The sequence below is a fragment of the Pedobacter gandavensis genome, from assembly GCF_032678465.1.
Taxonomy (GTDB): Bacteria; Bacteroidota; Bacteroidia; order Sphingobacteriales; family Sphingobacteriaceae; genus Pedobacter; species Pedobacter gandavensis_B.
This window is the reverse complement of sequence record NZ_JAVTSK010000001.1, coordinates 288358-403700: the sequence shown is the minus strand read 5'-3', so window position 1 is coordinate 403700 and position 115343 is coordinate 288358. Positions and strand designations below refer to the sequence as shown.

Sequence of the window (115343 nt, the reverse complement as noted above, 5' to 3'; positions counted from 1 at the left end):
ATTTTAGCACAAAAACATTTAAAAATACTTCATGTCCGCATTTAACGCTCTCTCAAACGTAACTGCAGAAAGTACAACCAAAACGTTCCGACGGCTCATATGGTTTGTATTTTTGTTGTCTTTCATTGTTCTTTTAGATTGCTTTGACTACAACTTTTTTGATCATAAATCTATCACTCAGCTCTGGAATCCACTTGGCCTATTATTTGGCCCGGCAATATACCTTGGGGCTAAAATCTTAACAGGAAAACGAAAGCTTAATTTAGGAAAGCACCTCTTTCCATTTTTTATCATCTCAATCGTATATATTGCAGCTATTTCCAGGTCCAACCATCATAGCCCTCCTCTGAGCGAACAAATTTTCTTTTACCACTATTTTTATTTGCTTATCCCGGTATCCCTCTGGTATTATGGCTTTTCCGTCGTAAAAACCTTATATCGTTTAAATTATGAAACCCAGAGTAAAGAGGTTGAACTCTTAAGTATCACCGCCATTATCTATATTATTTTAGGCGTTATTTATTCCCTTATTTTCTTCTTTCTTGGAGTTTTTAAATTAAATATAGGACTCGATTCTCGCTTAATGGCTTACATTCTTTTATTGGTGTCTTGCCTCTTTAATATGAGGTATTTGTACCATAGCCTTAGCGGACCAAAGATGACTGAGCATACAATGGTTGTCCACAATAACAGTTATTCCAATTCAACACTAAAGTTTGATGTCGCACAACGCTATCAGCAGCAAATCCTCGAACTTTTTGAACAAACAGAAATATACCTGAGATCTGACATCTCTGTCGACTTATTATCTAAAGAATTAGGCATTCCTAAACACGCTTTCTCCCAGATTTTTAATGTATACCTTAAGAAAAACTTCTACAGTTTTGTTGCGGATTACCGCATCTTATATGCCATTAACAAGATAGAGTTAAATAGAGGAATATTGACATTGGAGTCGCTGGCTTATGAATCAGGCTTTAATTCCAGAACTTCCTTTAACCATTATTTCAAAAAACATACCGGACTTACCCCAAATGAGTACCAGTTAAATAATTATAAATCTGCTATTGCTTAAATGATCGCGACAAAATCTGCCGTTTTTCCCATACTTCCATTTATATTGCTATTGGTTTGCCTACTCTGTGTTATTAATCTTTATCTGGGATTTAAACAGAATAAAAAGGATGCTTTTGGGAATGTAGTTAATGCATTAATGTGCTTCCTGTTTCTAAACGCCGCCTATGTATGGGTAATAGAATGCTTTTTTATAAAACAAGCCTGGCTAAATCCAATGTTTCCTTTTATATTTCTGTATGGGCCATTCTATTATTTTGGGCTTTCAACACTCAAGGGAATTGAGCTTTCTTTTAAAACACTCCTAATCCATACCATTCCATTTTTAGGCTTTCTTTTAGTCTTTATCATATTCGTGTTTAATGATTGGCACAAGGATCAATTAAAATATGAAAGTTACACCAACTATAAATTAGGACTTGCAGTGCTCTCACTCATGGTTTATTGCTTTTATGGATTTCAAAGTAAAATCAATAGTGCCGTAAAATTAAATGACCAACGTATCATTATGTTGTTCTCCAGAGTGATGCTGTTTTTTCTTTTCTTAATCCATTTGGCAGTTTTTATATCAGGAAAACTTGTGGTTCAAACTGAACAAAGTTTTTATTCCTGCCGCATATTAATTTATTGCTGCATGTTGGTGGTTACTGCGTTGATTTTTGTATACCAAACGGTCCCTCGTTTATCTCCAGGTAGCCCTGAACAAGATAAAGATCCCATGTCTTTGAACATGAAGGAACCTATCGCTAAATATAAAAAATCTGTTTTAAATGAATTACAGCTGGATACTTATGAAGTGATTCTGAAGGAGGCCATGAAGCATAGGGAATTGTTCTTGAATCAGGAACTTTCATTAAATGAACTCGCCCTTGAAATAAAAATTCCTTCTCATCATTTGACCCAGCTTTTGAGCACAAGATTTCAGCTTACTTTTCATCATTACATCAATCATTCAAGGGTTTTGTATGCCTGTAGATTGATGGAAACTCCTTCTGGCAGGAAAATGACGCTGGAAGAGCTTGGGAGTTTGAGCGGTTTTAACTCTAAAGTTTCATTCAACAGGCATTTCAAACTATGGACTGGCCGTACCCCTTCTGAATTCCGAAAAGACCTGATTTAGTTCCGGTTACAGCTGCCGCAGCATATTTCATCCACGTGGGGAATCGTTCAGCTCACTTGGATGAAACAAATTTGATCTATTCTAACAGGATATTTACAGCCGAAATATTCTGCGTTTTCTTCATAACGCTCTAGGAAGGATAATACTATTTAGGGATGATCAACTGGTATAAAAAAATGTGCAAGGCACCATGTCAACACTTTGCTGTTGTACAGGGCCCCGGCATAAAATCTAATGTTTTAAGTTTTTTGAAATGTGCTTCTTCAATCATTGGAGCAAAACAGCTTGCTTTGGTATTGCTGTTTTCTTTCCTATTTACAGTTAGTTTTGCACAAAATATTGTAGACAATACACCAGGCGCGGTGAAATCATTTGTAGTGCCTGCAGGTGTAACAAAAATCATTGTACAAACCTGGGGTGCTGGCGGTAGTGGCGGGAGCCCAATATCAGCCTCCGGAAATTTTGGTGGCGGCGGCGGTGGCGGGGGTGCCTATGCTGCAAAAATTATTACTGTAACTTCAGGAAGCACTTATTATTATAAGGTTGGTGCAGGAGCTGCTGCTGGTAGTTCGACCAGCGGTGAGTCATCATGGTTTAGCCCTAATAATACAGGAACACTTCCGATCGCCAGTGCAAATGGTGGAAGTAGTGCAGGTAATGCTTCTAGTGGAGCATTTGGAGCAGTTCCTGGAACTACCTCAACAGGCGGAATTGTTGGTACAGTATATGCCGGTGGAAATGGCGGGAATTCAACGAGTACCAGAACCGGTCATGGAGGATCTTCAGGTGGGGGAACAGCTGATGGTGTTGCTGGTGGGACCGGAATTACTGCAGCACTTGCTGGATCAGGATCTGGCCAGGGAGCCAATGGACATGCCGCTCTCAATACCAAAGGAAATGATGGCGCTGCTCCTGGAGGAGGAGGTAGCGGAGGAACACAAGGCTTCAATGGCGGTGCAGGTGGAAACGGACAGGTCTCCATCTCCTGGGGATCACATGGTTCCGGATCCAGAGATCTTTTTCCTGCCGGACAACTTCCTACTGCAACCAGCACCAGAGCAGCCTTAATGAGTGCAAAAAAAGGATTTTATCCTTCAGCTTATCAATTTATTAATCGGGGAATACAAAAGGTATATGCTATAAAAGGGGAGCGACTATATTTAGGTTCCAGTGCTCAAGGTTATTTAAATGGTCAAATCAAGGTTTATAAGCCCTCAAATACACAAAGGGATAGCGATGATGGCATTGTTAAAGTCAACAATGGCGCTTCTCTTCTTAATGAAAGTACGATTGGAAGGATTACGAACCGTACTCAGGAGCTTTTAGGTCCGAATATCAATGGTACAGTACCCGGTGGATATACTCCTTTTGAAATTGATGTTGATGAAACAGGGGTTTGGGAAATTCATTTTATATCACCAGCTGGAGCCAATTATGCAGGAACCGGTGCACCAGCCGGTGGTAATCAGGTATTGGTCAGTGCCAACTGGACGCAAAGCTCAGCAAATGATGTTGCGGCGATTGTGGCATGGGACGTTACTGTTGCCGCTAAAAACATTCCAATACCGGGTAGGGTGTATCAAAATGTATTTAACACTTATAGTACAACTACGGTTGCAAATGGTTTTTATGGGAAGTTTTACATCTTGACAGAAGATGGCTATCCTTATCTTGTAGACAACAATGGGATGCAGGGAGTTGCCTTTACCTTCTTTGTAAACAACAGAGGCTTTACAACAGGTGCTAATGGAACTGGGATAAGAACTTATAAGAGTTTAAACAGCTCTACGAATCCAAATGTAAAGGATCCAAATGAAGCTGACGATGTAGCTGGGGCTAATCAAAATATCACACATAAAATTTTTTATGGTAAACCCGGTACAGACTTACCAGTCTCCGCCAAATACAAAGGAGAAGATACCTGGCTAAAAATTCAACCGCCAAGTACTCCTCAAGCAGTTAATGTCACCTTTGAAGGGGTTGAGGGTAATGCCGGCTATGCGAGTTCGAAAGGTGGTTACATTAAATTTGAGTCCAACATTGGAGGAACATATCGTATAACCGTTCCAGGAAATCCCCCTTCTTATTACCCCAGGGTATTAGTTGGGCCTATGGTTGCCGGCGCAAATGCTGTGTATTGGGATGGAAAATCTGGAAAGCAAACGGATCCATTGACTGCCGACATCGCAATGCCTCCGGGAAGCACAATTAGTAATTTAAAGGTGCAAGTATTTGGAGCAGAGGTTCACTTCCCGTTCCTGGATGTAGAAGTCAATCCCAATGGTATTCGTATCCAGCAGTTGGATAAGGATAAATATGATGTATTAGCCGGAGTCGATAAAGATGTAGTGTACTGGAATGATAAAGACATCACTAGAACCAGTGATAATAATGGTGGTGATGGAGTTTCACCTGATGGTTATAACGCTGCAATTGGTGTTGGTTTAGGAACTTCAGGAGTGAGCAGTCTTACCAATGGACACAAGTGGGGTATGACCGGTGGATCAGCCACTAATGCTTATGGTAATAATCGCGCACTGGATACCTATTCTTTTGTAGCGGGTCCGGAAACAAATGAAGGCATTAATGTAACCATCCTGGAGGCAAACCTGGAAGTAGCCAATTTCAAATCCGATCACTTGGTGTCAACTCCAATAAATGTTGGAGATGAATGGAAATATACGGTTGATGTCAAAAATAGCGGCCCAATAGCGATTCTATCCAACTCGAATCCGGCAAATGGCCCGATTAAAATGCCTGCAAAATTTCGTTTATACCTACCTGCAGGATTGACAATAGATCCTTTAGCGCCTGAATTTACTTCTCCTAATAATGTAACTATAGTGGGTACGCCAACTTTTACCCCATCAACAGGAAACAGTACAGGAGGTATCTATGAGGCAGAATTAAATATGCCTGTTGGCGGTACTGCTAATTTCATTCTTCCGGTAAAAGTCACAGGGGTAGTTAAACAAACTGGAAATGGAGATATCAATGCCTACGCTACTATTTTAAGACCGGCGGATTTTAGTGATCCAGATGCCACAAATGGGGCAATTCTTCAACCAGGTGATCCTTTCTATAACGAAAGTCTAAGCCCAATCGATCCTTTCTATGAAGCAAAAGGAATAGAGAAGCCATTCAGTACCGCCATTTATACCAATCCGGTAGGTGTAGTACTTACGGGGACCAATAATATTAGACGCAACAGTCTGTCCAATATGAAAGCAGACTTAAGAATTGTAAAAACTGCAAAACAGTCGGCAAGCGGGAATGGGGTTGGTTCATTTACGATTGAAGTGACAAACTTAGGAACAAGTGAAGCTACCGGAGTTCTGGTTACTGATGTCCTTTCTTCCCGTTATACCTATACGAGTTCCAGTGCCTCTGCCGGAACAGTCGGCTATTCTACTCCAGGAGCCGCAGCAGGAACGCTAACATGGAGCATTGCTGAACTTGCAGTGAATGAATCAGCAACCCTAACTTTTAATACCACAAATTTGGGTGCAACAAACCGATCTAATACCGCTACAGTTACAGCAGATCAATTCGATCCAATATTAGCCAACAACAGCTCTACAATTGATCCTGGAAGTACAGTATCCCCAACAACTGATCTCGAAATTGTGAAAACGGTAAATGGGTCAGCTACAGCAACAGCTGGAGTCGGTTCCACTGTCACATTTACCATCACCGTAAAGAAAAAAAGTGGAAGTAATGTAAGCAATGTGCTTGCTCGTGACATTTTACCATCAGGATTTACATTGACGAGCGCAACAGCAAGTCAGGGTACTTATGTTGCAGGGACAGGGGTATGGAATATCGGAGCAATAAATGATACTGGAAACAGAACACTTACGATTAACGCAGTCGTCAAAGCTCCTACAGGTACTCCAGGAGAATATACCAACGTTGCGCTGATCACAAGTACAGGCAACCTTGATGATGATCCTTTAAATAATACCTCATCTGCGAGCATAACCATCGGCTCACAATTCATTACCAATCCAATGATTTATCAAAGGATCATAAAATAGATAAAAAAACAACCATATATATTGTAACGCGCGTCATCATGATGAAAATTAAATATTTACTATTATCGAGCTTTTTAATTGGTTCTGCTCATGTTGTTTATGGACAGCAAAAATTGAAGGATAATACTGTACAAGGCAGTCCCCTGCCAAATAAAGATGCTGTTCTCGAATTAGAGAGCAATAAAAAGGGTCTTTTACATGCAAGGTTAAATCTTGTGCGTACCACTGATGCATCGCCGTTAACCGCACATGTGGCGGGAATGATGGTATATAATACTGCATCTGTTAATGATGTAAAACCAGGTATTTATTACAATGATGGCAACAAATGGCTGGTTTTAAGTAATGGTTTAGCACAAAACATTGCTTATGATCCGCTTTTAAACAAAATTACCTATACGGATGCTACTGGCAGTCCTCAATCTATTGATCTGATAGCTGCAGTAAAAGCCAATGAGACTCTTACATTATTGGTGGCAAATCCGGATGGAACACTGTCTTATACTGATGAAAAAGGGATTAAAAAAGATATTAATTTACCCGCCCTAATCAAAAATCACGAGACAAAATCTGTCTTAAAAGATAATGGTGATGGTACTTTAACCTTTACCAATGAAAAGGGAGAAGTAGTTAACGTAACCCTTACCAGTGGAAAACAAGGTGCAAGTACTTATGAAATAGCAGTAAAAAATGGATTTATTGGTTCGGAAGCGATTTGGCTGGCCTCATTAAAAGGTGCAACAGGTCCCGCTGGAGCAGCTGGCACGGCTGGCAATACCGTATTAAACGGTTCAGCCGCTCCGACTGGTGGTGCAGATGGTGATTTCTTCTTGAATACCACTACAAATACATTATATGGTCCAAAAGCGGGTGGCCTATGGCCGGTTACTGGAGTTTCACTCGTAGGCGCGACTGGAGCTGCAGGTCCTGCGGGAGCTGCTGGAGCAGTAGGCGCAGCCGGTAATGCCATATTAAACGGTGCTGATACTCCTACTGGTGGTGCTGATGGTGATTTCTTCTTGAATACCACTACAAATACTTTATATGGTCCAAAAGCGGGTGGCCTATGGCCGGCTACAGGAGTTTCACTTGTGGGCCCGGCTGGGGCTACAGGTCCTACGGGAGCTGCTGGAGCAGTAGGCGCAGCCGGTAATGCCATATTAAACGGTGCTGGTATTCCTACTGGAGGTGCTGATGGTGATTTCTTCTTGAATACCACTACAAATACTTTATATGGTCCAAAAGCGGGTGGCCTATGGCCGGCTACTGGAGTTTCACTCGTAGGCGCGACTGGAGCTGCAGGTCCTGCAGGTCCTGCGGGAGCTGCTGGAGCAGTAGGCGCAGCCGGTAATGCCGTATTAAACGGTGTTGGTACTCCTACTGGTGGTGCTGATGGTGATTTCTTCTTAAATACCACTACAAATACTTTATATGGGCCAAAAGCGGGCGGCCTATGGCCGGCTACTGGAGTTTCACTTATGGGCCCGGCTGGGGCTACAGGTCCTGCGGGAGCTGCTGGAGCAGTAGGCGCAGCCGGTAATGCCGTATTAAACGGTTCAGCCGCTCCGACTGGTGGTGCTGATGGTGATTTCTTCTTAAATACCACTACAAATACTTTATATGGCCCAAAAGCGGGCGGCCTATGGTCGGCTACAGGAGTTTCACTCGCAGGCCCGGCTGGGGCTACTGGTCCTGCTGGAGCAGATGGTAAAAGTATCATCAATGGAACCGTTGCTCCTCTACCTGGAGATGGAAAACCAGGTGATTTTTATTTGAACACTGTGACCAACATATTGTACGGTCCAAAAAATGAAACCACCGGTTGGCCAGCTACTGGCGTTCCACTATCCGGCCCGAAATTCTTCTACATGCCACCAGTTATATTTGATACCTCATCCCCTGGTGCAACTGAAATCAAAAGAAATCTTTACGAAGAATTTAAAGCTCAGTTTACCGGAGTTGTATTTATAAAAAATGATGTGACAGGTGGTAATGCAGGCGTAGTTTCAAGTGACACTTTTGTAAGTAGCACTGGTACTGCAATCCCTGCTGTACATATCCCTGCTGTTTCGGCACTGGACTATTACATTACCTACTACGATAAGAATTCCATTGAAATTGTAAGCCTTAGTGCCAATGGTTTGTTAACCTACAAAGTAAAAGCCAACGCCACAGCTGCAACTTATATGAATATTGTATTCGTTATAAAATAACCCCGATGAGGACATTCATATATAAATTGACGTTACTTTGGGGTATAGTACTGGCTGGTATTACCCCTGCCCATTCCCAAACCGGAGCCGGGTCGTCTACCGCCGATAACACTGTAGTTACAATTGCCGCTGGAGCCACAGAACAACGTTTTTCTGAGTCATCCTATTTTGGCCCAGATGCCCAATGGGAGATAAATGGTACACTGGAAATATGGAGCAAGAAAATATGGATTTCCCCAACAGCGCGTTTTACCGGAACAGGGAAGATCATTATTCATGATCCAGGTACCAATCCTTATTATTTAGGTATGACAGCCGGGGCAACTCAAATTGATGGTAATAATGGTCATCATATTGAAACCACTATCCAATTGAGCAATCCTGCAAATTTAGTCCTTACGGATCTTCCAGATCCAGGATATCATAAAACTAATCCTACACTGGCAAAGGCAGGAGCATTAAACATTGGGGGAGTTTTTGAATTTACCGTTGATGGAGCTGATGTGCTACTTAATGGATATGATTTGGGAATTGCTTCAACAGGCACATTAATAGGCTACAATAGCAACAGAATGATTGTAACGGGAAATAGCATCGCAGGACATGTGATCAAGAGTTTCTCTGCCGTCCTACCTTTTGTATTTCCGATTGGAATAACTGAAGGTGATTACACTCCCGCAACATTAACCCCTACTGGAGCCAGCACATTATATGTTAGTGTACAGGATTATGCAGGATCTACCATCACTAAACCACTCTCCCAAAAAGGGATGGATCGCATTTGGCACATCTATGCCAGTTCGGCTATCAATACCACTTACACATTGCAACACAACAGTATCACAAATGGTAGTGCCTATTTAAACGAAACTGCAGAAATTATGCAATATGCTGGTAGCGGAAACTGGCTTGGAGGGAGTACAGTTCTTCAGCCTCCCTCAACACAGACTAGGGCAGGTATCATTACCACTGCACAGCCATTGGCAGATGCAAGCTGGTTTACTAAACTCAATGTCTTAATTGGACCTTCAGCTAACAACGACAATGATGATAAAGCTATAGTGGTTTCGGGTGCTCCAATACAGGTGAATGTACTGGAAAACGATAAGCCAGGAAGCAGTCCGATTGTAGTCGCTAGTGTTCGCATTACTGAATACCCTAAAAACGGAGCCGTAAAAGTGAATTCCGATGGAAGTGTCACTTACATATCGCAGGATGGTTATGTAGGGGAAGATACTTTTGTTTATGAAATAACTGATGAAAATGGATTAAAATCCACTGCAAAGGTAATGCTGAAAGTGAGCCCAAGACCTCTTCAAATACCTAACGTATTTACGCCAAATGGTGATGGTAAAAATGATGTATTCAAAATTATCGGCCTTGAAGGTTTTGAAAAGGTAAATGTTAAAGTGTTTAACCGCTGGGGCAACGAGGTATATAATAACGGGAATTACAAGAACGACTGGGATGGAAGTAACTTGAATGAGGGTACATATTATTATTTGATTGTTTTAAACCATGCCGGAAAAACCGAGAATTATAAGGGCTGGGTACTAATTAAACGCTAATAAAATGTGGACCGCTAAAACAGTTATTACAAGTAAAACTATGAATAAAGACAGAGTAAAAAAGATATGGATGGTTACAAGCTTGGTTTTGGTTGCTTTATTCCCAACCAAAGCACAACAAAATATCCAGTTCTCTCAATATATTTTCAATTCATTGAGCGTAAACCCGGCATATGCAGGCTACAAAGAACAATGGTTCGCTCAGATGGCGCTTAGGAGCCAGTGGACTGGCCTGGACGGGGCGCCAAGAACAGGCCAGATCTCTATTGATGGAGTTGCGGACCCGACCAAAAAAAACATTGGCCTGGGATTACAGTTTAGTTCAGATAAACTGGGTGCTCAATCTGCAAATTCAATTTATGCAAATTATGCGTACCGACTAAGATTAGATGATGAGGATACACAGCGTTTAAGTTTTGGCATTGGCCTGGGGCTGGCGCAGTATGGTCTTGATGGAAATAAACTAAGACCTACTGAACAGGGAGATAATGAACTTCCTACAGGAAAGATAAGTAGCCTCATCCCTGATGCACGTTTTGGAATTCATTATACAAGTCCAAAATGGTATCTCGGACTCTCGGTAATGGATATGTTTTCCGGAGACAAAAATAATGGGATCTTTAGAGGGGATGCCGGTACTGCTCAAAATCTAAAAAGGAAAAGACATTTTTACCTGATCGCCGGTACCTTATTAGATCTGTCTGAAGATACAAAACTACGCCCTAGTATCTTGTTAAAAGAGGATTTTAAAGGTCCTACCAGTTTAGATTTAAGTACAATGGTGATATTTGGCAATAAGTTCTGGCTGGGCGGATCTTACCGAACCGGATTAACATTGTGGGAGAAAGACTTCAATAAAGGACAAAGCCTAAGTCAGCTTAATTCAGTTTCAGCCATTACCCAGTTTTATGTTAGTGAGCGCTTTAGACTCGGTTATTCTTATGATTATATCGTCAGTAAACTTAGCAGCATCCAAAATGGAACGCACGAGATAACCATAGGCCTGACCTTTCCACAAAAAGGAAGACGATTACTTAGCCCAAGATACTTTTAAGATTTATAGTCCATATATCGTTTAGAAGGGAGAACAACATGAATAAAAAATATATCAAATACATTTTTCTTTTAGCCTTTTCAATTTCCAGTAATGTTGTTTCTGCACAGGAACAACCAGGCCTAAGACAAAGAGCAGATCAATTGTACACACAATTTAAATATGCTAATGCTGCCCCAATTTATCTGAAGCTGGTGGATACTAAAAATCCAAAATTAAAGGATCTGGAACGCTTGGCAGATTGCTATCAAAGAATGAACGACTATGAAGCGGCTGAGAACTGGTATGCGCGCATAGTTCAGGATAGAGAAAGCAAAATTGAAAACCTGATTCATTACGGTTCCGTCTTAAAATCTAATTCTCGCTATGCGGAGGCAAAAAAAGTACTATCCCAATATGCTGCAAAAAGTGGTGATTCAAAACGGGTTGCCAACGAAATTCTCGGTTGTGATTCTGCAATACTATGGATGGCAAAACCGACTTCACATCAGATAAAAAATGAAACTGAAATCAACTCTGGATTTGCAGATTTCGCTGTATTTCCAATTGGAAATAAGGTATACTTTACTGCTGAACCTGATGAGAGATTTTTAAAAAATAAAGATGGACGGACAGGAAATCCCTTTCTTAAAATTTATACCGCTGAGCAGAGCGCAGACCATCATCTAACAGCAAAACTGATCGACAAATCCTCATTTAACAATGAAAGCTATCACGTTGGTCCAATTATTTCCAATCAAAAAGGAAATACCCTATTCATCACACGTACCTATCCAGGTAAAAATGGAGAAGTTAACAAAGAGAACAACCGGAAATTCAGAACCAATAACCTGGAGCTTTTCATTTACACTTCTAATAATGGCACATACGATGTTGTGCCTTTTGCTTACAATGACGTTAAAAAATATTCAGTAGGCCATGCAGCGTTGAGCCTGGATGAAAAAGTACTATATTTTGTTTCAGACATGCCAGGCGGCTTTGGCCAGACCGATATCTGGTTTTGTGAATTGCAGAGCGATGGCAAATGGGGCAAGCCTCAGAATGCGGGTCCTAATATCAATACTGAGGAAGAAGAAATGTTCCCGAATATTGGTGTAGATGGCACATTGTATTACTCAAGTAACGGTTTGCCGGGTATGGGGGGACTAGATATTTTTGCTTCAAAAGGTGCAAAAAGCACCTGGACCAAATCCCAGAATCTAAGATACCCTGTCAATTCTCCCGGTGATGACTTTGCATTTATCACCAATAAATCCATTGATGATACTGTAATGGGCTACCTTTCGTCAAACCGTAAAGGAGGATTGGGTAATGACGATATATACAGTTTCAGCAATGTTAAGCCTAAAATGATCCTGGCTCTAAAAGGTCTTACTGTTAACAAGACTACTGCACAAACTTTAGCCGCTGTAAATGTTACACTCTACGCAAATGGCCGTCAGATTGTAGCTAAACAGCACAGTCAGGCAGATGGAACTTTCTTCTTTGAACTTGAAAAAGGAAAAGATTATATGGTGGTAGGACAAAAGGAACAATTTTTCAGTGATTCTACGGCGCTCAGTACTCAAGGCTTGAGCAAATCAGACACCTTAAACCTAACACTCCGATTAGAACCATTATTTGAAATAGGTAAGTCTATCGCCATACAAAATATTCACTATGACTTTGATAAGGATAATATCCGTAAAGATGCGGCAAAGATTTTGGATGAACTTGTACGCACCATGCGCGACAATCCCACACTTGAAATTGAATTAAGTTCTCATACAGATAGCCGTGGAGCTGATAGTTATAACCTGGACCTTTCTCAACGCCGTGCAAACTCTGTTGTAAATTATCTGGTTAACCGGGGCATTTCAAGGAGCCGTATGACAGCAAAAGGATATGGCGAGACACAATTACTTAACCATTGTGGAAATGGGCAGAAATGCTCTGCAGAAGAGCATCAGGCCAATAGACGTACTGCATTTAAAATATTGAAATACTAATGATTCTTCCCTGCATGTTTTCAATAGAACATGCAGGGAAAGATCTTGAAGGACTCTCCGCCTATTAAAGCTTTTTTTAGTGTCGAACTGCGAAGGCTTATTTTAGTAAAAAATAATCTAAAGTATGCTAGTAAATATCTGCGGACAAAAAAATTGGCCCTTCAGAGCATTACTAGACACTCATTCGCTCTGCCCATTTTAATTTCTCATGCAGCTCTTGATTACAAAATTCAATGTGGATCACTCTCCGTTTGTTATTATTGATAGTACGGCTGGAGCTATGCAACAATAATGGCTTCATGATCATTACTCCTCCCTTGGGAACATCGCAAGTTTGTTCGGTCTCCATTGACCAATCGATATCTTGAGGCCTATAGACACCTTTCAAATGAGAACCAGGAACAACTTTTAACGCCCCATTATTTTCATTCGTATCATCAAGATGGATACGAACGGTATATATCTGCTTTAAGACATCCAAGGGTGGCTGAACTGAAAATTGATCTTGCTTAATAGTCCACTTACTGTAATCATCAAGCTCTACCTTCCTGTCCACCGATATTGTCAAATCCTGATGATATGAAACGAACCAGTTAGATTGTTCCGGCTTATCGAAATAAATAGATTTTACAATAAAGTAGTCCCAACCAAAAAGGTCATGAATGAGCTGTTTAAATTCATCGTTAAGTATTAGTTGATCTATTTCAGGTACTTCTTTTAAAAATTGTCTGATTGCAAAAAGGTCAGCAGTTTTTCTAAACGTTCCTTTCGACATGTCGGCCTGGCCAATCAATTTTAGCATTCCTTCAATCTGCTCATTTGAGAAAATATGCTCTAGTGTAGTAAAACCGAAGCTTTCTAATTGTGACTTATAAGGATCAACATTTTTCATCAAAACGAATATACTGTCTCCTCCTGATAAAACCGTACAGATATCCTAAGTTTTACAACGGCTGGCATTGATCCTGAATTACTCAAGCAATATGATAGTGAGATCGGAATATTCATTCGGGAGCCTAAAATAAAAAAGCCTGCTAATCATATGATTGCAGGCTTTTTAAGCTATTTGACGTCTTGTCTTGCGGACCGGACGGGACTCGAACCCGCGACCTCCGCCGTGACAGGGCGGCATTCTAACCAGCTGAACTACCGGTCCGTGTTTCCCTTTCGGGTGGATTTTATAGTAGATCCTCTACTTAACAACTTCAAGTTCTCATCTGAGTAACTTTTGCGGACCGGACGGGACTCGAACCCGCGACCTCCGCCGTGACAGGGCGGCATTCTAACCAGCTGAACTACCGGTCCGTTGTTCCCTTTCGGGATTGCAAATATAGAGTCTTTATTTATATTTACAAACTATTTTTTCAAATAATCGCAACTGGTTAAGCCACAGAGCCTTCTTTCATTTTTTCTGCGTTCTCTGCAAACTGTAATGCATCGATCAACTCCTGAACACCACCATCCATCACGCCACTTAGGTTATAAAGTGTCAATCCGATGCGGTGATCTGTTACTCTTCCCTGAGGATAATTGTAAGTTCTGATCTTTGCTGAGCGATCCCCAGTCGATACCATCGTCTTACGTCTTGCAGCAATGTCTCCATTTTTCTTCTGCAATTCAATATCATATAGCTTACTACGCAGCATCTCCATTGCAATGATTCTGTTTCCAAGCTGAGAACGTTCCTGCTGACAAACCACTACGATTCCCGAAGGTCTGTGGGTCAGCTGCACTTTTGTCTCTACCTTGTTCACATTCTGACCACCGGCTCCACCTGAACGGGAAGTCTGTAAGTCTATATCTGCAGGGTTGATATATAAATCGATTTCTTCCGCTTCTGGTAAAACCGCAACAGATGCAGCTGAAGTATGTACACGACCCTGTGTTTCTGTATCTGGTACACGCTGTACACGGTGTACACCTGATTCATATTTCAATTGTCCGTAAACATCTTCCCCGCTTACTTTCAGGATCACCTCTTTATAACCACCAGCAGTACCTTCAGTTACATCAACAGTTTCTACCTTCCAACCCTTTTGCTCAAAGAAACGGCTGTACATACGGTACAAATCACCAGCAAATAAAGCTGCTTCATCGCCACCAGTACCTCCACGAATCTCAAATACAGCATTTTTAGCATCTTCAGGATCAACAGGAATTAGCATCAAACGTACTTTTTCTTCCAGCTCTTCCTGTTGCTTTAACAACAGATCCAATTCTTCCTTCGCCATATCACGCATCTCAGGATCTTTCTCTGTCGATAGGATTTCTTTGTTTGCCTCAATATTGCTCATTACATTCTTGTAGATTTTGTACTCCTCTACAATCTTGCCTAAATCTTTATACTCTTTATTTAAAGCCGCAAAACGTTTCATGTCCTGCATAGTATCAGGATTACTCAACTGTTCTTCTACATCTTCCCAGCGTAGTTTAATTGCTTCTAATTTCTCTAACATATTATTTTTTCAGAAAATTAAAACTTGTTGCCCTTTCCATTTTGATCCGTCCTGCGGACCCTGTACGGGCAATTGATTTATTTTGGAAGGCAAAAATACGGCTTTTTCAGTTAATTGACACTAAAAATTTATTGCTTACCGGATTCTTGTACTCCTGTTGTTTACTTTTCGAAATAGTTCAGTGTTAATTCTTTGCCGTCAAATACTGCATAAGAATTAAAATTAATCCATTCGCCAAGGTTCACATACTTACTTTTGCCATTCAGATCGATCTCTAAGGGCAAATGGCGGTGTCCAAACACAAAATAGTCGTAATGTCTCTTTTGCAATTGTTCTTTTGCATAAATCGCCAGCCACTCGAACTCTTCTCCATGAAATGCTTCCTCCGTTTTATTGGCTACTCTGCTACTTCCCGACCACCAATTGGCAATCCCAAGTCCAACACGGGGTGGAACAATGGAAAATAACCACCGACAAACCGGATTTCTGAATATTTTCCTTAATAGCTTATATTTCTCGTCACCAGGGCCCAATCCATCACCGTGGTGGAGGTAAAAACTCTTGCCATTACGTTCCATGACCAGCTCATCACTAATCACTTCGATTCCCATCTCTTTGGTAAAATAATCTTTTACCCACATGTCGTGGTTCCCCTTGAAAAAATAAATTTTTATTCCGGCATCGTTCATGGAAGCCAGCTTCCCTTGCAGGCGAACAAAACCTTTTGGGATGACTTCCCGGTACTCAAACCAGAAATCAAAAATATCGCCCATCAAAAAAAGCTCACTGCAACTGCTTTCTATAGCATTTAACCAGCGAATGATCCGATCTTCGCGCTTTCTACTTTCCTGATGACTGGGAGAACCCAGGTGGAAATCAGAAGCAAAATATATGTTTTTTGTCATCAGTATGAACAAAGATAAGTAAAAAAAATATCGCAACTTTGTCATAAGTTCTACCAATTATCTAGAATATATCTAAACAACCACCATTATTAAAACAAAAGTTTGTAAATTCGCACAAAATTTAAACACATGATTTCTACAGATATAGCCATTATTGGCGCCGGACCCGTTGGTTTATTTGCAATTTTTGAAGCAGGACTCCTTAAAATGCGTTGTCATTTGATCGATTACTTACCTCAGGTAGGTGGTCAATTGTCTGAAATATATCCTAAGAAACCTATTTATGACATTCCGGGCTACCCAACAGTACTTGCTCAGGAGTTGATTGACAACCTAATGGAACAAGGGAAACCTTTCCATCCTGGTTTTACTTTAGGAGAACGTATTGAAGGTCTGGAGAAACGTGGAGAAGCAGATTTTGTGTTGACCACTAATATGGGAACGATCATCGAAGCTAAAGTAGTGGTTATTGCTGGTGGATTAGGTTGTTTTGAGCCTCGTAAACCTGCAGTAGAAGGATTAGAGCAGTTTGAAAATGGTAAAGGGGTGAATTATATGATCCTTGATCCTGAAAAATACCGTGGTCAGAAAATGGTAATCGCAGGTGGCGGTGATTCTGCTTTAGACTGGACCATTTTCCTTGCAGATGTTGTTGAGGAATTGACATTGGTTCACCGTAGCGAAAGCTTCCGTGGTGCTCCAGATTCAGTAAACAAAGTTATGGCTTTAGCGGAAAGCGGAAAAATCAACCTGGTATTGAACAGCAACCTGAGCTCAGTTACAGGAAACGGAAAATTGGAAGCAGTAGAACTGGTTCATAACCGTAGTTTAGAGAAAAGTATCATCCAGGCAGATCACTTAATCCCTCTTTTCGGATTAAGCCCTAAATTAGGTCCAATCGAACAATGGAACTTAAATATTAACAAAAGTGCAATTGAAGTAAATACGGATGATTATTCAACGAACATTCCGGGTATTTATGCGATTGGTGATATCAATACTTACACGAATAAATTAAAATTAATCCTTTGCGGTTTCCATGAGGCAGCATTAATGAGTCATAGTGCTTACCAGTACATGAACCCAGGCGTAAAATATACCATGAAATACACTACCGTAAACGGGGTATCCGAATTCTAAGCATGGAAGAAAATAACATTACCCTGCACGTCCAAAATCCGGACGGCAGCAGAACAACATTAGAAGCGCCTGTAGATATGGGCCTGAGCTTGATGGAATACCTGAAAGCATGTGAATACGATATTCTTGCCACCTGTGGTGGAATGGCACTCTGCGCAACTTGTTGCGTAGATGTATTAGAGGGTGAAGAGAAACTGAATGAGATGACTGATGACGAATACGCCATGCTCGACACCTTACCAGATTTACTGCCCAACTCCAGGTTAGCCTGTCAGTTACAGCTCAGTCCGGCAATGGACGGCTTGGTCGTTAAACTACACTAAAACATTAATTTTCTATAGGTGCAGCCGCAATTGTCTTGATTGGGCTGCCTATAGTTTTATATTCGCCCTCTCCTTTCAATATCGCCAACATCTTTGAAGCGTTGCCCAGCACTGCTTTCGCTGCATTTAGCTCTTTATCATATTGAAAAGCCTGAATCACTTTTCCTTTTTCATAATAATACCTGCTCACAATCTGTGTTTCCAGCACTCTTTTGATCTCTGGTTTAAAAGTAGTCAGATCAGTTTTTTTAGCACCCAGCATTTTATTCTTAAGATCATCCAGATCTGATTTTACTGCAGGTAACTTATTCTCTTTTTCAGCCTCTGTTCGTAAATCCGCCAATAATCGCTCTGTCCTGGAAACATAAGCATAATCTTTTCCATCCAGAGAACTGAGAAAAGCCGCATAATCCTGATCTGTTATTTGAAAACTTTCTGCAGGAGCAATGGATTTATGTTCCTTTTTATAAGTATTTGCATAATCAAAAAACAAACTTTTATTGAGCAGTGAGACGGTAATCGGACTTAGTTTAGGATTTTCTACAACTATATCAGGGTAAATTCCATTGCCGTCATATACATTTCTACCGCTACGGGTATTAAATTTGTTCATCAAAGAATCTGCAACTTTAGGTGTTTTTCCATTCGCATCTTTATGGGCGTAATCCATCGCCTGAATGCACCTACCAGATGGTGTGAAATACTTGGCTACGGTTACTTTTACTAAACTGTTATAAGGTAAGGGGAAGGTCTGTTGAACCAGTCCTTTTCCGTAACTACGCTGACCGATAATGATGGCCCTATCTAAATCTTGTAATGCCCCAGCCACGATTTCAGATGCAGAGGCGGAATTACCGCCCACTAAAATGACCAATGGCATTTGTGGAAGCAGCGGGTCTGCCAGAGTTTTATAAGTAATCGTTTTCTGTGGATTTCTACCTTTCTGAGTAACGACAAGAATATCTTTATTCACAAAGAGGTTCACAATTTTGACAGCTTCCTGTAAAATTCCTCCACCATTATAGCGCAGGTCGATAATCATTCCCTTAGGCTGTTGTTTGTTCAGATTGATTGCAGCATCTTTAACTTCCTGCGCGGCATTTTCCAAAAACTTGTCCAGTCTGATGTAAGCAATATGATCGTCCGTCATGCCAGAATAGGGCACATTTGGTTGCTTGATCTCATCGCGATTAAGATTCTTTGTGATCACAGCGCCATTTCTAATCAGCAACAAGGTAACAGCCGAACCACGGGGACCTCGCAATAACTGGCTCACCTGAGAGCGCTCTTTCCCTTTTACTGCCACATCATTGATTTTTACGATCTGGTCGCCAGGCTTAAGGTCCTGCTTATCCGCTGGATAACCTTCAGACACTTCATTTACAAACAGCTTCCCCTCGATAAAAAGCGTACTTGCTCCGATACCCCCATATTGGGTGCTCACATATTTTAGTTTATAGTCTTCGACTTCAGACTCAGGAATATATTCTGTATAGGGATCCAATCCATCAAGCATCGCGTCGATACTATGGCGCATCAGGTCGGAAGGATTGGTTTCGTCTACATAATTGATGTTAATCTCTTTATATAAAGACGCGAAAATATCCAGGTTTTTGGAAACCTGAAAAAGATCTTCCTTAAACGACCAGGTTAAAGAAGCAAAAGCGATCAGTGAAAAGGCGGCTACAAGTCTGATTTTTTTCATTTTACCCATCTGTTGAAAGGTAAATTTACAAAAAAGGCTTGGAACTCAATAGGCTCTTGAGGAATTATAACCTGTTGCCATCAGGATCAGCCAAAGCTTTCTTGATGGTAAATTCTACATACTCACGGTTTCTTTTCACTAAGCCCATCAATTGTTCTACCAATTGGTCTTCCTGACCAGGGCTAAAGCTTAGGTTCTCCTTCGCCAGATCACGGTATTTTCTAAGAAACTTAATTTTAACCTTTGTCCAGGTCTCAGGAGTAAGTGTAAAACTTGCCATAGTGTATTGTAGTTTGACTACAAAAATAGGAAAATTTATGAGAGGAGCATACGGATTCCACATTCTCCCTTTAATCTGGTAAACAGATTTTTCCCATTCGAATAGAAGGAACACCTTCCCTATCTCCAAAATCCGTTTTTTCTCCCACCAAAGTCTCATTAGCAAGGAGGGCAAAAAGCACTGCTTCTTTAGCATCCGGATCGATGCCCAAATCTGCTGTAGTGCCAAATTTCGCTTCTGGTAAACCAGCTTTCAGCATACTTACCAATAGCGGATTGTGCATCCCCCCACCGCTCATATATATATAAGGTTTTGCTGAAGTTCCAAAACATTGCTGTATCGCATTGACGATTATCCTCGCCGAACAGGCACATAAAGTTGCCAGAACATCTGCTTGTTTCAAATTTGAAGTACCGGACTTCGCCTGAGCCGCCGATAAATAATGAAGATTGAAGAGCTCCGGGCCAGTTGTCTTCGGAAAATCTGCTGCTAAAAATTCATTTTCTAATAAGACCGTTAATAATGCTTCATTCACAACTCCCTGACTTGCAATTGCCGCATTTTCATCAAAATATAAGCCCGAATACTGCTGTTGAATATATTGATCCATCATGGTATTACCGGGTCCTACATCAGTAGAGAAAACTTTTTTAGCATCATTATCTCCGGGTAGATAGGTAAAATTGGCAATACCACCAATATTTAGCATGATGCGGTCCTCTCCCGCTTTCGAAAATAGCAGGTAATCTCCATACACAGCCAATGGTGCTCCTTCTCCTCCTGCGGCCAGATGCTTTTGCCGGAAATCGGCAATGGTAATGATGCCCGTTTTTACCGCGATATGGTCGCCATCGCCAATTTGGAGGGTGGCATTCGGATAATCAATTAAACCATGTAATGTCTCCGGAGCATGAAAAATTGTTTGTCCATGACTAGCTATGACATCAATTTCGTCAGCAGTTCTTCCCCAGGACTTCAAGGCTTCCAAAACAAGTTCAGCATGCTGCAAACCAATCTTCTCATTCATCAGACAAATCATTTGCAAATCTGCTGCTCTTTTAGAAAAAACAGACTTTACCTCGATCTTAAATTCCTCAGTGTAAGGAACCGTAGTAAATTCGAGTACCTTTATATTGGTCGCCGGACCAGCACCCTTTACTGAACATAGTGCAATATCTAAACCATCCAGAGAGGTTCCTGACATCAATCCGATAATCAAACGGGTTGGTTTTTGTAGTATTTCGAAGAGCTGCTTCCAGTTTGAATTCATAAGGTCTTATTCTTAGACACTAAAATAGGTTAAAATCAATTGTCTCAAGGGATTTCATAAAAAATCCTCCAGATTGCTTCAGAAAACTAACATTTTTGCAAAAAACACCTATTTTGATTACCAATTTTAAACAAAAAGCATACTGTGGTTAAAAATTTGGATTAAGTCCACAGAGTCCCTATATTTACTGCTCCGTACAAAATTTAAGAACAATTAAATGGCAAGATTAAATCTTCTGGAAGAAACGCGTTTTGAAAAACTGCCCGTTTCTGTCTTTGAAAATCCTACAGCAGCATCTTTAAGTGTTGCTCACCGCATCGGGGACCTTATTAAAGAAAAACAAAAGAACAATTCCAAGGCTGTCTTAGGCCTAGCTACCGGAGCTACACCAATTCAGGTGTACGCGGAATTAGTTAGAATGCATAAGGAAGAAGGTTTGAGCTTTAAAAATGTAATCACATTCAACCTTGATGAGTACTACCCTATGCAGCCAGATGCTGCACAGAGCTATGTATCTTTCATGAATGATCATTTATTTGATCACATCGACATTGAAAAAGAAAACGTAAACATTCCTGACGGGACTTTAAAACTGGAAGATATTCCTGCTTTCTGTCTTGCTTACGAGAAAAAAATCACTGAAGTTGGTGGTTTAGATATTCAGATTCTGGGTATCGGTCGTACTGGTCACATTGGTTTCAATGAACCAGGTTCTGCACCAAACTCAGGAACACGTTTAGTTACGCTAGATGACCTGACAAGAAGAGATGCTGCACGTGATTTCGGTGGTAAAACTTTTGTACCTACAAAAGCAATTACCATGGGTATCGGTACTATTTTCAAAGCCCGTGAGATCATTCTTATGGCCTGGAACAAAAAGAAAGCTTCCATCATAAAAAAAGCAGTAGAAGGTGAAATTTCAAGTGAAGTTCCTGCTACTTATCTTCAATTATCTGACCATGTAGAATTTATTCTGGATCAGGATGCAGCTTCTTTATTGACACGATTTGATACACCTTGGTTAGTGAAAGATTGCATCTGGGACGAAGTTTTAACCAGAAAAGCAGTAATCTGGTTGGCAAATACTCTAAATAAGCCAATTTTAAAGCTAACTGAAGACGACTATAACAACCATGGCATGGCTCAGCTTGCAGTGGAACAAGGTCCAGTTTACAATATTAATATTCATATCTTCAACAAATTACAACATACCATCACTGGATGGCCAGGTGGTAAACCAAACGCAGATGATTCTCAAAGACCAGAGCGTGCGGAACCAGCTAACAAGCGTGTGATCATTTTCTCGCCACACCCTGATGATGATGTAATCTCTATGGGTGGTACTTTCATCCGCTTAGTTGACCAAAAACATGATGTACATGTGGCTTACCAGACTTCAGGTAACACTGCAGTATGGGATGATGATGCCCTTCGTTTCGTAGAATTCAACATCGACTTCTCAGAAAAAATGGGAATGCCTCAACAGGGAATGAAAGATATTTACCAAAATATCCGCAGCTTTATCGAAACCAAGCAACCTAACCAGGTAGACACTCCTGAGCTACAGTCTGTTAAAGGATTGATCAGAAAAGGAGAGGCGATTGCCGGTGCAAGGTTCTGTGGTTTAGAAGACGATCATATCCATTTCATGGCACTTCCCTTCTACGAAAGTGGAAAAACTAAAAAGAACCCTGTAACAGAAAGAGACATCGAACTAACGATGGAACTGCTACAAAAAATCAAACCAGAACAGGTATTCGCTGCTGGAGATTTTGAAGATCCACATGGTACACACATCGTATGTTTCAATATCATTTTATCAGCACTTCAAAGACTAGCGAAAACTGAAAGCTGGGTTAAAGACTGCTGGTTATGGTTATACCGTGGTGCCTGGTTAGAGTTTGATACTTTTGAGATTGAAATGGCCGTGCCATTGAGTCCACAAGAAGTAGAGAAAAAGAAATTCGCTATTTTCAAACACCAGTCACAAAAAGACCGTGCGGTATTTCCTGGGGATGACTCTAGAGAATTCTGGGTAAGAGCTGAAGACAGAAACAGAGAAACTGCTGAAGCTTATGACAAACTTGGTCTGGCAGAATACGAAGCAATGGAAGCCTTTGTTCGTTACCATTTCTAATCAGACTTATTATACGATTTATAAACCGCTAAGCCTATCGCTTAGCGGTTTTTTTTTGCGCCATCCTTTGAAGCTCAAGGCACTAAACCCAAACCTCTCCTATATCTCAGTTGGAAATTCTTTCCTGATGTTTAACATAAATTCATTAGAAAAGTATAATTTAGTCTAACTTATTAACAAACTACATGAAGAAAAACATTTATATCCTTGCGATAGGACTTGTCGCACAGCTAGCGATATATAGCCCTGGATATGCGCAAAAAAAGGCAAGTATCTCAACAACCAAAAGCTCAAGCCCGGCAAAAAAAAACGCTGACCAAATCATCCCAAATGATCCAAACGTTAAAATTGGAAAGTTACCAAACGGACTTACCTATTATATAAGAAAGAATACAGAACCTAAAAACAGAGCCGAACTGTATCTTGCTACCAGTATTGGTTCTTTAATGGAAAATGACGATCAACAGGGACTTGCGCATTTTACAGAGCATATGGCCTTTAACGGTTCTAAAGATTTTCCTAAAAATGACATGATCAATTACCTGCAAAGAGCAGGTGTACGTTTTGGTGCCGACTTAAACGCTTATACCAGCTTTAACCAAACGGTATATCAATTGCCAATCCCTACAGATAGTGCAGCTGTATTCAAAACAGGCTTTAAAATACTTGCAAACTGGGCAGGAAAAATTACAATGGATGGGGAAGAAATCGATAAAGAACGTGGAGTAATCATTGAGGAAGACCGTCAACGTGGAAAAAATGCACAGGAAAGAATGCAAAAGCAGATGTTACCCCTGATCCTAAAAGGTTCACGGTATGAAAACCGTCTGCCGATTGGCAAGGTTGATCTGCTACAAACTTTTACGCACGACAAAATTCGGAATTTCTATAACGATTGGTACCGTCCAAACTTACAGGCAGTTATTGCAGTGGGTGATTTTGACTTGAATGAGGTAGAAGAATTAATTAAACAAAACTTCTCAGGGCTAAAAAATCCAGCCAATCCAAAACCACGTTTAAAATACGACCTTCCAGACAACAAGGAGCCCTTAGTAAAAGTGATTACAGATCCTGAGCAACCTTATAATATTGCCCAGGTGATGTACAAGCAAAGAGCTGGGGTAGTTAAAACTACATCTGACTTTAAGAAAAGTCTGATGTATGCTATGATCAACAGCATGTTGGCCGCCCGTTTACAGGAGATCACGCAAAAAGGAAATGCGCCATTCTTATTTGCCCAGTCTGGTTATGGACCTTTCCAGGGAGGCTTAGTTCCTAATATCAATGCTTTACAAACGGTTGTTGTAGCCAGTTCAGGAGCAACATTAGAAAAAGCATTGGCAGCCGGTTTAGCCGAGAATGAAAGAATGAGCAAATTCGGTTTTCTTCCATCAGAACTAGCAATTGCTAAGAAAAATATCAGTGCGGGAAATGAGAAACGCCTGAAAGAAAAAGATAAAACGGCTTCTGCTGCTTTCGTTCAAAAATACCTGAATAATTTCCTGGAAGGTAGCAGTATTCCTTCCACTGAATATGCTTATGACCTGACCAAAAAGACATTGGAAGAGATTAGTCTGGCGGAAGTAAACGCTCTGGCAAAAACCCTGATTACCAAAGACAATCAAATCATCCTGGTACAGGCACCTGAAAAGGATAAAGCCACATTGCCTACTGAAGCGCAATTATTATCCACCTTAAAAAACGCAGGAAATGGAATTACAGCTTATGTAGACAAATCCATCAATAAGCCGTTGTTAGACAAAAAACCAGTAGCCGGAAAGATCGTTGAAGAGAAGAAAATTGATGCTGTAGGTGTTACTGAACTGACGCTGAGCAATGGAATCAAAGTACTATTGAAGCCTACAGACTTCAAAAATGATCAAATTATATTTAGTTCGTTCTCTAAAGGAGGAACTTCTTTAGCCAGCAACCAGGACTTCCGTTCTGCAGAAATGGTTAGTTTGATCCCGGAAAGTGGTGTTGGAGAGTTTAATCCTTCCAATCTGGATAAACTACTGGCGGGAAATACAGGATCTGCAACTGCTTATGTAAGCGACCTATACCAGGGTTTTAATGGTAGCGCTTCTCCTAAAGATTTAGAAACTGCTTTTCAGCTGGTATATGCTTATGCCACTAAACCAAGAAAAGACGAAGAGATTTTCAAGAAAAATATTGCGGATTACAAGGTGATTCTGGGCAATAAAAATGCGAATCCAAACAGTGTATTTGCAGACACAGTTCAAGCGGTACTGTCTTCTTACCACGAACGCGGAATGCCAATGAACTTATCAGATATAGATAAAATTTCTCTGGATAAAGCTTATGCCTTCTATAAAGACCGCTTTGCTGACCTTGGAGAACAAACCTTTATCATCGTTGGTGCTTTCGATGTAAATGCGATCAAACCTTTAATTGAAACGTATATTGCTAGTCTGCCTGCTGCAGGTAAAAAACAAAACTTTGCTGACAATGGAGTTAAACCTCCGGTAGGAAAAATCAGCAAAACTGTTTACAAAGGCTTGGAGGATAAAGCTGCAGTACAATTATATTTACATGGAGACTACGACTTTACACAAGAAAACAATGTACAATTAGACGCCTTGAACGAAGCCTTGAAAATCAAGATCCTAGAACGTCTGAGAGAGAAAGAAAGTGGTGTATATAGCCCAGATGTTAGTCTGAGCATGAGCAAAGTACCAAATTCACACTATTACTTTACCATCTCATTTAGTTGTGCTCCAGCCAATGTTGAAAAACTGATCGCCGCAGCATTGGATGAGGTGAATAAAATCAAGCAAAGCGGTGCATCAGCCGATGACCTGACGAAATTTAAATCTGAAGAACAGCGTCAGATGGAGCTTAGCCTTAGAAACAATGGCTTCTGGGCAAGTTACCTGGCCAGCTGTATGAAGAACGGTGAATCACTTGATCTGGTTTTAAAACAACCCAAATTGCTAGAGCAGGTAACTGTTGAAAGCACCAAAGCTGCTGCAAATAAATTCCTGAACGAGAACAATTATATCCGCTTTGTTCTTCTGCCACAAAAATAAACAGATAGCCCTTTTCAGGGCAGACATCAAAATAAAAATGGCCTGATATTGAAAAGTATCAGGCCATTTTATTTATTGCTCTTATGAGATCAGAAGTTATTCTTCTAGCTTCACCAATGCGCTGGTCTCAATTCCAACAGGGTTGGTTGGGTCACTTTCATTTTTGAGGCGATCCAGGGCAGTGATCATATAGGTATATCTCTTTCCCTTCTCCGCAGTCGTATCAATAAAGGAGGTATAATTCTCAAAACTGATTTTTAGAATGTTTCTTGCATCCAGTATATCCACTTTCGTACCCTCACTGAAACGATAGATGACATAACCTGATGCCGTTTCTCCGTCGCTGGCCAACGTTGGTTTCGCCCATTTCAGATGTACCCCATCAAGCTTTACCTCAGCAGTAAACTCCTGTGGTGCATTAGGCACAACATCATCCAACCAAGGCATTTGAGGTGGCAATGCCGGATACTTATAAAGGTTATTTCTTAAGGAATCGCCAACACCGCGCGCTACTGTAGAAAAGGACTTTGAGCTAAAAAATACACTTCCCTGAACACGATTATTTTGACGCATGTACCTGATTTGATCGGGAACCTGTGCTGGTAACTTCCATGCGGCTTCCATCTTTTGATTAACCAGATATGCAGCCTGACCGATATAAAGGTGTCGGCCATAAGCATTGTTACTCCACCAATCTACCAGTGTAGCGAAAGGCGCTACTTTACGACTGAAGCTGAAGTAAATCTGTGGATTGATATAATCCACCCATCCTTCTTTAACCCATTTTCTCGAATCAGCAAATAATTCATGGTAATTCGATAATCCACGGGTAGCAGAGCCCAAGACATCTTCGTTGTCGTTTTTCCAGATCCCAAACGGACTCACACCGAATTTCACATATTTTTTATGGTAGTGGATGCTATCATCCAGTTGTTCAATCAGCAGATCAACATTGTTTCTTCTCCAATCATTGATATCCGTAAACCCATTTGGATATTTACTGAATGTAGCCTCATCACTAATCTTTTGTCCAGCAATTTTATAAGGGTAAAAGTAATCGTCGAAATGGATTCCATCTACATCGTAACCCTTCACCACATCCAGAATGACCTGAATGATATAATCCCTTACCGCTGGAATTCCTGGGTCAAACTGCTTTTTTCCACCATAGGTAAAAAACCATTCCGGGCGTTTTCTGGTCATATGATCCTCAGCAACCACTGTCCCCGGACTTGTAGTCGCCCGATAAGGATTGAACCAGGCATGAAGCTCCATTCCGCGTTGATGCGCTTCCTTTATCGCGAAAGCCAATGGATCATAATCAGGCCCGGGAGCAACACCTTGTCGTCCGGTTAGCCATTGACTCCAGGGTTCTCTCGATTTTGCATAAAAAGCATCTGCCGCAGGTCTTACCTGTAACATGATGGCATTCATTCCATTTGCCTTATGCATTTCTAAAAGCCCGATCAACTCCTGTTTCTGCTGGTCCATGCTTAAACCCGGTTTAGAGGGCCAATCGATATTCGCTACAGTAGCTACCCACACTCCCCGAAACTCTCTTTTTGGAGCAATTTTTGATGTGCTCTGAGAGAAAGATAGAAATGGACTTGCCGCCATTAGAAACAATAGCGCATAGATAGTATTTTTAAACATTTTATATAATTTGTACTGAATAAATTTTTTCTCTTGTATGCTCTGGTAGACGTTAGGATCCAGAGATCTTAGCAAGTAAACGATTTTTTTTAAAGTCTCATACAAATAGCCTGTTTTTTTTACTATTTCCTGTTTTTTTATACTATGTTCGCGTTTTAAACACCTTTAGAGAAGAATTCAAGAAATGTCAGACCAAAATGAGATGGTAAATAAGGGTGACCGCAATAAGATATATTTTCTAATTGTAGTCATTTTAGCCCTTCTGGGAACTAATGCTTACTTATACTTAAAAGACAGACATCAAAGCCAGCGCTTTGTAACCGTAAATACAGAAAAAGATAGGCTAAAGCTTGAAGTGGAGAAGATCGAAGCGGAACTGGATAAGGTGAATACGCTTAATGTTATCCTTACAGACAAGTTACAGGAAGAACAAAAGCTTGCAAGAGCAAAGATTGCGGAATTAAAACTTGCACTTCAGGACGGAAAACTGACGCAGGGAGACCTCAATACTGCCCAAAAAGAGGTTAAAGAGCTACGAGAGTTTGTTAAAAATTATAGCGATGAGATTCTGCGCCTTGAAAAAGAAAATGCGAATCTAAGAACCCAAAGGGACAGTCTGAAAGAATCTGCTTATACGGCTACTCAGAAGGCCGAAGACCTGGAGAAAAAAAACACTGAACTAAAAGAAAAAGTAAAAACTGGTGCAGCTTTAAAAGCAGGAAACGTATCTATTGTAGCATACAAGGTAAAAAATAGTGGAAAAAACATTGAAGTAACCCGGGCAAGTACAGCTAAAAAACTCAGCATCAGCTTCAACATTGCACCGAATCCACTGGCAGTCAAAGATTATCATAAAATCTATTTACGCGTATTTGATCCGGCAGGAAACCTAATTGCCAATGGCGAGAATCTGTTTGAGGCAGATGGCGAGCAGATGCAATATACTTCCTCTACTTCCATCTCTTATAACGACGACAATACCATTTATAAAATGGACTGGGTAAACCCAAATCCCTTCATTAAAGGAACCTATTCTGTTATTCTGTATGCCGACGGATTTACAATGGGAAAAGCAGCAATTGAATTAAGATAGCGGAAAACTCAGGTAAAAAGTAGTCCCAACATCAGTAAAGGATTTGAAGGAAACCGTTCCTCCTGCATTCTCTACAGCCTGTTTTACGAAGGCCAAACCTAAGCCCGTTCCTGAGGATTTGGTGGTAAAGTTCGGCACAAAGATTTTATCCTGTTGCTCCTGATCAATGCCTTTTCCATTATCTTCCACCTCTACAAATACGTTTTCCTCGTCATTCATCACATTCACTTTAATGACACACCTGGCTTCTGGACTGGCGGCTTCTATCGCATTTTTAAGGAGGTTATTAAATGTCCGCAGCAACTGATCTTTATCTCCAAGAATCATCACCTCTATAGTAGTATGGTTAAAGATGTAGATTTCCACATTTTGTGTGTTTGTAAAGACATCCCTTGCCTGTTGAATGATGGGTAATAGACTTAGTTTTTCCAATTTGGTATCCGGCATTTTTGCAAAATTCGAGAACTCGGAAGCAATAGAAGCCAGACTATCAATCTGTTCTATAAATGACTTATTAAAACGTTCAAACTTTTTTTCAAAATTTGGGTCTTTCTCTTTCCAGGATTTCTCCAACAGCTGAACGCCCAACTTCAAGGGAGTCAATGGATTTTTGATCTCGTGAGCCACCTGCTTGGCCATTTCCCGCCAGGCAATCTCCCTTTCAGAACGGGCAAGTTTAGCCGCACTTTCTTCCAATGCGGCAATCATTTTATTGTACTCCCTGATCAGGGAGCCAATTTCATCATGCCTGGACCATTGAATTGGCTGATTCTTCTGCCCAAGTTTGGTTTTTCGTATACTTTCCTGGATAAAAGTCAGGGGACTGGTGATCTGATTGGCAAGAAACACGGCAAGGATACCAATCGCTACAAATACCAGGGCGTAAATATTAATCAAAGTATTGATATAAAGCCCGATTTTCCTTTGATAATCTGCTTCGTTCGCATAATAAGGCAGACCAATATAAGCCACTGTCTCATTCATCGCATTCCGGATTGGTGCATAGGCAGATGAATAGCTAAAATCACCAATACGCTCATCAGGATTAATATATTCCGATCTTTGCATCTGATTCAGGTAAACGTAAGCCTTAGCCCCCATTTTCCTTCCTATAATTCCAAAATCGTAAATCCGGGGTAAAGAAGTAAACAACAAATTACCATTGGCATCAAAAAGATTTAGATAAGCACCATTTACATCTGCAAATTCATTGAAGAAACGGATAGATTCTTCATTTGTAGCAGGTAATCCGGTCGAAAGGATACGTTTTTCATAAGAAAACTGGACCTTTCTGATCTTATCCTGAATATAGTCCTCTTGTTGTAGGCGGTATTCATCACGGATATAGAAATAGGTCGTCCAGCCTACAATCACCAATGTTGCTACTACAGAAAGTACAATAGAGAACTGGATCCTGGTTTTATAAAGGATCTTATTCGCATTGATCATCAGAGAGCGGTTGATGTTGAACCAGCCTCCCCAGCTTTCATCTATATTTTTTAATACCCAGATCAATGCGTATAGCGTAACTGAAAAGATAATGAAAACTAAAAAGAAGAAGGACAGCGTTGCCAGACGCGAAACATAAGACACCTTTTCCTTGCTCACAACGATTGTTTTAGATGCGATGGGCATATAGACCACGTGGGTGTATCCTAAGCTGTCTCTGATCGTCTGAGGCTTTCTAGGCTCTGCTTTAAAATCCAGAGAGGAGAGCTTGTATGTATAAGGCCCAGACTGGTTCACCAATCTGCCATAACTATAAAACGCAAAAGAGTAATTACTATAATCGTCTTCGCTCGTATTCTTACGGTCAATCAGAATATCCGGAAGTTGACTATTGTAATTGTATTGCTGTGATTTAAGCTCAATGACCAGTGTTCCCAGAATATGATTGTCCTGAAAAATTGGAATGATTCCGAAGTAATTCTGATAACCGAAAGTGTCATTCACACGATAGAAGAAATTCGATTCTGAGGCCTTTATTGAGCCGGCCTGCACCAATTTCTTATAATAGCTTAATGGAACACCCCGTTCGTTCAAAGACGAATCCCGACTGTCATACTCATAAATATTGTACTCAAACTTAGAGAGATAACCGCCTAAAAACTGCTTATTAATGTGTCTTTGTAAAAGATCAGACCTCCTTAAACTCGGCTGCTTAAAATAATCTGCAACAAAGTTATCAGTATAAATGCCTACTTCGAGGCTTTCAATGGCACTAATGATCTTAGGATCATCTGTCGATTCCAGTTTCTGGGCGATGGTTAGTCTCTTATTTCGCTCTTTAATATCGATAAACTTCAGGTACTTGATCGAAGACATGAATGCCAGACAGAAAAATATAGCTGTAAAGATTCCGATAGAGAACTTATTGTCTTTCAGAAACACATTCCATCCCACGATAAGGATGAACAATGCGTAGACCACAAAAAAGATAGAGAAGTCCGTACTGAGGCGATAAGCCAGATAACAAAAAAAAGCAACTAAAAATAGAATTAAACGCTCCTTATTTGTGACCTCCAGGCTTTTGCTCAATTCTAAGAGTACCGTAATGATCAGGTAGATATTGAACCAGACCAGGCACAAAATAACTATACTAACCCAGCTTACCCAACCTAGATTGATGATATTCGTGATGTCAAAATTGATTTTTGAGTTGATGATCAGTCCAAAGAAAACCTGATCAGTAATTAAGGCCAGTGCACCAAAAAAGGCCAGTAATATCAGGTAAAACACCCATCCTGCAATCTTATTATGGTTTAGCCAATTTGGCAAATGGTATTCATTCCTATGTTTATAAATAAAATAAACTAGCCAGGTAATGGCAAATACATTGAGCAGAAAATCTCCTAAAGAGGGTAAAAAGAAACTTTCTGCATAAATCGTCGGACTAAAGATCAGCAGGTCGAACTGCTGATTGAACCAACCATACTCCAGGTCTGTAATTCTTAATACTGCAAAGAATAAACTGAGCAATAAAGTGGCAGAAAGCAAACGCCCCTTTTTCACCATCCACACGCAGAAGGAATTGACAAACAGGCAAATGCTGAACAGCCCAATTACCCAGAGCCAGACCTCTATTTTAGAGTAAATACTTTTGGTATATCCCGGCTTCAACTTCACTTCAAACAGGAGCCTGCCATCAAAATTATTGATACCATAAACATCTGTATCCGCAAAAGTGGCCAGCGATAAAGAATTTGAGGGTAAAAGATGTGGAGAGAGGTCGTTATGGAGGTATTGATTCTGAATATTATACTGATCAATCACCTCAATGAGGAAAACCAGCGCAAAGTTTCCGGTAGTTTTCCGGATCACTTCATACCAGCCATTGGGTAGCTGGATAAAGGATGAACCTTCTGCAATCGACTCCAGACTGGAGGGAAAGGCACTAAAGGAACTCCAGAATTCTAAATTGTTTTTCTCATAGACCAGCAGGTTGATTCCTTGTGGAGGATAGAGATTGATAAAGTCTAAAGCGTATTTTTCGTTCAGGTCAAATTGCTTGGCCTGCTCCACCCTTGCAGGGTCAGAAAGAAAATCATAAACAATACTTTCTTTATCACTTAGATTTTCCTGAAGTTCAGCCGCTTCATGGGTAAGCAGATCTTTCTTGCCGATGGTATTTTTTAAAGATAGGGCCGTACCGATACAGCAGGCCCCAAGTATCAACAATAAAAATCTGATTTTACCCGCGATGCTCACGTTAAACCTTAGCTGTGGTAGTTGCAGAGCTAGTTGGAAATGCTCTATTCACTTTTTTAACCAGGCCTTGTAATACATTGCCAGGACCCACTTCTACGAATTCACTGGCACCATCAGCGATCATACGCTCAATAGTTTGCGTCCATTTTACCGCACCAGTTAATTGTGTAATTAAATTTGCTTTGATCTTTGCAGGATCAGTATTTGGAACCGGATCCACATTTTGATAAATCGGACAAAGCGGTGAAAGAACAGTTACATTTTCAATTGCTTCCTGTAGTTCTACACTTGCAGGCTCCATTAATGGAGAATGAAAAGCACCACCTACATTCAATTTTAAAGCACGTTTAGCACCGGCCTCTGTTAGTTTCTGACAAGCGATATCTACACCTTCAATACTACCAGAGATCACGATCTGACCCGGGCAGTTGTAATTTGCAGCAACCACTACTTCATCTATCTCCGCACAAACCTGCTCTACAACATCATCAGCAAGACCCAAAATAGCCGCCATTGTAGAAGGTTGTAATTCACAAGCTTTCTGCATTGCATTTGCTCTTGCAATAACCAGTCTTAAACCATCTTCAAAAGAAAGTGCATTCGCCGCTACCAATGCCGAGAATTCTCCTAGTGAGTGTCCTGCAACCATATCTGGTTTGAAATCTGATCCTAATGTTTTTGCCAGAATCACAGAGTGAAGAAAAATAGCAGGCTGAGTTACTTTTGTTTCCTTTAACTCCTCATCTGTACCCGAGAACATGATGTCGCTGATACGGAAACCGATAATTTCATTTGCCTTTTCAAACAGTTCTTTAGCGATTTCATTTTCGTACAATTCTTTACCCATGCCCGAAAATTGAGCGCCTTGTCCTGGAAATATATATGCTTTCATTTTTATGCTTAATGTGTGTTTAGTGTAAGTTGGCAGTGATTAACCTCAAAAACTCTGCCCTTGTTGTGTCTTTTGCAAATTCTCCTGTAAAAGCGGAAGTCGTAGTTACAGAATTTTGCTTCTGAATCCCTCTCATCGCCATACATAAATGCTTACATTCAATCACAACCGCTACGCCCAATGGGTTTAAGGTTTCCTGAATGCAATCTCTGATTTCATTTGTTAAACGCTCCTGTACTTGTAATCGACGCGCAAATGCATCTACAATTCTTGGAATTTTACTCAATCCAACAATATGACCGTTCGGAATATAGGCCACATGTGCTTTTCCAAAGAAAGGAAGCATGTGGTGTTCGCACATAGAAAATACCTCAATGTCTTTCACTACAACCATCTGGCTGTAGTCTTCTTTGAACATGGCACCTCTAAGGATGGAAGCTGGATCAAGGTCGTAACCATGAGTCAGGTATTGCAAAGCCTTTGCAACACGCTCGGGAGTTTTTACCAGCCCTTCGCGGCTCGGATCTTCTCCTAATTGGCTTAAAATGTCTGTATAATGATTCGCTACAGCCGAGATTTTATCTTGATTGTAACGATCTATTTTGATGTAACCGTCTTCCGTTTCATCTAAATGATCTGTGTGATTGCTCATATCTGATGGATTAGCCGAAGTACTCGACAAAGTTGTTTTCAGTTTCGTAAATTTTGATACAATGAAGTTCTGCCCCAGATTCTTTAATAAATGGCAACAATTCTTCCCAAATGGCGATCGCCAGGTTTTCTGTTGAAGCCAGCTTGCCTTTCATGAAATCCACATCAAGATTCAGGTTTCTATGGTCAATTTTATCCACTACCTGAGTATTGGTGATGTCTTTCAACCATTTTAGATCTACAAGAAAACCTGTTTCAGGGTTAATTTCCCCTTTAACAGTCACATACAACTGATAGTTGTGTCCATGCCAATTTGGATTGGCACATTTTCCGTAAACTTCTGTGTTTTTATCTTCAGACCAGTCCGGTCTCGACAATTTATGCGCAGCGTTAAATGATGCTTTTCTGGTTATGTATATCATTCTCTGTTATATTGTTGACAAATATACGCAGAAAGCTTAAAGTAGAAAGGTTTAATCTCTAACTTAGAGTTTATGAAGATTCTTTTAGTAGCGGCAACAAATGCAGAAATCTCTTTATTAACGGAACATTTCCGATTATCAGGAACTGCATTGATGAAAACAGAAAAATTCGACCTCCTGATTACGGGTGTTGGGATGACTGCCACCGCCTTTGCATTGGGAAAACATTTATCAGATCGCTATCAATTGGTCGTTAACCTTGGAATTGCTGGTTCTTTTGATCCACAGATCGAATTAGGAACAGTACTAAATATTGTGGAGGATGATTTTGCAGAACTGGGTGCCGAAGATCATGGACATTTTCATCCCATAGAAGAACTGGGCTTCGGAAAAAGTAGCTATCATGCTTATAATAACTTGCTTCACCCCTCTATATCAGAGCTAAAAAAAGTAAAGGGGATTACTGTAAATACCGTGCATGGTACTGCCGAAAGTATTGAAGCCATTAAAAACCGCTTGCATCCGACCTCCGAAAGTATGGAAGGCGCTGCAGTACTCTACTGTTGCGAACAGGCAGGCATCCCTTGTCTCCAGATCCGCAGCATCTCTAACTATGTGGAACCGCGGAACCGGGAAAGCTGGAAAATCGGACTTGCCATTAAGAATTTAAACGAATGGGCCATTGGATTTTTGACAAATAGCTAACCATTCCCTTTAGAGAGTTAATTACCTTTGAATCCATAAAAAATAGCTAAAATGACCTTAAGTCTTGGATTTTCCCCTTGCCCGAACGACACCTTTATCTTTGATGCCCTCATTCACCATAAAATTGACACCGAAGGCCTGGATTTCAAGGTATCCTTCGACGATGTAGAAACGCTCAATCAAAAGGCGATAAATGGAGAACTGGACATCACTAAGCTGAGCTTTCATGCATTTGCCTATGTATATGAAAAATATGCATTGCTGGACGCAGGAAGCGCCCTTGGTTTTGGTGTAGGGCCATTGCTGATCTCTAAAAATGAATACCTGGCCAATCACCCCGACCACATTGATGCTTCGCTTCGTGTAGGTATCCCCGGAAAATACACCACCGCTAATTTCCTGCTGGGCATTGCCTTCCCCCACTTAGTGCAGAAACAGGAAATGGTTTTCTCAGCGATTGAACAAGCGCTGTCAGCAGACGAAATTGATCTTGGTTTAATTATCCATGAAAACAGGTTCACCTATATGGACAAAGGTTTACACAAAGTGATGGATCTGGGGAATTATTGGGAGCAACAAACAGGCTGTGCCATTCCCCTGGGAGGAATTGTGATCAACAGAAATATCGATCAGGAAACTAAAGAAAAGGTAAACAGAGTCTTACGTAAATCTGTTGAATTTGCTTTTGCAAATCCTAAATCTGGAATTGAGTTTATCAAACAGCATGCACAAGAGATGAGCGAAGAAGTCATGTACAAGCATATTGAACTTTATGTCAACAAATACTCTATTGATCTGGGGACAGAGGGCAGAAAAGCAATCGATGTTTTATTCCAGATGGCACAGGAAAGAGGATTAATTGCAGCGATCAAAAAGGACCTGTATCTGATCCCTTAAATCTTTTAGTTACAAGGTCCGTCAGGAATTTCTTTGCTAATTTTTAAGAGTTTAGTCACCACCATCGTTGAGTCAAAGTCTGCAGCAATAATTAAGCTGTCAGATTTGATAATATGGCACTCTACCTCAATATATACGGGTTCGTAAGGTTTTTCAAAATTGAAATTATTATAGGCCAGTTCCAATGTTTTTGCACTATCTGTTACCCAATATTCATTTCCTTCCTCACAATCCGTAAAAGATTTGATCTCCGGACCATAGCTATACAAGCCTTTAATCACCCTGATATTGTTCTTTTCAACAGACACTGGTTTGGTATTACAGGCCAGAACAAAAACTGATAAGATGAGTAATAAGGGTAACGATTTGATAGATATATTCATGATATTAAAGATCTTGATTTAAATGGTCAATTTTCTTGACACTCAGATTTGACGACAAAGCTGATGCCATAAAAGAGAACACAGTAACTGTTAAAAATACTAATAGGAAATCCATCCATTTCAGGGCAATCGGATAAGCATTGGTAATGATGGAGTTATCCTCCGACATCTTGATCAGGGCAAATTTCTGCTGTATCAAACAAAAAATCAATCCAACAAATAACCCTAGAATACAGCCCGTCATGGTGATCATCATCCCTTCCAGTAAGAATATTCGCTTGATCAGCTTTTTTCCTGCCCCTAAACTACTTAAAACGGAAATATCCTTCAATTTGTCTATCACCAACATCGTTAACGAGCCAATGATATTAAATATAGCGATTATTAAGACAAAAGTAAGGATGATATATACGGCCCATTTTTCACTTCCCAGGATACTATGGAGCGCTGAATTTTGCTCAACACGGTCTTTTACAATAAATTTCGATCCGATTTCCTGCTCTATCCCTTTCTTAAATTCATCCGCATCCACTCCTGGATTTAAAAGCAATTCTATGGCCGAAATTTTACTGGGTTCGCCCAAAAGCTGGCGGGCAAAATCCAAAGGTACAATCGCCACATTATCAAAATCCTGCTGAACTTCAAAAACTCCGGAAACCGGAATGGTCAGTACGGTGAAGTTATCCCCTGGATTAATGGAATTGACCTTCTTCCCCTTTTTTGGAGAATAGATCTGCAATGGATTAAAAGGATCGGTGGTATTCACCACCAGGAAATTCTGAAGTGCAGAACCAATCACGGCATAATGACCACTCGCGTTTTCGAGGGTAAAATGTCCGTCAATAATGGTACTGTCCAGACTCTTATTCTTTAAATAATCAGGACTCACCCCCTTGATCAAGCCTACACTTTGCTTGTCATTGTATTTAAGTAAAGCATTTTCTGATAATACTTCTACATAGGAATATATTCCATCTGCCTTTTTCAATTGATTGAAATAAGCCGTATTTGGCTCAAAGGTTTTCCCCTTAGCGGGTACAATCACCAATTGGGGCGTCATGGTATTGAACATTTTCAGTACCATCTCACCAAGTCCATTGAAAGCTGATAAAATAATGATCAATGCAGCACTTCCCACAAACACGCCCAGCACGGAAATCGCGGAGATGATGTTGATCGCGTTGGTAGATTTTTTAGCAAAAAGGTACCTACGGGCTATGTAAAAGGCTGTATTCAACTATTTTAGTAATTACGACTGTAAAAATGGATTGTGTTGCTTCTCGAAACCTATGGTCGTAAACTGACCATGACCAGGATAAACCCTGCAATCATTTGGCAATATAAACAAGTTATTCTTTATGCTATTGATTAATTGTGAGTGGTTTCCTCCAGGAAGGTCCGTGCGGCCAATACTGGTGTAAAATAAAACATCACCACCAATCAGGAAGTTATCTGCCGCAGCATAGAAACATAAATGTGCCGGCGAATGACCAGGCGCAAAAATCAATTCCAGCTGACTGTTTCCAAACTTAACTGTACCGGTTTCTCCTAAAAACACCTCAGGCTCAGGTGAAAGCTCATAATCAAAACCCATTTGAGGGGCATAACCAGGAATTGCCTGCAGAATTGGTAACTCCCCGGCATGAAACTGAGGCTTCAGACTCCAATTATCGTAAACAAATTTATTCCCCAATACATGGTCTATGTGACAATGGGTATTTAACAACAGTACCGGTTTAAGTTGATTTTGTTTGATGAACTGAACCAATTGATTTTGCTCGTTCGAGTCAGACATTCCGGGATCAATGATCACACATTCAAGCGTCTCATCAAATAAGACGTAAGTATTTTCACGATATGGATTAAAAGCAAATTGCTGGATACTAATCATATGATTTAAAATAGATATTAATTTTTCCATTTGAAGGTACTGATCATTTGATCAATATCCTTCTTTATAAAATTCACTACCGGTTGGATGGAATCGTATTGAGGACGCTCATTAAAATATAAAGCACCACGGAAATAGTGTTTTGCACTGTCTGTAAGAAAAAATTGTACTGAAGAAGCGGTATTCCCTTCTATCGCATAATAAACACCATAAACCTTTTTTTCAGGATAGTTGATCAGCTTTTGATCAATTGCATTCGCTTTTACGGTATGTTTGAAAGCAAAGGTTCTGGCATCTTCTACCAGGCCCTCATACTCTTTTTTGGAAGAAACATCGTAATAAGTAAGGTGCAGGCGCCCATTAAACTGAGGAAAAGACAGGTTATACCAGCAAGGCTGAATATCTCTGCCACTATCAGGAATCATTTTTGCATATACCGGATACTCAAATGAATAAGCGCAACCATTGTTAAAACTCTGGTAAGCTTTCTTAGGAAAATCGATATGAAAATATCCCCTGGGTTTAGGCGCATAAACCTTTTCCTGGTTACAGGCACTAAAAGTGAGCAACAGTATAATAAGGCCGACCGGGAAAAAATTCTTCATATCAGGAGTTCCAAATGTACCAGGAGCGTTCGGCCTGAAGGTACAACATTTCCAGTCCATTTTTAATAGCGGCACCGGATGCAGCACTTTGCTCCAAAAATTTTGTCAGCTCAGGATTGTAAACCAGATCGTAGGCCAGATGCTTTTCTGTTATAGATTCGTAAGGAATCGGCGGACAACTATCAACATTTGGCGACATCCCTAAAGGGGTCGTATTGATCAAAACAGTATATTCCTGCAATAATTTCTCATCTACAGCCTCATACAAAATCGTACCCTCAGCAGGTTTTCTTGTCACCACCAGGAAAGAAATTCCCAGTTTATTCAATACATATTTTACTGCTTTTGCAGCACCACCATCTCCAAAAACCAGGGCTTTCGTGTGATGTGATTTAAGAAAAGGGACTAAAGAAGCTTCAAAACCGTACGCATCAGTATTGAATCCTTTCAATACAGCCTTACCGTTTACTCTACGAATATCAACACAATTAACGGCGCCAATCTCTGCTGCTGCTTCATCCAGATCATTAAGGTAAGCCATTACACCCACTTTATGAGGAATGGTCACATTAATTCCTAAAATTTCTTCGTCAGCAACAATCAATTCCGGAAAAGAACTGATATTTTCCATCGGATAAAGCTCATATCCGCAATCTGTGATTTCTTCTTTTAGGAATTTCTCCGAAAAGTGCTTTTTTGAAAAGGAATGTGATAAAGGATATCCAATCAGGCCAAATTTCTTCATTTGTACAAATGTAGGATTACAATTTATCCATATTCAAAAAATGATCAAAAGTATCACCTCTCAGACCTAAACGGATGGTTTCCAATGGAATCGTCTCCGCAGGAGCAATATTTCCAAGATTTACATTTGAACCCAGTAATTTAATGAACCAAACTTGTTGTTCTTTCTGAGGTGCTTCCCAGATGATGGCTTCTTCAGGAATCTGCGTTAGAATTTCATCCACCAATCCTTCTCTCACTTCACCGGAACCTCTATAAATCCCTACATTTCCGCCTTCTCTGGCTTCAGCAATTACTTTCCAGGAACCAGCTTCCAACTCTGCATTCATTAATTTGATCCATTTATATGGCGCAAAAATCTTAGCCGCATCCTTTGAACCTACTTCAGAAATCACAGTCACCTGCTTTGATAATTTCTGGATGAATTCACATTTAAGGTCGTGTTCAATGCTAATAGAGCCATCAGACACTTCAGCATATTCCATCCCAAACTGATCCAGCACTCTGCAATAGTCGTCAAATTGATTACGGATTGCAAAAGCCTCGAATAATGTCCCTCCAAAATAGGTAGGAATTCCTGCAGATCTGTAAATAGCCAGTTTCTCTTTTAGATTAGGCGTCACAAACGAAGTTGCCCAGCCTAATTTTACGATATCAGTATGTACTCCGGCAACTTCGATGAAATCTTCCGTTTGCCTTAAGCTTAGTCCTTTATCCATGACCATTGTAATTCCTTTATTGCGCGGCTTTACTGATCTTTCGGGTATATTATTTAATGGGTAGTTCATATTGCTCACAAAGGTGAAAAAAAAATGGACAGTTTTTATCAGGTATATCTAATAAAAAACGGTAACATTATTTAACATAACGGTTAATGACTTCTATTATTGAGCCATTATCTTGCAATTGTGGCAAATACTCAAACAAAATATAATGTTTATCCGGGTCGGTCACCAATGCGGTTTCCAAATAAACTAAAGCATCATTCTTTTCTCCCAGCGCGAACAGATAGGCCACCATACGATAGTATAATTCTGCGGCATCAGGGTTATTTTTTATCCCATCCAGAATCGTTTCAGAAGCCTCCAAAAGTCTACCCTGCTCATAAAGCACCGTAGAAAAATCTAACCAGGCCTCAATGTCCACCGGATTAAACTCTAGCACCTTATAATAAGCTTCGATAGATTCTTCAATCTGACCGAGTTTATAAAAAGCGTCTGCCATGGCAAACCAGAAATCAGGATTCTCATTGTCCAGTTCCAAAGCTTTACGGTAAAAATGAAGAGATTCAAAATAACGTTCCTCAAAGTTGAGCGTAACCCCAATACCAAACCAGGCATCTGCCATTTTAGCATCCATTTTCACGGATTTCTTATAATAAGAACGGGCCTCATCCATTAGATCCAGCTTTTCATAGCATTCCCCAATGGCACAATAGGTATCTGCATTAGGTGGTTCATATTCGAAAGTCTGTTTATAGACTTCGATTGCTTCCGCAAAACGGTCTAATTGCACCAATGCATTCCCTTTATTATAATAAGCAGAAGCAAAGTTATCCTTAATGAGGATCGCATAATCATAAGCATCAATCGCCTTTTCAAAGAGGTCCAGTTTATGATAAGAATTGGCAAGATTATACCATGCAGCGTAAGAATAGGGGTCGTTATCTATATATTCCTGATAAAATTTAATGCTTTCCTCCTGTTTGTCCAGAATATCGTAACAGAAAGCAAGTTCATATAAACCGTCTTTGTTTTCCATATTCTGCTCCAGACTACGTTTGATATAAACAATTGCTTGTTCATAATCCAACATATTCTGATATACATAGGCAATTTGTAAAAGGATTTCATCTGTCGTTTCAGCAAAAGCCAACGCAATCTGAAAATTATCCAATGCCTCGGAATAACGTTCCATGCTATTGTAAATATTCCCACGCAGGATATAAATTTCCGCTTCTGAAGCTTCCAGCATTTCTGCTTTTTGCAAAGCCAGAAAGGCCCTTTCGACCTGATCGGTTACAAAAAACAATTGTGCCTGCTTCACCAGGAAAACAGCCGCATAAGGATGCTGATTGACTGCATAATCGGTCACCTGAAGTGCCTTAACAGGATCACTTTTCTCTATATAATAATCTATAATATTCTCAAAAGCATGCGCATCAAAAAAGTACTGATCCTGATTACGTATCATCTCCTCATAACGTTCTACAGAACGTTGTGCATCATCACTAAATTCAAATAAAAACTCCTCTTCCATATCGCTAATAATTAAAGAACAGAACCAATTTTTTAAAACACATTATAAGTTTACAAATAAAATATCTGCATAAACTAAATAATTTTCAACATCTACACACCCGAAATCCTAAATGACTGATTGTATTATTTTTAGCAAAATTCTCGGAGGAAATGAGTTGAATGCTTTTTCTATAGAGATTATGATCTGAATTATCCTACAAAATAACATAACTTTAAATGAAAACCTGTAAAATTCAGGTCAGAAAAGAAACCAAACATTAAAAAAGCGGTTATAGAAATAGTGTTATCCCAGGAAGGATGAGGCGATTTTACCGTTCATAAACCCTAAAACGAATGAAAAAAAGCATCAGTTCCGTTTTAAAAAATTTAGGAATTCAGGAACTCAACCCTGCCTACAGCACCGGCCAACATTGGTCTGGAGCACAAAATGCAAAGACCATCACTAGTTTTTCGCCTGTTGATGGTCAGAAGATTGCCAGCATCCAGGTCGCCAGCCCCGAAGATTATGAACAGGTGATGAGCACTGCAGAAACAGCCTTTCAGTTCTGGCGCAGCCTACCTGCCCCAAAACGGGGTGATATTGTGCGTCAGTTTGGAGAGGCCTTAAGAGCTGCAAAAGAAGACCTGGGTACCCTCGTTTCTTATGAAATGGGGAAAAGCCTGCAGGAAGGACTTGGCGAAGTACAGGAGATGATCGACATCTGTGATTTTGCAGTCGGACTTTCCCGGCAACTGTATGGTTTAACCATGCATTCTGAAAGACCAAATCACCGAATGTACGAGCAATGGCATCCTGTAGGAATTGTAGGCATCATTTCGGCCTTCAATTTTCCAGTAGCCGTATGGAGCTGGAATACCGCTCTGGCCTGGGTATGCGGCAATGTTTGCGTTTGGAAACCTTCTTCAAAAACACCTTTATGTGCAATCGCTTGTCAACAACTCATTGCAAAAGTGTTAAAAGACAATGAGATGCCTGAAGGGATTAGTAATTTACTAATTGGCAATGCCGTAGGCGATATGATCAACAACGACAAGCGCATCCCTCTGGTTTCCTTTACCGGATCTACCCGGATCGGGCGAACTGTTTCGACCGCTGTAGCAGGCAGATTTGGAAGGAGTATTCTGGAACTGGGTGGCAACAATGCCATCATTATTTCTAAAGATGCCGACCTGGAGATGTCCATCATCGGGGCCGTATTTGGCGCGGTTGGTACTGCCGGACAACGTTGTACCTCTACCCGCAGACTCATTATCCAGGAAGATATTTACGAAGAATTCAAAAACAGACTGGTCAAGGCTTACGCACAGTTAAGAATCGGTGATCCTTTAGACCAAAACCAGCATGTAGGCCCACTAATTGATACTGCAGCGGTAGAGATGTATGTCAAAGCAATAGCGAAAGGCAAAAAAGAAGGGGCACAGTTTATTGTGGAAGGTGGCGTCCTGACCGGAGAAAATTACAGCTCCGGCTGTTATGTAAAACCCTGCATAGCAACAGTGGAAAACCATTATGAAATTGTACAGGAAGAAACTTTCGCCCCCATTCTTTACCTGATCAAATATAAAACATTAGATGAGGCTATTACCTTACAAAATGCGGTTCCACAAGGCTTATCCTCCGCTATCATGACGCTCAACCTAAGGGAAGCGGAACAGTTTTTATCGGCTTCTGGCTCTGATTGCGGCATTGCAAATGTCAATATCGGAACCTCAGGCGCAGAAATCGGAGGTGCTTTTGGCGGAGAAAAAGAAACTGGTGGTGGCAGAGAAAGTGGTTCGGACGCCTGGAAGGCCTATATGCGTAGACAAACAAATACCATCAATTACGCCAATACACTACCATTGGCACAGGGTATTAAATTCGATTTATAAAACACAACGAAGACTAAGACCTCCAACTGTCAAAAAAAAAGCGACAGGGAAAACTCCCTGCCGCTTTTTATAGTACTGCAAATCTTTCTATCTATTTCACCAAAGTCGTTTTCGCGTTTGCAGCAATGCCATTTTCAATAAAAGTACTTTGTGTTGTTAGCGCCACAAAATCCACTGTATTCAATACAGAATTTTTGTTTTTCACTAAAATATGTTCATCAGCTGTTCCAAGCAACTTCAAATCTGAAGTACCATTGCTAACAGTGTACAAACTTCTGATATTTCCTTTCAATGTTGCTTTAGCATCATCGTTAAGGAATACCTGTAATACATTCAGATCGAATTTTCCTGAAGTCTTCACTTTTGCACCGTTTGAAGCTTCAATTCTATGTAAGTCCTTTACATAAACCACTACATCCAATGCTTCATCCGAAGTAGAATTGATCACTAGAGTGTATCCTCTTTGTTTAAAGCTTACCTGTTTTCCTTCCGACTCATTTCTCAACTCTACACGTTCTTTTTTACCTTGAATCAAGGTAACCTTCACATTACCAGACACCTCAATTTTATTGAAAGGCTTCTCAGGACTCATAGACATAGGTGTTATTGCTGCCATCGATGCATTGGTAAATGCAGAGGCAGATAAAACAATTGCAATTAATGTTAGGGCGATTAAAGATTTTACAGACGTTTTCATAATATTTTGATTTAAATAGATTTCTTAAGGTTTTGTTGATAAGACGCGCCTATTTCAGAAACGTTTCAACAACTTTTAGCGTTTTAGACCACAATGAAAGAATCAACGACCAATGCCTTATATTTTTCGACGAACGGGCAGAAAAAAAAATGGCTAAATCTGTGATTTTATTTGAAAGAAGTTCAATAAGCTGTATGTTTAAAGATTTTTAAATGCTTACCCTCCCTTTGTTTTAACCTTTAGCTAATGTTACGAGTAGATAGTTCTAAGCCCTGTAAAATCGTTTATTCCTTATGCAAACACGAGTTTTTCGGTTACCTGATAGAACCTCACATCGTCCAGCTAAATCCTCAGGGAGACTTTTCGCTCACTTATCAGCGTATATTTTCACATACCGCCTCTGAGTTCGCGGCACACCTGACAGAAAAGGATTTTAAGCTGATTAAAATTCTGGATGAGACGGAGCAGGATTTCATCATTAAGAAATATCATAAGAAAGCCATTCGTCCAGTCGAATTTTTCAGTAAGTTTTTCAATGAAAAATTTTTAGAAGGTGTACGCCCAAAGATTGAAAAGAAACTGGCAGAAGCCCTCGAAATCATCAGAAAGGATGCTGAGTTATACCTCATGGATAGTGATGGCTGGCCTGCAGAGCGAAAAATTGAACTCGCTGTAGAACCTGCTACCGTACTATTTCATTTTAGACGCAATGCCATGGAAACCCGTTATTTTCCAACCATCAAATATCAGGGTATGCGGATCGATTTCATGTTTAAAGAAGCACAGATTGTAAGTAATCAACCGGCATGGCTACTTTTAAATGAGGTCTTATACTTCTTTGAACAAGACATTGAAGGAAAAAAACTACTCCCATTTTTAAATAAACGGTACATCACCATTCCAAAATCTGCAGAAGACGCTTACTTTGAAAAATTTGTAGCCCCTTTGATTGAGAAATACCATGTTTATGCGGAAGGATTTGATATTAAAACCGAAAAACATGAACCTAAAGCAGTGATAAAGGTGATTTATGTGGATGCCGGCATTTCTCAGCTGCAATTGTATTTTAAGTACGATACACATGCCTTTGCTATGGGCAATGAGAAGAAGGTAACCGTACATATAGAAAAGGAAGGAGACAATTACCTCTTCAGTCGCATCAAAAGAGATGCTGCATGGGAGAAACAAAAATTCAATTTCCTAACTTCCCTCGGACTAAAAAAAGTAAGTCCACTGAACCATCACCTCGAATTACCTGCATTACAAGATGAAAACCAGAGCTATGCCATTTTAAATTGGGTGAATGAGCATATTGAACAACTGAAAACTGAAGGATTTGAAATTGAACAAGACCAGGGGGCGAAGAAATTTCAGTTTGCCAGTAACAAGATTGATTTTGAAATCAAAGAAGACAATGATTGGTTTGACATCCATGCCATTGTTTATTTTGGTTCACACCCCATCCCATTTATCGCATTAAAACAACATATCCTTCATAAAAAAAGAGAATTTCCACTTCCTGATGGCTCGATTGCGATTATTCCTGAAAAATGGTTCAGTCAGTATGGAAGCCTGTTTAGCTTATCTGATGGCGGAAAGGAATTAAAATTAAAAAAACACCACCTCGGACTAATCAATGAATTGGCAGAAGATGGTATTGCCAATGTCACGCTAAGTCGTAAATTACAAAGACTGAATGATTTTGAAAACATTGAAGACACCAGCATGCCGGTACATTTTAAGGGAGACCTACGGAGTTACCAAAAAGCCGGTTACAACTGGTTCAGCTTTTTAAGGGAGTATAATTTTGGTGGTTGTCTGGCAGACGATATGGGTTTGGGTAAAACCATTCAAACCCTGGCCATGCTGCAAAAAACCAAAGAAGAAGACGAAGCGCAAAACACAAAAAGCACTTCCCTGATCATCATGCCTACCTCTCTAATTTACAACTGGCTGAATGAGGCCAAAAAATTTACGCCAAAACTAAAAATTCATGCCCATACCGGCAGCTCCAGAAACAAAGACATCAGTCTGTTTGCCAAGTACGATATCATTATTACGACCTATGGCGTTACGCGCGTAGACATCGATTTACTGAAGAACTACTATTTCAACTACATCATTCTGGATGAAAGTCAGAATATTAAAAATCCTTCTTCAAAATCCTTTAAAGCGGTCAAAGCACTTAAATCCAGACATAAATTAATCCTAAGTGGTACACCGGTAGAAAACTCGGTGAGTGATTTATGGACGCAGCTGACCTTCTTAAACCCAGGTTTACTTGGCACACAGGCTTTTTTCAATGAAGAATATGTACAGGCCATAGAAAAACGGAAAGATGAGGAAAAGGCCAGAAAACTGCAGGCCATCATCAAACCATTTGTCTTGCGAAGAACCAAAGAGCAGGTTGCTTCAGAACTACCTGCAAAAACAGAACAGGTTATTTATTGCGATATGTCTGAAGATCAGGCGGCTTATTACGAAAAAACCAAATCTGCCTACAGAAACGATCTGCTAAGCAGTATGGACGACGGCAGCTATGAAAAGAAACAAGTCCAGTTATTACAAGGCTTAACCGCATTGAGACAATTGGCCAACCACCCGGTGATGATTGATGAGGAATACCATTCTGATTCAGGTAAATTTGAAAACGTAATCCATACCCTGGATAATGTGTTAAAAGGAGGCCACAAAGTATTGATCTTCTCCCAATTTGTGAAGCACCTGAACATTTTCAAACAGTATTTTGAAAAAGAAGAAATCGCTTTCTCTTACCTGGATGGGGCGACTAAAAACAGAGGTGAAATTGTGGCTGAATTCCAGGAAAACAAGGAGCTAAAAGTCTTTTTAATCTCAATAAAAGCTGGTGGTGTGGGCTTAAACCTGACTCAGGCTGACTATGTGTTTATCCTCGACCCATGGTGGAACCCTGCGGTAGAACAGCAGGCAATTGACCGTACCCACCGTATCGGACAGGAGAAGAAAGTTTTCATTTATAAATTTATTGCAAAAGATACCGTAGAAGAGAAAATCCTGGCCTTACAAAACCGCAAAAAACGATTGGCCAGTTCATTGATTACTACGGAAGAAAGCTTCTTCAAATCGCTGAGTAAACAAGATATCCAGGAGATCCTGAATTAGGATTCGCCCTGAAGCACATGGTTATATTGCTCCCGACTGATCATTACCGCGCCCAGGCTCATTAAATGATCATTTGGGACTTGACAATCGATCAGTTTAAAACCTTTGTGCTGACACAACCAGATCAAAGCAGCTTTAGAGGCATTGCTGACCAGACTAAACATGCTCTCTCCGCAGAAAACACTGCCGATTTCGAGTCCATATAAGCCTCCACACAGCTTTCCATCCTTCCAGACCTCTACACTTTTTGCAAATCCATAGGCATTTAATGCAATGTAAGCTTCCTGCATTTCTTTAGTGATCCAGGTGCCAGGCTGATCTTTCCGGCCAACTTTTGCACAATTCCTGATCACTTCCGGAAAAGCTTCATTGTAGCTGATTTTAAAAACTCCGTCTTTTAGAATTTTTGCCATGCTTTTACTAATCTTCAGATCCTTAGGATAAATTACGCAACGCTCATGCGGCGAATACCAGCAAATGGGATCATCTTCGCTAAACCAGGGAAAAATCCCGTGATGATAGGCTAAAAGCAATCTGTCTACACTTAAATCTCCTCCTATTGCCAATAATCCATCCGGATCGGCCAATGCCGGATCTGGAAAGCTAATCTCTTGATCATCGAGTCTAAAAACCATGATGCAATAATAAAAACAATAATTTAATGTAACGAAGTCTCCTTTATCGTATCTTAATTTAAAAAAACATGAATTTAATAGGCAATATCATCTGGATCGTTTTTGGCGGCATTTTTATTTTTTTCGAATACATCATCGGAGGACTCATCTTATGCCTAACCATTGTAGGTATTCCTTTTGGCTTGCAATGTTTCAAATTTGCCATTGTAGGTTTGGCACCATTTGGTGTTAAAATTACAGATACTTCCTCCAATACCGGTTGCCTATCCACCATTATGAACATCATCTGGTTGATTTTTGGTGGCTTCTGGATTGCCCTAACACATTTGTTTTTCGGCCTGCTGTTCTGCATCACTATTATCGGCATTCCTTTCGGCCGCCAACATTTTAAATTGATGAACCTGGCCTTTACCCCTTTCGGTAAATCCATCAGTTAACTCCAGGCTTAGCTAATTTCAATCAGGCCAATTTTCTGTGCAAAAGTAAAAGCCTCCTGACTCTCTTTGAACAAGCAGGTACTGATCCCTTTTGCTTCGAGCTTAGTTAGGATCCGCCTGCTTTCTATTTCTTTTCCCTGACGTACATTTCTAATGAATATCGCTGCTACATTCTCTGGAAACTTCTCCGCTATCCTGGCATAAATCGTAGGATCTTTCTGGGAGTTATCCCCAAAAAGGATAAACTTCTGTTTGGGAAAAACTGCCATAATCCGTCTCAAACGAATCAGTTTACCCTCATGCCCGGTTTTACCAGTCTTAATTAAACTGGTCCAGCGTTTCAATTGATTCAACAGGAATGCACCTTCCGGTAAGCGGTTAAACCGAAAAGTTTCCAGCAGGTAATCGTAAAGATTCCATTCTGTACTGGAAACATAGAAAAATGGGTTGGGTTGATCGGCTGTTGTATGGGATAAAGCCAGCTGACGATAAAATTCGGCAATACCAGGAAAGGTTTTTCGTGTTCTCGGGTTCTTGATAAACAACTCCCTAAGCCTGCGGCCAATCGTAGCAGAATGAGAAACCATAACCGTATCATCGACATCAGAGATGATCGCATATTGTGTTTTGTGCGGAACATAAACCTTACCCAATGCTTCGCCCAATACTGCCCCATCCTTTGCAAAAGCTTTTACTTTTAAACCATGCCAACCTGCAGTTACATTTTCAAGCGCCTCCCACTCAAACTTAAAAAAACCATCGTAAGCAGTTTTTTGCTCCAGGAGCTGCCCATTAAAATTGAGCTGTACCCGGGTAAATGGAGCTGGTTTTACAATAAATAGCTTGAGAAGGTGACTGATATTGACCAGGAGATTATTGCTGTAGACTTGTTTTGTCTTCGCTTTAAAGGCGAATACATGACCATAAATCACGAGATCCTGGGTATGTCCATAGCCATGATATACTTTTACACTGCAGGATTTATTCATTGTAATTAAAACAGACTTAGCTGGAAGTTGTTTGTGCTATTAAACAATATCAATGGGAGCAGCCAAATTGAGCGCAAAAATACTTTTTATCGTTAATCCTGGTTCCGGGAACCATCAAATGAACTACTCCGAGCTCATTATTGATCACTATAAAGCCACAAATCAGGAAGTCCGGATTTTTGAGCTGCCGAAAAATTGTAGTTTAGATAAAATCAAGGAGCACATTGAGCATTCGGAAGCCGATCGTGTGATCGCTGTTGGTGGTGATGGCACTTTAAAGCTGGTAGCAGAATGCCTGCAGGGCAGGAATATCCCAATTGGGATTATTCCGGCTGGTTCGGCAAACGGTATGGCTAAGGAGCTGGGAATACCATTGGAACTGGAAGCCGCATTACAGTTGGCCACAAATGGAAAGGCGAAGAAAATCCACGCCATTAAAGTAAACGGAGAGCTTTGCATTCACCTGGCTGATATTGGCTTTAATGCCTACATCATCAAACGTTTCGACCATTTGCCACAGCGTGGGATGTTAGGCTATGCAAGAGCCGCCTGGCAAGCATTATGGAGTCACCATAAGATGGACGTAGAAATAGAAATTAAAGGGCAGCAGATTAAAACACAGGCAGCAATGGTTGTAATTGCCAATGCCACCAGTTATGGCACGGGAGTAAAAATCAATCCCGAAGGAGACCTGACAGATGATCTTTTTGAAGTGATCCTCGTTAAGAAGTACACCGTTCTGGAAATACTAAAAGTAAAATTTACAGAACTGCCCTTTAATCCAGAAAAAATTGAACTTTTTCATACCAAAGACCTGTGTATCAAAACAAGACACAAAGTTCATTTTCAGGTAGATGGGGAGTATCAGGGAAAAGTAAACCGGGTGGAGGCAAAGATTCTTCCCGCAGCAATTCAGATCATTACTCCTTAATTAAGGGCAGTATTGAGCGATCAGGTCGTCAGCCAGGTTCGAACCCATATTTTTGACAAACTTAAAATCTTCACAGGCGCCCTGCAGGTCTTTCTGTTTCAGTTTCCGTTTCCCATCCTCCAGCCTTTCCTGAAAATACTTTTCATTATAGCCCAGTTCCTCTTTCAACCTGGAAAACCTGGCTTCATCCTCAGGTTTAAAAGCGGTGCTTGCTTTATTTTTATAAAAATTAATGATCACATCGGTAAGTCCTTCAGTGGATTTATAATTGACAATGGCTTGTTGTATCTCTGCGCGACTTTTTCCTTCACAGCCAAATCCGGTAAGTTCAAAAACCAATGGTGCAATGATCACCACTGAAGTATCGTGTCCTGCTGGAACTTCCCATTTGCCACTGCTTAAACGAATCAGTCTCAGTGCCTCCTGGTCTAAATCCGTACCAATACCCGAACGAATTGCAGAATAGGAAATCTCGCCTTTATGATTCAATTTGAACTCAATATTCACTACTCCCTGAATGCAATTTTGCAAAGAATATGGAGGATATACCTTATTTTCCATCACAAAACGTTCCAGGCCACCCTTTAATCTGGGCTGCGACTGTACCGAAAACCCAATCAGCATTAAGCATAAAAAAAGAATTTTCCTCATCCCCTAATTTACGGAAATTAAATCAAAGCCCCTTTAAATGTGTGCTTTAATATTACGGAAGGGTCTGGTGAATTCAGAAGATAGGATGATTTCTGAGAGAACTGGCAAACGCCAGGATAATCACCTTTGGCGGTATATAAGTTAAATATCAATTGGAAATGAAGGTGTGGGGGCCAGTAACCATTCTCTTCAGGAATCCCGAAAGTAGCAAAAGCGGCCCCTTTGGCCACCTTTTGTCCAACTTGTAAACCGCTCAATGAATTTAAGCTCAGGTGTCCGTACAAGGCATGAAACACCTGGCCATTGATCTCATACTTTAGGATAATGGTAGCTCCATAATCCCCAAAATGATCATTGAATTTAAAACTGTGGACTACCGCATCATGAAAGTTATAAACTTTTGTCCCGGCAGGACCCCAGATGTCAATCCCTAAATGTAAGCGGCGGGGCTCTTCATCACGATCAAAATGTGCACTGCGGGCATAGATGGTCCGGTGCTCATCGTATCCACCAATCCCATAGCGGGCATTGGCTTTGGTCAGTTCAGTTGTGATCCAATCGCTAAAAACAGCAGTATCCGCCAATACCTCCGGAACCAGCGCCGTATTGTCTGCAGTAAAATTAAAAGGATGTAATTGCTCCGAATCCGGATCAAAATCTACCACTTTTCCAATAACTACCCCTTCCAGATTTAAGGGATGCTTTAGCGCTGTTTCCTGCATATATTAGGTATAAACTCTTTTAGCCAGCAGAAAATTAATCTGCTGTTTCGTCTGTATCTGCCTGTCTTGGCTCCTTCGCTATCTTATCAAAGATCTTATCCATATGTTGTACATACTCATTGGTATCGTCTACAAAAAAGGTTAAGGTAGGCACCACTCTTGCCTGATGGCGAATTCTTGCCCCTAATTTATACCTGATCTCGCTCGAATGCGCGTTCACTTCTGCCACAGATAAAGTGGTGTTGTTGGTATTTAAAAAACTTAAATAAACCTTTGCTACCGCTAAATCCGGAGAAACTCGGACTTTAGTAATGGTAACGAGGGTATTTGGTAAATATGCTGCTCCTTCACGTTGAAATATACTAGCTAATTCCTCCTGCAGGACTCCGGCAAATTTCTGCTGACGTTTACTTTCCATAATTATTTCAATCTTAATATTAATATAACAGCTTATCGTAAGGATAGCGCTCTATATGTAAAGTCTTCACTTTATCATACAATAGTTGTTTAAATTCTTCTAAATTCTCTTTGTGCAGGGCAGAGATAAATATCGCAGGGGCGTTATTAGTGGCCATCCAGCTGCGTTCAAACTCTTCCAGGGTCAGGGTAGATTTCTCTCCGTTTTCAAGATCTACCTCCGGACTCACATAAGCATCAATTTTATTGAACAGCATGATTGTCGGCTTATCTCTTGCACCCAGGTCTTTTAATGTTTCATTGACCACATTGATCTGGTCTTCGAAGTTAGGGTGAGAAATGTCTACCACATGTATCAGCACATTGGCTTCACGTACTTCATCAAGAGTCGATTTGAAACATTCGATCAAATGGTGAGGCAGTTTTCGTATAAATCCAACGGTATCTGACAGTAGGAAAGGTACATTTTCGATCACTACTTTACGCACAGTGGTGTCTAAGGTAGCGAAGAGCTTATTCTCTGCGAACACTTCTGATTTCGACAACATGTTCATAATGGTTGATTTACCTACGTTGGTATAGCCTACCAATGCCACGCGAATCAGCTCATTACGGTTTTTTCTTTGTGTCTCATTCTGTTTATCGATGAGTTTCAGGCGTTCTTTCAAAAGAGAAATTTTCTCCAAAATCATCCTTCTATCACTTTCAATCTGCGTCTCACCCGGACCTCTCATCCCGATACCCCCTTTTTGGCGCTCAAGGTGAGTCCATAAACGGGTCAGCCTTGGCAATAGGTATTGAAGCTGGGCCAGTTCCACCTGAGTTTTCGCTTGTGCAGTTTGTGCCCTGCCAGCAAAAATGTCCAGAATAAGGTTACTCCTATCCAGCACTTTTACCTGCAATTCACGCTCAACGTTTCTCAGTTGTGAAGGCGACAATTCATCATCAAACACTACTAAATCTATTTCTTCGGACTTTACATATGCCCGTATTTCTTCTAACTTTCCTGTACCTACAAAAGTACTGCGGTCTGGCTTCTCCATTTTTTGAGTAAAGACGTTCGCCACCACACCTCCGGCAGTATCTACCAAAAATGCCAGCTCGTCCAAATACTCTTTGGTTTCTTCCGGTTTTTCACCTTGTCTTATTACGCCAACAAGAACAGCACGTTCTGGTTTAAGCGCGGTATCAAAATATTTCTGCTTTCCCATGTAAAGTGCAAAGATACAAAAGTTATACCGAGATCAGCTGACTGACAAAGTCAGACATTGATGCGCCCGGATTTTGAGTTTTCATAAAGTTTTCCCCAATTAAGAAGCCATCAAATCCCACTGCTCTCAGTTCATTAATGGTCAGCGGATCAGAGATGGCACTTTCAGAGATTTTCAGGAATTCGTCAGGAATCTCATCTACCAGGTCAAAAGAAGTCTGAATATTGACAGAAAAATCAGCAAGGTTCCTATTGTTTACCCCTATCGCATCCAATTCAGGAATCAGGCTTCTTTGCAATTCCTCCATGTTATGAACCTCAAGTAACACATTTAAACCAAGGCTTTTAGCGAAAACCGCCATGTCCTCAATCTCATCTGGTGTTAAAATCGCGGCAATTAATAAAATGATATCGGCACCCATTGCTTTGGCTTCCAGGATCTGATATTCATCAATCATGAAATCTTTTCTCAGGATAGGGATATGATTAACCGCCCTTGCCGCCAGTAAATCATTGGCATGTCCGCCAAAGAAATCGACATCTGTTAAAACCGAAAGTGCAGCAGCACCTGCCGCAGCGTAGGCAGTAGTCACCTCTTCTACAGTCACTTTGTCATTAATGACCCCTTTTGAAGGAGAACGGCGTTTAAATTCGGCAATAATACCTGAACGCTTTTCATCCAGCAAAAATTCTTCAAATGAATACGGTGTACGGTTAAAATGCAATGCCGATTCCAGCATTTTTGTAGAAACCTGTGATTTGGCCATGGCCACTTCTTCGCGCTTGCGAAGTACAATTTTATCTAAAATATTCATCTTTTATGCTTCTAACCAATTTTTCATCATTTCCTTACCGTAATCTGTCAGTACGCTTTCAGGGTGAAACTGAACACCTCTTACATCGTATTCCTTATGTCTTAAAGCCATGATTTCATGGTCTTTATCGGTAGCAGTTATCGCTAAACAACCCGGCAACCCTTCATTATTTACTACCCATGAATGGTAGCGGCCAACATTGATTTCTTCCGGACAATTTTTGAAAAGTATTTCTTCTTTATCCAGCACCTGAATTGGCGTCGCAATGCCATGCATTGGTCGGCCCAGGTTCAACAAGGTACCTCCAAATGCCTGTGCAATGGCCTGTTGTCCTAAACACACGCCAAAGATACTCTTCGTAGCCGCATATTCTTTAATCACTTCCAGCAACAAACCTGCTTCCTCTGGAATTCCAGGGCCTGGCGAAAGGATAATTTTATCGTATTCCGCTACATCCGACAATTCAAACTTATCATTCCTCCAGACTTCTACTTCTCTTCCCAATTCGTTGACCAGGTGGACTAAATTATAAGTGAAGGAATCGTAATTGTCAATTACCAGGACTTTCTTTTGCATCTCTTTATCGTTTGTCATGTTAAATACCTGTGGCCATTTCTACAGCTCTGCGAAGTGCTGCAATTTTATTATTTACTTCCTGCATTTCATTTTCCGGAATAGAATCGGCCACAATACCTGCTCCTGCCCTATAATGCAATTCATTGTTTTTACTCATAAAAGTACGGATCATAATGGCATGATTAAACGTATCGTTAAAACCCATATAACCGATAGCCCCGGCATAAAAATTACGGCCCAGACCTTCGTATTCATCAATCAGCTGCATGGCGCGATATTTTGGCGCACCGCTTAATGTCCCTGCCGGATAGGTATCTGCCACAACTTTAAATGAAGAAACATCTTTCTGAAGTTTACCGCTTACTTTAGACACCAGGTGGATCAAATGAGAATAATACTGTACCTCTTTAAATGATTTAACCTCTACGCCATGACAATGTCTGCTCAGATCGTTTCTTGCCAGATCTACCAGCATCACATGTTCTGCGCTTTCTTTAGGATCCTGTTCCAGCTTTCTCGCCAGCTCTGCATCTTCTTCATCATTTCCGGTTCGTTTAAAAGTACCCGCAATCGGGAAGATATTCGCAACGTTGTTTTTAATGGTGATCTGGGCTTCTGGTGAAGAACCAAACAATTTGAAATTACCGTAGTCAAAATAGAAAAGATATGGCGAAGGATTTATGGAACGCAAGCAACGGTAAACGTTAAATTCATCCCCTAAAAATCCTTGCTTAAAGGCTCTTGAAGGTACAATCTGGAAAACATCACCTCTTAAAATGTGTTTCTTCATTTTGTCGACAATATCCATAAAGCCCTGGTCTGTCAGGTTTGAACTTTCTTCGCCGATTGTTTTAAAACTATATTCCGGGAAATTTTTATTCTGTACCAGGTACTCCATTTTCTCCAGATCATCATCTTCATCCCCATTAAAGGTATTTTTGAAAAGGGTCACTTCATTTTTAAAGTGGTCGATGGCAATGATGTACCTATAGATGTGGTATTGCATCATTGGAATTTCCTCTCCTTCAGGAGCACTTGCCTGGAAAGTGATGTCTTCAAAATGCTGGATCGCATTCCAGGTGAAATACCCGAATAAACCGTTAGAGATATAACGCGTGTCTTTGACTACGCCAGGCTCAAACTGCTGCTTAAACGCATCAATTTCTTCAGTGAGCACAAAATTCTCTTTTTCCACGCGTTTTCCATCAGGAAAATAGGTGGACAAGATGCCATTTTTCAAAATAATCCCTGCCACAGGCTGGGCACACACATAACTCACCGAGTTCTCGCGACTGTGGTAATCAGAACTTTCCAATAAAATGGTATTCGGAAACACATCCCTCAACCTCAGGTAAATACTTACCGGAGTTGTGGTATCCGCAAGTCGCTTCTTGTAAGTGGTGTTAATGATATAATTCTTCATCTTAAATCTTAGTTTTCATCAGTATGCAATTGTTTTTTATTGAGTTTCATCGCCATCGTAAAAAAAATTTTATAACAAAAAACCCGACGTGTGGTTACGTCGGGTTATAAGTGTGGTTTGGTTTAGGTTGATAAACTATAATGTACACGAAGCTACGACGAAACTCTTTTCAGAAGTACCGCGCCATTGCCAAGTATGTATATTGTTAATCATGTGCAACAAAAATATAAATAAATCTTACAACACCAAATTAAATTGTGAAATATTATGACACTCCCCAGAAGGTCCTCGAAGGATCTGCTTTCACCATCGCAATAATTGCTGCTACAATTACAATTAATGCAAGACCGAAGTAAAGGGCTATAATGCGGTGTTTACCAGTTCCATCCTCGATACGTTTCGATCTGGCGTTACCTACAGTCACTAAAATGGCTGCTAAAATCATCATTCCGATGTGCTCCATTTTCCAATATCTAATCCCTGCTTCTACCAATGGGCTGATGAAATATAAGATCAATCCAAATAAAATTTGGGTGTGTACAAAGATCAATGTAAAAACATTTAACTTTCTATTTCCTTCGGTATATGGTTTTTTTCCTAACCATCCAGCCAATGCCTGAACAACCGCCAAGACCAATAAAATTAAAACCAAGTAACGCCATCCTGAATGCGCGCTTCTCAAAATCTGATAGAAATTCATAAACGTGTTTTTCTTTCAAACTTAGCTAATAAAAAACAGTTTAAAAAAAAGGAAAATTACTTATTGGTATTTAAAATCATTATAAATTAAAAGGATAGCTGGATGACGAGTTTATCCCACTGCCTTGAAATAACGTATCTTGATTGAGAAAGCAAAATTTTGCCACTTGGTAAAAAATAAGTTATAAACCCATCCTCCCATTTTTTTTAGGTTAGATTTAGCTACTAAAACTAAATTTTTATGAAGAAAATTCTACTCTCGCTTGCGTTGGTATTTTCTGGTACTCTGGTATTTGCTCAGCAGACCTACCCAGTAAATGGGTCTTATGACATTAGACCCGGGAATTATGCGTTTACCAATGCAAATATTGTGGTAAATGCCAATCAGACCATTACCAATGGAACCCTATTGATTAAAGGACAAACCATCCAATCGGTGGGTAGCGGAACCGCAATACCGAAGGGTTATGTGGTCATCGACCTGAAAGGAAAATTCATTTACCCCTCGCTGGTAGATGCTTTTTCAGCGTATGGCGTACCGGAAGCCAGCCGAACCAATGCCGGAGGCTCTCGTCAATCCATTTTTACCTCTACTAAAAAAGGAGCCTATGGCTGGAATGAAGCCATTCGGCCGGAAACACAAGTGAATGCCATCTTTGCCATCGACACGAAGAAAGCTGATGAATTGCGTAAAGCCGGATTCGGCAGCGTTAACGTCATCAACAGAGATGGAATTTCTCGCGGAACTTCTTCCGTGGTGACTTTAACCGACGAAAGAGAAAATAGCAGCATGTTGAAACCGGAAGCCGCTGCCAATTACTCTTTCAATAAAGGAACTTCACAAAATGATTACCCAACCTCATTAATGGGTGCCATTGCCCTCTTGCGCCAAACTTATTACGATGCACAGTGGTATGGCAAACAAAAAGAAGAATATAACATCTCTTTGGAAGCCTTTAATAAACAACAGAATATCCCGCAAATCTTTGAAGCTGATGGCTGGCAAAATATTTTGCGTGCTGATAAAATTGGAAAGGAATTCGGGAAACAGTACATCATGAAATCTACAGGTGATGAATATCAACGCATTGAAGCAGTTAAAGCAACTGGCGCCAGCCTGATTATTCCCATCAACTTTGTGAAAGCATATGATGTAGAAGATCCTGCAGATGCAAGAAACGTAACCCTGGCACAGATGAAAGGCTGGGAAATGGCTCCTTCGAACCCGGGAATCCTGGAAAAAGCAGGAATCAGGTTTTCTTTAACTGCTCATGGCTTGGATAAAGCAGGAGATTTTTGGACCAATATCCGCACAGCAATCGACAACGGACTTAGTCAGAAACAAGCGCTTTTATCAGTTACCGAGATTCCGGCTACAATGATCGGGGTTGCCGACAAAGTAGGAACACTTGAAAAAGGTAAACTGGCCAATTTCATCATTACTTCTGATAGTCTCTTTAAAAAGAGCAATATTGTTTTGGAAAACTGGGTACAGGGAAAAAGATTCATCACCAATAAAAAAGATGAAAAAGATACCATAGCAAAAGGCCCCATTAAAAAAGACCTGGACAAACCTGTATTAAATGCAGGAACCCTGATCTATCCATTTACCGCTTTTGGTACCGCTAACCCATTAAAACAGGAAACCGTATTGTTAAAAAATGCCACAGTATGGACGAATGAGAAAGAAGGTATTCTTCAAAATGCAGATGTATTGCTGGAAAATGGCAAAATTAAAGCCGTTGGAAAAAACCTGAGCGCAGGGAATGCGAAAGTCATTGATGCAACCGGAAAACACATTACCCCGGGAATGATCGATGAACATTCTCATATCGCTGGTACAGGCGGGATCAATGAAGGCGCCCAATCTTCCTCTGCGGAAGTACGCATTGCGGATATCATCAACTCGGAAGATGTCAACATCTACCGTCAACTGGCGGGTGGTGTAACCACTTCTCATATCCTTCATGGTTCAGCAAATCCGGTTGGCGGACAAGCGCAACTGATTAAACTCCGTTGGGGTAAATTACCTGAAGAATTGAAGTTTGCAGGTGCAGATGGTTTTATCAAATTCGCCCTTGGTGAAAACGTAAAGCAAAGTAATTTTGGTACAGGAGCGCGTTTCCCGGTAACCAGGATGGGTGTAGAACAATCCTTTGTGGATGAGTTTACCCGTGCAAAAGAATATAAAGCGGCATTAGCGGTTAAAGGAAATAACGTTCGTAAAGATTTGGAATTAGACGCAATTGTAGAAATCCTGGACAACAAACGTTTCATTACCTGTCATTCTTATGTGCAGTCGGAGATCAACATGCTCATGAATGTGGCCGACAGCCTCGGATTTAAAATCAACACCTTTACGCATATCCTGGAAGGTTATAAAGTAGCGGATAAGATGAAGGCACGTGGCATTAATGCTTCTACTTTCTCAGATTGGTGGGCTTACAAAATGGAAGTTGCAGAAGCGATTCCTTACAACGGAAAGATCATGCACAATGTAGGGATTACGACTGCTTTCAACTCTGATGATGCAGAAATGGCGCGTAGGTTGAATCAGGAGGCTGGCAAGTCGGTATTGTATGGTGGTGTCCCTGAAGAAGATGCTTTGAAATTTGTGACTTTAAACCCAGCTAAAATGCTGCATATCGACCACAAGGTGGGCAGTATTAAAGCAGGTAAGGACGCAGATGTGGTGATTTGGTCGGCAAACCCACTTTCTATCTATGCAAAAGCAGAGAAAACTTTTGTAGATGGGATTTCATACTGGGATATCGATCGCGATGAACAATTGAGAAAAGATCAACAGATCGAACGCGCAAGAATCATTAAAAAAATGCAGGAAAGTAAAGGAAAAGGTGGAAAAACACAGCGTCCAATAGCTGAAAGTCCACGTATGTACCACTGCGAAACCGTAGAAGATTATGCTATGGAACTAAACGAATTAGAAAGGACACATGCTCATGAATAAATATATTTTATCCGTTTTCCTCAGCGCAGCGGCAACAGTTTCTGCTTTCGCACAAGCGAATATTTCCCCGGCTCCGGCACAAAGTAAACTTACATATGTGTTGGGTGCGAAACTACACCTTGGCAATGGCAATGTTATTGAGAATGGCTACCTGATTTTTGATAAAGGAAAGATCACCGGAATTGGAGATGCAAGGGTTGTTAAGTTGGACATGAGCAAGGGAAACCTGATTCAGGCGAACGGCAAACATGTATATCCTGGCTTTATTGCGCCGGTAACCAATTTAGGGTTGGCAGAATTTGAATCCGTGAAAGCCTCTCTGGATTTCGCAGAGATCGGAAATCTGAACCCACATATCCGATCCATTATTGCCTACAATACGGATTCCAAGGTTCCTGCAACCCTAAGAAGCAATGGCGTTTTAATGGCACAGGTGACGCCACAAGGCGGAACAGTGTCCGGAAGTTCTTCTGTAGTACAACTCGATGCCTGGAACTGGGAAGATGCCGCCATTAAAACCGATGATGCCATGCACATCAACTGGCCTGTCGTTCCTAAAGGCAGAGGGGGCTTTGGCTTCCGCGGTCCGGCGATTTCGTCTGAACTCTTAAAAGAAAGGACACAAAATTCCATCAACGAGCTGGATCAGCTCTTTGCAGAGTCAAAAGCCTATTCAGAGGCCCCAAAACCTGCAGTAAGTAATGCACGTTTGGCAGCTATGAGGAATCTTTTTAATGGGAACCAGCGACTATTTATCAATGTTGATGGGCAGAAAGACATCATCGAAGCGGTGAATTTTGCCAAAAAATATCAGATCACACCGGTCATTGTAGGTGGCGATGAGGCCTACCTGATCACAGATTTCTTAAAGCAAAATAATGTAGCAGTAGTGGTCAAACAACCACATGCCTTACCAAATTCTGTAGACGATGATGTGAATATGCCTTATAAGAATGCCGCAACACTAGTCAATGCAGGTGTAAATGTGGTCGTAAGTATTGATGGTTACTGGCAGCAGCGCAACCTTCCTTTTATGGCAGGAACTGTGGCTGCATGGGGATTAGATCCTGAAAAAGCACTACAAACGATTACTTTAAACACGGCAAAGGTACTCGGAGTCGACAAGACCACAGGAAGTTTGGAACTAGGCAAAGACGCAACCTTCTTTATTTCTTCCGGGGACGCTCTGGATATGAAGAGCAATCATGTGGAACAGGCTTTTATTCAGGGAAGAGACATCAACCTGGATAACCTGCATAAACAACTGGACAAAAAATTCAGCGCAAAATATCAGACAAAACCTTAATATTTTTAAATTTTCTAAACGGCTGTTTTTTATAAAAAACAGCCGTTTTTTTTTGTCCGAAAAAAAGGAAAAACAGGAGCTGGAAAAGGGCTGAAAAAACCTTTTTTCGGGGAGGTCGATTTCTAAAAGGCTTCGAAAAGAGTGGTAGGTTGGGTACGGGTTGACAAGGAGTCCAGAAGGAGTTCAGATGGGGTTGGTATATTATTACCTACGGCAAGTCCTACTGAACCCCTTCCCAACCCCTTTCGAAGGCGCAACTCTTCCCGAACTCTTCCCAAACTCTTCCCTACTGATTTTTCTATCAACCGGAAGTCAGCATCTGCTGCTTATCTTTAAAAAATTTAGTGCAATTTTTGTCCCAAAAAAAGCTCGTTTTTAGGAAGAAAAAAGGCTTGGGAATGGACTAATTCAGGAGGCATTTATATGAAAATTCCTAGAGTAAAAAAAAGAGAATTGATTTTATGCTGCATGGCGTTAAAAAGAAAGTGACCTCATCCAAGGTCACTTTTTTTTAACTAACTTATTATTCATAAAAAAACTGGCTGTTGGGGAAGGAGTCGAACCTTCAAGGGGTAGTTAGCTATAGTTCAAAATCAATTGTGGTCAACCCATAAACTACGTTTATCCCATTATTCCCCACCACCGAGACAAGGAGGCGTGTCTGCCAATTTCACCACCCAACATTATTTTAAAGTACAATCTTCTGAGTTTTAAGCGCTAAGTTGTAAATTTCCAAATGCACCTTATATTAGAACTGAAAAACTTATCACTCAAAACTTCATGGCTGTAGGGGAAGGAGTCGAACCTTCAAGGAGTAGTTAGCCCTTACGGGTTTTCCATATTCTCCACCACCGAGACAAGGAGGTGCGTCTGCCAGTTTCACCACCCTACAGAGTATAAGCAAATGTTAAAGAACTGATATTTTTTGTTACTTGCTTGATACAAATGTAACAACAACCCGATTATGTTGCAAATATTTTAATCATTTTATTTTATTATTAGCATATTAATAATTATATTTGAATATCGTTAACAAATATCAAAATCATGCTTAAAAAAGAAAGCCAAAATTTAGAAATTGATAACCTGGATATTGACATATTAAAACAGTTAATGCAGGATGCGACGAAACCATATACGGAAATCGCGAAAGACCTGATCGTTTCTGGGGGAACCATCCATGTAAGGATGAAAAAATTACAGGAAATGGGCATTATCAAAGGTTCTCATTTGATGATTGATCCGCAAAAGGCAGGTTACGACATCACCGCTTTTCTTGGAATCTATCTGGAAAAAGGGATACAGTATAAAGATGCAGTAGAACAGCTTAGTAAAATCAAAGAGGTCGTAGAGTTACATTATACCACCGGTGCCTATAGTATGTTTGCTAAAATCATCTGCAGAGACACCAATCATTTGAGACATGTTTTAAATGAGGAAATACAAGCGGTTGAAGGTATACAACGCACTGAAACGCTGATTTCACTGGAAGAAAGCATCAGAAGACAGATTGAATTGTAATTCAATCTGTCTTTTTTAATAAAAAAAAGCTGGCATCTATTCCCGGATTTCATTCCTCTTGCCCGCGCTGCTGCTTTGAGTTCCATCACCTTATGCTCATCTATTTGAAAAAATATTGTTCTTTTTTGAAAGAAGAACAATACCTTTGTTCTAATTCCTTAATATTCATTGTTTTAAAAACCAAGGAATCATGACTGAACGTTTCAACATATCGCCCCTTTCGCAGGCTGCCTGATTCTGGCGGACGCAAGCCCATTAAAAATTTTATTGGAACTCATACTGCAATGCCCTTGATTCATCTCAAGGAGGCTTTGGTATTTTTGTGTCTGCCTTATAAACCAGGTCCTGGCGAGCTATTTAAGGGTATATCCTCTATCTGAGGACGAACTGAATTTTATTCAACCGCATTTCCCATTTTTAGTATCCGTCCAATGGACAATCAAGAACTGTCGTTCTCCAATTTGCTGTACAATTTAAAATCTGCAAGAAGGAAAAAACGATTACAAAAAAAGGATTTCGATAAACAGCTGATTCAAATCATAAGAAAAAGAGAGTTACAGTGGCAGCAAAGGGCTGCTTTACCAATGGTTCCTTTAGAAAATCCCTATCAAAAAGGATGGAAACGTCATTTTGTGCTTAGAGACGACATTACAAGGTCTCCTACGGCTGCTTTTTATGTTCAACTTTTGGAAAAGATCAATACGGTGCAATACCATCCGGAAAGGTCTTTCAAACTGAAGAAGAAACGCAAGAGGAGGAAATTACCACTGGAAAGAAAGCAATTTCTGCAGGAGTTCTCTGTATGGTAATGGCATCACCACAGTCTTAAACTGACTGAAGAAGATAAAGCCCATTTTCATTTATATGAACAAACCAGTAAAAGCGGCAAGGAAAAACTGTTACGGTATCGGTTCAATGAGCCATGGCGCTATGTCTTAACGCTGAAACCTCATTTCATCACAGAAGTGAAAATGCTGGATCAAGCCCTGGAACAGGAAATTCAATTGCTAAAGAATCACATAGACAACCATCACCTACAACCAAGGATGAATAAGTTAACCGGTGGTACTTACCGCTATCAGAGATGGCGCGACATGAATAACCGCAGCTATCGAAATCGATTAAAGAGAGACGCATTAGCTTCCTTTCTGGAAGAATGCGAGTTAAAAAAACAAGAACAATATTAAAAGCAATGAGCATTTTAAGAACAAAAGACCTTAGTAAAATAGGTTATACAAATGATAAAGCAAGAAGCCTGGTCGCCAACATCATGAGCAGACATTTCAAGCATCATACGAAAACTCAAATTATAGAATTATTAACACAAATTAAAAACAATCCGGAAGCCTATGTAGCAGACAAGCAAGTTGGCAAAATTGCCGAAACATTTATAGATAAAGTAAAGGAATGTGCCTTTCAAACGTTTAACCTCCTGCAGGAAAGCGGACAGCTCAAAATCTATGGAGGAAAAGAGATCGACCATGGCGCAAAAAAACAGATGGAGCTGGCCATGTCATTGCCAATCGTAGCACAAGGCGCCCTGATGCCAGATGCACATACAGGTTATGGCCTGCCAATTGGTGGGGTACTGGCTACAGAAAATGCGGTGATTCCCTATGCCGTAGGCGTAGATATCGGTTGCAGAATGTCCTTGTCTATTATAGATGAAAGTGATAGCTATTTCAAACGCTATAGTCATCATATGAAGATGGCCTTAAAAGAGCAAACCTATTTCGGGATGGAAGGCGTAGCTCCGGTTCCGGCTGCTCATGAAGTGTTGGACAGTCCGGTTTTTCAGGAAACGGAACTGTTAAAGCGCCTACATGGTAAGGCCTGGCGACAATTAGGGAGCTCCGGAGGCGGAAATCACTTTGTGGAGTTCGGAGAAATAGAACTTTACGAAGGAAATACCCTTGACTTAAGCCCTAAAAAGTACATGGCTTTACTTTCCCATTCCGGGAGCAGAGGTTTAGGAGCGAACATTGCGCAACATTATACAAAAATTGCCATGAACACTTGTAAATTACCCAGAGAAGTAGAGCGCTTAGCCTGGCTAGACCTGGATACTGAAGCCGGACAGGAGTATTGGTTGAGCATGAACCTCGCAGGAGATTATGCGAAGGCTTGCCATGATGTAATTCATGAGAACCTATTGAAATCATTAGGATTACAGGCATTGGCAAAGGCAGAAAACCACCATAATTTTGCCTGGAAAGATCAGCTCAGCAATGGAAAAGAGCTGATCGTGCACCGTAAAGGAGCCACTCCGGCCCATGCCGGAGAGCTGGGAATTATACCCGGTAGCATGAGTACCCCTGCTTATCTGGTGATGGGAAAAGGAGCCGAACATGCCTTAAACTCTGCAGCGCATGGTGCAGGAAGGGCTATGAGCCGACAAAAAGCAAAAGCAAATACCACTGCTTCCGCTTTAAAGAAAATGCTGGGCAATGCAGGTGTTACCTTAATCGGAGGAAGTGTAGAAGAAAATCCGATGGCTTACAAAGACATTGAGAAAGTAATGCAGGCACAAAAGGATTTAGTGGTGGTGCATGGAAAGTTTATGCCAAGAATTGTGCGCATGAATAAAGATTAAATCCATCAGCATAGGGCCTTCAGAATGGAAAAAGGTTCGGCATTTTGCCGAACCTTTTTTTATTTAAGATCATGACTAAGTTCAGGAAGTTGAACATGATGATCGTTCCTGAACGTAATTGTGAACTGACTACTTAAATCTATTTTTCAAAGCTTCCAGTTTCAGCTGTAAATCGCCTTCTGGCTGTGCCTTTCCTTTTTGTTCTGCTTTCTGTGCAGGTTTCGGCCTATTTCCAACAGGCTTATTTCCAGCAGATTTATTGAAAGTCTTTGCAGATCCTTCTGTTTTCGGCTTGGATTTCGCTTCGCCAGATTTCATCGATAAAGAAATACGCTTCCTTGCAGCATCCACCTCTACTACGGTCACTTCTACTTTCTGATGTACTTTTACTACATCATTCGGGTTGGCCACATAGCGGTCTGCCAGCTGACTCGTGTGTACTAATCCATCTTGGTGAACACCTATATCTACAAATGCACCGAAATTGGTAATATTGGTTACAATACCAGGAAGTTTCATTCCTATCCTTAAATCTGCAATTTCATTCACACCATCGGTAAAGCTGAAGGCTTCAAATTGCTCCCTGGGATCTCTCCCTGGCTTTGCCAATTCATTCATGATATCGTTTAAAGTAGGTAAACCAATCTCTTCTGTGACGTATTGTTGTAGCTTGATTTGTTTTCTTAATTCGCTATCTTTTATCAATTGTGCTACGCTACAGTTCAGGTCTCTGGCCATTTTATTCACCAGATTATATCGCTCGGGATGAACTCCACTTGCATCCAATACCTGCTCTGCATCTCTGATTCTTAAGAAACCCGCAGCCTGTTCAAAGGCTTTATCTCCTAAACGAGGCACATTTTTGAGACTTTCTCTGTTTTTAAAGGCACCGTTTTCATTTCTATAGCTAACGATGTTTTGCGCCAGTTGTGGTCCCAATCCAGAAACATAGGCCAATACCTGTTTTGAAGCTGTATTTAACTCTACCCCTACTGCATTTACACAGCTCATTACGGTATCATCCAGTGATTGCTGCAATTTAGTCTGGTCCACATCATGCTGATACTGGCCAACACCAATTGATTTTGGATCGATCTTTACCAATTCTGCCAATGGGTCCATCAATCTTCTACCGATAGAAACTGCGCCACGTACGGTAATGTCTTGTGTTGGGAATTCTTCACGCGCAACTTCCGAAGCGGAATAAATAGAGGCTCCGTTTTCATTCACCATCACAATGGTCACATCAGCCAGTTGTAAACCACGTACAAATACTTCGGTTTCTCTTCCGGCAGTGCCATTACCGATGGCAATCGCTTCAATTTGATACTTTTTACAAAGCTCAATCACTTTATCCGCTGCATTTTTCACATTCCCTTGTCCGGTATGTGGGTATATAGCGGTATTTTCTAATAACTTTCCTTGTCGGTCTAAACAAACCACCTTACATCCAGTCCGGAATCCAGGGTCAATTGCCAATACGTTTTTCTGTCCCATCGGTGCAGCAAGCAACAATTGTCTGGCATTCTCAGCAAATACACGGATGGCTTCAACATCTGCTTTCTCTTTTGAGAAAGAACGAATTTCAGTTTCCATTGCTGGTCCTAATAGGCGCTTATACGAATCCTGGATGGCCATTTTCACCTGCTTTGCCGCTGCAGAATTTCCTTTGATGAATTGACCTTCGATGATGGAGATGGCTCCTTCTTCTTCCGGCATAGTTTCCAGTTTCAAAATCGCTTCATTTTCCCCTCTTCTCATGGCCAGTACTCGGTGTGATGGTGCGGCTTTAAGTGGCTCTTCCCATTCAAAATAATCTTTATACTTGATCCCCTCTTCTTCTTTACCTTTCATTACTGAAGATTTAAAAGAAGATTTCTGCTGGAAATACTGGCGCATTGCAGTTCTCAGCTCCACATGCTCATTCACGATCTCCGCAATGATATCTCTTGCACCTGCCAGCGCTTCTTCGGTAGAATTTACACCCAATTCCTCATTCAGGAAGGACCTGGCCTCTGCATCCGGATCAGCTTTACCTTGTTCCAGCAGTGTCAAAGCCAATGGCTCCAGACCTTTCTTTCTGGCTTCAGAGGCCCTCGTTTTGCGTTTTGGTTTATAAGGAAGATAAATGTCTTCAATGCTGGCGATATTACCCGCCTCATTGATCTGACGCTCCAGCTCAGGGCTGAGTTTATCCAATGCGGCCAATGCTTTCAAAATCGCTTCTCTACGTTTATCCAGTTCGCGAAGTTGTTGAAATCTATCGCGGATCTCCGCTACCTGTACTTCATCCAGACTTCCCGTCATTTCCTTACGATAGCGGGAAATAAAGGGTACAGTTGCACCGGCATCTAACAATTCGATGGTTGCAACAACCTGTTTTTCAGCTACCCCAAGCTCGGTAGCGATTATTTTGGAATGATGACTCATTTAATGATCTTTTGGTATGCTAACGTACAATTGCGGCCAAAATTAAGGCTAACAATCGATATCCTCAAATAAATAATGTGTTAATGAATTGTTGCCTTCCGGTTAGGCTGGGCTAAAAAAAAATCCCGCTGGTCAATACCAACGGGATCCTATATTAACGATGTAATTTGTAACTTATTTTGCTACGTACATCACTTCTTTTACAGCTTTAACCACTTTTTCAGCATTAGGTAAACTAGCCGCAATCAGTGTTGGTGCATATGGAAGTGGAACGTCTGCACAAGTGATACGTAAGATTGGAGCATCTAAATAGTCAAAAGCATTCTTTTGAACATTAAATGCAATCTCAGAAGAGATAGAAGCCAATGGCCATGCCTCTTCCACTACCACTAAACGGTTGGTTTTCTTCACAGATTCAATGATGGTTGCGTAGTCGATAGGACGTACAGTACGTAAATCGATTACTTCTACACTGATTCCTTCTTTAGTCAGTTCTTCAACTGCTGGATTTACCACACGGGTTAACATTTTACCGAAAGTAACAATGGTCACATCAGTACCTTGTTTAACCACGTTTGCTTTACCGATAGGCAGGTAATATTCTTCTTCAGGAACTTCACCTTTATCACCATACATCACCTCAGATTCCATGAAAATTACTGGATCTGGATCAAGGATAGCTGCTTTTAACAAACCTTTAGCTTCGTAAGGAGTAGATGGGACTACTACTTTTAATCCTGGGCAGTTGGCATACCAGTTCTCAAAGTTCTGAGAGTGTTGTGCACCTAGCTGACCTGCATTTCCGGTTGGACCACGGAATACGATCGGAATAGAGAATTGACCTCCACTCATTGAAAGCATTTTGGCTGCACCGTTAATAATCTGATCAATAGCAACCAATGAGAAATTGAAAGTCATAAATTCTATGACAGGAATTAATCCATTCATTGCTGCGCCAATACCAATACCGGTAAAGCCCAATTCGGCAATAGGAGTATCAATCACGCGTTTGTCGCCAAACTCGTCCAACATACCCTGACTTACCTTATAAGCACCATTGTATTGCGCTACTTCTTCACCCATCAAAAAAATGTTCTCGTTTTTACGCATTTCTTCACTTAGGGCTTCACGTAACGCTTCTCTAAATTGAATTTCTCTCATTGTATATTCAAATATTAACTGATGGCAAATATAACCATTGTAAATTAATTATAAAGTAGTGTTTTAATTACACAGTGTTTTCAGCTTTACTTGCTGGCTTTTGCGCTGGGTTCTCCGAAATGAATAATGTTCCCATTGTTGTCCAAAATGGAGAACTGATACATCCCCCAGGCCATTTCAGCCAACTTTCCATTCGGATGAACAATGCCTTCATGCTCATATTGTTGATACAATTGCTTCACATTATTTACATTAATATAACAGCCTGTATGCTTTGGAATGGACAAATCTTCGGTAAACCAAAGGTGAATACACACTTGTTCCCTACTGAAAATCAGGTAACCATCCCATTCAGAGTCGAGTGTAAAGCCCATTTTTTTGGTATAAAAAGCGATGGTTTCCGCTTGATTTACGGAAGCCAGAATAGGTACTGCTGATAGTAACATAAGCGCTGTGTTTTGGTTAATTATTTCCCACAAAGGGTTAGATAAGGACAATAAGTACAGTTCTCGGCCACCGTTGTATGCTTAAAAGGAAGTTCCGGATTGAACAATTCTTCCAGCTTTTGGCGTAATAAACCGGTAAAACTTCCTTTCAGTTCTTCTAAATGCTCTGCCTGTAGCAGCACTCTTTTTCTGTTTTCTTTCAGATAGAATAAAGTGCCTTCTTCCCGCATTTTACGCACGATATACAGGTTCGGTTCTACTCCTGAAATTCCTTTTGCCTGTTCATAAACATAGGTATAAAATAAGGTTTGAACAAGGGCTTTGTTTTGCTTATTACTCTCACTATCAAACAGTTCATCAATAGAAGAAAAACCTACTTCATCTCTTCCGGTTTTGTAATCGACAATCCTGGTTACACCGTTTCGTTGGTCTACACGGTCAATGATACCGAATAAAGTCAGCTTTCGTTCTACTCCTTCCACCTTAATCGGGAAAGTAATCACATAATCCTCCGCATTCTCCAGTTCTACCAATGAAAATGGCGCCTGCTGTTCATCATGGTCCAGAATCACATTGGCATATTCCGCCACAATAGCGAGCATGACCTGCTGCATTCCATTGTATTCCAATAGCTTTTCTTCTTTATCAAACATCACCCTGGCAAAGGCAAGTTTGCACATCTCTGTGAGTTGTTTTCGGTTTTCTGCGATTCGTTCTTTAGTGATGTAAGGACTTTCGTCCTTTAATTTCTGGTAAAAATTTTCTAAAACCAGGTGTAAAGTGGAACCAATGCTATTGGCTTCCAGGTTCTCGGCCAGCTCTTCCGGCTCTTCTACTTTGGCAATGTATTTATAGAAAAACTGTACCGGACAGTTGAGGTACGTAGTAAGTCTGGTGGCAGATAACCTGACCGGATTTTGCTCCTGATTGTCAAGGTAAGTATGTAGACGCCTCAGCACCTCTCCTTCTTTTTTGATCTCAAACTCTATCTTCGGCTCAATTGCCAGAGACTGCGACTGGTCAAAATATTTGAAAGTATAACCACTTTCAAATTCCAGCTGCTTTAAAAAGCGACTGGGTTCTCCGGTATTGCTATCGTCAGCCTGTCCGTTGTACACCAGACTAACTTTTTTGGAGCGTTGCAATAAACGGTAAAACATATAGGCAGAAATGGCGTCCTGGTTTTCAATTACCGGTAATCCATAGGCTCTGCGGATGCTATCGGGAATGAAACTTGGAGAAACATTGATTTGCGGAAGGATACCTTCTGTTACGCCAAGCACATATACATGCTCAAAATCCAAACTCCTGCTTTCCAGTAATCCCATCACCTGAACCCCTTGTAAAGGTTCCCCACTTAGTGGAACTGCTATTCCCTGAACCGCTTTTTGCATCAACGAAAGCACAAAAGAAAGGGGTAGCTGCGCGGCATAATCGGCCAGGGTATCATGTAACCTATTGAGCTCTTTTAAGGTGGCCCCAAATAAATCAGCTTCAGTTTGTTTTAAAGTCTGCTCTTCCAATTGTCTTTCCAGGATCAATTTGAATACTTGTTGCAAATGCTCAATGGCAGTTAAACCTTTATCTACCCTGCTAAAAAACAATGTAGATAAAGCATCCTTTTGCAGTGTTTTTACAGGAACATCGATCAACTGATCCTTCAGGATTTCCTGTTGTATCTGGTCCCTTAATACTGGTAAAACCCCTGTCAGAGGGTGGGAAAGGAAGGCCTCCACTTCCCTGTAATAAATGGTATCTTTCTTTTCTTCAATCAATTGAGCCTGTACACTCAACCATAAATCAGCGAGACCGAAGATGGAAGTCGCCAGTAAAGGATACCCCATCGTAACGTTCAGCTCAATATTGGAAACACCTCCTGCATGTTGATATTTAGTAGGAATGGTTTGTAAAACCGGCAATAACAAACTTTCGTCAGCAAGGATCAGTGCAATCTTCCCTGCATTATCAGCTACATCCAGTAATGGATAGTCCTGTAATAATTCCTGATGAAGAATCTTCGCCTGTGCAGTTTGCCCCTGGGTTTTGTAAACATTAATCTCTTTTTGCTGATTTCTAATCAGTGTTCTTGCTTCCCCCAAGGCGTTTGGCAATCCAATTTTTTGAATATTTTTTCTCAGAAACAGTCCAGCTTCCTGAGTCTCATCGTCCATATAGTATTTGTCGACATCAAAATAGAACAAGGCTTTTTCTTCTTTATTCCATTTTTTGAAAATCACAGCTTCTGCATTGCTAAGTGCATTGAATCCGGCAAAGACTATCTTCCCTGCTTTAAAAGCATCGATAAATTCCGGCAGATCGGCTTTGCCTTCCGCAAGCTGACGATAAATATAAGCCATCGTGGTGAAGCCTTTCTCTCTCAAAGCAGCGTGAAAGTTGCGATATAGCCTTGGCATCCTTCTCCACATCCGGATAAACTGCTCCTGGTGGTATTGTTGCTTTCCGGAAGAAAAGGACGACCAGAACTGCTCCAGGAACTGTTGCTGTTCTTCTGTCAGGTGTTGAAAATCCTTTTCAATCACCGCAATATCCTCCAGCTCCTGAAAGAGCTGATCTGCATTGACCAAATCATTATCGATCTGTGAGAAGTCGCTGAGAATAATCCTGGCAATCGGATAAAAAACATCCGGATTAAGCGGCTTTCCACCTTCTTCAATAATGAGCTTATTATATGCTTTTAACAACGTAAAAAACTGGGTAAAACCATCAGCCACCTGCAAATGGGTGGAAAGTGCAAAAAACTCCTGGATGGTAAAAAACGAAGGTGCCCAGAAAGGCTTCCTCAGTGTATCTGCCAGATGGTTCTGCAGGTAAGGCACCGGTCTTTTATTGTTAAAAACTACTGCGGCATGGTGCAGATCTGAACCCAACCTTTTAACTAAATCTTCTGCAACTTCTTTCAAAAACGCCTTCATCTTTACACTGATTTTAAGGTTGCACTATGTGCATAAAACAAATAGGTTTTTACCTTATGGTAGCCCATTGCCAATAACAAGTCGCGGTATCCGTAAACTTGTTTAATATGTGAATCACTCTCTTTAAGCGTGAATTTATAATCAATCACGATGACCTCATTTCCAGAGATCAGTACTTTATCCGGGCGGTACATTTTTCCCCGGATATCGATAATACTCTTTTCATTAATGGTTTCCTTACTGGTTTTCAATAATTCCTGGAGCTCCTGATGCGCCAATACATTACCTGCCTGCCTGCGTAAGGAGGGCAGTTCTTCCGCTTTAAAGAACCCTTCATTGAGCAATATGTTCAATGCCGTTTCCATCTCTTCCAGGTTCGAGGATCTGGCCAAGACTTCATGTAAAATGGTTCCTTCCCTACCGGCGTTGTTACCGGTTAACATTTCCAGTTCTTTTCTTTTGAGCTTATTATTGAAAACTTCTGAAAGTCTTTCAGAGGTCGGGTATTCCTGTAAGTTAATCAGCTCAGGTCCGCTTTCCTCTACCCTGGATTTTTTACTCTTTTTAAGCACCGGTACATCTACAAAAAATCTCCCATCCTCATCCAGCTGGTCCTGTAAAGTCATCGCCAATACATCACCAATGGTACTGATCGTTTCCGTCTTTTTACCCAGACAGGTGATATAGAGGTACTCTTTTGTCCTCGTGGTAGCCACGTACAACATATTCAGGGCATCCATATTGTTGTAAAGCAATTCCTCATAGTAAGGAATTGCTACGGCCGACTGCCCCAATTCCTTATTGTATTTCAATGGGATACTTTGCAGTTGATGGTATGGCGTATTTTCGGTTGGCACCCAAAAGATCCCATTGGGTTTTCCATTAATTTCCCAATTGCAAAAAGGCACCATCACCACTTTAAATGCAAGGCCCTTAGATTTATGGATCGTAATCACCTGCACTGCATCAGTACGCTCTGATGAAGGAAGGGTTTTTCTTTTTCCTTCCTCAGCCCAATAGTTAAGAAAAGCGGTGATTCCCTTTTCTCCCTGTCTGGCGAAGTTCCCGGCAAGATCTCTTAATGCAAAAAGGTAAGGTAAATGTGCCGCATGCTTTTTCTGACTTAAGCCATAAGTATGAATTAGTTTTTCCAGCAGCTCTGGCAATGGCTGCTGCATCCAGGCCTTCCAACTTTCACAAAGTTCCGCAGGAAGGATATCGATCAGGTGTTCCAGTCCTTTAATTTTCAAATTGAACAGCTGATCCGGCAGCACTTCTATTCCTCTTAACTGTGCATAAAGACTGATGATGTTTGCCTTATATAATGCTGTATTTCCCGGAATTCCTGCCATTACTTTTAAAGTGTTGATCAGGATTTTCACCGCGGTATTGTTTTCAATTAATAAAGCTTCACCAGAAATCACGTTGATGTTGTTTTCCATTAGTGCATCGACCACAGCAATGGCTTCCGAATTGGAGCGCACCAGCACACAGGCGTCTCCAGCTTTATAGCGTTTTTCTTCGAGGATAAGACGTTTCAGGGTCTCCACCATGCGCCTTAAGGCTTCAGGCTTGAATCCTGTTCTGCCCAAACTGGCGCCCTCCGCATCTGTTTTTAGAACAGAGAAGTCGATGGCACCACCCTCAGCTGTTTTCGGGGTAATTTTTTGTTCTACTTCGGCATAAACATCAGTCATGATATGACTGAAACCTTTATTCTCCCACCAATCCGCTAATTTTTGATTGTCAGACTGCTCTCCAATCGTTTCATTTAGACGACGTTGCATCAGGATTGGCAATGCTTTAAAAAGTGTATTGTTGAAGGAAATGATGTTTTCTGTACTCCTGTAATTCTCTTCCAGGTTAGCCGCTACCACATACGTTTCGCCAATATCATGTTTTGCTTGTTGGTGAAGAATATTCCAATCTCCGTTACGCCATCGGTAAATGGATTGTTTCACATCTCCCACAATCAAATGATCGATCAACTTACCATTGGCTTCTGCCAAAGCATTTTTTAGGAGGGGCTTAAAGTTACCCCATTGATTGGCAGAAGTATCCTGAAACTCATCAAATAAAAAATGTCGGTATCGGCTTCCTGTTTTTTCCCAAATAAAAGCAGGGTTGTCATCATCTTCGCCAGTGATACCTTTCAGTAGATTCTGGGCATCACTGATGAGCAGATTGCCACTTTCTTGCCGGTAAGTTTTCAATAATACGGCCATTTCCTGCATTAAACGCAGGTAATATAAATTTTTATTGAAGGCTTGCGCAAGTATATATTCCGGCAAACCATCGATATAATGTTGGTATAATTTGTTTAGAACAGGATTTAAGGTATAGTAAAGGCTGTCATCTGCCCCTGGCTTAAACCACTCTTCCGGTTCATTAATCAGCTTTGAAATGTTTTGAATTTTAGTAAAATCACCATCAGCAATCCTGGCGATTGCCAATAATGGTGATCTTGATTTTCCTTTGAGCTGATCACTGGGAATATTAGCTGCTTCAAACAGGTTTGTGGCACCTAAGGCCAGTTCTTTGAGCTCTCGCTCAAATAAAGTGATTTGTTCCCTGGTCATCTTACTATACTCCCCGAACATCACATTGAGATCGTTATGCTCAATTAATTCCTGAATGGCATTGTCGAAGGGCTGGTAACGCTCTTTAAAAATCTCACCAGCAAGCTCCGTCAACTCATTTCTATAGTTCCAGCTCACATTATTGCTGATGCGGTCTAAAGCAAGGTCGATAATCCATTGCAAGAGGTTAGGATTGTGGTCCATTTGCTCATCCAGCCTATCGGCAAGCTCGTTCTTTACCTTTTCAAAATTCATCTCCAGCGCGTAGCCGGAATCCAGTCCTAACTCAAAAGCAAAGCCCCTGATGACCTTTTGAACGAATCCGTCAATTGTGCTGACCGAAAAACGACTATAATCATGAAGGATTCTCCTGTAAATCTTCTCCGATCTTTGTTGAAGCAGTGATTTGTTCAGTTCGGGGTGTGCTTTTAAAACCAGTACCCGATAGTCTTCCACCTCTTCCTCTCCTAAAGCGAAGCCTTTTAGCACCTCCATGATCCTGGTTTTCATTTCTTCTGTTGCCTTATTGGTGAAAGTAACGGCAAGAATTTCCCGGTACTTGGTTTCTCCGGATAATAAAAGGGTTAAATAATGGGCTGTAAGACTGAATGTTTTACCAGATCCTGCGGAAGCTTGTAGTATTTTTAGCGGCTGTTGAGGCATTAGGTAAAGCTAAAGGATTCTTCCGAAGTTTCCAGAAAATAATAACCTACTATATTAGTAGAGTAATTTTATACTCAGATTACAAAAAGATCTCAATTGTTTTCTATTTTTGAATGTAGCTGTGTGTATTGGAAATACAATTACGCTTAAAAAGACTCCTTAAAAAAGAATGACCCATGAAAAAACTAGCATTACTTCTTTTTGCTTTTGTAACGATTTCTGTCAGCAGTTTTGCTCAGGAAACTAAAGAAGCCGTTAAAATCTATAACCCTGCAGCAAATGCTCAAGCCGACCTTGATGCTGCCATAGCAAAAGCTAAAAAGGAAGGAAAACATGTATTTGTACAGGTAGGTGGAAACTGGTGTTCCTGGTGTATCGCTTTTCATAATTTGGTAGACCATACTCCGGAACTTAAGAAGTTGCTGAACGACAATTATGAAACAGTATTGATCAATTACAGTAAGGAGAACAAAAATGAAGCGGTATTGGCGAAATTACAATATCCCGGACGTTTTGGTTTTCCGGTATTTCTGATTCTTGATGGCAATGGAAAACTATTGCACACTCAAAATTCGGCTTATCTGGAAGAAGGAAAAGGTCATAGTGTGAAAAAGGTAACTGAATTCCTGAAAAACTGGAATGTAGCGGCCTTGAAACCGGAAAATAACAAATCATAACCTTTATAGAAATTACCTGGAACTATAAAACAGAAATGCCCTGTAACCTGGGCATTTCTGTTTGTATGGTCTATTAATTATTGTCCTGCACCGTATTTGAAAGCAGGGCTTACCGTAACTGGCAATTTACCTGAAGGTATCAATTGATTTTTAAATACTGCCGCTGCTGCCAGCTGCATAAAGTCTTCCTTTTGGTAAGCCACCAGCAAGGCTTTACTTTGTTCCAGCCCCGGCAAAGCGTCGATGTTGTAGGGGTTGGCGAAAAGCGCAAATACTGCCGACTGAGTGGCCATATTCTTAATGAACATTTTCAAATCTGCTGTCAATACCATTCCATTTCCAGGGCGGTTGCGTGTATCATGAATCCCAATGATCACCTGATCAAAAGTGCCGAGCTCCCTCAGTACTTTTGCAATCACATTGGCATTCGCACTCTTATCCAAAGTATAAAACACAGCATTTTTGTAGTATTTACCCAGATCTTTCTGGAAAGTGGTAACTTGCGCTGTACCAATACTAATGATAGCCGTTCTTTTTTGCGGAGAAAGTGTTTTTAAATATTGCTTTCCTTTTAACAGGGTCATGGAGGCATCTGCCAACTGTTGCAATAATAATTTACTTTCTGGTCGGTTCAGCTCCGCATACACATTACTTTCATTAACGGTATCCTTTACATTTAAACCTGCCCAGTATTTGGCGGTAAGAATTTTCTTTACGCTTTCATTGATGCGTTCCATAGGGATACGACCTTCCTTAACTGCTTTTCTAACCAGTTTAATTGCCCTTGCACTGTTTTCAGAAAGTTCAAGAATGTCATTTCCGGCAATGATCCCCATCACGTCTGCTTCACCATCTTTAAAGTACTTTACCACTCCTTTCATGCCCATTGCATCAGAAATAATGATGCCTTTAAAACCCAACTCCTCTTTTAGAATCCCCGTCACGATCGGTTTTGATAAAGTGGAAGGCATATTTGGGCTGTTGTCTAATGCGGGGATATTCATATGAGCAATCATAACCCCTGCGGCACCTTCTTTTATCAGTTCCCGAAAAGGGTATATTTCCAAACTGTCCAATCTCTCTTTTGAAAATGGAAGTTTAGGCAGGTCGTAATGAGAATCCACATCCGTATCTCCATGACCAGGGAAATGTTTTAAGCTCACCAATAGTCCGCCGTCCTGCATCCCTTTCATGTAAGCCGAAGCTTTAGCTGTTACATTGTATTTATTTTCACCAAAAGACCGGTAATTGATTACAGGGTTTTTAGCATTATTATTCACATCTACATCAGGAGCAAGATTCATATGCATCCCGATCCTTCTGTAATCTTTAGCCACTTCCAGCCCCATCTTATAAATCAGCTCCCGATCCTGAATAGCTCCCAAAGCCATTTGGTAAGGATAGGAGATTGTACTGTCCAGACGCATCCCAAGCCCCCATTCTCCATCAGAAGTGACCAGTAAGGGTACCCTTGCCAATGCCTGATATTTATTGGTTAAAATCGCTTGCCGACCAGGACCACCCTGAAAAAACACCAGTCCACCTATATGTTCCTTTTTAACTACTCTGCCAATAGAATCTTCAAATACTTTACCCATGTCGGTATGTGCCCGCACAAAAAACAACTGTGCAATTTTCTGACGTCTGTTTAATTTCTTAAATACAGAATCAACCCATAGATTAGGCCTAGATAAAGTTTCTATATAGCTACTATGCTTTGACTGCTTTTTGCTTATTATTGGTAATTGCTGTTTCAACAACTCCTGTGATTGTTGTTGTGCCTGAACGGTAGAAAAACCAGTTAAAGAGAGAAAGAAGGCACAAATGGGATACTTATATTTCATTGATTTGGTATTCGGTTAAATTTCAAAGATAAATAAAAAAATCAGGGAGAACCCTGGGACCCTCAGCCTGCTGATTTCATCTTAGAAAACCGAAAAATTCTGGACATGGCATAAAAAAAAAGGAATGCAAATGGTGCATTCCTTTTCCTAAAGTCCTAATTTAAGTATAAATCAGGCAATAAAAATTCGTCTTAGAATTTTAAACCTAATCCTACCGAGAATACCTGATTTTTGTATTCTGGAGTTCTTTTAGTTCCATCCTCATTGTTTTTCTGGAAATCAAGGGCATAACGGCCATGAAGATCAATTTTGTCATTGATATCATATCTAAATCCTATTACACCGCCCACAAGACTCTTTTTGAACTTATCAGCATCTTCTCTGTATTCCTCTTCTACAGTTGGTCCAAAATTATTTGAATATTTGTTGGTCGTTGATGTTAAGAAAGATACCTGAGGTCCTACAACCAGATTTAGTCCAGAACCGCCAACATTAATTGTAGCTAAAATTGGAACATCCACAAAATGTGTGGTTTGCTTAAATTCGCCAAGTGGTGATTCCAGTTTATATCCCTTTGTTGCATATAATAACTCGGGTGTAAATGCCAGACCTTTAATCAGCATAATGTCTAAGGTAATACCCGCATTAAAACCAGGATTTACCTTAGTCTTATAATCGTTATTTCCGTCATCCTTAATAATATTAGGAACGTTTAGTCCTGCCTTGACCCCAAATCTAATCGGGCTTTGTGCGTTTACAGCACCTGCAGTGAATAGGCATATCGCCAAAATGATGATCTTTTTCATAATGTGTTGTTTTATCAAGGGGGCTTAGAAAGAAATGTGCCACAATGCCAACAGAGAACCTCTCAGAATAGCAAAAAAACACCTGATTGATTCGTTTTAAAGGCTTTAGCCTCCGGTAAAAAACACATCGGGAGACAAACGATCAAAGAGAAGCCGGAGATCAATTGTATTAAATTTGATACAATTCATTCCAGGTCAACTCATTTTAGTGGGCTGTTGTTTATAGATCAGATGATGAAATTATCCGGGATTAAGCCGCCTAAAAACAAAAAAGTCAGTCGAATTAAATTTTTCAATTTGCTTTCTTTTAGTTTCGATAAGGTTTGTTTATACTTACGTATAATTACTTTTGGTTCATTAAAAACTTAACTCTATAGCAATGTCGGAATTTTCGGCCGAGGTCATCGGTACTATGTTAATGATACTTTTAGGAAACGGGGTGGTCGCCAATGTGGTCTTATCCGGTACCAAAGGAAATAATGGCGGCTGGATTGTAATCACCACTGCCTGGGCACTTGCTGTTTTTGTAGGTGTAGTAGTTGCAGGCCCTTATAGTGGGGCGCATCTAAATCCCGCGGTCACCATTGCGCTGGCCATTGCCGGAAAATTCAGTTGGGCAAAAGTACCGCTCTATATCGCTGCCCAGTTTATTGGCGCATTTTTAGGGGCTTTTCTGGTTTGGTTAACGTATAAAGATCATTACAAGCCGACTGCGGACCAGGGCGCCAAACAGGCTACTTTTTGTACGGCTCCTGCCATTAAAAACAAATGGTCTAACCTCATTTCTGAAATTATTGGCACATTTGTACTCATCTTCGTCATTCTTCATTTTACTGACGCCACATTAGGCACAGAAAAAACAGCTATTGGTCTAGGCTCATTGGGTGCTATTCCAGTTGCGTTTCTGGTTTGGGTAATTGGTTTGTCCCTAGGAGGAACCACAGGATATGCCATTAATCCGGCGAGAGATTTAGGACCGAGGATCATGCATGCTATCCTGCCTGTTGCTGGCAAAGGCGAGAGCGGCTGGTCTTATGCCTGGATTCCTGTACTTGGGCCAGTAATTGGCTGCACGTTAGCTGCTTTGCTGAACTTATATTTACACTAAATAAACCTCTTTAACGATAGCTGTTTTAAATTCTAAGCTATGTTTGATTTTTCTAATCATAAAAAAGCCCTCAAAAAGTGTTTAAATTTTTGGGGGCTGTGCAATGTTACTTTCTGGTGGCATTTTAATAATAGATCATCAGCCATTCAGCAGCGATTTATTTTACCCTTGTTATGGTGTTTTAGCAAGGGCATCAACCAATAGCTCTTCCAGTTTCTTATCCAGGTCATCGCCGGTCAGGTTCCTGGCAATAATGACACCGTTTGGATCAATCAGCACATTTGCCGGAATGGCTCTTACGCCATATAATTTCGCTGCTGCGCTATTCCAAAAGGCAAGATCAGAAACATGGGTCCAGGTTAGCTGATCATCCTTGATCCCTTTTAACCAGGCTTCCTTTGATTTATCTAAAGATACTGCGAAGATGTCAAATCCTTTATCGTGATATTTTTGATAGGCTTTTACCAGGTTTGGATTTTCCCTTCTGCAGGGACCACACCAGGAAGCCCAGAAATCAAGTAATAGATATTTTCCAAAATGATCTGATAGTTTAATCGTCTTTCCATCTGGTGTATTTCCTTCAAAATCCAGAGCTTTCTTACCAATACTCACCGAGTTCAAGACATTCACCAAATCCTTTAATACTGCTACATATGGTGTTTGATGCAATTTTGGATCTAACAATTGTAGATTCTGACTGATTTCATCGGGGCTTAGCCTATATGAGAAATCTCTGTATAATACATAAGCAGAAACCAGGGAAGCAGGATTCTTTTTGATAAACTCATCAATTTTGACTTCTTTTTCTTTCTTATAACTTGTAAAAAGATCATTTGAAACAGAACCCCTGACTTCCGAATTTCTATAATATTTCTCTGGATCTAAGTTAACATTGATTTGTCCTTCCTCCAGAAAAACATACAACGGACTCTCCTCTTTATTCAATGTTAAGCCGTACAATTCCGGTAGTTTTAAGCTTTTGTTAAACTTGAATGTTCCAGCCTTTATCTCCGCAGAATCCAGGGTTTGAAACATTTTATTATCAAATTTCTGAAGGTAAACTTTTCCTGAAGGCCGATCTTTAACAGTACCTGTGATCGTTACCTTGTGCTTATCCTGTGCATAAATTGCGGTACTGCTCAGCAATAATCCTAAAATGGAAACTTTTAATATATTCATCGTATTGAGCTCTTTTAATCTTATGATGCACCAAAGATAAACAAATAAACTACTAATCCTATAGACTTTGATTAGTCACGAAACAAACTCCTTTAAAGCACAATAAAAAGTTGTCGCAAACTCCCCTAAATATTGACGTTTCCGGCCATAAAAAATCAGAGATATCCTCTTAACTTAGATATATCAAATATGAAATTATGACGACAACAAACGATCAAACCGTAATTACAGTAGCAGCTACTGTAAATGCACCAATAGACATCATATGGAAGGCATGGACCAATCCATCGGACATTAAGAAATGGAATGCGGCTTCCGAAGATTGGCATACCACTAAGGCAGAAAATGACTTACGTCCTGGTGGCGCATTCAGCTCAAGAATGGAAGCCAAAGATGGTAGTTTTGGCTTCGACTTTGGTGGCATATATGATGATGTAAGTCCATATGAACTGATCACTTATACCCTTGGAGATGGTAGAAAAGTAAAAATCACTTTTGAAAAAAATACAGATGGGGTCACCATCACAGAGAGTTTTGATGCCGAGAACACGAATCCTGTAGAAATGCAAAGAGCTGGATGGCAAGCCATCATGAACAACTTCAAAAAACATGTAGAGGCCTCCAATGCTTAATGGAAAGCACTCTTTTACAAAAAATCCCGGGATTGCAGTGAAATGTATATTTGATATACCCGAACTGCAATCCTTATATTTGTGCTAAAACTAAAGCGATATCCTGCCATTCCTATTCGATGATGAAGTTCCCTGCCCTTATTTTATCCGCATTTTTTGTTTTTGGTACCATTCTAACTGCAAATGCGCAAAGAAAACTGATTTTTGAAGAGAATTTTAAAAAGAATCAACTTCAAAAAAAATGGCTGACCATGAATGGAAGCTGGGAAATTAAAGAGCAGGCAATTTATGGGAATAAAGATTCGAATTGGGCAATATTACTCGCGAATAAGCCCTTAACTGAAAACTACATTCTGACATTTTCTGCCAAAGCCGAACCAAACACGTACCTATTTGAGGTCATGCTCAATTTAAATGGTTCAAAGTTTCTTGGGATCTTACTCAATCAGTTGGAAAACAAGGTGGCTATTGAAGACCGTTCATTGTTCGGAAACCTGGAAAACAGGGGTTCATTTATCCATACAACCGGACATATTGGCACCATGCCTAAAGTAAAAAGGGCAAGGCAGCACGATTGGCAAGACTGGAAAATCCAAAGATCAGGTAATCAGTTTTTTATCTGGATCAATCAGGAAGCAGTGATCTCTTTTAAAGATAGTTCGGGTTTTGTAAAGCCAAAAGGACAGTTTGGCTTTACCTTCAATGGAAAGGGCGCGATTAAAGACATCAAATTATGGAAAACAGAGGGGTTTGATGCCGACAGCCCCAAGGACTTTAAAGGTTTAGACCTGCTAAAGCCTTTTTTTATTTTCGAATAAACTGAAATAAAGCCCACAGACTCATCTCTTCTTCCTGTTTCAATTGACTGGAAAAGGAAGAAAAGACAAATCAGCAATAAGAATGGGTTATAAAGCTTTGAAAGTTGCTTTAAAGGCCTCTCTACAGTCCAGATCAACTTCAATTGGCATGCCGTCCTTAATATAGAGTTGAGTTAAACCTTCATGGTTTTGAAAGTAACGGAAGTAATTTTGAATTCTATCAGGCTTATCTCCCGTGTCTTTATTTGTATGCCCGCTAAACCAGCGATCATATTTCAGTGCAATATGTTTAAGTTTTTCCTCAAACTCCATTTTCCTTTTCTCATCTGCACCTTGGCGCAGCTCTTTTGTAATATCGCTCATAATCAGGTAAAAGCACAATGTACACTTAATAAATTGCTTATTCTTCGAAAGTGGCTTTAATAGTATTTAAAGCCCTGAATGAAAATCGAATTGGAATGATGGATTATGAGAAATTCTCCGAAATTTTTAAAGAAAGATATCCACCAATGGTCATGAACAACATAAAAAAAGGCTAGTCCTGATGGACTAACCTTTTATACTTTTGTAATTCGCGGAGAGAGAGGGATTCGAACCCTCGGTACCCTTTGGAGGTACACACGCTTTCCAAGCGTGCTCCTTCAGCCACTCGGACACCTCTCCTTTTTGCGGATTGCAAAAGTAAAAAAAAAATTGATTGCTACAAGAGATTAATCAATTACAGTAATTTTTAACATATTGGTTTTTCCCTTTTTCTCCATTGGGATTGCCGCTGTATTGATGATTACATCACCTTTTTTGATCATTTTATATTCTTTCAGCAAGTTATTTACATCCTGAATGGTATCATCTGTACTGTCGAATTTATCATAAAAGAAGCCTTGAACTCCCCATAATAAGCTTAGAGTATTTAGCAATGATACGTTGCTGGTGAAGATATAAGTTAAGGCTTTTGGTCTGTGACTTGAGATTTCGAAGGCAGTATAACCACTTACGGTCATAGAAACAATACCAACGGCATTTGTTTGTTTTGATAAGAAACAAGCGGTATCACAAATTGCATCGCTTAGGAAGCTTTCAGATTTCGGTTTAAGGAACTTTTCCGGGTGGAATGGATAGTTGTTTACCTCAATGTTCTGAATGATTTTTTGCATCGTCTCAATAACAATCAGCGGGAATTCACCTACAGACGTTTCTCCACTTAACATTACTGCATCTGCTCCATCTAATACTGAATTGGCTACATCATTCACCTCTGCACGTGTTGGCCTTGGTGTAGTGATCATACTTTCCAGCATTTGTGTTGCAATAATTACAGGTTTTGAAGCTGCCCTACATTTCTGAACAATCATTTTTTGTAGTAATGGAACTTCCTCCATTGGCATTTCCACTCCCAGGTCACCCCGGGCAACCATGATCCCATCAGAAACTGCAATGATTTCATCAATATTTGCAATGGCTTCAGGTTTTTCAATCTTCGCAATTACACGTGCGGTTTTACCTCTTTCTTTGATGATTTCTTTTAATTCTACGATATCTGTAGCGTTACGAACAAAAGAAAGTCCGATCCATTCCACATCATTTTCTAATACAAACTCCAGATTTTTACGATCTTCTACCGTCAAAGATGGGATAGAAACTTTAGTATTTGGAAGATTTACTCCTTTTCTTGAAGTCAGAATACCACCATGAACAACCTCACAAACCACCTCATCAATCAGGTTGGTTTCAATAACACGCATTTGAAGTTTACCATCGTCTAAAAGGATGATTTCTCCCGGCTTAACATCTTGAGGAAAAGTAGTATATGTGATGTAGATACGCTCTTCATTACCGATACATTCCTTAGTCGTAATGACTGTCCTGTTTCCGTTAACTAAGTGAATTCCACCGTCTTTCACCATTCCAATTCTAATCTTAGGACCCTGTAAATCAGCAAGAATACCTACGTTATAATTGTGTTTTTTATTAAGACTGCGGATGGTATTTAGAACTTCCTGATGATCTGCCTGAGAACCGTGAGAGAAGTTTAATCTGCATACGTCAAGGCCGGCATTAAACATGCTAAATAAAACTTCGGGTTTAGCTGAAGCAGGACCGAGCGTCGCTACGATTTTTGTTCTGGAATGAAATGGTTTCATTTTGGTTACTTAAATTTATATGGACCAACAAAATGAAGGTTCTGATGTCTAAAACCGATGTTGGCCTGGTTATTAATATTTTATTTCTGGATCTAATAAAATCAAATATAGTGTATTTAATACACCTTCAATATAAAATTTACATTACCAAATTTTCCCTGGACTTTAGTTTTTTTGGATCAATCTGCGCAGCTACCTGAATATCAGTCAGTTTGTTTAATCCTGTTAAAATAAAATTCAGGTCCTCTTTGTCAATGTACTGATGAATTATCATAAAAAAGTCAACTTTATTCATTTCGGGTATTAAAAAGCCTTCAGCATTGCGATTGTTGACAATGTAGTATTCAATTTCGCCCTGTTCTACAAAAAAATAATACTTTGAAAAAGCTAATGGATCTTCATCTATGTTGAAATAAACCTCATGATCTTCAATCTTTTCGAAGTCAAAATTCAGGCTGGTATTCACCTTGTGACAAAGCATATAATCCTTCAAAGAGGCTGTAATGGCAATTAAAACGAAATCAAGATCTAAGGACAGTTTTAAATAAGTTTTGTTCAAAACACAATTTTTACGGGAATTACAAAATTATAAAACTAATTTTACATTAATGTTCAAAATAAAAACATTAAAATTGGAAGAGAAATAAAAACATTTGAAATGTGTAATTATTTATTTTTCTTTGCACTGAATTATTTAACCATTAAATTATAAACATTATGTCTGATATTGCTTCAAGAGTTAAGGCTATTATCGTTGAAAAATTAGGTGTAGATGAAAACGAAGTTACACCAGAAGCTTCTTTCACTAACGACTTAGGTGCTGATTCTTTAGATACAGTAGAGCTTATTATGGAGTTCGAAAAAGAATTCAATGTAGCGATTCCTGATGATCAGGCTGAAACTATTGGTACTGTTGGTCAAGCAATTGCTTACTTAGAGAAAAACGTTAAGTAAAAAATACGGTCTCCGTATAATCCGTATAAATGGAATTAAAAAGAGTAGTAGTTACAGGGTTGGGTGCGCTCACTCCAATTGGCAACACGATCCCAGAATTCTGGGATGGTTTGCTGAATGGCGTGAGCGGCGCTGGCCCTATTACAGGTTTTGACACATCAAAGTTCAAGACGAAGTTTGCATGTGAACTTAAAAACTTCAATCCTGAAGATTTTTTGGATAAAAAAGAAGCCCGCAAGTTAGATCCATTTGTTCAATACGCTTTAGTATCTACAGATGAAGCTGTTAAGGATGGTAATTTTGATTTTTCACAATTAGATTGCAACCGTATAGGCGTTATCTGGGGATCAGGTATTGGCGGTTTTAAAACATTTCAGGACGAAATGAAGAACTTCTTTTTAGGCGATGGGACACCACGCATAAATCCGTTCTTCATCCCTAAAGTAATTATTGACATCGTTCCTGGTCATATTTCCATAAAATATGGCTTACGCGGACCGAATTTTGCCACTGTTTCTGCCTGTGCTTCATCCACTAACGCCATGATTGATGCTTACAACTATATTCGTTTGAATATGTGTGACGTGATCATTAGCGGAGGATCAGAAGCCATCATTAATGAGGCTGGAATCGGAGGGTTTAATGCAATGCACGCATTATCCACTAGAAATGATGATCCATCTACAGCTTCCAGACCATTTGACAAAGACAGAGATGGATTTGTTGCTGGTGAAGGAGCCGGAACTATCATTTTAGAAGAACTGGAACATGCCAAGAAACGCGGTGCGAAAATCTATGCGGAACTAGTTGGCGGTGGAATGAGCGCAGACGCAAACCACATTACAGCACCTCATCCTCAGGGACTTGGAGCGAGAATGGTAATGTCTAACGCTTTAAAAGATGCCGGTTTAACTACTGCGGATATTGATTACATCAATGTTCATGGTACTTCTACCCCATTAGGAGATATCTCCGAAAGCAGAGCAATTGTTGATTTATTTGGAGAGGATGCTTACAAGCTAAACATCAGCTCTACAAAATCAATGACTGGCCATTTATTAGGGGCTGCAGGTGCTGTAGAAGCAATTGCGGCAATTCTTGCTGTCCAGAATGATATAGTACCACCAACAATCAATCACTTTACTGATGATCCTGAATGTGATCCAAAATTAAACTTCACGTTCAACAAGGCACAAAAACGCACCATTCGTGCTGCACAAAGCAACACTTTTGGCTTCGGTGGTCATAATGCATCTGTGATATTCAAAAAGTACGAAGAATAATAATTAGTCTCTGTAAAAGGAGACTATTCACAAATATGATCCACTAATTTTTGTAACATTTAATGCCGTTAATCGATCTGTATAAGCTTTATTTTTCAACAGATAAGGTCTTTATAAAAAAGCTAAAAAATATCTTAGGCTTTGTTCCTGGAAATACTGTTTTATACAAAATGGCATTCAGGCACCGGTCTGTAGCAAAAGTTCTTAAGAACGGAAGCAGAAGCAGCAATGAACGTCTTGAGTTTCTTGGAGATGCGATTTTGGGTTCCGTGATTGCTGAAGTACTTTTCAAAGCTTATCCTTACAAGGAAGAAGGATTTTTAACGGAAATGCGTTCAAAAATTGTGAATCGGGCAAATTTAAACCAGCTGGCGCGGAAAATGGGTTTTGATCAGCTGATGGTATTCGATCAGAAAGCCGTCAACATTCAAACGAAACATCATTCTATGCTTGGCGATGCTTTTGAAGCTTTAGTTGGTGCCGTTTATCTGGATAAAGGATACAACTACACCAAGGATTTCTTGTTAAAAAGAATCATTAAACCGTATATTGATATCCATACACTAGAACTTACAGAAACAAATTTCAAGAGTAAATTGATTGAATGGTGCCAACGCCATGGAAAAGATATTTCTTTTGATATGATACAAAACACAGAAGGAGATAGCGCTAAGCTATTTACAATCAGCGCTGTTGTAGAGGGCGAGAGCTATGGGATTGGCCGCGATTACAATAAGAAGAATGCGGAAAAACTTGCCGCAGAAAAAGCTTGCGAGGCCCTTTCGATCTAAATTCAAGAACTTTACGGTGTTTTCTTTAAAGATTCCTTATATATTTTATAAGTATCCTTAATGTATTTGATGGCGTCATATTCTGCCCAGTTTTTTGTCTTTTCATAATCGGGTCTGTAATTGAGCATGAATTGTTCCAGATCGGCTCCTTTAAGATCCGTATGCCGCTGAATTAGTGATTCATTAAAAACACCATCTACCTGGCTTTGCTTGATCTCATTGTCATAATACTTTCCAAATCTTCTGGCATTCTTCGGTGTCCGGCCAAATAGCTCATAAAGTGCCGTTAATGGCGTGAATATATAAGATAAAACAGGCGGTTTTCCCTGGTAAAAAGAACCCTGGTTTCTAAATTCTTTTTTAACATCATTTAGATCCTGCTTCTTTGTTTGGCCAACAATTCTCACTTCCTGCAAGTTCGTACCCCTGCTCAAATAGATGGTCAGATCAGCGGAAGTAAACACACCAACTTCTCCATCCGAATAATCGGCCTTAATCACCAAAAGGCTATCCCCTACTGCAGATTTTATTTGAAAAAGTCCTAAATCGGTGGTGAATACGGTATATCCGTTGCGTTTATTGATGACCTGTGCATTTTGTATTCTGGTATTCGTTCCCCGTTCTTTTACTACCCCATTCAGTAAAAATTCCTGTTGTGAGAATGCTGATGGCATCGCAGTAAAGAATAACATGCCAAACGACAGGGTAAGGAGATGTAGAAACTTCATTTTGAATAGTTTTTTTGTAAACTTAACCAATGTTTTTCACCCAAATACGTTAAAAAAAGTTAAAATCACCATTAATGACGCTATTTTAACTATTTAAGGCCATAAAGACTGATCCTCTTTTAATAAAGAAAAAGAGAAAAAGCTTAGTCAGCAATGAGATCTCTGCGTCATTAAGTAACATAGGTTTAATCATTTTAACAATAAATTATATCTTTGCACATGATAAAATCAATGACGGGCTTTGGCCTGGCCTCTACTGATCATGAAAACATCAAGTTTGCAGTAGAGATTAAGTCTTTAAATAGTAAGTTTTTAGAACTCAACTTAAAACTTCCAAGGGCTTTCTCCGAAAAGGAGTTGTTATTACGTAATGTTTGCAGTAAAGAGATTGAGCGCGGAAAAGTAAGTGTTTCTATAAACATAGATCGTGGCGAGGAAAGTCTGAAAGGTGCAACGATCAATGCCGCGTTATTGAGTAAATATTACAAGCAACTGGAAGCCATTAATGTGGATCTGGGTGCAAATTCAAACAATCTTTTACAAGCAGTTTTGAGCTTCCCTGAGGTCATTAGTTATCAGGAAGAAGAAATCAATGAAGGTGATTGGGATATCCTGTACAACACATTCAACAAAGCTTTAGAAAGCTTTAATCAATTCCGACTTACTGAAGGAAATGTTTTAAAAGCAGATTTAGAGCTAAGAATCAAAAATATATTGCAGTTTTTTGCTCAGGTGGAAGAATTAGAGCCATTAAGAATTCCACAAATCAGGGCTAGATTAAACCAATTTTTAGAAGAAAATGTTGGTAAAATCAATGTTGATCAGAACCGTTTAGAGCAGGAATTGATCTATTACATTGATAAATTAGACATTACTGAAGAAAAAACCCGCCTGAAAAGTCACTGTGATTATTTTACACAAACTTTGAAAAGCAAAGATGCCAACGGTAAAAAATTAGGATTCATCTCCCAGGAAATTGGCAGAGAAATCAATACTATGGGTGCGAAAGCAAATGATGCACAAATACAACAGTTAGTAGTAGGGATGAAAGAAGAGCTGGAAAAAATTAAAGAACAACTATTAAACGTTTTATAAGTAAGCATGACACAGGGTAAACTCATTATATTTTCTGCCCCTTCCGGAGCAGGTAAAACCACTATCGTAAAACATCTTTTACAGAAATTTCCTTCTTTAAGCTTCTCTATTTCAGCAACTACACGCCCAGCCAGAGGAGATGAAGAACATGAAAAAGATTATTATTTCATCTCTCAGGAAAGCTTTCTCCATAAAGTTGCACACCAAGAGTTTGTAGAATTCGAGGAAGTATACAATGGCACTTTTTATGGCACATTGAGATCTGAAATAGAACGTATCTGGAGTACCGGGAAACATGTCATTTTTGACATTGACGTAGAAGGCGGATTACGCCTGAAACGTAAATATGAAAATGATGCTTTGGCTATTTTTGTGCAGCCACCATCCTTGGAGATCTTAAAAGAGCGTTTAACAGGAAGAGGTACTGATAGTCCTGAAAAACTTCAGGAACGTTTTACAAAGGCAGAAAAAGAGTTGGCTTATGCTGATAAATTTGATGTGATTTTGAAAAACTACGACCTCGAAACTGCCTGTAAAGAAGCCGAGCAGCTTGTTGGAGATTTTATCAGTACAAAATAAATGAAAACAGGGTTATTTTTTGGTTCTTTTAATCCCATCCATATCGGACACCTGATCATTGCCAATTATATGGCAGGATTTACCGGGCTGAAAGAAGTATGGCTGGTAGTTTCGCCACAAAACCCCCTAAAAAATAAAAGCGGACTAACAAATATGTACGACCGACTGGAAATGGCCAAATTAGCCACGGAAAGTGCGGATCATATTAAAGTGAGTGATATTGAATTTGGCCTCCCTCAGCCATCTTATACTATTGATACTTTAGCTTATCTGGAGGAAAAATATCCAGGAAGAGCTTTCGTATTGATTATGGGTGCAGACAATCTATCTTCCCTGAAGAAGTGGAAGAATTATGAAACTTTGCTAAAAAATTATGAGATTTTTGTCTACCCAAGACCTGGTGTAGATGTAAAAGAGTGGGAGAACCATCCTTCAATTACCATTACTGATACCCCACAAATGGACATTTCTTCTACCTTTATTCGCAAAGCGTTAAAGGATGGAAGAAATGTTCAATATTTTGTTCCGGATAATGTCCTCTCTTTTATGGACAATAAAAACATGTATCGCTAGCATATTTTTACGACAATCACATCATTTTCAATGAATTAGGCTGGCTTATACAGCAAAAATATCGTTGGTTTTTTGTGAAGATCAATACGTTCCTTTTTCCAAAAGTTAATTGACAAGGTTTTGATGTATTCTTCTTCCCCATTAATATTTGAAGCTACACATAACATGGCATGTGCAGAAGCATTTTTCAATACATCTTCAAACAAATGATTATTTCTAAAAGGAGTCTCCATAAAAATTTGCGTTTGCTTGTTTTTTGTCGACAACACCTCGATTTCTTTAATCTTCTTCGCTCTATCTATCTTATCAATAGGAAGATAACCATGGAATGTAAAGCTTTGTCCATTAAATCCTGAAGCCATTAATGCTTGCAGAATAGAACTTGGCCCAACTAGAGGAACCACCTTAATTCCTCTTCTATGTGCTTCGGCGACAATCTCTGCGCCTGGATCTGCTACACCTGGACATCCGGCTTCACTCATTAAACCTACATCTTTTCCTGCCGATAATTCTTTAAAATAAGGCGCTAAAGAAGTATTACGCTGATGTTTGCCATAATCATGAACGGTCAGTTCACTTTGTGGTATTTTCAATCCAGCTTCTTTTAAGAATTTTCTAGCGGATTTCTCATTCTCAACAATATAAGTGCTAATGGAATTAATAGTATCGCCTAGAAAAGGAGTAAAAGATTTCTGAGCAGCATTTTCTGCCAGAGGAACAGGTATTAAAAATAGAGTGCCTTTTTGCATAAGTTGTGTTTTGTTTACAAAAGAAGATAATATATTCCTGGAAAGAGCAAGACCGGAGGTTTAATGTTACAATCTGACCGTATTTTAACGATGTTAAAAAATATTTTTTGCTATTTAGCCAGGAACCCAATGCTTCTAAAACAAATAAAATCTTGCAATACACCCCAATAGAGCTAATATTATTAGGCTAGTCTTACTAATCTTAATGTAATGTTTCTCCGGCAATTTAAACTATTCATAGAAATTGGAACTCAAATTGATATATCAAAAGCGTTAGGTAAATTAAACACACAAACAAATGAAAAAGTTAATCAAATTACCGGCAATTGTGCTGGGGCTTATGCTCCTCATCACCGGTTTCACGCAAAGCGCTATGGCGCAAGATGACGATGTATCGCTCCAATCATTTTATGATGAGCTTTCTCCGTATGGTACCTGGATTCAGGATCCTCAATATGGATATGTATGGAGACCTGACGTAGACCAGCAAGATTTTAGACCTTATTATAGTAATGGACGATGGGCAATGACCGAATATGGGAATACCTGGGTATCTGATTATGACTGGGGATGGGCTCCTTTCCACTATGGAAGATGGGTATATAACCGATACAGACAGTGGATATGGATTCCAGATACAGTATGGGGTCCTGCCTGGGTAAGCTGGAGAAGCGGTGGTGGATATTATGGCTGGGCACCCTTGAGTCCGGGTCTGAACATCAATATCAACATTGGCATTCCAGATAACTGGTGGGTATTTGTCCCTCAGGCAAACATTTATTATGACCGATTTCCAAGGTATTATTCCCGTAGGAATGTGACAATTATTCATAATACTACCATTATCAATAACACTTATGTGAGAGGAAGAAGAACCTATTATACTGGTCCTAGAGTAGACGATGTAAGACGAGCAACCAGGACTGATGTACCAGTATACAGGCTAAACAGAACGGACAGATCTGGAAGATCTGAGATCAGAGGGAATGAATTGAGCATCTATAATCCAAGATCTTCGAGGGTAGAAAGAGGCACGGTTGAAGCACCAAGGAACGCCATCAAAGGGGATGCTAATTCCATCAGAGGCGACCGTACTTCTCCCGCTAATTCCTCGACGATTGGTCGTCCTTCAAGAAATGAAAATACTGCTGGAACTAGAAATCCTGCGACAGAGCGATCGGAAAGAGGAAATCGTGGAAATGCAAATGTCAATTTGCCGAGAAATAACGACCCATCTATAGAAAATTCATCAGGGAACAGACCATCCAGAGAGGGTACCAGATCTTCGGTTTATCCAAACAGGAATTCTGATGTTAATCCTGCTCAAACGGATAGAAGCAATGGTACAAGAGAAAGTCGCCAGCAAAGAACGCCGAACAATAGTCCGCAAAATTCGCCGCAAGCCGGGGTTCAACAGCAAGTTCCGCAGCCTCAAACCAGTCCTCAACGAGAGCAAAGAGGAGAAAATCCGGTAAGACAGCAACAATACACCCCTCCACAAAGAGTGGAAAGACAGGAAAGCAGGCCGATGCCTCAGCAGCAACCACAACGCCAGGCTGAACCGCAAAGGCAACCGCAGCCTCAGCCTCAAAGAATGGAAAGGCAGGAACGTCAAACTGCACCTCCTCGTTCTGAGAGCAGGGGCAGCGAAGGCAGATCTGAAGGAGGAAGAACCTCAAGAGGTGGAAGAGGATAAAATTTTTGAAAGCAAAAAAACCGGTCTTCATTGACCGGTTTTTTTTTGCCTGATCTTACTGATCCCTGGCACTATGGGAAGCAATACGATTTCTTTTATATATTATATTTATCTTTGCAGCCTTCATCAAGCACAACAGGCTTAATTCTTTATGATTCACCCAGAAATAGAAAAACGAAAAACATTCGCTATTATCAGTCACCCCGATGCTGGAAAAACTACTCTTACAGAGAAGTTCTTACTCTTTGGAGGTGCAATTAATACAGCCGGAGCGGTTAAACGTAACAAGGCAAACCAAAGCAATACTTCCGATTTTATGGAAATTGAGAAACAGCGCGGAATTTCCGTAGCGACCTCAGTAATGGGCTTTGAATATAGTGGAAAACGCATTAACATTTTAGATACGCCAGGTCACAAGGATTTCGCGGAAGATACTTACCGTACTTTATCTGCTGTAGATAGTGTTATTTTGGTGGTCGACTGTGTGAAAGGTGTGGAGGAGCAGACTGAAAAGTTAATGGCCGTTTGTAGAATGCGGAATACCCCGGTGATCATCTTTATCAATAAGATGGACAGAGAGGGGCAGGATGCTTTCGATCTATTAGACGAAATTGAGAACAAACTGAACATTAGTCTCTGTCCTTTGTCATGGCCAATCGGCCAAGGTCATACCTTCAAAGGTGTTTATAGCATCTACAATAACCACCTGAATCTTTTTGAAGCGGATAAAACCAAGATCAGTGAATCGGTGATTGGAGTGAGTGATCTAAATGACCCAAATCTGAGCAATTTCCTGAAGCCAAAAGAACTAGATGGTTTAAAAGGCGATCTTGAACTGGTAGATGGGGTCTATGGTCAGCTAGACAAAAGTCTATATACAGAAGGCTTACTAGCCCCTGTATTTTTTGGCAGCGCCATCAATAATTTCGGTATTAAAGAATTACTGGATACTTTCGTTCAGATTGCTCCAAGTCCTAGAAGCAGAGAAGCTGAAGAACGGGAAGTGAAGGTAGATGAAAAAAACTTTAGCGGTTTTGTATTTAAAATACATGCGAACTTAGATCCGAAACACCGCGATCGTATTGCCTTTTTAAGGGTTTGTTCCGGCAAATTTGAACGTAATAAATTTTATTATCATACCCGACAGGGCAAAAAATTGAAATTCTCTAACCCTATGGATTTCATGGCTAATGAGAAAAGTATTGTAGAAGAAGCATGGCCTGGTGACGTTGTTGGTTTATATGACAGCGGAAACTTTAAAATTGGGGATACCTTAACTGAAGGTGAACAATTGAAATTTAAGGGTATTCCTAGCTTCTCTCCTGAGATATTTAAGGAAGTTGAGAACAGAGACCCATTACGCACAAAACAACTGGAAAAAGGCATCCAGCAACTTACAGAAGAAGGTGTTGCTCAATTATTCATTGCACAACCGGGTAACCGTAAGATTATTGGTGCTGTTGGTGATCTTCAATTTGAGGTAATTGCTTTCCGTCTGGAACATGAGTACGGTGCAAAAGCTCATTTCCGTACTTTAAGCTATGGCCGCTCAAACTGGGTAACCTCTAAAGACAAAACAAAACTGGCAGAGTTCCTGAAAAGAAAGCAACAACATATTGGCGAGGATAAAGATGGCAATCCGGTATTCCTTGCGGATAATGATTTCATGATCAATATGACCATGCGTGATTATCCTGATATTGAATTCCACAAAACGTCGGAATTTAAATAAATTTTAAATCCTGTTTTTGTATTAAAAGAGCAGGATCGGCAAAGAAAAAGCCCGTATATAAAGTATTGAAACTTAATACGGGCTTTTCTATAATTACGTTTTCTTGATTATTTCAAGTTACTCAAAGCTGTTTTGATTCTTGGAATCATTTGTTCAATATCAGTCAGAGCGCAACCTCCAACAGAAGCACGGAACCAGTTTACCGTTTCATCCGTACCAAAGGCAGAAAAAGGAACCAATGCCACCTGAGCTTCTTTAATCAGGTAAAAATTCACATCAGCACTATTTTTTAACACCTGACCATCCGGTGTAGTTTTCCCGATATAATCGATCTTTAATGTCAGGTAAATTGCGCCCATTGGAATCACGGCATCTACGGCAAAACCTTCCGTTTTCAATTGCTGGAATCCATTGTAAAGTGCATCAAGGCTATTTTGAACCTGTTGTTTAAAGGAAGTCAGATATTGATCTACTAAATTTGCATTTTTAAAATACTTTGCAACAGCCACCTGCTCTGCTTTGGGCGCCCATGCACCCACATGACCAAGAATAGATTTCATCTTAGCGATGATCTCTTCTGGTCCGAAGGCCCATCCTACTCTAACACCAGTAGCCGACAAACATTTAGAAATGCCGTCAATATAAATCACATAATCTTTCAATTCCGGGCGTAAACTAACTGGGTTAATATGTTCTTTACCAAAGGTCAACAAGGAATAAATCTGATCATACATGATGTATAAAGGTTTTTCATCTGATGATCTGCTTTCGTTTTCTGCAATTACCGCATCACAAATTTCTTCCAATTGTTCTTTGCTGAACATTGTACCAGTTGGATTCAAGGGAGAACATAAGGCTAATAACGTAGCTCCTTTAAAGTAGGGTTTTAACTGTGCTGCTGTAGGCATAAAATTATCCTCTACCGTAGTCTCCACAGCGATTCCATTCGCAGAAGAAAGGTGACAATAGTGGTTATTATTCCATGATGGTGCCGGATAAATCACCTTATCTCCCGGGTCAATCAGCGCCAGATAGGTCGCATAAATTAAAGGGCGTGATCCACCTGCTATAAGAATGTCCTGAGTACTGTAGCTAAGGTCATATCTTTCTTTTAAAACACCTACCACCGTTTCCCGCAAAGGCAAAATGCCATCTGCCGGAGGGTAATTGGTTTGATTATGGTGATAAGCATCAATAATTTCATCTTTCAGTTCAGAAGGAATTGGGAAAATAGAAGGATCGAAATCACCGATAGTCAGGTTTGCAATTTCTGCTCCCTTTCGCTTCATATCATTTACTTCGTTTCCAATTTTAATAATTTCTGAACCGATAAGCGTGTTAGCTAATACTGATACTTTCATTGCATTTTATTTATATATGAATAATTAAGCCAGCAATTTTTCAATTGCGGCAGTCGTTTTCTCAAATTTGAACTGGGAGAGCACCTCATTCATCATGTCTTTAATTTCAGGATTGCAAAGGTTTCCGATGCTCCCTTCATGAGTATGATTTAATTGCGTAGAAGGTGAGAATGTTCCTTTTTCAATTGATTCTCCTACAATTTTATAAGCCTCTCTAAAAGGAACTCCTTTTAAAGCCAGTTCGTTTACTACTTCAACGCTGAATAAGTAAGCATATTTTTTATCCGTAAGGATATCATCTTTAATGCGGATGTGTTGCAGCATATAGGTGGTCATTTCCAGACATTCATTTAAAGAAGTGATGGCTGGGAAAAGATTTTCCTTTAATAACTGAAGATCGCGGTGATAACCAGAAGGTAAATTCGTGGTCATTAATGCAATCTCATTTGGCAAGGCCTGAATTTTATTACATCTGGAGCGAATCAATTCAAAAACATCCGGATTCTTCTTATGTGGCATGATGCTGGACCCAGTTGTCAGTTCATCAGGGAAACTGATAAATCCAAAGTTCTGATTGATAAACAAACAAACATCCATCGCCATTTTTGCAAGAGAAGCCGCCAGAGAGGACATTGCCTGTGCAAGTACACGTTCTGTCTTCCCTCTGCCCATTTGTGCATACACCACATTATAGTTCAGTTTTTCGAAGCCCAATAATTCGGTAGTCATTGTTCTATTTAGAGGAAAAGAAGAACCATAGCCTGCTGCAGAACCTAAAGGGTTTTTGTTACAAATTTTATAAGCAGCCAGCATCATTTCCATATCATCCACCAGACTTTCGGCATAGGCGCCAAACCAAAGACCAAAAGAAGAAGGCATTGCGATCTGTAAATGCGTATACCCCGGAAGTAATTTATCCTTATGAGTATTACTCAGTTCTATCAGTTGTTCAAAAAGCGAATTGGTGTTGCCCACCATTTCTTCGATACAGTTTCTGAAATAAAGCTTTAAATCTACCAGAACCTGATCGTTACGGGACCGGCCACTATGAATTTTCTTTCCTGCTTCGCCGATGCGTTGGGTTAGCAACCATTCTACCTGCGAGTGTACATCTTCTACCGTATCTTCGATAGTGAATTTCCCGGCAGCGATATCTGCGTAAATATGTTTCAGTTCTGTTTGTATTTCTACCAATTCAGACGCAGTTAACAGTCCGATACTTTCCAGCATTTCTACATGAGCCAGGGAGCCCAGTACATCAAAAGCCGCCATTTGTAAATCCAGTTCCCTGTCTTTACCTACAGTAAAAGTTTCAATATCCTTATTTACGTCTATGTTTTTTTGCCAAATCTTCATTTATCAATCTATAGTTTAGGTTCTTTAAAGGCTAAAGGTATTTTGCAAAAATACAATAATTACGCTATAAAGGAGGATAAACCGGATGGGCTAATCCTACTGTTTTCCTGTACAATATTCTTGTCACATTAGAATTTTGTTAAACTAAAACAATAATTTAGAGGAAACCTTCAATCATAATGAACAGAATCAAATATTCGCTCTTAATGTTGACTCTAGCCTTCGCTACCAGCGTTATGGGACAACAGAAACCAGCATTGAGCTGGAAAGATGTTTCCAAATGGAATTTCATCAGAAGTAATACTTATAGCCTTTCGCCGAACGGACAATGGTTATCCTGGGCGAAAGGGCCTACGGAAGGAGATCTTCAAACGGTCATCCGGAAAGTTTCTGATACCCTCAACTTCAGTTACCCTATCGGGGCATCAGCTTCCTCGGTAGTTTATTCAAAAGACGCAAAATATGCTGCTTTTAAGGTTTCTGCGAAAGAAGCAGAAGTTAAAGCGGCAAAGAAAACCATGAAACCTCTTTATGATCAATTGGTATTGCTTTCCTTACCAGGGAACCAAAAGACCACTTTTGAAAAAGTAAAGACTTTCGGTTTTTCTGCAGATAATCCGGAATGGATGGCTATTCATTTTATGCCAGCAGAAAATGCATCAAAAGAAAAGGACGCAGCAAAAGGAACTGACCTGTTGCTATATCAGTTAAATACAAAGAAGAATTTCAATCTGGGCAATGTATCTGAATATTCCTTTAATAAAGCGGGAACGCTTTTGGCCTACATTATTGATGCAAATGGGCAAAATGGGAATGGAATTTTTATCAGAGACATGAAAACCGGTCTCATTACTGCTTTAGAGAACGACAAAGCAAATTACAAGAGCATTAATTGGAATGAAAATGGAGATGCATTTGCCTTATTGAAGTCCAATAAGAATGAAAAATACAAAGAAGATATTTTTACCGTTATTGGATTTAATAAAATCGCTGGGGAGCTCAGCAATAAAGTATCATTCAGTGGCCTAAGCAGTAAAGATTTCCCTAAAAACATGGGGATTAGTGGAAATGGCATTCCTTATTGGTCAGAAGATCAATCCAGCATATTCTTTGGTGTCATCAATCAGGAAAAGAAAGCGGATAGCACTGGAAAAGATAAATCTGCCCATACCGGAGTTAAATCAAATACAAGCGGAAAAGCGATTGATTCCGACAAAAATAAGGCAGATAGTACTGTAAAAACTAAACCAGAGGGCAAAGCACCTGCAAAAGCTGACATTGAAAAACCAGATATGATCATTTGGAACTGGCAGGACAAGCGTCTTCAATCTGCTCAGCAAACACAGGAAAGCAGAGATAAAAACTATAGTTTTTTAAGTGTTTATCGAGTATCAGATCAAAAAATTTCTCAACTGGCAGATAGTACCTTAAAAACCGTAATCATTGGACCAAAGAATCTATATGCGATTGGTTACGACGATTCCAATTATGAATTAATGGGCAATCTGGACGGCCAGGGTTATACCGATGTCTATGTCATCGATTTAAAAACAGGGAATAAAAAACGGGTGTTTGAAAAATTTTATACAGAAGGCAGGGGTTTATGGAGCATGGCACCAAATGGCAAATGGGCAAGTTTCAGTAAGGATGGTGCCTTTTACAGCATCAACCTGGAGAGTGGAACGCAATTTAACCTCACTCAAAACATCAAAGCTTCGTTCGTTGATGAATTAGACGACCACAATGTGCTTAAACCATCCACTTCAAATTTCGGTTGGTCAGCAGATTCAAAATATGTTTTGGTCAAAGACAACTACGACCTTTGGAGGATCTCTGCGGATGGGAAAACGGCTGTTTCTCTTACTGACGACTGGAAAAGCAAAAAACAAACCCTGTTGGGAAAAGCGCTTTACTATCCAAAAGAGAAAGGAACAGACCTAAGCAAAGATCAATACTTCTTAATTTTCAATAACCAGAACAAAAATTCAGGAATAGGAATTTTAGAAGCAGGAAAAACCAGTATCAAGCCTCTTTTTGTAGATGGCCATATATATGGAGGCTTGTCTAAAGCTGTTGACGGGAATGTTTTCATTTATACCAAACAGGATAATGAAAAATCACCGGAAGTATATGCAACGAACTCAGCAAACCTTGCCAACGCGAAGCAAATCACTAAAAATACGCCAGATCAAGATAAATATGCCTGGTCGCCAAGCGTAAAACTGATCAATTATGTTAGTGCAAATGGAGATACCCTACAGGCCACATTATACCTTCCGGCGAATTATCAGGAAGGAAAGAGTTATCCAACCATTACTTACATTTATGAACGCCTAACTGATCAGATGAATACCTATGCCATGCCAGCATTTCCTGGTGGTGGATTCAATAGAGCGATGTATACCAGTAATGGCTACGCGGTTTTGATGCCTGATATCAAATATAAACTAAACGATCCGGGAATGTCAGCTGTGGCCTGTGTTGTTCCAGCGGTAAAAGCTGCGATTGCGACCGGCATTGTTGACGAGAAAAACGTGGCCATCCATGGACACTCCTGGGGAGGATATCAAACCTCCTTCTTAATTACTCAAACCAATATTTTCAAAGCAGCAGCGGCAGGAGCTCCTCTCACCAATATGATCAGTATGTACAGTCTGATTTACTGGAATAGCGGAGGTACCAACCAGGCGATTTTTGAAGCAAGTCAGGGAAGATTAACTCCTGGATACTGGGACAATTGGGATGCCTTTACCCGCAACTCTCCAATCTATCACATCAAGAAAGTGCAAACACCGCTACTGTTACTGCATAATGATAAAGACGGTGCTGTAGACTATACGCAAGGAATTGAGTATTATAATGGGCTTAGAAGATTGAACAAGCCTGTAGTCATGATCACCTATCGTGGAGAAAACCATGGGATTGCCAAATTACCAAACCGAAAAGATTATGCGGTTCGAATGATGGAGTATTTCGATTATATGTTAAAAGGCAAGTCGGCACCAGACTGGTGGGCAAAAGGGATCAACCGTTCAGATATGGAAAAACACCTGGAATCGAGGGCCTTTGAGCGTAGGGAAGAACAATAAAAGAAAAAATTCCATAAAGACAACCAAAGCCATCAAATAGACATGGAAATGCCCCAAAAGGTTAAACACTTTTTGGGGCATTTTTTATAAATAGAAAACAGAAGACCTGTATCTACACCAGATACAGATTTTGTTATTTTCCGTTAATTACTGACTTTAACATCTCGATATACAACTTTATCCCCTCTTCTACTTCATTCACGAACACATACTCATCTGCCATATGAGAGCGGGCAGAGTCACCAGGTCCAACTTTAACAGATGGGATACTCAACAATGCCTGATCAGAAGTTGTTGGAGAACCATAAGTTGTTCTACCCAAGGCAACACCAGCACGCACAATAGGATGTTCTTTATCAATTGAAGAAGGCTTCAGGCGCACCGATCTAGGTGTTACGGTACAATCCACATTCGTTCTGATAATTTTCAAAACCTCTTCATTTGCATACGCATCTGTTACGCGTACGTCTACAGTAAAAGTACAGGTTGCCGGAACCACATTATGCTGAGAACCTGCATTGATGATGGTCACCGACATTTTCAAAGGGCCAAACATTTCTGATACTTTAGAAAAACGATAACTGCGGAACCATTCTATATCCTTCAAAGCCTTATAAATGGCATTATCCCCCTCTTCCCTGGCAGCATGACCTGCTTTTCCTGTAGAAACGCAATCGAGTACCAGCAAACCACGCTCCGCAATGGCTAAATTCATTAAAGTAGGCTCTCCTACGATCGCAAATTCAAGTTCTCCCAAATCTGGAAGTATATATTCCAAGCCATTAACACCCGAGATTTCTTCCTCTGCTGTAGCAGCCAGGCATATGTTGTAACTCAATCCTTCCTGATCGTAGAAGTAAAGGAAGGTCGCTATAAGCGAAACCAGGCATCCTCCTGCATCATTGCTACCTAAACCATATAATTTGCCATCTTCAACATTTGGAGCGAAAGGATCGCGTGTATAGCCTGTATTTGGCTTCACTGTATCATGATGTGAATTTAAAAGCATTGTTGGCTTTTTCGAATCGAAATTCTTGTTATAAGCCCATACATTATTCAATTTACGCTGTGTCTTAACCTCGCGCTGCTGCAAAAACTGTTCAATTAAATTGGCCGTCTGCTCTTCTTCTTTAGAAAATGAAGAGATACTAATCAATTGTTTCAACAGTTCTAAACTATCTTTTTGCAGTTGTTCTATCATATTTTTATTCTTTGGTGTATAAAGCGCCGGCTTTCTGTGCCGACAACTTGATGCCTTTAATCAAAGAGGAGCTAAAGCCGTTGTGCTCCATCTCATTTAATCCGGCAATGGTACAGCCTTTCGGCGAAGTTACTTTATCTATTTCCTGTTCCGGGTGCGACTGCATCTGTAGTAGCAAGTCGGCGGCTCCTTTAGCCGTTTGAACCGCCATTTTTAGCGCTTCATCTGCATGGAAGCCAATCTCCACCCCTCCTTGCGAAGCTGCTCTAATCCCTCTTAAGAAAAAAGCAATACCACAGGCACACAGCGCTGTAGCGGCTGTCATTAGGTCTTCATTTATTTTCACAACTGCCCCCACAGTTTCAAACATCCGGGTCACCTCTTCCATATGCACTGAGGAAGCCTGATCGGTGGCGATGCAGGTCATGGACTGCCCAATGGCGATGGCCGTATTTGGCATTGCCCGAACCACCTGTGCTTCTGTGCCCAATTTGCTCCTGATATCCGCACAACTTACGCCAGAGGCTACCGATATAAACAGATGTTTTTTCAGATCAATCGCAGGGCGAATCTGATCCATTAACTGGTTTAACTGTTGGGGCAACACCGCAAGGACAATAACATCTGCGGTCGCAACAACTGCAGCATTATCAGCACTAACCATATAGCCTTGTGCTACAAAGGGCGCAAGATGGTCAACATTTCTTCTGGTTAAACTAATCTGACCGGGTGCTGCATAATTTGCTTTAACTAATCCCCTGGCCAAAGAAATGCCGATATTTCCGCTACCTAAAATCGCGATATTGCCCTTAAACTGTTTCATCTTTTTATTTTTGTTTGGTTGATTGATCTGGGTATTCAGGCGCTTTAAATGATTAACCGGGTTCCAAAACCCTGCTCATTTAGCTGAGGGAGTTCATCGGCCTTGCCAATGTAAACCGCAGCTACGCCTTTTTTTATGGCTTCAAAAGCATTGTGTAATTTAGGAATCATCCCTCCAGAAACTACTCCCTCTGCTTTTAAGCGTTCAAATTCTTCCATTTTAATTTCCGGGACTAAAGAGCTGTCGTCTTCAATGTCGCGCATTACGCCCCTTTTTTCAAAACAATACACCAATACGGTGTCGTACAAATCTGACATCGCAACTGCTACAGCAGAAGCTATAGTATCCGCATTGGTATTTAACAACTGACTTTCGCCATCATGTGTAATGGCACACAAAACCGGGACTAAACCCGCTTTCATCAAGCTATCCAGTGTACCGGAGGCCACTGAATGTTCATCCAGGTCGCCCACAAAACCATAATCGATATCTTTTACGGGGCGTTTAACCGCTTTTATAATATTCCCATCGGCACCAGTCAGACCAATGGCATTACAACCTTTTGCCTGCAATTGCGCCACCATATTTTTGTTAATCAGACCGGCATATACCATCGTCACTACCCTCAATGTTTCAATATCGGTAATCCGTCGACCTTCTACCATCTTCGCTTCCACGCCAAGAGAAACTCCAAGTTCTGTCGCGATTTTTCCTCCTCCATGAATTAAAATCTTATCTCCTGAAAGCGCATTAAAGTCCAGTAAAAACTGCTGTAGTTTTTCCGAATTATCAATTACATTTCCGCCGATCTTAATTACACTTAATTTCTTCATTTATATTCAATATTTTTTCAATGTTAAAGCCTCTATATTTTTGGTCCATTTCGCATAAAATCATCTTCAGGACATCAAATACCCTATAATGATGGGGACCAGAAGATTTCCACAAAAATCAATAAGTATAAAAAAAGGATGTTGGATCAATTCCAACATCCCTTATACCTTATAATTCTTCCAGGACTGCTTTCAGGACTGCCTGAGCGGCCCACAAGCGATTTCCTGCTTCCTGAATCACCAATGAATTTGGTCCGTCCAATACCTCTGACGACAACTCCAAATCCCGGCGCACTGGCAAACAATGCATTACTTTAGCATCATTTGTTGCCTTTAACCGCTCATTAGTGATCATCCATCCTTCTGGGAATGGCAGAACCTTTCCATATTGTTTATAGCTCGACCAGTTTTTCACATAAATATAATCCGCATCCTGCAAAGCCTCATCTATATTGTGACTGATATTTGCACCTGATGTAAAATCTTTAGAAAGTTCATAGCCCAGAGGCTGTACTATAGTGAAATCAAGGATCCCTTCCTCCTGAGCTTTACACATCCATTCCGAGAAAGAATTCGGCACTGCTTGTGGTAGCGCTTTAATATGTGGTGCCCAGGCCAGAACAACCTTTGGTTTTCTGTCGGCTTTCCAGGTTTCTTTAATCGTCACCAGATCCGCCAGACTTTGTAAAGGGTGACGTGTGGCGCTTTCCAGACTTACTACCGGAACACCGCAAAAGCTAATAAACTTATTAAAAAACTCCTCGTTATAATCTTCGTCTCTATTTACTAATTTCGGAAACGACCTCAATCCCAGCACATCACAATACTGCCCCATTACTGCAGCAGCCTCCCTGATATGTTCTACAGTTGTACCGTTCATGACCACACCATCGCGTGTTTCCAATGCCCAGCCTTCCTTGTCCATATTCATCACCATCACATTCATCCCAAGGTTCAGCGCTGCTTTTTGCGTGCTCAAGCGGGTGCGCAAACTTGGATTTAGAAAAACCAGACCTAAAGTCTTGTTTTTCCCTAGTTCCTGATGCGCGTAAGGGCTTTTTTTCAAAGCCAATGCCGCTTCTACTAACTCTTTGATGTCTTCAACATCATTTACTGAAGTGAATTGTTTCATCTTATGATCCTGTTAAAGCGGTTTTAAAATGGGTTAAAAAGTGATCGGCCTGAGCTTTGGTTAAATTCAAAGCAGGTAATAACCTGATGACATTTGGTTTAGCCTCACCAGTAAAGATATGGTGCTTAAACAATAAATCTTTCTTAACGTTCGACAAGCTTTCCGGAAGTTCAATACCGATCATTAATCCACGACCACGAACCTCAGTTACTGCATCAATTTTTTGAAGTTCAGCAATCAGGTAAGCCCCAACTTCTGCTGCATTTTTCATCAACTGATCCTGATCCATCACCTCTAATACCGCCAGAGCAGCAGCACAAGCCAAATGGTTCCCCCCGAAAGTAGTCCCCAACATCCCATGCCATGGTTTAAATTTCGGAGCGATGGAAATCCCTGCAACCGGGAAGCCATTCCCCATTCCTTTTGCCATGGTATACACATCGGCTTCAACACCGGCGTAATCATGTGAATAGAAATGTCCCGTTCTGCCATAACCACATTGCACGCTGTCAGCGATGTAAAGGGCATCATACTGATCGCAAAGCGAGCGAATCTTCTGAAGAAAGCTAACAGAGGCTTCTTTAATCCCACCTACACCTTGAATTCCTTCAATAATTACTGCAGAAACTTCCTTTCCATAAGCGGCGAAAGCAGCTTCCAGGGCAGCCTCATCATTATGAGGGAGGAAAACAACGTTTTCTGTTTCATTGACAGGCGCAATGATTTTAGGATTGTCGGTAGCAGCAACAGCTAAAGAAGTTCTGCCATGGAAGGCGCCTTTAAAGGCTATAATTTTCTTACGTCCGTTATAGAAAGAGGCCAATTTCAATGCATTTTCATTTGCTTCCGCACCTGAATTACATAAGAAAAGCTGATAATCTACTTTTCCAGATACTTTGCCCAGCTTTTCAGCCAGTGCTACCTGTAAAGGAATTTTAACGGAATTAGAATAAAAACCCACTTTATTCAACTGATCGGTCAGTCTTTTTACATAATGAGGGTGTGTATGACCTATAGAAATCACGGCATGGCCGCCATAAAGGTCTAAATACTCCTGGCCTTCAGCATCCCAAACGGTACTGCCTGCGGCTTTTACGATTTCTATATTGTTTAACGGGTATACGTCAAATAAGTTCATTTTTTTTAGGTTTGAATAGGTGATTAAAAGATTTAGACTGTTCCTGAATCCTGTTCAGCACAGCGGGCATTTACTAAAACCCTGCTGCTTTAAGCGCCAGACCCTGCCGCTCTTCCAGTCCAAAAATCAAATTCATATTCTGCACCGCCTGTCCGCTCGCCCCTTTCAATAAATTATCAATGATACTGATCACAAATAATTTATTGCCATGTTTTTCTACATGAACCAATGCTTTATTCGTGTTCACTACCTGCTTCAAATCTATATTTTTCTTACTCACATGCGTAAAAGGATGTGTCTCATAGTACTCTTCATACAGGCTTTGTGCCTCTTCAGCTGTCAGGTCACATTCCACATACATGGAGGCCAGAATCCCTCTTGGAAAATCTCCGCGTTGCGGGATGAAATTCAAGAGGCCATCAAAATTTGGATCCATCTGTATCAGACTTTCGCCAATTTCATTAAGATGCTGGTGTTCAAAAGCCTTATAAACCGACAAATTATTGTTACGCCAGCTGAAATGAGAAGTTGCAGATAAACTCTGTCCTGCACCGGTAGAACCGGTAGTCGCATTCACATGAACTTCTCCTTTTAACAAACCTTTCGAGGCCAGCGGCAATAATCCCAGCTGGATGCAGGTGGCAAAACAACCAGGGTTTGCAATATAACTCGCCGCTTTAATGCGTTCGCGATTCATTTCTGGCAAACCATACACCCAATCTTCCCCTGCTGCAGCCTTTAATCTAAAATCCTGGCTTAAATCAATGATTTTGATCCCTTCCGCAACCGGATTGGCGATGAGGAATTTTTTCGCATCGCCATGACCTACACATAAAAACAGGACATCAATAGCTGAAGATAACTCTCCTGTAAAGCGCAAATCGGTATCTCCGAGAAGGTCCGTATGGACATCGGAAATGAGGTTGCCTGCATTACTTTTGCTATTTACAAAAACGATGTCCACTGAAGGATGATTGATTAGCAAACGGAGCATTTCTCCACCGGTATAACCGGCTCCGCCAACGATTCCTGCTCTAATTCTCATCGTTGTTCACTTTGTGCCAGATCATCACCTGGTTACCAAAAATCTTTGAGAAACCTTTCACATCTTCACCACTCCATGCATTGTTCATTTCACCATAACTACCGAATTTATTGCTCATTAAATCATGTGCCGACTCAATGCCGATGATTTGGAAACGGTAAGGCAATAGCTCAACAAATACAGTTCCGCTCACAGTTTTCTGTGTGTCTGCAAGGAAAGCCTCGATATTGCGCATAATCGGATCGTGAAACTGTCCTTCATGCAACCAGTTTCCATAAAAAGAACCCAATTGCTCTTTCCATGACAACTGCCATTTGGTTAAGGTATGTTTTTCTAAAGTATGGTGTGCTTTAATGATGACCATTGGAGCCGCGGCTTCAAAACCTACACGGCCTTTAATACCGATAATCGTATCACCAACATGTATATCTCTTCCAATACCATAGGGTTGTGCAATTGCTTGTAATTTTTGAATCGCTGCAACCGGAGCTAAACTCTCGCCATCGATACCTACCAGCTCACCTTTTACGAAAGTCAGCGCTAATTTACGCGGCGTTGTTACTGAAACCTGTGTTGGCCATGCCTCCTCAGGTAAAGTTTCATTAGAAGTTAAAGTTTCTTTTCCTCCTACAGAAGTACCCCATAAACCTTTATTGATAGAATACCTTGCTTTTTCAGCACTGTACTCTACGCCATGATTGGCTAAATATTCTATTTCCGCTTCGCGGGATAATTTCAAATCTCTAATTGGTGTGATGATTTCTACGTTCGGGATAATGATATTGAAAATCATATCGAAACGTACCTGGTCATTCCCTGCACCGGTACTACCATGAGCAACATAATCAGCACCAATTTTTTTCACATAGTTTGCAATGGCTGTTGCCTGACTTACACGCTCTGCACTTACAGAAAGTGGATAAGTTGCATTTTTCAACACATTACCGAACACTAAATATTTAATACAGCCATCATAATAATTGGTAGTTTCATCTACTACCGCATGAGAAGCTACTCCTAAGGCATAAGCACGTTTCTCGATTTCCTGAAGCTCTTCCTCAGAAAAACCACCAGTGTTCACAATCACAGAATGTACTTCCAGTCCACGGTCCTGTGCCAAATAAATACAACAAAACGAAGTATCCAAACCTCCGCTAAAAGCTAAAACAACTTTTTTCTTCATCTTAAAATAACAGCTATTTAAATAAAAAGGTAAACAATAATACGAGGGCTTTTAATCCCCCTTTTCCCAAAGGCTTAGGTTTCAAGACCAATCTTTGTTTGATGCGCATAAAGCGCTCATACAATTTTGGCTTTCGCTCTAATTCTTCTGCAAATTTCTTTGCCACATCGTGCTTTTGAGTTGCAGGATCGTAAAGCATTGCAGTACACATGCAATTTTTACGTTCCTTCATCGTCAGGATTTCAAAGTTCACGCAACTTTGACACCCTTTCCAGAAATCTTCATCCTGGGTAAGTTCTGAGTAAGTAACCGGCTCATATCCAAGATCTGAGTTGATCTTCATCACTGCCAGACCTGTGGTTAATCCGAATATTTTAGCTTTCGGATATTTATGTCTGGAAAGTTCGAAGATTTTTTCTTTGATGGCATGGGCCAGCCCGGCCTTTCGGAATTTAGGACTAACAATGAGGCCAGAGTTGGCCACAAATTGTCCATGACTCCAGGTTTCGATATAGCAAAATCCTGCCCATGTTCCATCTTTATGGAACGCGATCACAGATTTTCCATCCGAAATTTTACCTGCAACGTACTCCGGAGAGCGTTTAGCGATACCTGTACCACGTGCTTTGGCAGACTCTGCCATTTCTTCGCAAATTTCTTCGGCAAAGACACGATGTTCAGGAAGTGCAACCTGCACTATAAAATCGTTTGTATTCATTAATAGGTTAACGAAAAAAATAAATGTTCTGATTAATTGTTTTTTAAGAGGCAATCCTCTATGGAAATGTACTGAGGTTTACTCAGAAATGATTCAAATCCGGGGCGTGAAATTTTGCCGATTAGTGGTCACAGAAAAAATGGGTCGCAAACGCACAATAAACAGACTTTTGGAAGCAATATTCTTTGCTTCTACAATAGAAAGTTTATGTATAATTTGCTTAATCATTTCTTGTGTCTGATACTTCTTTAAAATAGTTGAGGCGCAAAGGTTTAAATAAATATTGAGTTGTGCAATACGTTTTTAATTTTTTTACATTTTTACGTAAAAAAAGATTAAATTAAAAATGGAGTCCCCTTATCTCCTTTGGCTACATTAAAATGTCAAAAATCAAGCCCCTTTTTCAAGCTTTCTGTTTTTGCTCCCCCTTTCTATTTTCTATCCCCATAAAAGGCCAAAATATGACCGTTTTCTTAAATACTTCAGCCATCCGGCTTTTAACTTACCGTTCAAAAATAAGCTAATAGATAAAAGTACGATCCCAATAAGCATTAAGTTTTCATTAATTTTCAGAACCATCAGTCAACTCAATAACAGTCCATTAAAACTTAAGCACCTCATTACCTTCCAAATCTAAAATAATGCGACAATAAGCCAGGAGTACCCTTCATCATTTCCGGAATGATGTCCATTCCGGTGATAGAAAAAGTGATGCCATTTCCGCCAAATCCCAGGACAAAATAACTATTAGGGAACTTTGGATGGGTTCCAATATAAGGCAGACCGTCTTTGGTTTCGCCAAAAGTCCCGGACCAACAAAAATCTTCTATAAACTGACAATCTGGTAGATAGACCTTCAATGTTTTACAGAGGCGATCTCTTTTCTTACCGAGTAAAGCATCTCTTAGTACCGGATTTTTAAAAGGCTCATCCTCGCCTCCCAACAACAGGCGCCCGTCTGCGGTACTGCGCATATACAGATATGGGGTGTCGGTATTCCAAAATAGGGTGCTCTTCAATGCCGGAGATAAGTTATGGTCTTTCTCCCCTACCATTGCATAAGTACTTTTCAAGGCCACTATTTTTTCAGGGAGCATCGCCTGTGTTTCATATCCTGTGCAGTAAATTACTTTCCCAGCCTTAATCTGTACCCCGGTTTCCATTTCTGCCAGCACATGGTCTTTCTCATATTTTACCTTTTTCAATGCCGTTTTATCATACACGCGCAATCCTTTTTTAGCATTATAATGCAACAAATCGTGTGCAAGACGAAAAGCGTCAACACTTCCTCCATCTTCAGATAAAATGCCAGCCTCAGCGATTAAACCATAGCGCGATTTAATTTCTTTTTTCTCTAACCAGCTTACTGCAAAACCTGCGGTTTTCCGCGCTTCAAATTCCCGTTTCAACCAGGAAACATCTTTAGATCTGCCTGCAAAATAAAGCGAGTCCTTTTGTTCAAATCCGCAGGCCGAATCAATCTCAGCAACCAGATCCCTTAAAGTGTAAATGGCATCTCTACAAGCTTTGTAACTGGCAATTGCGCCTTGAGCTCCAACCATATCGATCAATCGATACAAAGGCACATCAATCTCGTACTGTAGCATGGAAGTTGTAGCCGAACTGCTGCCATGAACCACTTCTCTTTTATCGATCAGGACCGTATCATATCCTTGTTTAATCATCGAATGTGCCATTAAGGCTCCTGTAATCCCACTACCTACGATCAACACCTCACAAATGATATTTTCCCTCAGGGAAGGGTAGGTATGCAGTAATCCATTTTTCACTAACCAGAAAGGTTCATTTGACCGAATGTTCATAGGCTAAAATCAGTTTGAATCAATAATTAGTCAGCAGTTATAACAGGTTTATTTCTCTGCAATAACAATGCTTTTAGCGATGTGTTTTAATCTTCAGCAGGTATAAATCTCTTATATTCGTTGTTAAATCCCCTGTAAGTAATGAAAAAACTCCTGTTATTTCTTCTGATTATACTTAGCAAAGCAGTTGCCGGACAAGATCTGATCACTGCAAAGAGGCTGATCGATACCTTGAGTTCCGAAGAAATGTGGGGCCGTGGATATACCAGAAATGGGATGGAGAAAGCCGCCAACTTTATCAGTGCTTCATTTGCAGCTTATGGCTTAAGTCCTATGGATGGAAAAGATTTCAAACAAACTTTTAGCTATTCTGTGAACACCTTTCCAGGAAAAATGGCATTAAATCTCAATGGGAAACCACTTATTCCAGGAAAAGATTTTGTACTGAGTCCGGAAAGCATGGGGCAGCAAATCAAAGGAACATTGATTCAAAAAGACAGCATCACCTTCATTAACCAGGAGCACCGTGTACTTCTCATTTTAAAAGATAAGCTGAACTGGTCTGTGGCTCCTGAAGTGGCCGATTATACCGTTATAGAAGTCGCAGCTAAGGCGATTTCAACCCTCCCGGAAAAAATAGAAATTGATATCGAGAACAAATTCATTCCTGCATTTCCTGCTTCAAATATCTGCGCATTGGTAAAAGGCACAAAAAAACCAGACTCAATACTGCTGATCACGGCTCATTACGATCATTTAGGAAGTTTAGGGAAAGATACCTATTTCCCAGGAGCCAATGATAATGCGAGCGGTGTTGCCTTACTTCTGAATCTCGCGGAACATTACGCCAAAAATCCACAACCTTATACCATGGCATTCATTTGCTTTGCCGCTGAAGAAATCGGCTTAATTGGCTCAAAATACTTTACGGAACACCCCTTAATTGAGCTGAATAAGATCAGATTTCTAACCAATCTCGATATGGTTGGCACCGGAGAAAATGGCATTACGGTAGTGAATGCGACCATTCATCCTAAAGAGTTCGAACTGTTGCAGCAGCTCAACCGGGATAAAAAGTACCTGCCAAAGATCAATGCAAGAGGAAAAGCGGCCAACAGTGATCATTATTTCTTCACAGAGAAAGGCGTACCTGCTTTTTTCATGTATACGCAAGGAGGAATTGCTGCATACCACGACACCTATGATCTGGCTAAGACTTTGCCTCTTACCGAATTTGAGCATCTTTTCAGACTGCTTACAGACTTTAACGCGGGCTTAATGAAAGCCCTTAGTAGTCGCTAAAAATCCGGTCAAAGTATTTTTTCGTAGGTACACACAACTCTACCTTAACACCTATCCTATGAAAAACTTTAACCTAAAGGCATTTCTGCCCAGTAAATCCCTGCTATTGCCACTATTTTTTCTCAGCATGGCAGTTGCCTCTTGTAAAAAGGATAAAAATCCTTTTATTGATCTACCAGTTTCAGGACCGGACCAACTCTTCTTTGGATTATCTAACAACAGCCTTCATAAGTTCAATGCAAAAAATGCAGGTAATGCGATCTCTTCGGTTGCAATCACCGGACTTGCTGCAAATGAAAAAATGCTGAGTATTGACTTCCGTCCAGCTACCGGGGAACTGTACGGAGTGAGTAATACCAGCAAATTATATGTGATCCGATTAAATGGGATAGCCAGGGCGATAGGTACAGGGTTCAGCCCTGCAATTGATGGAACTGCGGTCAGCATTGATTTCAATCCAACAGTAGATCGCATCCGTCTGGTAACCAATACCGGACAAAATCTCAGAATTCATCCTGAAACAGGCGCTGTTGCAGCCACTGATGGTATCATTAACGGTATTGCCAGTCCAAAAATCTCGGGTGTTGCTTACACCAACAGCAAGGCCGGATCTGCAACTACCGTTCTTTTCGACATCGATCTTAACAGCAAAAAGCTATATAAACAAGATCCACCAAATGAGGGGAAGCTGGTAGAGGTGGGTCCACTAGGGGTTGAAATAGGCAGCAATGCCGCATTTGACATCGCTCCGGATAATACTAAAGCACTTGTTGCAGGGACAACTGCCGGTGCCTCCAACCTTTACACCATCAATTTGGAAACCGGAAAAGCTACGCTTGCGGGAAAATTCCCTACTTCAACTGCAATTGAAGGTCTCGCCATCCCTACAGATCCAGTGGCTTATGCAGTAGACAATGCCAATAACTTTTTGATCTTTAACCCAGTCAATCCAGGAACACCGGTAGCTAAAGCAATTACCGGACTAGCACCTTCAGAAACTGTCCTCGGTATAGATTTCAGACCCCTTAATGGCCAGATTTATGCATTGGGTAGTTCCAGCCGCCTTTATACCGTAAACGCCGCTACAGGTGCTTTTACTGTAGTTGGTACTGGTGTCCTGAGCACTTTGCTAACCGGCAGCAGTTATGGTTTTGATTTTAACCCTACTGTCGACAGAATAAGGGTTGTAGGCAACGATGGTCAGAACTTACGATTACATCCAGAAACAGGTGCTGTTGTGGCAATAGATGGCACCTTGAAACCCGGAACTCCAGCGATCAGTGCCGCAGCTTATACCAATAACTTTTTTGGTGCCACAGAAACCATTCTGTTTGACATTGACCACGTAACTGATAAACTCTACAAACAAAGCCCTCCAAATGACGGAGTTTTGGTGGAAGTGGGTGCTTTAGGCATCAATGTAGAAAACACCAATGGCTTTGACATCGGTAGTAGCTCCGGAACTGCATATGCCATTCTAACTGTTGCTGGTGCAAATAAAATTTATACCATTAACCTGAGCAGCGGCATAGCCACACCAGTTGCGGATTTCCCAAAAACAGTAACTGCAATGACCCTTGGACTAGGTATTTAATCTTTTTTCATCTACTTATGACCTCAGCTGTGCCCTATAGGGTGCAGCTGTTTTTTTTAATCCCAGGTACGAAATCTTTACACAAAATGATTTCTTTAAACCAATTTCCCTTAATTTCGTTGTTATAATAAAAAATACAAGCTTATGTTCGATAAATTAATGGCTGCACAAAAGCAGGCCGAAGAGATAAAAAAGAGATTAGATACCGTTTCTGTTTTTGGCGAGGTAGAAGCTGGTGCCATTCGCATTACTTCCACTGCAAATAAATCGATTACTGCGGTAGAAATCGACGAAGAATTTTACAAACAAGCAGATAAAGAAGAACTGGAAGAGCTGTTGTTAACTGCCATTAATAAGGCTTTAGCACAAGCGGAACAAGTAAGCGCCCATGAAATGCAGGCTGCTACTCAATCGATGATGGGTGGCCTTGGCGGATTGTTCGGCAAATAGTCCTTTTAACCCTAATTTTTTAGCCTCATGAAGTATACTTATTATGGTCAGTCTTGCTTTTTATTAGAAGCAAACGGCAAGAAATTTCTTTTTGATCCATTTATTAGTCCAAATGGCCTGGCAAAACACATTGATACCAGCAAGATTGAAGCAGATTATATTCTGGTGAGTCATGGACATGGAGACCATGTAGCAGATCTTGTCAGTCTGGCAAAGCAAACCAAGGCCCAGGTGATTGCCATGCCTGAAGTGATCGCATGGGCAAAAGCACAAGGTGTAACCAATACCCATGATATGAATTATGGCGCTCAGAAATTTGAGTTCGGTAAATTAAGAATGGTATGGGCTGCACATTCCAGCTCTATGCCCGATGGCAGTTATGGTGGAAATCCAGCGGGATTTGTACTTGAAACAGGCGGAAAGACTATTTATTTTGCTGGAGACACTTCTTTGACCATAGAAATGAAATTGCTGGCAGACCTTTATAATTTAGATTATGCGATTTTACCGATTGGTGGGAATTACACCATGGATGTAGATGATGCACTGATTTCTACAAAGTATTTTGAGTGTAATAAAGTAATTGGGGTACATTATAATACCTTTCCTGTGATTGAAATCGATACAGAAGAGGCCATTGCAAAGTTTAACAGAGAAAATAAGGTGTTGTTGTTGCCAGCTATTGGTGAGACAATTGACTTATAGGAATAAAAAAAGGAGAGATGTCTTGTACATCTCTCCTTTTTTTATTTAGTGCCGCTAATTTTAATGTGCTTCCAACCAATTATTACCTTCTCCGATTTCTATCTCAATCGGCACTGTGGTTTTGATGGCGGTTTTCATGCGATGAGTAATGATTTTTTTCATGGC

The 115343-nt window shown here is 40.4% G+C and carries 95 protein-coding genes and 5 tRNA genes (1 of these 100 running past the window's edge); 41 read left to right on the top strand and 59 right to left on the bottom strand.

Annotated features, from left to right (window positions below):
* The first annotated feature begins 658 nt into the window (after positions 1-658).
* From R2Q94_RS01685 to R2Q94_RS01655, 7 genes are all read left to right on the top strand, one after another.
* Complete coding sequence (locus R2Q94_RS01685) at positions 659-1075, top strand: helix-turn-helix domain-containing protein (protein WP_316819693.1); 417 nt, start codon at positions 659-661, stop codon at positions 1073-1075.
* On the top strand, positions 1076-2194 hold the full coding sequence (locus R2Q94_RS01680; protein ID WP_316819692.1) for an AraC family transcriptional regulator: 1119 nt from the start codon (positions 1076-1078) through the stop codon (positions 2192-2194).
* 290 nt (positions 2195-2484) lie between these two features.
* Positions 2485-6231, top strand: a complete 3747-nt coding sequence (locus R2Q94_RS01675) for a DUF11 domain-containing protein (RefSeq protein ID WP_316819691.1) — start codon at positions 2485-2487, stop codon at positions 6229-6231.
* A gap of 38 nt (positions 6232-6269) precedes the next feature.
* Positions 6270-8444: a hypothetical protein gene (locus R2Q94_RS01670; protein WP_316819690.1), complete on the top strand. Its 2175-nt coding sequence runs from the start codon at positions 6270-6272 to the stop codon at positions 8442-8444.
* A gap of 5 nt (positions 8445-8449) precedes the next feature.
* Positions 8450-10012 carry a gliding motility-associated C-terminal domain-containing protein gene (locus R2Q94_RS01665; RefSeq protein WP_316819689.1) on the top strand — a complete coding sequence of 521 codons (1563 nt, stop codon included), beginning with the start codon at positions 8450-8452 and terminating at the stop codon, positions 10010-10012.
* A 70-nt stretch (positions 10013-10082) separates the two neighbouring features.
* Positions 10083-11066, top strand: coding sequence for a type IX secretion system membrane protein PorP/SprF (locus tag R2Q94_RS01660; protein ID WP_316819688.1), 984 nt, complete (start codon positions 10083-10085; stop codon positions 11064-11066).
* 38 nt (positions 11067-11104) lie between these two features.
* Positions 11105-13054, top strand: a complete 1950-nt coding sequence (locus R2Q94_RS01655) for an OmpA family protein (RefSeq protein ID WP_316819687.1) — start codon at positions 11105-11107, stop codon at positions 13052-13054.
* Between the two features lie 172 nt (positions 13055-13226).
* Here R2Q94_RS01655 and R2Q94_RS01650 read toward each other — a convergent pair whose 3' ends face one another.
* The 5 genes from R2Q94_RS01650 to R2Q94_RS01630 form a co-directional block, all read right to left on the bottom strand.
* Positions 13227-13946: a phytanoyl-CoA dioxygenase family protein gene (locus tag R2Q94_RS01650; protein WP_316819686.1), complete on the bottom strand. Its 720-nt coding sequence runs from the start codon at positions 13944-13946 to the stop codon at positions 13227-13229.
* A gap of 190 nt (positions 13947-14136) precedes the next feature.
* Positions 14137-14210 (bottom strand) — tRNA-Asp (locus R2Q94_RS01645).
* A gap of 75 nt (positions 14211-14285) precedes the next feature.
* Positions 14286-14359, bottom strand: a tRNA-Asp gene (locus R2Q94_RS01640).
* Positions 14360-14436: 77 nt separating this feature from the next.
* A complete protein-coding gene (gene prfA, locus R2Q94_RS01635) occupies positions 14437-15510 on the bottom strand; it encodes a peptide chain release factor 1 (protein WP_316819685.1) in 1074 nt (357 codons plus the stop codon).
* Positions 15511-15671: 161 nt separating this feature from the next.
* Positions 15672-16415 (bottom strand): UDP-2,3-diacylglucosamine diphosphatase, encoded by a 744-nt coding sequence (locus tag R2Q94_RS01630; protein WP_316819684.1) that lies wholly within the window; start codon positions 16413-16415, stop codon positions 15672-15674.
* A gap of 129 nt (positions 16416-16544) precedes the next feature.
* Between R2Q94_RS01630 and R2Q94_RS01625 the strand changes: the two genes are divergently transcribed.
* Together R2Q94_RS01625 and R2Q94_RS01620 are read left to right on the top strand one after the other, a co-directional pair.
* Complete coding sequence (locus R2Q94_RS01625; protein ID WP_316819683.1) at positions 16545-17555, top strand: NAD(P)/FAD-dependent oxidoreductase; 1011 nt, start codon at positions 16545-16547, stop codon at positions 17553-17555.
* Between the two features lie 2 nt (positions 17556-17557).
* Complete coding sequence (locus R2Q94_RS01620; RefSeq protein WP_062546508.1) at positions 17558-17878, top strand: 2Fe-2S iron-sulfur cluster-binding protein; 321 nt, start codon at positions 17558-17560, stop codon at positions 17876-17878.
* A 4-nt stretch (positions 17879-17882) separates the two neighbouring features.
* Here R2Q94_RS01620 and R2Q94_RS01615 read toward each other — a convergent pair whose 3' ends face one another.
* The 3 genes from R2Q94_RS01615 to R2Q94_RS01605 form a co-directional block, all read right to left on the bottom strand.
* Positions 17883-19583: a S41 family peptidase gene (locus tag R2Q94_RS01615; RefSeq protein WP_316819682.1), complete on the bottom strand. Its 1701-nt coding sequence runs from the start codon at positions 19581-19583 to the stop codon at positions 17883-17885.
* Between the two features lie 64 nt (positions 19584-19647).
* Entirely contained in the window at positions 19648-19863 is a 216-nt protein-coding gene (locus R2Q94_RS01610; RefSeq protein ID WP_316819681.1) for a hypothetical protein, read from the bottom strand.
* Positions 19864-19933: 70 nt separating this feature from the next.
* Positions 19934-21133 (bottom strand): anhydro-N-acetylmuramic acid kinase, encoded by a 1200-nt coding sequence (locus tag R2Q94_RS01605; protein WP_316819680.1) that lies wholly within the window; start codon positions 21131-21133, stop codon positions 19934-19936.
* 217 nt (positions 21134-21350) lie between these two features.
* On the opposite strand from R2Q94_RS01605, the gene nagB reads away from it, so the two are divergent.
* Together nagB and R2Q94_RS01595 are read left to right on the top strand one after the other, a co-directional pair.
* Positions 21351-23270 (top strand): glucosamine-6-phosphate deaminase, encoded by a 1920-nt coding sequence (nagB, locus tag R2Q94_RS01600; protein ID WP_316819679.1) that lies wholly within the window; start codon positions 21351-21353, stop codon positions 23268-23270.
* 185 nt (positions 23271-23455) lie between these two features.
* Positions 23456-26320: a M16 family metallopeptidase gene (locus R2Q94_RS01595; RefSeq protein WP_316819678.1), complete on the top strand. Its 2865-nt coding sequence runs from the start codon at positions 23456-23458 to the stop codon at positions 26318-26320.
* A gap of 96 nt (positions 26321-26416) precedes the next feature.
* Here the strand turns inward: R2Q94_RS01595 and R2Q94_RS01590 are convergent, their stop codons facing one another.
* Positions 26417-27973 carry a glycoside hydrolase family 10 protein gene (locus R2Q94_RS01590; RefSeq protein WP_316819677.1) on the bottom strand — a complete coding sequence of 519 codons (1557 nt, stop codon included), beginning with the start codon at positions 27971-27973 and terminating at the stop codon, positions 26417-26419.
* Positions 27974-28157: 184 nt separating this feature from the next.
* Here R2Q94_RS01590 and R2Q94_RS01585 point away from each other — a divergent pair, with 184 nt between their 5' ends.
* Positions 28158-29066: a hypothetical protein gene (locus tag R2Q94_RS01585; RefSeq protein ID WP_316819676.1), complete on the top strand. Its 909-nt coding sequence runs from the start codon at positions 28158-28160 to the stop codon at positions 29064-29066.
* Here the strand turns inward: R2Q94_RS01585 and R2Q94_RS01580 are convergent.
* Genes R2Q94_RS01580 through R2Q94_RS01565 form a run of 4 tightly spaced genes read right to left on the bottom strand, consistent with a single transcriptional unit; the run spans position 29058 to position 34739 of the window.
* Complete coding sequence (locus tag R2Q94_RS01580; RefSeq protein ID WP_316819675.1) at positions 29058-32774, bottom strand: HAMP domain-containing sensor histidine kinase; 3717 nt, start codon at positions 32772-32774, stop codon at positions 29058-29060. The genes R2Q94_RS01585 and R2Q94_RS01580 overlap by 9 nt on opposite strands.
* A 1-nt stretch (position 32775) precedes the next feature.
* Entirely contained in the window at positions 32776-33666 is an 891-nt protein-coding gene (fabD, locus tag R2Q94_RS01575; RefSeq protein WP_316819674.1) for an ACP S-malonyltransferase, read from the bottom strand.
* Positions 33667-33685: 19 nt separating this feature from the next.
* Positions 33686-34318 (bottom strand): GTP cyclohydrolase I FolE, encoded by a 633-nt coding sequence (gene folE, locus R2Q94_RS01570; protein WP_316819673.1) that lies wholly within the window; start codon positions 34316-34318, stop codon positions 33686-33688.
* 10 nt (positions 34319-34328) lie between these two features.
* Entirely contained in the window at positions 34329-34739 is a 411-nt protein-coding gene (locus R2Q94_RS01565; protein WP_182959172.1) for a 6-pyruvoyl trahydropterin synthase family protein, read from the bottom strand.
* Positions 34740-34811: 72 nt separating this feature from the next.
* Between R2Q94_RS01565 and mqnB the strand changes: the two genes are divergently transcribed.
* Both mqnB and R2Q94_RS01555 read left to right on the top strand, forming a co-directional pair.
* Positions 34812-35444 (top strand): futalosine hydrolase, encoded by a 633-nt coding sequence (mqnB, locus tag R2Q94_RS01560; RefSeq protein WP_316819672.1) that lies wholly within the window; start codon positions 34812-34814, stop codon positions 35442-35444.
* 51 nt (positions 35445-35495) lie between these two features.
* Entirely contained in the window at positions 35496-36341 is an 846-nt protein-coding gene (locus R2Q94_RS01555) for a 1,4-dihydroxy-6-naphthoate synthase (RefSeq protein ID WP_316819671.1), read from the top strand.
* 5 nt (positions 36342-36346) lie between these two features.
* Here R2Q94_RS01555 and R2Q94_RS01550 read toward each other — a convergent pair whose 3' ends face one another.
* From R2Q94_RS01550 to R2Q94_RS01520, 7 genes are all read right to left on the bottom strand, one after another.
* Positions 36347-36724: a hypothetical protein gene (locus R2Q94_RS01550; protein WP_316819670.1), complete on the bottom strand. Its 378-nt coding sequence runs from the start codon at positions 36722-36724 to the stop codon at positions 36347-36349.
* A gap of 4 nt (positions 36725-36728) precedes the next feature.
* A complete protein-coding gene (locus R2Q94_RS01545; protein WP_316819669.1) occupies positions 36729-37961 on the bottom strand; it encodes an ABC transporter permease in 1233 nt (410 codons plus the stop codon).
* Between the two features lie 12 nt (positions 37962-37973).
* Complete coding sequence (locus tag R2Q94_RS01540) at positions 37974-38615, bottom strand: MBL fold metallo-hydrolase (protein ID WP_316819971.1); 642 nt, start codon at positions 38613-38615, stop codon at positions 37974-37976.
* Between the two features lie 17 nt (positions 38616-38632).
* Complete coding sequence (gldD, locus tag R2Q94_RS01535; protein WP_316819668.1) at positions 38633-39220, bottom strand: gliding motility lipoprotein GldD; 588 nt, start codon at positions 39218-39220, stop codon at positions 38633-38635.
* A 1-nt stretch (position 39221) separates the two neighbouring features.
* A complete protein-coding gene (aroE, locus tag R2Q94_RS01530; protein ID WP_316819667.1) occupies positions 39222-39965 on the bottom strand; it encodes a shikimate dehydrogenase in 744 nt (247 codons plus the stop codon).
* 16 nt (positions 39966-39981) lie between these two features.
* Positions 39982-40752: a phosphosulfolactate synthase gene (locus R2Q94_RS01525; protein ID WP_316819666.1), complete on the bottom strand. Its 771-nt coding sequence runs from the start codon at positions 40750-40752 to the stop codon at positions 39982-39984.
* A 67-nt stretch (positions 40753-40819) separates the two neighbouring features.
* Positions 40820-42223, bottom strand: coding sequence for a tetratricopeptide repeat protein (locus R2Q94_RS01520; protein ID WP_316819665.1), 1404 nt, complete (start codon positions 42221-42223; stop codon positions 40820-40822).
* A 335-nt stretch (positions 42224-42558) separates the two neighbouring features.
* Here R2Q94_RS01520 and R2Q94_RS01515 point away from each other — a divergent pair, with 335 nt between their 5' ends.
* The gene (locus tag R2Q94_RS01515) at positions 42559-44097 is read left to right on the top strand and encodes an aldehyde dehydrogenase family protein (protein WP_316819664.1); all 1539 of its coding nucleotides are present in this window, start codon (positions 42559-42561) and stop codon (positions 44095-44097) included.
* Positions 44098-44188: 91 nt separating this feature from the next.
* Here R2Q94_RS01515 and R2Q94_RS01510 read toward each other — a convergent pair whose 3' ends face one another.
* Complete coding sequence (locus R2Q94_RS01510) at positions 44189-44794, bottom strand: GIN domain-containing protein (RefSeq protein ID WP_316819663.1); 606 nt, start codon at positions 44792-44794, stop codon at positions 44189-44191.
* 246 nt (positions 44795-45040) lie between these two features.
* On the opposite strand from R2Q94_RS01510, the gene R2Q94_RS01505 reads away from it, so the two are divergent.
* Positions 45041-47935, top strand: a complete 2895-nt coding sequence (locus R2Q94_RS01505; protein WP_316819662.1) for a DEAD/DEAH box helicase — start codon at positions 45041-45043, stop codon at positions 47933-47935.
* Here R2Q94_RS01505 and aat read toward each other — a convergent pair.
* Complete coding sequence (aat, locus tag R2Q94_RS01500; RefSeq protein ID WP_316819661.1) at positions 47932-48570, bottom strand: leucyl/phenylalanyl-tRNA--protein transferase; 639 nt, start codon at positions 48568-48570, stop codon at positions 47932-47934. The genes R2Q94_RS01505 and aat overlap by 4 nt on opposite strands.
* A 68-nt stretch (positions 48571-48638) precedes the next feature.
* On the opposite strand from aat, the gene R2Q94_RS01495 reads away from it, so the two are divergent.
* Positions 48639-49007, top strand: coding sequence for a YccF domain-containing protein (locus tag R2Q94_RS01495; RefSeq protein WP_316819660.1), 369 nt, complete (start codon positions 48639-48641; stop codon positions 49005-49007).
* An 8-nt stretch (positions 49008-49015) separates the two neighbouring features.
* Here the strand turns inward: R2Q94_RS01495 and R2Q94_RS01490 are convergent, their stop codons facing one another.
* Entirely contained in the window at positions 49016-49996 is a 981-nt protein-coding gene (locus R2Q94_RS01490; RefSeq protein WP_316819659.1) for an App1 family protein, read from the bottom strand.
* Between the two features lie 52 nt (positions 49997-50048).
* On the opposite strand from R2Q94_RS01490, the gene R2Q94_RS01485 reads away from it, so the two are divergent.
* Positions 50049-50927 (top strand): diacylglycerol/lipid kinase family protein, encoded by an 879-nt coding sequence (locus R2Q94_RS01485; protein ID WP_316819658.1) that lies wholly within the window; start codon positions 50049-50051, stop codon positions 50925-50927.
* Here the strand turns inward: R2Q94_RS01485 and R2Q94_RS01480 are convergent, their stop codons facing one another.
* The 8 genes from R2Q94_RS01480 to R2Q94_RS01445 form a co-directional block, all read right to left on the bottom strand.
* Positions 50928-51551, bottom strand: a complete 624-nt coding sequence (locus tag R2Q94_RS01480; protein ID WP_316819657.1) for an energy transducer TonB — start codon at positions 51549-51551, stop codon at positions 50928-50930.
* A 44-nt stretch (positions 51552-51595) separates the two neighbouring features.
* Positions 51596-52300, bottom strand: a complete 705-nt coding sequence (locus tag R2Q94_RS01475) for a peptidoglycan DD-metalloendopeptidase family protein (RefSeq protein ID WP_316819656.1) — start codon at positions 52298-52300, stop codon at positions 51596-51598.
* A gap of 34 nt (positions 52301-52334) precedes the next feature.
* Complete coding sequence (rbfA, locus tag R2Q94_RS01470; protein ID WP_316819655.1) at positions 52335-52718, bottom strand: 30S ribosome-binding factor RbfA; 384 nt, start codon at positions 52716-52718, stop codon at positions 52335-52337.
* A 19-nt stretch (positions 52719-52737) separates the two neighbouring features.
* Positions 52738-53928 (bottom strand): GTPase HflX, encoded by a 1191-nt coding sequence (hflX, locus tag R2Q94_RS01465; RefSeq protein ID WP_316819654.1) that lies wholly within the window; start codon positions 53926-53928, stop codon positions 52738-52740.
* Positions 53929-53950: 22 nt separating this feature from the next.
* A complete protein-coding gene (trpC, locus tag R2Q94_RS01460; protein WP_316819653.1) occupies positions 53951-54742 on the bottom strand; it encodes an indole-3-glycerol phosphate synthase TrpC in 792 nt (263 codons plus the stop codon).
* A gap of 3 nt (positions 54743-54745) precedes the next feature.
* Complete coding sequence (locus tag R2Q94_RS01455; protein ID WP_316819970.1) at positions 54746-55318, bottom strand: aminodeoxychorismate/anthranilate synthase component II; 573 nt, start codon at positions 55316-55318, stop codon at positions 54746-54748.
* A 19-nt stretch (positions 55319-55337) separates the two neighbouring features.
* The gene (locus R2Q94_RS01450; protein WP_316819652.1) at positions 55338-56741 is read right to left on the bottom strand and encodes an anthranilate synthase component I family protein; all 1404 of its coding nucleotides are present in this window, start codon (positions 56739-56741) and stop codon (positions 55338-55340) included.
* 265 nt (positions 56742-57006) lie between these two features.
* Entirely contained in the window at positions 57007-57441 is a 435-nt protein-coding gene (locus tag R2Q94_RS01445) for a cytochrome B (protein WP_316819651.1), read from the bottom strand.
* A 240-nt stretch (positions 57442-57681) separates the two neighbouring features.
* Here R2Q94_RS01445 and R2Q94_RS01440 point away from each other — a divergent pair, with 240 nt between their 5' ends.
* Positions 57682-60408 carry an amidohydrolase family protein gene (locus R2Q94_RS01440; protein WP_316819650.1) on the top strand — a complete coding sequence of 909 codons (2727 nt, stop codon included), beginning with the start codon at positions 57682-57684 and terminating at the stop codon, positions 60406-60408.
* Positions 60401-61714, top strand: a complete 1314-nt coding sequence (locus tag R2Q94_RS01435) for an amidohydrolase family protein (RefSeq protein ID WP_316819649.1) — start codon at positions 60401-60403, stop codon at positions 61712-61714. Before R2Q94_RS01440 ends, R2Q94_RS01435 begins: the two co-directional genes overlap by 8 nt.
* 539 nt (positions 61715-62253) lie before the next feature.
* Here R2Q94_RS01435 and R2Q94_RS01430 read toward each other — a convergent pair.
* Together R2Q94_RS01430 and R2Q94_RS01425 are read right to left on the bottom strand one after the other, a co-directional pair.
* A tRNA-Asp gene (locus R2Q94_RS01430) sits at positions 62254-62397 on the bottom strand.
* Positions 62398-62495: 98 nt separating this feature from the next.
* Positions 62496-62606, bottom strand: a tRNA-Asp gene (locus R2Q94_RS01425).
* Positions 62607-62761: 155 nt separating this feature from the next.
* Here R2Q94_RS01425 and R2Q94_RS01420 point away from each other — a divergent pair.
* From R2Q94_RS01420 to R2Q94_RS01405, 4 genes are all read left to right on the top strand, one after another.
* Entirely contained in the window at positions 62762-63235 is a 474-nt protein-coding gene (locus tag R2Q94_RS01420) for an Lrp/AsnC ligand binding domain-containing protein (RefSeq protein ID WP_316819648.1), read from the top strand.
* A 431-nt stretch (positions 63236-63666) separates the two neighbouring features.
* Complete coding sequence (locus R2Q94_RS01415) at positions 63667-64044, top strand: hypothetical protein (RefSeq protein WP_316819647.1); 378 nt, start codon at positions 63667-63669, stop codon at positions 64042-64044.
* Between the two features lie 162 nt (positions 64045-64206).
* Positions 64207-64422, top strand: a complete 216-nt coding sequence (locus tag R2Q94_RS01410) for a hypothetical protein (protein WP_316819646.1) — start codon at positions 64207-64209, stop codon at positions 64420-64422.
* A 5-nt stretch (positions 64423-64427) separates the two neighbouring features.
* A complete protein-coding gene (locus R2Q94_RS01405) occupies positions 64428-65828 on the top strand; it encodes an RtcB family protein (protein ID WP_316819645.1) in 1401 nt (466 codons plus the stop codon).
* A 129-nt stretch (positions 65829-65957) separates the two neighbouring features.
* Here R2Q94_RS01405 and R2Q94_RS01400 read toward each other — a convergent pair whose 3' ends face one another.
* From R2Q94_RS01400 to R2Q94_RS01380, 5 genes are all read right to left on the bottom strand, one after another.
* Positions 65958-68258, bottom strand: a complete 2301-nt coding sequence (locus tag R2Q94_RS01400; protein WP_316819644.1) for a Tex family protein — start codon at positions 68256-68258, stop codon at positions 65958-65960.
* Positions 68259-68432: 174 nt separating this feature from the next.
* Positions 68433-69419, bottom strand: coding sequence for a pyruvate dehydrogenase complex E1 component subunit beta (locus tag R2Q94_RS01395; protein WP_316819643.1), 987 nt, complete (start codon positions 69417-69419; stop codon positions 68433-68435).
* Positions 69420-69505: 86 nt separating this feature from the next.
* Positions 69506-69865: a VOC family protein gene (locus R2Q94_RS01390; protein WP_316819642.1), complete on the bottom strand. Its 360-nt coding sequence runs from the start codon at positions 69863-69865 to the stop codon at positions 69506-69508.
* Between the two features lie 20 nt (positions 69866-69885).
* The gene (locus R2Q94_RS01385; protein ID WP_316819641.1) at positions 69886-72798 is read right to left on the bottom strand and encodes a PD-(D/E)XK nuclease family protein; all 2913 of its coding nucleotides are present in this window, start codon (positions 72796-72798) and stop codon (positions 69886-69888) included.
* Between the two features lie 2 nt (positions 72799-72800).
* Positions 72801-76040, bottom strand: coding sequence for a UvrD-helicase domain-containing protein (locus R2Q94_RS01380; protein ID WP_316819640.1), 3240 nt, complete (start codon positions 76038-76040; stop codon positions 72801-72803).
* 176 nt (positions 76041-76216) lie between these two features.
* On the opposite strand from R2Q94_RS01380, the gene R2Q94_RS01375 reads away from it, so the two are divergent.
* A complete protein-coding gene (locus R2Q94_RS01375; protein WP_316819639.1) occupies positions 76217-76717 on the top strand; it encodes a thioredoxin family protein in 501 nt (166 codons plus the stop codon).
* A 77-nt stretch (positions 76718-76794) separates the two neighbouring features.
* On the opposite strand, the gene R2Q94_RS01370 is transcribed toward R2Q94_RS01375, so the two are convergent.
* Positions 76795-78561 (bottom strand): glycoside hydrolase family 3 protein, encoded by a 1767-nt coding sequence (locus tag R2Q94_RS01370; protein WP_316819638.1) that lies wholly within the window; start codon positions 78559-78561, stop codon positions 76795-76797.
* A gap of 191 nt (positions 78562-78752) precedes the next feature.
* A complete protein-coding gene (locus tag R2Q94_RS01365) occupies positions 78753-79367 on the bottom strand; it encodes a porin family protein (RefSeq protein WP_316819637.1) in 615 nt (204 codons plus the stop codon).
* Positions 79368-79746: 379 nt separating this feature from the next.
* On the opposite strand from R2Q94_RS01365, the gene R2Q94_RS01360 reads away from it, so the two are divergent.
* Positions 79747-80475, top strand: a complete 729-nt coding sequence (locus R2Q94_RS01360) for an MIP/aquaporin family protein (protein WP_316819636.1) — start codon at positions 79747-79749, stop codon at positions 80473-80475.
* A gap of 171 nt (positions 80476-80646) precedes the next feature.
* On the opposite strand, the gene R2Q94_RS01355 is transcribed toward R2Q94_RS01360, so the two are convergent.
* Entirely contained in the window at positions 80647-81654 is a 1008-nt protein-coding gene (locus tag R2Q94_RS01355) for a TlpA disulfide reductase family protein (protein WP_316819635.1), read from the bottom strand.
* Positions 81655-81851: 197 nt separating this feature from the next.
* Between R2Q94_RS01355 and R2Q94_RS01350 the strand changes: the two genes are divergently transcribed.
* Both R2Q94_RS01350 and R2Q94_RS01345 read left to right on the top strand, forming a co-directional pair.
* Positions 81852-82286: an SRPBCC family protein gene (locus tag R2Q94_RS01350; RefSeq protein ID WP_316819634.1), complete on the top strand. Its 435-nt coding sequence runs from the start codon at positions 81852-81854 to the stop codon at positions 82284-82286.
* Positions 82287-82405: 119 nt separating this feature from the next.
* Positions 82406-83104, top strand: coding sequence for a hypothetical protein (locus R2Q94_RS01345; protein ID WP_316819633.1), 699 nt, complete (start codon positions 82406-82408; stop codon positions 83102-83104).
* Positions 83105-83191: 87 nt separating this feature from the next.
* Here R2Q94_RS01345 and R2Q94_RS01340 read toward each other — a convergent pair whose 3' ends face one another.
* From R2Q94_RS01340 to R2Q94_RS01325, 4 genes are all read right to left on the bottom strand, one after another.
* Positions 83192-83467: a hypothetical protein gene (locus R2Q94_RS01340; RefSeq protein ID WP_316819632.1), complete on the bottom strand. Its 276-nt coding sequence runs from the start codon at positions 83465-83467 to the stop codon at positions 83192-83194.
* Between the two features lie 212 nt (positions 83468-83679).
* A tRNA-Ser gene (locus tag R2Q94_RS01335) sits at positions 83680-83767 on the bottom strand.
* Positions 83768-83814: 47 nt separating this feature from the next.
* On the bottom strand, positions 83815-85245 hold the full coding sequence (gene pyk / locus R2Q94_RS01330; RefSeq protein WP_316819631.1) for a pyruvate kinase: 1431 nt from the start codon (positions 85243-85245) through the stop codon (positions 83815-83817).
* A gap of 139 nt (positions 85246-85384) precedes the next feature.
* Positions 85385-85804, bottom strand: a complete 420-nt coding sequence (locus R2Q94_RS01325; protein ID WP_316819630.1) for an IPExxxVDY family protein — start codon at positions 85802-85804, stop codon at positions 85385-85387.
* 158 nt (positions 85805-85962) lie between these two features.
* Between R2Q94_RS01325 and R2Q94_RS01320 the strand changes: the two genes are divergently transcribed.
* The 3 genes from R2Q94_RS01320 (at position 85963) to rnc (ending at position 88273) form a co-directional block, all read left to right on the top strand.
* The gene (locus R2Q94_RS01320; RefSeq protein WP_008241990.1) at positions 85963-86199 is read left to right on the top strand and encodes an acyl carrier protein; all 237 of its coding nucleotides are present in this window, start codon (positions 85963-85965) and stop codon (positions 86197-86199) included.
* Between the two features lie 29 nt (positions 86200-86228).
* Entirely contained in the window at positions 86229-87482 is a 1254-nt protein-coding gene (gene fabF, locus R2Q94_RS01315) for a beta-ketoacyl-ACP synthase II (RefSeq protein ID WP_316819629.1), read from the top strand.
* Between the two features lie 62 nt (positions 87483-87544).
* On the top strand, positions 87545-88273 hold the full coding sequence (gene rnc / locus R2Q94_RS01310; RefSeq protein WP_316819628.1) for a ribonuclease III: 729 nt from the start codon (positions 87545-87547) through the stop codon (positions 88271-88273).
* 11 nt (positions 88274-88284) lie between these two features.
* On the opposite strand, the gene R2Q94_RS01305 is transcribed toward rnc, so the two are convergent.
* Positions 88285-89001, bottom strand: a complete 717-nt coding sequence (locus R2Q94_RS01305) for a hypothetical protein (RefSeq protein ID WP_316819627.1) — start codon at positions 88999-89001, stop codon at positions 88285-88287.
* A 231-nt stretch (positions 89002-89232) separates the two neighbouring features.
* On the opposite strand from R2Q94_RS01305, the gene R2Q94_RS01300 reads away from it, so the two are divergent.
* Genes R2Q94_RS01300 through nadD form a run of 3 tightly spaced genes read left to right on the top strand, consistent with a single transcriptional unit; the run spans position 89233 to position 91248 of the window.
* Entirely contained in the window at positions 89233-90096 is an 864-nt protein-coding gene (locus R2Q94_RS01300; protein WP_316819969.1) for a YicC/YloC family endoribonuclease, read from the top strand.
* Positions 90097-90102: 6 nt separating this feature from the next.
* Positions 90103-90675, top strand: coding sequence for a guanylate kinase (gene gmk / locus R2Q94_RS01295; RefSeq protein ID WP_316819626.1), 573 nt, complete (start codon positions 90103-90105; stop codon positions 90673-90675).
* Positions 90676-91248, top strand: coding sequence for a nicotinate (nicotinamide) nucleotide adenylyltransferase (gene nadD, locus R2Q94_RS01290; RefSeq protein ID WP_316819625.1), 573 nt, complete (start codon positions 90676-90678; stop codon positions 91246-91248). It abuts the gene before it with no gap.
* A gap of 35 nt (positions 91249-91283) precedes the next feature.
* On the opposite strand, the gene R2Q94_RS01285 is transcribed toward nadD, so the two are convergent.
* Positions 91284-91997: an SAM-dependent methyltransferase gene (locus R2Q94_RS01285; protein ID WP_316819624.1), complete on the bottom strand. Its 714-nt coding sequence runs from the start codon at positions 91995-91997 to the stop codon at positions 91284-91286.
* 298 nt (positions 91998-92295) lie between these two features.
* On the opposite strand from R2Q94_RS01285, the gene R2Q94_RS01280 reads away from it, so the two are divergent.
* Positions 92296-93693: a DUF6600 domain-containing protein gene (locus tag R2Q94_RS01280; protein ID WP_316819623.1), complete on the top strand. Its 1398-nt coding sequence runs from the start codon at positions 92296-92298 to the stop codon at positions 93691-93693.
* A gap of 151 nt (positions 93694-93844) precedes the next feature.
* The gene (locus tag R2Q94_RS01275) at positions 93845-95425 is read left to right on the top strand and encodes a peptide chain release factor 3 (protein WP_316819622.1); all 1581 of its coding nucleotides are present in this window, start codon (positions 93845-93847) and stop codon (positions 95423-95425) included.
* Positions 95426-95532: 107 nt separating this feature from the next.
* Here R2Q94_RS01275 and R2Q94_RS01270 read toward each other — a convergent pair whose 3' ends face one another.
* Positions 95533-96786, bottom strand: coding sequence for a pyridoxal phosphate-dependent aminotransferase (locus R2Q94_RS01270; protein ID WP_316819621.1), 1254 nt, complete (start codon positions 96784-96786; stop codon positions 95533-95535).
* A gap of 24 nt (positions 96787-96810) precedes the next feature.
* Positions 96811-98142, bottom strand: a complete 1332-nt coding sequence (gene argH, locus R2Q94_RS01265; protein ID WP_316819620.1) for an argininosuccinate lyase — start codon at positions 98140-98142, stop codon at positions 96811-96813.
* 179 nt (positions 98143-98321) lie between these two features.
* On the opposite strand from argH, the gene R2Q94_RS01260 reads away from it, so the two are divergent.
* Positions 98322-101231, top strand: a complete 2910-nt coding sequence (locus R2Q94_RS01260; protein WP_316819619.1) for a S9 family peptidase — start codon at positions 98322-98324, stop codon at positions 101229-101231.
* 133 nt (positions 101232-101364) lie between these two features.
* Here R2Q94_RS01260 and R2Q94_RS01255 read toward each other — a convergent pair whose 3' ends face one another.
* From R2Q94_RS01255 to R2Q94_RS01215, 9 genes are all read right to left on the bottom strand, one after another.
* Positions 101365-102432 (bottom strand): M20 family metallo-hydrolase, encoded by a 1068-nt coding sequence (locus tag R2Q94_RS01255; RefSeq protein ID WP_316819618.1) that lies wholly within the window; start codon positions 102430-102432, stop codon positions 101365-101367.
* A gap of 4 nt (positions 102433-102436) precedes the next feature.
* On the bottom strand, positions 102437-103255 hold the full coding sequence (gene proC / locus R2Q94_RS01250) for a pyrroline-5-carboxylate reductase (RefSeq protein ID WP_316819617.1): 819 nt from the start codon (positions 103253-103255) through the stop codon (positions 102437-102439).
* 44 nt (positions 103256-103299) lie between these two features.
* A complete protein-coding gene (argB, locus tag R2Q94_RS01245) occupies positions 103300-104088 on the bottom strand; it encodes an acetylglutamate kinase (RefSeq protein WP_316819616.1) in 789 nt (262 codons plus the stop codon).
* 169 nt (positions 104089-104257) lie between these two features.
* Positions 104258-105220: an acetylornithine carbamoyltransferase gene (locus tag R2Q94_RS01240; RefSeq protein WP_316819615.1), complete on the bottom strand. Its 963-nt coding sequence runs from the start codon at positions 105218-105220 to the stop codon at positions 104258-104260.
* Between the two features lies 1 nt (position 105221).
* Entirely contained in the window at positions 105222-106358 is a 1137-nt protein-coding gene (locus R2Q94_RS01235; protein WP_316819614.1) for an aspartate aminotransferase family protein, read from the bottom strand.
* A gap of 73 nt (positions 106359-106431) precedes the next feature.
* A complete protein-coding gene (gene argC, locus R2Q94_RS01230; RefSeq protein WP_316819613.1) occupies positions 106432-107403 on the bottom strand; it encodes an N-acetyl-gamma-glutamyl-phosphate reductase in 972 nt (323 codons plus the stop codon).
* On the bottom strand, positions 107393-108586 hold the full coding sequence (gene argG, locus R2Q94_RS01225; protein ID WP_316819612.1) for an argininosuccinate synthase: 1194 nt from the start codon (positions 108584-108586) through the stop codon (positions 107393-107395). Before argG ends, argC begins: the two co-directional genes overlap by 11 nt.
* Positions 108587-108599: 13 nt before the next feature.
* Entirely contained in the window at positions 108600-109304 is a 705-nt protein-coding gene (locus tag R2Q94_RS01220; protein WP_316819611.1) for a GNAT family N-acetyltransferase, read from the bottom strand.
* A 620-nt stretch (positions 109305-109924) separates the two neighbouring features.
* Entirely contained in the window at positions 109925-111127 is a 1203-nt protein-coding gene (locus tag R2Q94_RS01215) for an FAD-binding oxidoreductase (RefSeq protein ID WP_316819610.1), read from the bottom strand.
* A 141-nt stretch (positions 111128-111268) separates the two neighbouring features.
* On the opposite strand from R2Q94_RS01215, the gene R2Q94_RS01210 reads away from it, so the two are divergent.
* The 4 genes from R2Q94_RS01210 to R2Q94_RS01195 all read left to right on the top strand — a co-directional run bounded on the left by R2Q94_RS01210 (position 111269) and on the right by R2Q94_RS01195 (position 115178).
* Positions 111269-112429 (top strand): M28 family metallopeptidase, encoded by a 1161-nt coding sequence (locus R2Q94_RS01210; protein WP_316819609.1) that lies wholly within the window; start codon positions 111269-111271, stop codon positions 112427-112429.
* A 58-nt stretch (positions 112430-112487) separates the two neighbouring features.
* Positions 112488-114023: a DUF4394 domain-containing protein gene (locus R2Q94_RS01205; protein WP_316819608.1), complete on the top strand. Its 1536-nt coding sequence runs from the start codon at positions 112488-112490 to the stop codon at positions 114021-114023.
* A 144-nt stretch (positions 114024-114167) separates the two neighbouring features.
* Complete coding sequence (locus tag R2Q94_RS01200; RefSeq protein ID WP_316819607.1) at positions 114168-114473, top strand: YbaB/EbfC family nucleoid-associated protein; 306 nt, start codon at positions 114168-114170, stop codon at positions 114471-114473.
* 27 nt (positions 114474-114500) lie between these two features.
* Complete coding sequence (locus tag R2Q94_RS01195) at positions 114501-115178, top strand: metal-dependent hydrolase (RefSeq protein ID WP_316819606.1); 678 nt, start codon at positions 114501-114503, stop codon at positions 115176-115178.
* A gap of 60 nt (positions 115179-115238) precedes the next feature.
* Here R2Q94_RS01195 and polA read toward each other — a convergent pair whose 3' ends face one another.
* A protein-coding gene (polA, locus tag R2Q94_RS01190; RefSeq protein ID WP_316819605.1) for a DNA polymerase I crosses the window boundary here: on the bottom strand, positions 115239-115343 show its final stretch. It continues 2712 nt past the right edge of the window; only the last 105 of its 2817 coding nucleotides appear in the window; its start codon lies off the right edge, out of view; the stop codon is at positions 115239-115241.

What these genes read in the sequence shown, in the direction of transcription:
- R2Q94_RS01685 (WP_316819693.1), top strand. Translation starts at nt 659, where the DNA reads ATGACTGAGCATACAATGGTTGTCCACAATAACAGTTATTCCAATTCA.
- R2Q94_RS01680 (WP_316819692.1), top strand. Translation starts at nt 1,076, where the DNA reads ATGATCGCGACAAAATCTGCCGTTTTTCCCATACTTCCATTTATATTG.
- R2Q94_RS01670 (WP_316819690.1), top strand. Translation starts at nt 6,270, where the DNA reads ATGATGAAAATTAAATATTTACTATTATCGAGCTTTTTAATTGGTTCT.
- R2Q94_RS01665 (WP_316819689.1), top strand. Translation starts at nt 8,450, where the DNA reads ATGAGGACATTCATATATAAATTGACGTTACTTTGGGGTATAGTACTG.
- R2Q94_RS01660 (WP_316819688.1), top strand. Translation starts at nt 10,083, where the DNA reads ATGGTTACAAGCTTGGTTTTGGTTGCTTTATTCCCAACCAAAGCACAA.
- R2Q94_RS01655 (WP_316819687.1), top strand. Translation starts at nt 11,105, where the DNA reads ATGAATAAAAAATATATCAAATACATTTTTCTTTTAGCCTTTTCAATT.
- R2Q94_RS01650 (WP_316819686.1), bottom strand. Translation starts at nt 13,946, where the DNA reads ATGAAAAATGTTGATCCTTATAAGTCACAATTAGAAAGCTTCGGTTTT.
- prfA (WP_316819685.1), bottom strand. Translation starts at nt 15,510, where the DNA reads ATGTTAGAGAAATTAGAAGCAATTAAACTACGCTGGGAAGATGTAGAA.
- R2Q94_RS01630 (WP_316819684.1), bottom strand. Translation starts at nt 16,415, where the DNA reads ATGACAAAAAACATATATTTTGCTTCTGATTTCCACCTGGGTTCTCCC.
- R2Q94_RS01625 (WP_316819683.1), top strand. Translation starts at nt 16,545, where the DNA reads ATGATTTCTACAGATATAGCCATTATTGGCGCCGGACCCGTTGGTTTA.
- R2Q94_RS01620 (WP_062546508.1), top strand. Translation starts at nt 17,558, where the DNA reads ATGGAAGAAAATAACATTACCCTGCACGTCCAAAATCCGGACGGCAGC.
- R2Q94_RS01615 (WP_316819682.1), bottom strand. Translation starts at nt 19,583, where the DNA reads ATGAAAAAAATCAGACTTGTAGCCGCCTTTTCACTGATCGCTTTTGCT.
- R2Q94_RS01610 (WP_316819681.1), bottom strand. Translation starts at nt 19,863, where the DNA reads ATGGCAAGTTTTACACTTACTCCTGAGACCTGGACAAAGGTTAAAATT.
- R2Q94_RS01605 (WP_316819680.1), bottom strand. Translation starts at nt 21,133, where the DNA reads ATGAATTCAAACTGGAAGCAGCTCTTCGAAATACTACAAAAACCAACC.
- nagB (WP_316819679.1), top strand. Translation starts at nt 21,351, where the DNA reads ATGGCAAGATTAAATCTTCTGGAAGAAACGCGTTTTGAAAAACTGCCC.
- R2Q94_RS01595 (WP_316819678.1), top strand. Translation starts at nt 23,456, where the DNA reads ATGAAGAAAAACATTTATATCCTTGCGATAGGACTTGTCGCACAGCTA.
- R2Q94_RS01590 (WP_316819677.1), bottom strand. Translation starts at nt 27,973, where the DNA reads ATGTTTAAAAATACTATCTATGCGCTATTGTTTCTAATGGCGGCAAGT.
- R2Q94_RS01585 (WP_316819676.1), top strand. Translation starts at nt 28,158, where the DNA reads ATGTCAGACCAAAATGAGATGGTAAATAAGGGTGACCGCAATAAGATA.
- fabD (WP_316819674.1), bottom strand. Translation starts at nt 33,666, where the DNA reads ATGAAAGCATATATATTTCCAGGACAAGGCGCTCAATTTTCGGGCATG.
- folE (WP_316819673.1), bottom strand. Translation starts at nt 34,318, where the DNA reads ATGAGCAATCACACAGATCATTTAGATGAAACGGAAGACGGTTACATC.
- R2Q94_RS01565 (WP_182959172.1), bottom strand. Translation starts at nt 34,739, where the DNA reads ATGATATACATAACCAGAAAAGCATCATTTAACGCTGCGCATAAATTG.
- mqnB (WP_316819672.1), top strand. Translation starts at nt 34,812, where the DNA reads ATGAAGATTCTTTTAGTAGCGGCAACAAATGCAGAAATCTCTTTATTA.
- R2Q94_RS01555 (WP_316819671.1), top strand. Translation starts at nt 35,496, where the DNA reads ATGACCTTAAGTCTTGGATTTTCCCCTTGCCCGAACGACACCTTTATC.
- R2Q94_RS01550 (WP_316819670.1), bottom strand. Translation starts at nt 36,724, where the DNA reads ATGAATATATCTATCAAATCGTTACCCTTATTACTCATCTTATCAGTT.
- R2Q94_RS01540 (WP_316819971.1), bottom strand. Translation starts at nt 38,615, where the DNA reads ATGATTAGTATCCAGCAATTTGCTTTTAATCCATATCGTGAAAATACT.
- gldD (WP_316819668.1), bottom strand. Translation starts at nt 39,220, where the DNA reads ATGAAGAATTTTTTCCCGGTCGGCCTTATTATACTGTTGCTCACTTTT.
- aroE (WP_316819667.1), bottom strand. Translation starts at nt 39,965, where the DNA reads ATGAAGAAATTTGGCCTGATTGGATATCCTTTATCACATTCCTTTTCA.
- R2Q94_RS01525 (WP_316819666.1), bottom strand. Translation starts at nt 40,752, where the DNA reads ATGAACTACCCATTAAATAATATACCCGAAAGATCAGTAAAGCCGCGC.
- R2Q94_RS01520 (WP_316819665.1), bottom strand. Translation starts at nt 42,223, where the DNA reads ATGGAAGAGGAGTTTTTATTTGAATTTAGTGATGATGCACAACGTTCT.
- R2Q94_RS01515 (WP_316819664.1), top strand. Translation starts at nt 42,559, where the DNA reads ATGAAAAAAAGCATCAGTTCCGTTTTAAAAAATTTAGGAATTCAGGAA.
- R2Q94_RS01510 (WP_316819663.1), bottom strand. Translation starts at nt 44,794, where the DNA reads ATGAAAACGTCTGTAAAATCTTTAATCGCCCTAACATTAATTGCAATT.
- R2Q94_RS01505 (WP_316819662.1), top strand. Translation starts at nt 45,041, where the DNA reads ATGTTACGAGTAGATAGTTCTAAGCCCTGTAAAATCGTTTATTCCTTA.
- aat (WP_316819661.1), bottom strand. Translation starts at nt 48,570, where the DNA reads ATGGTTTTTAGACTCGATGATCAAGAGATTAGCTTTCCAGATCCGGCA.
- R2Q94_RS01495 (WP_316819660.1), top strand. Translation starts at nt 48,639, where the DNA reads ATGAATTTAATAGGCAATATCATCTGGATCGTTTTTGGCGGCATTTTT.
- R2Q94_RS01490 (WP_316819659.1), bottom strand. Translation starts at nt 49,996, where the DNA reads ATGAATAAATCCTGCAGTGTAAAAGTATATCATGGCTATGGACATACC.
- R2Q94_RS01485 (WP_316819658.1), top strand. Translation starts at nt 50,049, where the DNA reads ATGGGAGCAGCCAAATTGAGCGCAAAAATACTTTTTATCGTTAATCCT.
- R2Q94_RS01480 (WP_316819657.1), bottom strand. Translation starts at nt 51,551, where the DNA reads ATGCTGATTGGGTTTTCGGTACAGTCGCAGCCCAGATTAAAGGGTGGC.
- R2Q94_RS01475 (WP_316819656.1), bottom strand. Translation starts at nt 52,300, where the DNA reads ATGCAGGAAACAGCGCTAAAGCATCCCTTAAATCTGGAAGGGGTAGTT.
- rbfA (WP_316819655.1), bottom strand. Translation starts at nt 52,718, where the DNA reads ATGGAAAGTAAACGTCAGCAGAAATTTGCCGGAGTCCTGCAGGAGGAA.
- hflX (WP_316819654.1), bottom strand. Translation starts at nt 53,928, where the DNA reads ATGGGAAAGCAGAAATATTTTGATACCGCGCTTAAACCAGAACGTGCT.
- trpC (WP_316819653.1), bottom strand. Translation starts at nt 54,742, where the DNA reads ATGAATATTTTAGATAAAATTGTACTTCGCAAGCGCGAAGAAGTGGCC.
- R2Q94_RS01455 (WP_316819970.1), bottom strand. Translation starts at nt 55,318, where the DNA reads ATGCAAAAGAAAGTCCTGGTAATTGACAATTACGATTCCTTCACTTAT.
- R2Q94_RS01450 (WP_316819652.1), bottom strand. Translation starts at nt 56,741, where the DNA reads ATGAAGAATTATATCATTAACACCACTTACAAGAAGCGACTTGCGGAT.
- R2Q94_RS01445 (WP_316819651.1), bottom strand. Translation starts at nt 57,441, where the DNA reads ATGAATTTCTATCAGATTTTGAGAAGCGCGCATTCAGGATGGCGTTAC.
- R2Q94_RS01440 (WP_316819650.1), top strand. Translation starts at nt 57,682, where the DNA reads ATGAAGAAAATTCTACTCTCGCTTGCGTTGGTATTTTCTGGTACTCTG.
- R2Q94_RS01435 (WP_316819649.1), top strand. Translation starts at nt 60,401, where the DNA reads ATGAATAAATATATTTTATCCGTTTTCCTCAGCGCAGCGGCAACAGTT.
- R2Q94_RS01420 (WP_316819648.1), top strand. Translation starts at nt 62,762, where the DNA reads ATGCTTAAAAAAGAAAGCCAAAATTTAGAAATTGATAACCTGGATATT.
- R2Q94_RS01415 (WP_316819647.1), top strand. Translation starts at nt 63,667, where the DNA reads ATGGACAATCAAGAACTGTCGTTCTCCAATTTGCTGTACAATTTAAAA.
- R2Q94_RS01410 (WP_316819646.1), top strand. Translation starts at nt 64,207, where the DNA reads ATGCTGGATCAAGCCCTGGAACAGGAAATTCAATTGCTAAAGAATCAC.
- R2Q94_RS01405 (WP_316819645.1), top strand. Translation starts at nt 64,428, where the DNA reads ATGAGCATTTTAAGAACAAAAGACCTTAGTAAAATAGGTTATACAAAT.
- R2Q94_RS01400 (WP_316819644.1), bottom strand. Translation starts at nt 68,258, where the DNA reads ATGAGTCATCATTCCAAAATAATCGCTACCGAGCTTGGGGTAGCTGAA.
- R2Q94_RS01395 (WP_316819643.1), bottom strand. Translation starts at nt 69,419, where the DNA reads ATGAGAGAAATTCAATTTAGAGAAGCGTTACGTGAAGCCCTAAGTGAA.
- R2Q94_RS01390 (WP_316819642.1), bottom strand. Translation starts at nt 69,865, where the DNA reads ATGTTACTATCAGCAGTACCTATTCTGGCTTCCGTAAATCAAGCGGAA.
- R2Q94_RS01385 (WP_316819641.1), bottom strand. Translation starts at nt 72,798, where the DNA reads ATGAAGGCGTTTTTGAAAGAAGTTGCAGAAGATTTAGTTAAAAGGTTG.
- R2Q94_RS01380 (WP_316819640.1), bottom strand. Translation starts at nt 76,040, where the DNA reads ATGCCTCAACAGCCGCTAAAAATACTACAAGCTTCCGCAGGATCTGGT.
- R2Q94_RS01375 (WP_316819639.1), top strand. Translation starts at nt 76,217, where the DNA reads ATGAAAAAACTAGCATTACTTCTTTTTGCTTTTGTAACGATTTCTGTC.
- R2Q94_RS01370 (WP_316819638.1), bottom strand. Translation starts at nt 78,561, where the DNA reads ATGAAATATAAGTATCCCATTTGTGCCTTCTTTCTCTCTTTAACTGGT.
- R2Q94_RS01365 (WP_316819637.1), bottom strand. Translation starts at nt 79,367, where the DNA reads ATGAAAAAGATCATCATTTTGGCGATATGCCTATTCACTGCAGGTGCT.
- R2Q94_RS01360 (WP_316819636.1), top strand. Translation starts at nt 79,747, where the DNA reads ATGTCGGAATTTTCGGCCGAGGTCATCGGTACTATGTTAATGATACTT.
- R2Q94_RS01355 (WP_316819635.1), bottom strand. Translation starts at nt 81,654, where the DNA reads ATGAATATATTAAAAGTTTCCATTTTAGGATTATTGCTGAGCAGTACC.
- R2Q94_RS01350 (WP_316819634.1), top strand. Translation starts at nt 81,852, where the DNA reads ATGACGACAACAAACGATCAAACCGTAATTACAGTAGCAGCTACTGTA.
- R2Q94_RS01345 (WP_316819633.1), top strand. Translation starts at nt 82,406, where the DNA reads ATGATGAAGTTCCCTGCCCTTATTTTATCCGCATTTTTTGTTTTTGGT.
- R2Q94_RS01340 (WP_316819632.1), bottom strand. Translation starts at nt 83,467, where the DNA reads ATGAGCGATATTACAAAAGAGCTGCGCCAAGGTGCAGATGAGAAAAGG.
- pyk (WP_316819631.1), bottom strand. Translation starts at nt 85,245, where the DNA reads ATGAAACCATTTCATTCCAGAACAAAAATCGTAGCGACGCTCGGTCCT.
- R2Q94_RS01320 (WP_008241990.1), top strand. Translation starts at nt 85,963, where the DNA reads ATGTCTGATATTGCTTCAAGAGTTAAGGCTATTATCGTTGAAAAATTA.
- fabF (WP_316819629.1), top strand. Translation starts at nt 86,229, where the DNA reads ATGGAATTAAAAAGAGTAGTAGTTACAGGGTTGGGTGCGCTCACTCCA.
- rnc (WP_316819628.1), top strand. Translation starts at nt 87,545, where the DNA reads ATGCCGTTAATCGATCTGTATAAGCTTTATTTTTCAACAGATAAGGTC.
- R2Q94_RS01305 (WP_316819627.1), bottom strand. Translation starts at nt 89,001, where the DNA reads ATGAAGTTTCTACATCTCCTTACCCTGTCGTTTGGCATGTTATTCTTT.
- R2Q94_RS01300 (WP_316819969.1), top strand. Translation starts at nt 89,233, where the DNA reads ATGACGGGCTTTGGCCTGGCCTCTACTGATCATGAAAACATCAAGTTT.
- gmk (WP_316819626.1), top strand. Translation starts at nt 90,103, where the DNA reads ATGACACAGGGTAAACTCATTATATTTTCTGCCCCTTCCGGAGCAGGT.
- nadD (WP_316819625.1), top strand. Translation starts at nt 90,676, where the DNA reads ATGAAAACAGGGTTATTTTTTGGTTCTTTTAATCCCATCCATATCGGA.
- R2Q94_RS01285 (WP_316819624.1), bottom strand. Translation starts at nt 91,997, where the DNA reads ATGCAAAAAGGCACTCTATTTTTAATACCTGTTCCTCTGGCAGAAAAT.
- R2Q94_RS01280 (WP_316819623.1), top strand. Translation starts at nt 92,296, where the DNA reads ATGAAAAAGTTAATCAAATTACCGGCAATTGTGCTGGGGCTTATGCTC.
- R2Q94_RS01275 (WP_316819622.1), top strand. Translation starts at nt 93,845, where the DNA reads ATGATTCACCCAGAAATAGAAAAACGAAAAACATTCGCTATTATCAGT.
- R2Q94_RS01270 (WP_316819621.1), bottom strand. Translation starts at nt 96,786, where the DNA reads ATGAAAGTATCAGTATTAGCTAACACGCTTATCGGTTCAGAAATTATT.
- argH (WP_316819620.1), bottom strand. Translation starts at nt 98,142, where the DNA reads ATGAAGATTTGGCAAAAAAACATAGACGTAAATAAGGATATTGAAACT.
- R2Q94_RS01260 (WP_316819619.1), top strand. Translation starts at nt 98,322, where the DNA reads ATGAACAGAATCAAATATTCGCTCTTAATGTTGACTCTAGCCTTCGCT.
- R2Q94_RS01255 (WP_316819618.1), bottom strand. Translation starts at nt 102,432, where the DNA reads ATGATAGAACAACTGCAAAAAGATAGTTTAGAACTGTTGAAACAATTG.
- proC (WP_316819617.1), bottom strand. Translation starts at nt 103,255, where the DNA reads ATGAAACAGTTTAAGGGCAATATCGCGATTTTAGGTAGCGGAAATATC.
- argB (WP_316819616.1), bottom strand. Translation starts at nt 104,088, where the DNA reads ATGAAGAAATTAAGTGTAATTAAGATCGGCGGAAATGTAATTGATAAT.
- R2Q94_RS01240 (WP_316819615.1), bottom strand. Translation starts at nt 105,220, where the DNA reads ATGAAACAATTCACTTCAGTAAATGATGTTGAAGACATCAAAGAGTTA.
- R2Q94_RS01235 (WP_316819614.1), bottom strand. Translation starts at nt 106,358, where the DNA reads ATGAACTTATTTGACGTATACCCGTTAAACAATATAGAAATCGTAAAA.
- argC (WP_316819613.1), bottom strand. Translation starts at nt 107,403, where the DNA reads ATGAGAATTAGAGCAGGAATCGTTGGCGGAGCCGGTTATACCGGTGGA.
- argG (WP_316819612.1), bottom strand. Translation starts at nt 108,586, where the DNA reads ATGAAGAAAAAAGTTGTTTTAGCTTTTAGCGGAGGTTTGGATACTTCG.
- R2Q94_RS01220 (WP_316819611.1), bottom strand. Translation starts at nt 109,304, where the DNA reads ATGAATACAAACGATTTTATAGTGCAGGTTGCACTTCCTGAACATCGT.
- R2Q94_RS01215 (WP_316819610.1), bottom strand. Translation starts at nt 111,127, where the DNA reads ATGAACATTCGGTCAAATGAACCTTTCTGGTTAGTGAAAAATGGATTA.
- R2Q94_RS01210 (WP_316819609.1), top strand. Translation starts at nt 111,269, where the DNA reads ATGAAAAAACTCCTGTTATTTCTTCTGATTATACTTAGCAAAGCAGTT.
- R2Q94_RS01205 (WP_316819608.1), top strand. Translation starts at nt 112,488, where the DNA reads ATGAAAAACTTTAACCTAAAGGCATTTCTGCCCAGTAAATCCCTGCTA.
- R2Q94_RS01200 (WP_316819607.1), top strand. Translation starts at nt 114,168, where the DNA reads ATGTTCGATAAATTAATGGCTGCACAAAAGCAGGCCGAAGAGATAAAA.
- R2Q94_RS01195 (WP_316819606.1), top strand. Translation starts at nt 114,501, where the DNA reads ATGAAGTATACTTATTATGGTCAGTCTTGCTTTTTATTAGAAGCAAAC.